Annotated in this window: 97 protein-coding genes, 2 tRNA genes and 2 pseudogenes (2 of these 101 running past the window's edge); 64 read left to right on the forward strand and 37 right to left on the reverse strand. The window is 64.4% G+C overall.

All coding sequences use genetic code 11. The features are described from left to right. The 15 genes from hisG to AC1DOQ_RS11900 form a co-directional block, all read left to right on the forward strand. A protein-coding gene (gene hisG, locus AC1DOQ_RS11830) for an ATP phosphoribosyltransferase (RefSeq protein WP_477363741.1) crosses the window boundary here: on the forward strand, positions 1–505 show its 3' portion. Its footprint begins 170 nt before the window's first position; only the last 505 of its 675 coding nucleotides appear in the window; its start codon lies off the left edge, out of view; its stop codon occupies positions 503–505. Position 506: 1 nt separating this feature from the next. Continuing rightward, the gene (gene hisD / locus AC1DOQ_RS11835) at positions 507–1835 is read left to right on the forward strand and encodes a histidinol dehydrogenase (RefSeq protein WP_477363744.1); all 1329 of its coding nucleotides are present in this window, start codon (positions 507–509) and stop codon (positions 1833–1835) included. Then, a complete protein-coding gene (locus tag AC1DOQ_RS11840; protein ID WP_477363747.1) occupies positions 1832–2686 on the forward strand; it encodes a DNA-methyltransferase in 855 nt (284 codons plus the stop codon). Before hisD ends, AC1DOQ_RS11840 begins: the two co-directional genes overlap by 4 nt. Beyond that, the gene (gene hisC, locus AC1DOQ_RS11845; RefSeq protein ID WP_477363750.1) at positions 2683–3786 is read left to right on the forward strand and encodes a histidinol-phosphate transaminase; all 1104 of its coding nucleotides are present in this window, start codon (positions 2683–2685) and stop codon (positions 3784–3786) included. The genes AC1DOQ_RS11840 and hisC overlap by 4 nt, the downstream gene beginning before the upstream one ends. Next, the gene (hisB, locus tag AC1DOQ_RS11850; RefSeq protein WP_258846939.1) at positions 3786–4376 is read left to right on the forward strand and encodes an imidazoleglycerol-phosphate dehydratase HisB; all 591 of its coding nucleotides are present in this window, start codon (positions 3786–3788) and stop codon (positions 4374–4376) included. Before hisC ends, hisB begins: the two co-directional genes overlap by 1 nt. A gap of 10 nt (positions 4377–4386) precedes the next feature. After that, on the forward strand, positions 4387–5028 hold the full coding sequence (hisH, locus tag AC1DOQ_RS11855; RefSeq protein WP_477363753.1) for an imidazole glycerol phosphate synthase subunit HisH: 642 nt from the start codon (positions 4387–4389) through the stop codon (positions 5026–5028). 40 nt (positions 5029–5068) lie between these two features. Further along, positions 5069–5845: a 1-(5-phosphoribosyl)-5-[(5-phosphoribosylamino)methylideneamino]imidazole-4-carboxamide isomerase gene (gene hisA / locus AC1DOQ_RS11860; RefSeq protein WP_477363756.1), complete on the forward strand. Its 777-nt coding sequence runs from the start codon at positions 5069–5071 to the stop codon at positions 5843–5845. 64 nt (positions 5846–5909) lie between these two features. After that, entirely contained in the window at positions 5910–6671 is a 762-nt protein-coding gene (gene hisF / locus AC1DOQ_RS11865) for an imidazole glycerol phosphate synthase subunit HisF (protein WP_441935263.1), read from the forward strand. A gap of 15 nt (positions 6672–6686) precedes the next feature. Next, positions 6687–7121, forward strand: a complete 435-nt coding sequence (gene hisI / locus AC1DOQ_RS11870; RefSeq protein WP_477363759.1) for a phosphoribosyl-AMP cyclohydrolase — start codon at positions 6687–6689, stop codon at positions 7119–7121. Continuing rightward, a complete protein-coding gene (locus tag AC1DOQ_RS11875) occupies positions 7118–7456 on the forward strand; it encodes a phosphoribosyl-ATP diphosphatase (RefSeq protein ID WP_477363762.1) in 339 nt (112 codons plus the stop codon). The genes hisI and AC1DOQ_RS11875 overlap by 4 nt, the downstream gene beginning before the upstream one ends. 65 nt (positions 7457–7521) lie before the next feature. Then, positions 7522–7896: a histidine triad nucleotide-binding protein gene (locus AC1DOQ_RS11880; RefSeq protein WP_477363765.1), complete on the forward strand. Its 375-nt coding sequence runs from the start codon at positions 7522–7524 to the stop codon at positions 7894–7896. A 114-nt stretch (positions 7897–8010) separates the two neighbouring features. Next, positions 8011–8253: a Sec-independent protein translocase subunit TatA gene (gene tatA, locus AC1DOQ_RS11885; protein WP_477363768.1), complete on the forward strand. Its 243-nt coding sequence runs from the start codon at positions 8011–8013 to the stop codon at positions 8251–8253. 9 nt (positions 8254–8262) lie between these two features. Beyond that, positions 8263–8772, forward strand: a complete 510-nt coding sequence (gene tatB, locus AC1DOQ_RS11890) for a Sec-independent protein translocase protein TatB (protein WP_441935268.1) — start codon at positions 8263–8265, stop codon at positions 8770–8772. Then, positions 8773–9525: a twin-arginine translocase subunit TatC gene (tatC, locus tag AC1DOQ_RS11895; RefSeq protein ID WP_477363770.1), complete on the forward strand. Its 753-nt coding sequence runs from the start codon at positions 8773–8775 to the stop codon at positions 9523–9525. A 154-nt stretch (positions 9526–9679) separates the two neighbouring features. Further along, complete coding sequence (locus AC1DOQ_RS11900) at positions 9680–10750, forward strand: fumarylacetoacetate hydrolase family protein (protein WP_477363773.1); 1071 nt, start codon at positions 9680–9682, stop codon at positions 10748–10750. A gap of 10 nt (positions 10751–10760) precedes the next feature. Here AC1DOQ_RS11900 and AC1DOQ_RS11905 read toward each other — a convergent pair whose 3' ends face one another. The 4 genes from AC1DOQ_RS11905 to AC1DOQ_RS11920 form a co-directional block, all read right to left on the reverse strand. Beyond that, a complete protein-coding gene (locus tag AC1DOQ_RS11905) occupies positions 10761–10952 on the reverse strand; it encodes a hypothetical protein (RefSeq protein WP_477363776.1) in 192 nt (63 codons plus the stop codon). Positions 10953–11212: 260 nt separating this feature from the next. Then, a complete protein-coding gene (locus AC1DOQ_RS11910; RefSeq protein ID WP_477363779.1) occupies positions 11213–13156 on the reverse strand; it encodes a DUF885 domain-containing protein in 1944 nt (647 codons plus the stop codon). 53 nt (positions 13157–13209) lie between these two features. Then, complete coding sequence (locus AC1DOQ_RS11915) at positions 13210–17361, reverse strand: DEAD/DEAH box helicase (RefSeq protein ID WP_477363782.1); 4152 nt, start codon at positions 17359–17361, stop codon at positions 13210–13212. Next, a complete protein-coding gene (locus AC1DOQ_RS11920) occupies positions 17358–19298 on the reverse strand; it encodes a dipeptidyl-peptidase 5 (protein ID WP_477363785.1) in 1941 nt (646 codons plus the stop codon). The genes AC1DOQ_RS11915 and AC1DOQ_RS11920 overlap by 4 nt, the downstream gene beginning before the upstream one ends. Before the next feature lie 135 nt (positions 19299–19433). Between AC1DOQ_RS11920 and hemE the strand changes: the two genes are divergently transcribed. The 4 genes from hemE (at position 19434) to AC1DOQ_RS11940 (ending at position 25484) form a co-directional block, all read left to right on the forward strand. Continuing rightward, positions 19434–20516 (forward strand): uroporphyrinogen decarboxylase, encoded by a 1083-nt coding sequence (hemE, locus tag AC1DOQ_RS11925; protein ID WP_477363788.1) that lies wholly within the window; start codon positions 19434–19436, stop codon positions 20514–20516. Between the two features lie 606 nt (positions 20517–21122). Then, positions 21123–23129, forward strand: coding sequence for a primosomal protein N' (locus AC1DOQ_RS11930; RefSeq protein ID WP_477363791.1), 2007 nt, complete (start codon positions 21123–21125; stop codon positions 23127–23129). 21 nt (positions 23130–23150) lie between these two features. Next, positions 23151–23987: a hypothetical protein gene (locus AC1DOQ_RS11935; protein ID WP_477363794.1), complete on the forward strand. Its 837-nt coding sequence runs from the start codon at positions 23151–23153 to the stop codon at positions 23985–23987. Positions 23988–24047: 60 nt separating this feature from the next. Continuing rightward, positions 24048–25484, forward strand: a complete 1437-nt coding sequence (locus AC1DOQ_RS11940) for a dihydrolipoyl dehydrogenase (protein ID WP_477363797.1) — start codon at positions 24048–24050, stop codon at positions 25482–25484. Positions 25485–25503: 19 nt separating this feature from the next. Here the strand turns inward: AC1DOQ_RS11940 and AC1DOQ_RS11945 are convergent, their stop codons facing one another. Then, positions 25504–25989, reverse strand: a complete 486-nt coding sequence (locus AC1DOQ_RS11945; RefSeq protein WP_477363800.1) for an SRPBCC family protein — start codon at positions 25987–25989, stop codon at positions 25504–25506. Positions 25990–26154: 165 nt separating this feature from the next. On the opposite strand from AC1DOQ_RS11945, the gene AC1DOQ_RS11950 reads away from it, so the two are divergent. From AC1DOQ_RS11950 to AC1DOQ_RS11980, 7 genes are all read left to right on the forward strand, one after another. After that, entirely contained in the window at positions 26155–28218 is a 2064-nt protein-coding gene (locus AC1DOQ_RS11950; RefSeq protein WP_477363803.1) for a UvrD-helicase domain-containing protein, read from the forward strand. A gap of 404 nt (positions 28219–28622) precedes the next feature. After that, complete coding sequence (locus AC1DOQ_RS11955) at positions 28623–30641, forward strand: DUF4214 domain-containing protein (protein ID WP_477363806.1); 2019 nt, start codon at positions 28623–28625, stop codon at positions 30639–30641. Between the two features lie 93 nt (positions 30642–30734). After that, positions 30735–30938: a SlyX family protein gene (locus AC1DOQ_RS11960; protein WP_477363809.1), complete on the forward strand. Its 204-nt coding sequence runs from the start codon at positions 30735–30737 to the stop codon at positions 30936–30938. Positions 30939–31175: 237 nt separating this feature from the next. Then, positions 31176–32363: a GNAT family N-acetyltransferase gene (locus tag AC1DOQ_RS11965; protein WP_477363812.1), complete on the forward strand. Its 1188-nt coding sequence runs from the start codon at positions 31176–31178 to the stop codon at positions 32361–32363. Positions 32364–32426: 63 nt separating this feature from the next. Beyond that, on the forward strand, positions 32427–33095 hold the full coding sequence (locus AC1DOQ_RS11970) for a hypothetical protein (RefSeq protein WP_477363815.1): 669 nt from the start codon (positions 32427–32429) through the stop codon (positions 33093–33095). 69 nt (positions 33096–33164) lie between these two features. Then, positions 33165–33707, forward strand: coding sequence for a hypothetical protein (locus AC1DOQ_RS11975; RefSeq protein WP_477363818.1), 543 nt, complete (start codon positions 33165–33167; stop codon positions 33705–33707). 82 nt (positions 33708–33789) lie between these two features. Beyond that, positions 33790–34089 (forward strand): DUF3144 domain-containing protein, encoded by a 300-nt coding sequence (locus tag AC1DOQ_RS11980; RefSeq protein WP_441935288.1) that lies wholly within the window; start codon positions 33790–33792, stop codon positions 34087–34089. A gap of 25 nt (positions 34090–34114) precedes the next feature. Here AC1DOQ_RS11980 and AC1DOQ_RS11985 read toward each other — a convergent pair whose 3' ends face one another. Continuing rightward, positions 34115–34303: a hypothetical protein gene (locus AC1DOQ_RS11985; protein WP_477363821.1), complete on the reverse strand. Its 189-nt coding sequence runs from the start codon at positions 34301–34303 to the stop codon at positions 34115–34117. A gap of 181 nt (positions 34304–34484) precedes the next feature. Continuing rightward, the gene (locus tag AC1DOQ_RS11990; protein WP_477363824.1) at positions 34485–35231 is read right to left on the reverse strand and encodes a hypothetical protein; all 747 of its coding nucleotides are present in this window, start codon (positions 35229–35231) and stop codon (positions 34485–34487) included. 99 nt (positions 35232–35330) lie between these two features. Between AC1DOQ_RS11990 and AC1DOQ_RS11995 the strand changes: the two genes are divergently transcribed. From AC1DOQ_RS11995 to AC1DOQ_RS12020, 6 genes are all read left to right on the forward strand, one after another. Next, positions 35331–35951: a TMEM175 family protein gene (locus AC1DOQ_RS11995; protein ID WP_477363827.1), complete on the forward strand. Its 621-nt coding sequence runs from the start codon at positions 35331–35333 to the stop codon at positions 35949–35951. Between the two features lie 129 nt (positions 35952–36080). Continuing rightward, on the forward strand, positions 36081–38240 hold the full coding sequence (locus tag AC1DOQ_RS12000; protein ID WP_477363830.1) for a M3 family metallopeptidase: 2160 nt from the start codon (positions 36081–36083) through the stop codon (positions 38238–38240). Positions 38241–38360: 120 nt separating this feature from the next. Further along, positions 38361–40484: a M3 family metallopeptidase gene (locus AC1DOQ_RS12005; protein ID WP_477363833.1), complete on the forward strand. Its 2124-nt coding sequence runs from the start codon at positions 38361–38363 to the stop codon at positions 40482–40484. Positions 40485–40632: 148 nt separating this feature from the next. Then, positions 40633–40845: a VF530 family protein gene (locus AC1DOQ_RS12010; RefSeq protein ID WP_258847285.1), complete on the forward strand. Its 213-nt coding sequence runs from the start codon at positions 40633–40635 to the stop codon at positions 40843–40845. 8 nt (positions 40846–40853) lie between these two features. Beyond that, on the forward strand, positions 40854–41135 hold the full coding sequence (locus AC1DOQ_RS12015; RefSeq protein WP_477363836.1) for a DUF4404 family protein: 282 nt from the start codon (positions 40854–40856) through the stop codon (positions 41133–41135). A 151-nt stretch (positions 41136–41286) separates the two neighbouring features. Next, positions 41287–43491: a YgiQ family radical SAM protein gene (locus AC1DOQ_RS12020; protein ID WP_477364076.1), complete on the forward strand. Its 2205-nt coding sequence runs from the start codon at positions 41287–41289 to the stop codon at positions 43489–43491. A 23-nt stretch (positions 43492–43514) separates the two neighbouring features. Here AC1DOQ_RS12020 and AC1DOQ_RS12025 read toward each other — a convergent pair whose 3' ends face one another. From AC1DOQ_RS12025 to AC1DOQ_RS12035, 3 genes are all read right to left on the reverse strand, one after another. Further along, positions 43515–44300 carry a PEP-CTERM sorting domain-containing protein gene (locus tag AC1DOQ_RS12025; RefSeq protein WP_477363839.1) on the reverse strand — a complete coding sequence of 262 codons (786 nt, stop codon included), beginning with the start codon at positions 44298–44300 and terminating at the stop codon, positions 43515–43517. A 193-nt stretch (positions 44301–44493) separates the two neighbouring features. After that, a complete protein-coding gene (locus AC1DOQ_RS12030) occupies positions 44494–45636 on the reverse strand; it encodes an AI-2E family transporter (protein WP_477363842.1) in 1143 nt (380 codons plus the stop codon). After that, positions 45633–46115, reverse strand: a complete 483-nt coding sequence (locus AC1DOQ_RS12035) for a cyclic nucleotide-binding domain-containing protein (protein WP_477363845.1) — start codon at positions 46113–46115, stop codon at positions 45633–45635. The genes AC1DOQ_RS12030 and AC1DOQ_RS12035 overlap by 4 nt, the downstream gene beginning before the upstream one ends. Before the next feature lie 227 nt (positions 46116–46342). On the opposite strand from AC1DOQ_RS12035, the gene AC1DOQ_RS12040 reads away from it, so the two are divergent. Then, entirely contained in the window at positions 46343–47491 is a 1149-nt protein-coding gene (locus tag AC1DOQ_RS12040; RefSeq protein WP_477363848.1) for a GGDEF domain-containing protein, read from the forward strand. A 73-nt stretch (positions 47492–47564) separates the two neighbouring features. Here AC1DOQ_RS12040 and AC1DOQ_RS12045 read toward each other — a convergent pair. Next, positions 47565–47641 (reverse strand) — tRNA-Asp (locus AC1DOQ_RS12045). Between the two features lie 44 nt (positions 47642–47685). Further along, positions 47686–47761 (reverse strand) — tRNA-Val (locus AC1DOQ_RS12050). Positions 47762–48042: 281 nt separating this feature from the next. Here AC1DOQ_RS12050 and AC1DOQ_RS12055 point away from each other — a divergent pair. From AC1DOQ_RS12055 to AC1DOQ_RS12075, 5 genes are all read left to right on the forward strand, one after another. Then, the gene (locus AC1DOQ_RS12055) at positions 48043–50259 is read left to right on the forward strand and encodes a TonB-dependent receptor (protein WP_477363851.1); all 2217 of its coding nucleotides are present in this window, start codon (positions 48043–48045) and stop codon (positions 50257–50259) included. A 444-nt stretch (positions 50260–50703) separates the two neighbouring features. Beyond that, positions 50704–52539 carry a S8 family peptidase gene (locus AC1DOQ_RS12060; protein ID WP_477363854.1) on the forward strand — a complete coding sequence of 612 codons (1836 nt, stop codon included), beginning with the start codon at positions 50704–50706 and terminating at the stop codon, positions 52537–52539. Positions 52540–52728: 189 nt separating this feature from the next. Next, positions 52729–54525, forward strand: coding sequence for a S8 family peptidase (locus AC1DOQ_RS12065; protein WP_477363857.1), 1797 nt, complete (start codon positions 52729–52731; stop codon positions 54523–54525). A 109-nt stretch (positions 54526–54634) separates the two neighbouring features. Further along, positions 54635–55711 carry a DNA polymerase IV gene (dinB, locus tag AC1DOQ_RS12070; protein WP_477363860.1) on the forward strand — a complete coding sequence of 359 codons (1077 nt, stop codon included), beginning with the start codon at positions 54635–54637 and terminating at the stop codon, positions 55709–55711. A gap of 88 nt (positions 55712–55799) precedes the next feature. Further along, positions 55800–56696: a recombination-associated protein RdgC gene (locus AC1DOQ_RS12075; protein ID WP_442121213.1), complete on the forward strand. Its 897-nt coding sequence runs from the start codon at positions 55800–55802 to the stop codon at positions 56694–56696. Positions 56697–56839: 143 nt separating this feature from the next. Here the strand turns inward: AC1DOQ_RS12075 and AC1DOQ_RS12080 are convergent, their stop codons facing one another. Beyond that, positions 56840–58462 carry a catalase gene (locus AC1DOQ_RS12080; protein ID WP_477363863.1) on the reverse strand — a complete coding sequence of 541 codons (1623 nt, stop codon included), beginning with the start codon at positions 58460–58462 and terminating at the stop codon, positions 56840–56842. An 86-nt stretch (positions 58463–58548) separates the two neighbouring features. Next, positions 58549–59040, reverse strand: a complete 492-nt coding sequence (locus AC1DOQ_RS12085) for an asparaginase domain-containing protein (RefSeq protein ID WP_477363865.1) — start codon at positions 59038–59040, stop codon at positions 58549–58551. 112 nt (positions 59041–59152) lie between these two features. On the opposite strand from AC1DOQ_RS12085, the gene AC1DOQ_RS12090 reads away from it, so the two are divergent. After that, the gene (locus AC1DOQ_RS12090; RefSeq protein ID WP_477363868.1) at positions 59153–59911 is read left to right on the forward strand and encodes an L-asparaginase; all 759 of its coding nucleotides are present in this window, start codon (positions 59153–59155) and stop codon (positions 59909–59911) included. Here the strand turns inward: AC1DOQ_RS12090 and AC1DOQ_RS12095 are convergent, their stop codons facing one another. Then, entirely contained in the window at positions 59912–60901 is a 990-nt protein-coding gene (locus tag AC1DOQ_RS12095; protein WP_477363871.1) for a D-2-hydroxyacid dehydrogenase family protein, read from the reverse strand. It abuts the gene before it with no gap. 393 nt (positions 60902–61294) lie between these two features. Here AC1DOQ_RS12095 and AC1DOQ_RS12100 point away from each other — a divergent pair, with 393 nt between their 5' ends. Continuing rightward, positions 61295–63145, forward strand: coding sequence for a phosphoenolpyruvate carboxykinase (GTP) (locus AC1DOQ_RS12100; protein WP_477363874.1), 1851 nt, complete (start codon positions 61295–61297; stop codon positions 63143–63145). 111 nt (positions 63146–63256) lie between these two features. Here AC1DOQ_RS12100 and AC1DOQ_RS12105 read toward each other — a convergent pair whose 3' ends face one another. Further along, the gene (locus tag AC1DOQ_RS12105; RefSeq protein WP_477363877.1) at positions 63257–64642 is read right to left on the reverse strand and encodes a YfcC family protein; all 1386 of its coding nucleotides are present in this window, start codon (positions 64640–64642) and stop codon (positions 63257–63259) included. A gap of 13 nt (positions 64643–64655) precedes the next feature. Then, positions 64656–65774 carry a succinylglutamate desuccinylase/aspartoacylase family protein gene (locus AC1DOQ_RS12110; RefSeq protein WP_477363880.1) on the reverse strand — a complete coding sequence of 373 codons (1119 nt, stop codon included), beginning with the start codon at positions 65772–65774 and terminating at the stop codon, positions 64656–64658. 154 nt (positions 65775–65928) lie between these two features. On the opposite strand from AC1DOQ_RS12110, the gene AC1DOQ_RS12115 reads away from it, so the two are divergent. From AC1DOQ_RS12115 to AC1DOQ_RS12125, 3 genes are read left to right on the forward strand one after another with little or no spacing between them, the layout of a single operon-like run. Next, positions 65929–66912, forward strand: a complete 984-nt coding sequence (locus AC1DOQ_RS12115) for a MurR/RpiR family transcriptional regulator (RefSeq protein WP_477363883.1) — start codon at positions 65929–65931, stop codon at positions 66910–66912. Continuing rightward, positions 66905–69655: a TonB-dependent receptor gene (locus AC1DOQ_RS12120; RefSeq protein WP_477363886.1), complete on the forward strand. Its 2751-nt coding sequence runs from the start codon at positions 66905–66907 to the stop codon at positions 69653–69655. The genes AC1DOQ_RS12115 and AC1DOQ_RS12120 overlap by 8 nt, the downstream gene beginning before the upstream one ends. A gap of 10 nt (positions 69656–69665) precedes the next feature. Beyond that, positions 69666–70886 carry a cyanophycinase gene (locus AC1DOQ_RS12125; RefSeq protein ID WP_477363889.1) on the forward strand — a complete coding sequence of 407 codons (1221 nt, stop codon included), beginning with the start codon at positions 69666–69668 and terminating at the stop codon, positions 70884–70886. 7 nt (positions 70887–70893) lie between these two features. Here AC1DOQ_RS12125 and AC1DOQ_RS12130 read toward each other — a convergent pair whose 3' ends face one another. Together AC1DOQ_RS12130 and ftrA are read right to left on the reverse strand one after the other, a co-directional pair. After that, positions 70894–71346, reverse strand: coding sequence for a DUF2214 family protein (locus AC1DOQ_RS12130; RefSeq protein WP_477363892.1), 453 nt, complete (start codon positions 71344–71346; stop codon positions 70894–70896). Continuing rightward, the gene (gene ftrA, locus AC1DOQ_RS12135) at positions 71343–72302 is read right to left on the reverse strand and encodes a transcriptional regulator FtrA (RefSeq protein ID WP_477363895.1); all 960 of its coding nucleotides are present in this window, start codon (positions 72300–72302) and stop codon (positions 71343–71345) included. The genes AC1DOQ_RS12130 and ftrA overlap by 4 nt, the downstream gene beginning before the upstream one ends. A 92-nt stretch (positions 72303–72394) precedes the next feature. Between ftrA and AC1DOQ_RS12140 the strand changes: the two genes are divergently transcribed. Then, a complete protein-coding gene (locus AC1DOQ_RS12140) occupies positions 72395–72787 on the forward strand; it encodes a rhodanese-like domain-containing protein (protein ID WP_477363898.1) in 393 nt (130 codons plus the stop codon). Between the two features lie 92 nt (positions 72788–72879). Here AC1DOQ_RS12140 and uvrA read toward each other — a convergent pair whose 3' ends face one another. Further along, positions 72880–75729 carry an excinuclease ABC subunit UvrA gene (gene uvrA, locus AC1DOQ_RS12145; RefSeq protein ID WP_477363900.1) on the reverse strand — a complete coding sequence of 950 codons (2850 nt, stop codon included), beginning with the start codon at positions 75727–75729 and terminating at the stop codon, positions 72880–72882. A gap of 359 nt (positions 75730–76088) precedes the next feature. Here uvrA and AC1DOQ_RS12150 point away from each other — a divergent pair, with 359 nt between their 5' ends. The 5 genes from AC1DOQ_RS12150 to AC1DOQ_RS12170 all read left to right on the forward strand — a co-directional run bounded on the left by AC1DOQ_RS12150 (position 76089) and on the right by AC1DOQ_RS12170 (position 82331). Further along, complete coding sequence (locus AC1DOQ_RS12150) at positions 76089–77375, forward strand: PQQ-binding-like beta-propeller repeat protein (protein WP_477363903.1); 1287 nt, start codon at positions 76089–76091, stop codon at positions 77373–77375. A 250-nt stretch (positions 77376–77625) separates the two neighbouring features. After that, complete coding sequence (ssb, locus tag AC1DOQ_RS12155) at positions 77626–78135, forward strand: single-stranded DNA-binding protein (RefSeq protein WP_477363906.1); 510 nt, start codon at positions 77626–77628, stop codon at positions 78133–78135. A gap of 113 nt (positions 78136–78248) precedes the next feature. Beyond that, the gene (locus AC1DOQ_RS12160) at positions 78249–79697 is read left to right on the forward strand and encodes an amidohydrolase family protein (protein ID WP_477363909.1); all 1449 of its coding nucleotides are present in this window, start codon (positions 78249–78251) and stop codon (positions 79695–79697) included. A gap of 150 nt (positions 79698–79847) precedes the next feature. Continuing rightward, on the forward strand, positions 79848–80666 hold the full coding sequence (locus tag AC1DOQ_RS12165) for an alpha/beta fold hydrolase (protein WP_477363912.1): 819 nt from the start codon (positions 79848–79850) through the stop codon (positions 80664–80666). A 489-nt stretch (positions 80667–81155) separates the two neighbouring features. After that, on the forward strand, positions 81156–82331 hold the full coding sequence (locus AC1DOQ_RS12170; RefSeq protein ID WP_477363915.1) for an MFS transporter: 1176 nt from the start codon (positions 81156–81158) through the stop codon (positions 82329–82331). On the opposite strand, the gene AC1DOQ_RS12175 is transcribed toward AC1DOQ_RS12170, so the two are convergent. After that, entirely contained in the window at positions 82268–82540 is a 273-nt protein-coding gene (locus AC1DOQ_RS12175; RefSeq protein ID WP_477363918.1) for a helix-turn-helix domain-containing protein, read from the reverse strand. The two genes, AC1DOQ_RS12170 and AC1DOQ_RS12175, sit on opposite strands and share 64 nt — an antisense overlap. 55 nt (positions 82541–82595) lie before the next feature. Here AC1DOQ_RS12175 and AC1DOQ_RS12180 point away from each other — a divergent pair, with 55 nt between their 5' ends. After that, complete coding sequence (locus AC1DOQ_RS12180; protein WP_477363921.1) at positions 82596–82754, forward strand: hypothetical protein; 159 nt, start codon at positions 82596–82598, stop codon at positions 82752–82754. Positions 82755–82811: 57 nt separating this feature from the next. Next, positions 82812–83399 (forward strand): DUF4254 domain-containing protein, encoded by a 588-nt coding sequence (locus AC1DOQ_RS12185; RefSeq protein WP_477363924.1) that lies wholly within the window; start codon positions 82812–82814, stop codon positions 83397–83399. On the opposite strand, the gene AC1DOQ_RS12190 is transcribed toward AC1DOQ_RS12185, so the two are convergent. After that, positions 83390–84442: a glycosyltransferase family 9 protein gene (locus tag AC1DOQ_RS12190; RefSeq protein WP_477363927.1), complete on the reverse strand. Its 1053-nt coding sequence runs from the start codon at positions 84440–84442 to the stop codon at positions 83390–83392. The two genes, AC1DOQ_RS12185 and AC1DOQ_RS12190, sit on opposite strands and share 10 nt — an antisense overlap. A 133-nt stretch (positions 84443–84575) precedes the next feature. Here AC1DOQ_RS12190 and nudC point away from each other — a divergent pair, with 133 nt between their 5' ends. After that, entirely contained in the window at positions 84576–85409 is an 834-nt protein-coding gene (gene nudC, locus AC1DOQ_RS12195; RefSeq protein ID WP_477363930.1) for an NAD(+) diphosphatase, read from the forward strand. A gap of 41 nt (positions 85410–85450) precedes the next feature. Here the strand turns inward: nudC and AC1DOQ_RS12200 are convergent, their stop codons facing one another. Beyond that, a complete protein-coding gene (locus AC1DOQ_RS12200) occupies positions 85451–86329 on the reverse strand; it encodes a hypothetical protein (RefSeq protein WP_477363933.1) in 879 nt (292 codons plus the stop codon). 150 nt (positions 86330–86479) lie between these two features. On the opposite strand from AC1DOQ_RS12200, the gene folE reads away from it, so the two are divergent. The 3 genes and pseudogenes from folE to AC1DOQ_RS12215 all read left to right on the forward strand — a co-directional run bounded on the left by folE (position 86480) and on the right by AC1DOQ_RS12215 (position 88343). Continuing rightward, positions 86480–87046, forward strand: coding sequence for a GTP cyclohydrolase I FolE (folE, locus tag AC1DOQ_RS12205; protein ID WP_442121237.1), 567 nt, complete (start codon positions 86480–86482; stop codon positions 87044–87046). 244 nt (positions 87047–87290) lie between these two features. Beyond that, positions 87291–87566: pseudogene (locus AC1DOQ_RS12210) on the forward strand (transposase); the annotation flags it as partial. Positions 87567–87734: 168 nt separating this feature from the next. Beyond that, on the forward strand, positions 87735–88343 hold the full coding sequence (locus AC1DOQ_RS12215; protein ID WP_477363936.1) for a phosphatase PAP2 family protein: 609 nt from the start codon (positions 87735–87737) through the stop codon (positions 88341–88343). Between the two features lie 17 nt (positions 88344–88360). Here AC1DOQ_RS12215 and AC1DOQ_RS12220 read toward each other — a convergent pair whose 3' ends face one another. Next, entirely contained in the window at positions 88361–88786 is a 426-nt protein-coding gene (locus AC1DOQ_RS12220; RefSeq protein ID WP_477363939.1) for a hypothetical protein, read from the reverse strand. A gap of 130 nt (positions 88787–88916) precedes the next feature. Here AC1DOQ_RS12220 and AC1DOQ_RS12225 point away from each other — a divergent pair, with 130 nt between their 5' ends. The 3 genes from AC1DOQ_RS12225 to AC1DOQ_RS12235 are packed head-to-tail and all read left to right on the forward strand — an operon-like array spanning position 88917 to position 92726. Then, positions 88917–89498: a (2Fe-2S)-binding protein gene (locus AC1DOQ_RS12225; protein WP_477363942.1), complete on the forward strand. Its 582-nt coding sequence runs from the start codon at positions 88917–88919 to the stop codon at positions 89496–89498. A gap of 13 nt (positions 89499–89511) precedes the next feature. Next, complete coding sequence (locus AC1DOQ_RS12230) at positions 89512–90522, forward strand: FAD binding domain-containing protein (RefSeq protein WP_477363945.1); 1011 nt, start codon at positions 89512–89514, stop codon at positions 90520–90522. Beyond that, positions 90519–92726, forward strand: a complete 2208-nt coding sequence (locus AC1DOQ_RS12235) for a xanthine dehydrogenase family protein molybdopterin-binding subunit (protein ID WP_477363948.1) — start codon at positions 90519–90521, stop codon at positions 92724–92726. Before AC1DOQ_RS12230 ends, AC1DOQ_RS12235 begins: the two co-directional genes overlap by 4 nt. Positions 92727–92732: 6 nt before the next feature. On the opposite strand, the gene AC1DOQ_RS12240 is transcribed toward AC1DOQ_RS12235, so the two are convergent. The 6 genes from AC1DOQ_RS12240 to AC1DOQ_RS12265 form a co-directional block, all read right to left on the reverse strand. Continuing rightward, positions 92733–94244 carry an efflux transporter outer membrane subunit gene (locus AC1DOQ_RS12240; RefSeq protein WP_477363951.1) on the reverse strand — a complete coding sequence of 504 codons (1512 nt, stop codon included), beginning with the start codon at positions 94242–94244 and terminating at the stop codon, positions 92733–92735. A 9-nt stretch (positions 94245–94253) separates the two neighbouring features. Next, the gene (locus tag AC1DOQ_RS12245; protein ID WP_477363954.1) at positions 94254–95192 is read right to left on the reverse strand and encodes an efflux RND transporter periplasmic adaptor subunit; all 939 of its coding nucleotides are present in this window, start codon (positions 95190–95192) and stop codon (positions 94254–94256) included. Between the two features lies 1 nt (position 95193). Next, positions 95194–95400, reverse strand: a complete 207-nt coding sequence (locus tag AC1DOQ_RS12250; protein ID WP_442121245.1) for a DUF1656 domain-containing protein — start codon at positions 95398–95400, stop codon at positions 95194–95196. A gap of 13 nt (positions 95401–95413) precedes the next feature. After that, a complete protein-coding gene (locus AC1DOQ_RS12255) occupies positions 95414–97453 on the reverse strand; it encodes an FUSC family protein (protein ID WP_477363957.1) in 2040 nt (679 codons plus the stop codon). Continuing rightward, the gene (locus AC1DOQ_RS12260) at positions 97450–97926 is read right to left on the reverse strand and encodes a MarR family winged helix-turn-helix transcriptional regulator (protein ID WP_477363959.1); all 477 of its coding nucleotides are present in this window, start codon (positions 97924–97926) and stop codon (positions 97450–97452) included. The genes AC1DOQ_RS12255 and AC1DOQ_RS12260 overlap by 4 nt, the downstream gene beginning before the upstream one ends. 101 nt (positions 97927–98027) lie before the next feature. Beyond that, positions 98028–98657, reverse strand: a complete 630-nt coding sequence (locus AC1DOQ_RS12265; protein ID WP_477363962.1) for an HAD hydrolase-like protein — start codon at positions 98655–98657, stop codon at positions 98028–98030. A gap of 56 nt (positions 98658–98713) precedes the next feature. On the opposite strand from AC1DOQ_RS12265, the gene AC1DOQ_RS12270 reads away from it, so the two are divergent. Next, on the forward strand, positions 98714–99490 hold the full coding sequence (locus tag AC1DOQ_RS12270) for a hypothetical protein (RefSeq protein WP_477363964.1): 777 nt from the start codon (positions 98714–98716) through the stop codon (positions 99488–99490). 15 nt (positions 99491–99505) lie between these two features. On the opposite strand, the gene AC1DOQ_RS12275 is transcribed toward AC1DOQ_RS12270, so the two are convergent. Further along, the gene (locus AC1DOQ_RS12275; RefSeq protein WP_477363967.1) at positions 99506–100018 is read right to left on the reverse strand and encodes a DUF4124 domain-containing protein; all 513 of its coding nucleotides are present in this window, start codon (positions 100016–100018) and stop codon (positions 99506–99508) included. A 253-nt stretch (positions 100019–100271) separates the two neighbouring features. Here AC1DOQ_RS12275 and AC1DOQ_RS12280 point away from each other — a divergent pair, with 253 nt between their 5' ends. Then, positions 100272–101450, forward strand: coding sequence for an acyltransferase family protein (locus AC1DOQ_RS12280; RefSeq protein WP_477363970.1), 1179 nt, complete (start codon positions 100272–100274; stop codon positions 101448–101450). Between the two features lie 9 nt (positions 101451–101459). Here the strand turns inward: AC1DOQ_RS12280 and AC1DOQ_RS12285 are convergent, their stop codons facing one another. Next, positions 101460–103046, reverse strand: coding sequence for a TonB C-terminal domain-containing protein (locus AC1DOQ_RS12285; protein WP_477363973.1), 1587 nt, complete (start codon positions 103044–103046; stop codon positions 101460–101462). A gap of 218 nt (positions 103047–103264) precedes the next feature. Between AC1DOQ_RS12285 and AC1DOQ_RS12290 the strand changes: the two genes are divergently transcribed. The 3 genes from AC1DOQ_RS12290 (at position 103265) to AC1DOQ_RS12300 (ending at position 104603) form a co-directional block, all read left to right on the forward strand. Beyond that, positions 103265–103552, forward strand: a complete 288-nt coding sequence (locus tag AC1DOQ_RS12290; protein ID WP_477363976.1) for an SHOCT domain-containing protein — start codon at positions 103265–103267, stop codon at positions 103550–103552. Between the two features lie 70 nt (positions 103553–103622). Beyond that, positions 103623–103922, forward strand: coding sequence for a hypothetical protein (locus tag AC1DOQ_RS12295; protein ID WP_477363978.1), 300 nt, complete (start codon positions 103623–103625; stop codon positions 103920–103922). A 453-nt stretch (positions 103923–104375) separates the two neighbouring features. Next, positions 104376–104603, forward strand: coding sequence for a PEP-CTERM sorting domain-containing protein (locus AC1DOQ_RS12300; protein WP_477363981.1), 228 nt, complete (start codon positions 104376–104378; stop codon positions 104601–104603). A gap of 100 nt (positions 104604–104703) precedes the next feature. On the opposite strand, the gene AC1DOQ_RS12305 is transcribed toward AC1DOQ_RS12300, so the two are convergent. Beyond that, complete coding sequence (locus AC1DOQ_RS12305) at positions 104704–105057, reverse strand: hypothetical protein (RefSeq protein ID WP_477363984.1); 354 nt, start codon at positions 105055–105057, stop codon at positions 104704–104706. Positions 105058–105591: 534 nt separating this feature from the next. Here AC1DOQ_RS12305 and AC1DOQ_RS12310 point away from each other — a divergent pair. Beyond that, complete coding sequence (locus AC1DOQ_RS12310) at positions 105592–106623, forward strand: PEP-CTERM sorting domain-containing protein (RefSeq protein ID WP_477363987.1); 1032 nt, start codon at positions 105592–105594, stop codon at positions 106621–106623. Here the strand turns inward: AC1DOQ_RS12310 and AC1DOQ_RS12315 are convergent. From AC1DOQ_RS12315 to dnaA, 4 genes and pseudogenes are all read right to left on the reverse strand, one after another. Next, positions 106620–107279: pseudogene (locus tag AC1DOQ_RS12315) on the reverse strand (DDE-type integrase/transposase/recombinase); the annotation flags it as partial. The gene AC1DOQ_RS12310 and the pseudogene AC1DOQ_RS12315 overlap by 4 nt on opposite strands. Before the next feature lie 476 nt (positions 107280–107755). Beyond that, on the reverse strand, positions 107756–110260 hold the full coding sequence (gene gyrB, locus AC1DOQ_RS12320) for a DNA topoisomerase (ATP-hydrolyzing) subunit B (RefSeq protein ID WP_477363990.1): 2505 nt from the start codon (positions 110258–110260) through the stop codon (positions 107756–107758). A gap of 209 nt (positions 110261–110469) precedes the next feature. Then, positions 110470–111576 (reverse strand): DNA polymerase III subunit beta, encoded by a 1107-nt coding sequence (gene dnaN / locus AC1DOQ_RS12325; protein WP_477363993.1) that lies wholly within the window; start codon positions 111574–111576, stop codon positions 110470–110472. Positions 111577–111649: 73 nt separating this feature from the next. Next, a protein-coding gene (dnaA, locus tag AC1DOQ_RS12330) for a chromosomal replication initiator protein DnaA (RefSeq protein WP_477363996.1) crosses the window boundary here: on the reverse strand, positions 111650–112203 show its final stretch. 871 nt of this gene lie beyond the right edge of the window; only the last 554 of its 1425 coding nucleotides appear in the window; its start codon lies beyond the right edge, outside the window; the stop codon is at positions 111650–111652.

Here is a 112203-nt window from a genome sequence, read left to right on the forward strand (position 1 = left end):
GATCGTGCGTGCCACCGACGTGCCGACCTATGTCCAGTACGGCGCCGCCGACTTCGGCGTGGCCGGCAAGGACGTGCTGCTCGAGCATGGCGGCGAAGGCCTGTACCAGCCGGTCGACCTGCGCATCGCCTGCTGCCGCATGTCGGTGGCGGTGAACGCCGGCTTCGACTACGAGACCGCGGTGCGCCAGGGCGCGCGCCTGCGCGTGGCCACCAAGTTCGTGGAAACCGCGCGCGAGCACTTCGCCAAGAAGGGCGTGCACGTCGACCTGATCAAGCTGTACGGCTCGATGGAACTGGCGCCGCTGGTCGGTCTGTCGGATGCCATCGTCGACGTGGTCTCGACCGGCGGCACCCTGCGCGCCAACAACCTGGTCGAAGTCGAGAAGATCATGGAGATCTCTTCGCGCCTGGTGGTCAACCAGGCCGCGCTCAAGCTCAAGCGCGAGCGCCTGCAACCCATCATCGAGGCCTTCGAACGCGCCTCCAAGCAGCAAGGTCAATAACATGGATGTCCGCAAGCTCGATTCCACCGCCCCCGATTTCAAGCAGCAGCTGACCAAGCTGCTGGCCTTCGAAGCCGAGACCGACGACGCGATCGAATCCGCCGTCGCCAAGATCCTCGCCGACGTCAAGGCGCGCGGCGATGCGGCCGTGCTGGAGTACACCAACAAATTCGACCGCATCCCCGGCGGCGGTGCTACCGGCATGGCCGCCTTCGACCTGACGCAGCAGGAACTGCAGGAAGCGCTGGCCTCGCTGCCGGAGGCCCAGCGCGCCGCGCTGCAGACCGCCGCCGACCGCATCCGCGTCTTCCACGAGCGCCAGAAGCAGGAACTGAACGGTTTTACCTACACCGAACCTGACGGCACCGTGCTGGGCCAGCGCGTGACGCCGCTGGACCGCGTCGGCATCTACGTCCCGGGCGGCAAGGCCGCGTATCCCTCGTCGGTGCTGATGAATGCGATCCCGGCCCAGGTCGCGGGCGTGAAAGAGATCGTGATGGTGGTGCCGACGCCGGACGGCATCAAGAACCGCATGGTGCTGGCCGCCGCCGCGATCGCCGGGGTGACCCGCGTGATCACCATCGGCGGCGCCCAAGCCGTCGGCGCCCTGGCCTACGGCACCGAAACGATTCCCGCGGTCGACAAGATCGTCGGTCCGGGCAATGCCTACGTGGCCGCCGCCAAGCGCCGCGTGTTCGGCACGGTCGGCATCGACATGATCGCCGGCCCGTCCGAAATCCTGGTGCTGTGCGACGGCACCACCGATCCGGACTGGGTCGCCATGGACCTGTTTTCCCAGGCCGAGCACGACGAGCTGGCCCAGGCCATCCTGCTGTGCCCGGACGCCGACTACATCGCCCGGGTCGAAGCCAGCATCCACAAGCTGCTGCCGACCATGCCGCGCAAGGAGACGATCACGACGTCGCTGACGGACCGCGGCGCCCTGATCAAGGTACGCGACATGATCGAGGCCTGCGCGATCGCCAACGACATCGCCGCCGAGCACCTGGAAATCTCGGCCGCCGAGCCGCAGCAATGGGCGGACCGGATCCGCCATGCGGGCGCGATGTTCCTGGGCCGCTTCTCGTCGGAGTCGCTGGGCGACTACTGCTGCGGCCCGAACCACGTGCTGCCGACCTCGCGCACGGCGCGCTTCTCGTCGCCGCTGGGCGTGTACGACTTCCAGAAGCGCTCGTCGGTGCTGTTCGTGTCCGAAGCCGGCGCCCAGACCCTGGGCAAGGTCGCGGCCGAGCTGGCCTACGGCGAAGGCCTGCAGGCGCATGCCCGCAGCGCAGAGCTAAGGATCAAGCGGGACGGCGAGCCGACATGACGGATTGGGTCGACCGGGTCTTCTGCGAGGATGCGCTGGCCGGCATGGCGCGCATCCCCGACGGGTCCATCGACCTGATCCTGACCGATCCGCCGTACAACCTCGGCAAGGACTACGGCAACGCCTCCGACCAGCAGAGCGTCGACGACTACCTGGCCTGGACCGAGCGCTGGATCGACATCGCGCTGCCCAAGCTGAAACCCAACGGCAGCCTGTACATCTTCCTTACCTGGCGCTTTGCGCCGGAAATCTTCGTCATGCTGAAGAAGCGCCTGACGATGATGAACGAGATCATCTGGGACCGCCGCGTCCCCTCGATGGGCGGCAGCACCCGCAGCTTCAGCTCGGTGCACGACACCATCGGCTTCTTCGTGAAGCGCAAGGACTATTATTTCGACCTGGACGCCGTCCGCATCCCCTACGACGCCGAGACCAAGAAGGCGCGCTCGCGCTCGATCTTCGTGGGCGCCAAGTGGCTCGAGGTCGGCTACAACCCGAAGGACCTGTGGAGCGTGTCGCGCCTGCACCGCGAACATGCGGAGCGGGTCGACCATCCTACCCAGAAGCCGCTCGAGATCATCGAACGCATGCTCAAGGCTTCCTGTCCGCCGGGCGGCGTGGTGCTCGACCCCTTCATGGGCAGCGGGACCACGGCACTGGCGGCGCGCCGGCTGGGACGGCATTTCGTCGGGTTCGAGCTGAACCAGGCTTATTGCGAGATCATCCAGCAGAGGCTGGCGATGCCGGAGGTGCCGGCCAAGAAAAAGACGGCAGGCGGCCGGAAGAAAGACAAAGCCGTTGTAGCCGCTAACGATATTTCCGAAATTATCATTGAAGGAAGCACACCATGACCGACATCGACACCCTCATCGCCAACACGATCCGCGAAGACGTCCGTGCCGGCCATAGCTACAACGTGCCGGACGCCAGCGGCTACATCAAGCTCGACGCCATGGAAAACCCCTACGAGCTGCCGGAAAACCTGCGCCGGGAACTGGCCGCGCGCCTGGCCGACGCCGTGCTGAACCGCTATCCGGTGGCCTCGTACAGCACCCTCAAGCAGAAGATCCGCGACAAGCTGGGCGTCCCGGCCGGCTACGACGTCATCCTCGGCAACGGTTCCGACGAGATCATCAGCATCATCGCCATGGCCACCGCGCGCCAGAATCTGGACGGTGAAACGCGGCGGGCGGTGCTGATGGCCCCGGTCCCGGCCTTCGTGATGTTCCAGCGCTCGGCCCAGTTTGCCGGCATGGATTACGTCGGCGTGCCCCTGAAAGCCGACTTCTCGCTCGACCGCGAGGCGATGCTGGCGGCCATCGAAGAGCACAAGCCGTCGGTCGTGTTCCTGGCCTACCCGAACAACCCGACCGGCAACCTCTACGATGAAGACGACATGGTCGCCATCATCGAGGCGCTGGGCGATACCGGCATCGCCGTGGTCGACGAAGCCTACCAGCCCTTCGCCCGCACCAGCTTCATGGGCCGCCTGCCGCAATACCCGAACCTGATGGTGATGCGCACGCTGTCCAAGCTGGGCCTGGCCGGCATCCGTCTCGGCTACCTGGCTGCCGCGCCCGCGCTGCTGGCGCAGTTCGACAAGGTACGCCCGCCGTACAACATCAACGTGCTGACCCAGGTCGCGGCCGAGTTCGCGCTCGACCATATCGACGTGCTGAACGGGCAGGCCGCGCGCCTGAACGAGGCGCGCGGCGAGCTGGCGGCGGCCCTGGCTGCGCTGCCGGGCGTGACGGTATTCCCGTCGAGCGCGAATTTCATTACCTTGCGTGTACCGGACGCCGACCGTACCTGCGCTAAACTGTTCGATGAACGGGTATTGATCAAGAATTTGAGTAAAATGCACGAATTGCTGGCCAACTGCATCCGCGTGACGGTCAGCACCCCGGAAGAGAATTCCGTATTCCTGAATGCCCTGAAGGCTTCCCTGTAATGACCCGCACCGCAGAAATCACCCGCAACACCAGCGAGACGCAGATCCGCGTCGCGCTCAATCTCGACGGCACCGGCCGCCAGAAACTCAACACCGGCGTGCCTTTCCTCGACCATATGCTGGACCAGATCGCCCGCCATGGCCTGATCGACCTCGAGGTCGAGGCCGTCGGCGACCTGCACATCGACGACCACCATACCGTCGAGGACACCGGGATCACCCTGGGCATGGCGGTTGCCAAGGCGATCGGCGACAAGAAAGGCATCCGCCGCTACGGCCACGCCTACGTCCCGCTGGACGAGGCGCTGTCGCGCGTGGTGATCGACTTTTCCGGCCGCCCGGGCCTGGAATGGCATGTGCCCTTCACCCGCGCCACCATCGGCAAGTTCGACGTCGACCTGACGATCGAGTTCTTCCGCGGCTTCGTGAACCACGCCGGCGTGACCCTGCACGTGGATAACCTGCGCGGCGTGAACGCCCACCACCAGTGCGAGACCGTGTTCAAGGCCTTCGGCCGCGCGCTGCGCATGGCGTCCGAGCTGGACGAGCGCGCGCTGGGCACGATTCCGTCGACCAAGGGCAGCCTGTAAGCGATCGATCATGGCAAACAAGATTGTTGTGATTGATGGCCTGGGCAACCTGCGTTCGGTGGCGCAGGCGCTGCGCGCCGCCGCGCCCGAGGCGGACGTGATCGTGTCCAGCGACGCCGCCGTGATCGACGCCGCCGACCGCGTCGTGATGCCGGGGCAGGGCGCCATGCGCGACTGCATGCGCAGCCTGCGCGAATCGGGCGCCGAGGAAGCGGTGCTGCGCGCCATGAAGACGCGGCCGGTAATGGGCGTGTGCGTGGGCGAGCAGATGCTGTTCGACTCGAGCGAAGAAAACGAAGGTACGCCCGGCCTGGGCTTGTTCCCTGGCAAGGTCGTGCGTTTCCAGCTCGACGGCAAGCTGCAGGCCGACGGCTCGCGCTTCAAGGTGCCGCAGATGGGCTGGAACCGCCTGCGCCAGGTGCGCGCGCACCCGCTGTGGGAAGGTATCGACGACGGCGCCTATTTCTACTTCGTGCACAGCTATTACGCCCAGCCGGCCAATCCGGACGACACCATCGGCGAAGCCGATTACGGCGGTCCCTACTGCTGCGCGGTCGCGCGCGACAACATCGTCGCCACCCAGTTCCACCCCGAGAAGAGCGCGGCCGCCGGCCTGCGCCTGTATCGCAATTTCATCCACTGGAAACCTTGAACGTTCACGTTCTTCACCCGTCAACCAACCGATTACGACCATGCTGCTGATTCCCGCCATCGACCTGAAAGACGGTCACTGCGTTCGCCTGAAACAGGGCGATATGGACCTCGCCACCGTGTTCTCCGAAGATCCCGCCGAGATGGCGTTGCACTGGCTCAAGAAGGGGGCGCGCCGTCTGCACCTGGTCGACCTGAACGGCGCCTTCGCCGGCAAGCCGAAGAACGAGGACGCCATCAAATCGATCCTGCAGGTGGTGCAGGAATACGCTACCGAGAATGACCTGGACGAGATCCCGGTCCAGCTCGGCGGCGGCATCCGCGACCTCGACACCATCGAGCGCTACCTGGACGACGGCATCACCTACATCATCGTCGGCACCGCCGCGGTGAAGAACCCGGGCTTCCTGCACGACGCCTGCGGCGCCTTCCCGGGCTCGATCATCGTCGGCCTGGACGCCAAGGACGGCAAGGTCGCGACCGACGGCTGGAGCAAGATGTCGGGCCACGAAGTCATCGACCTGGCCAAGAAATTCGAAGGCTACGGTGTCGAATCGATCGTCTACACCGACATCGGCCGCGACGGCATGATGGGCGGCGTGAACATCGAAGCCACCGTGCGCCTGGCCCAGGCCGTCAAGATCCCGATCATCGCCTCCGGCGGCCTGCACAACCTGGCCGACGTCGAAGCGCTGTGCGCGGTACAGGCCGAAGGCATCGAAGGCGTGATCTGCGGCCGTTCGATTTACGAAGGCACGCTCGACCTGGCCAGCGCGCAGGAGCGTGCCGACGAATTGACGGAAGGGGCGCAGGCGTAACAGCCGCATCCTAAAACAACGTCGTTCCCGCGCAGGCGGGAACGACGAGTTAACTAGAAATCTTATGCTCGCAAAACGCATCATCCCCTGCCTGGACGTCACCGGTGGCCGCGTGGTCAAGGGCGTCAATTTCACCGAGCTGCGCGATGCCGGCGACCCGGTCGAGATCGCACGCCGCTACGATGGCCAGGGCGCCGACGAGATCACCTTCCTCGACATCACCGCCTCGAGCGACGGCCGCGACCTGATCCTGCCGATCATCGAAGCCGTGGCCTCGACCGTCTTCATCCCGCTGACGGTGGGTGGCGGCGTGCGCAAGGTCGAGGACGTGCGCCGCCTGCTGAACGCCGGCGCCGACAAGGTGTCGATGAACACCTCCGCGGTGACCAACCCGCAGCTGGTGTTCGAGGCCTCGCAGAAGCACGGCTCGCAGTGCATCGTGGTGGCGATCGACGCCAAGCAGGTCGCGCCCGGCAAGTGGGAAGTCTTCACCCACGGCGGCCGCAATCCGACCGGCCTCGACGCGGTGGAGTGGGCGCGCAAGATGGAAAGCCTGGGCGCCGGCGAACTGCTGCTGACCAGCATGGACCGCGACGGCACCAAGTCCGGCTTCGACCTCGGCCTGACGCGCGCCGTCTCGGATGCGGTCGGCATTTCCGTGATCGCCTCCGGCGGCGTGGGCGGCCTGCAGGACCTGGCGGACGGCATCCTGGAAGGCCACGCCGACGCGGTGCTGGCTGCGAGCATTTTCCACTACGGGCAGCACACGGTCGGCGAAGCCAAGCGCTTCATGCACGACCGCGGCATCCCGATGCGACTCGACTGAACTGGACAAGCACAGATGGTAACCCCGACGACGACCCCTTCGATTCCGGCCCAGCCCTGGCTGAAGAAGGTGCAATGGGACGAGCACGGCCTGGTGCCGGTGATCGCCCAGGAAGCCGCCACCGGCGACATCCTGATGTTCGCCTGGATGAACCGCGAAGCCCTGGCCAAGACCGTGGAGCTGGGCGAAGCGGTGTACTGGAGCCGCTCGCGCAAGAAGCTGTGGCACAAGGGCGAAGAGTCCGGCCACGTGCAGAAAGTGCTGGAGATCCGCCTCGACTGCGACGAGGACGTGGTGCTGCTGAAGGTCGAGCAGGCCGGCGGCATCGCCTGCCATACCGGCCGCCATTCCTGCTTCTTCCAGAAGTTCGAGGGCGGCGACTGGCATGACGCCGATCCGGTGCTGAAAGACCCGAACACCATCTACACCAACCCGAAGAAGAGCAAATGAGTACGATCCTCGACCGCCTTGCGGAAACGATCGAGACGCGCAAGCCGGAAAACGGCGGCGATCCCGACAAATCCTATGTGGCCCGCCTGTTCGCCAAGGGCGACGATGCGATCCTCAAGAAGATCGGCGAAGAAGCGACCGAGACCGTCATGGCGGCCAAGGACGTGCGCGCCGGCGCCGATGCCTCCAAGCTGCTGTACGAAGTGGCCGACCTGTGGTTCCATTCGGCTGTGCTGCTGGCGCGCTTCGGCCTGAGCCCGCAGCAGGTGCTGGACGAGCTGGCGCGCCGCGAAGGCCTGTCCGGCATCGAGGAAAAGGCCGCGCGCAAGGAATGAGCAGCACAGCGCGTCACGGCGCTGTCATCCTATCTGAATAGAATATCGTGCTGACTGGAGAGAACATGGATAACTGCATCTTCTGCAAGATCGCCGCAAAGCAGATCCCGGCTGGCGTGGTGTACGAGGACGACGAACTGCTCGCGTTCAAGGACATCAATCCGGCGGCACCGGTCCACCTGCTGGTGATTCCGAAGCAGCACGTGGACACCCTGTCCGACTGCACGGATGCGCATGCGGCGATCCTCGGCAAGATGCTGGCCCTGGCGCCGAAACTGGCCGCCGAGCATGGCATTTCCGTCAAGCAGGGCTTGGACGGCCAGCGCAGCGGCGGCTTCAAGACCCTGATCAACAGCGGTCCGGACGGTGGCCAGGAGGTGTACCACCTGCACCTGCACGTGTATGGCGGTCCTCGTCCGTGGCGCGGGCTCGGGACGTGATGCGGCGAACTTGACTAAAACTTCCGGCTGGAAAGAAACCATGCCGGGTAATCATCGCTTATACTGCGCGTACGCTACATGCGAATTCGGGCGTGCGCCCGCAAGGAGAAAACAATGGGTTCGTTTAGTATTTGGCACTGGCTGATCGTGCTGGTGGTGGTGGTCCTGGTGTTTGGTACCGGCAAGCTGAAGAACGCAGGTTCCGACCTCGGCAAGGCCGTGAAGGGCTTCAAGGACGGCGTGAAGGGCAGCGAAGACGAGCGCCAGGCAAATGTGCCGCCGGCGCCGGCCCAGCAGGTGGCCGACAAGTCGACCAACACGATCGACGTCGAAACGCGCGAAAAGAACCGCTCGTAATTCCTTTCCATGATCGATCTCGGGCTTTCCAAACTCGCCGTCATCGGCGTGGTCGCGCTGATCGTGATCGGCCCCGAGCGCCTGCCCAAGGTGGCGCGCATGGCCGGCACGCTGTACGGCCGCGCCCAGCGCTACCTGCACGAGGTGAAGTCGGAAGTCTCGCGCGAGATCGAAATGGAAGAGCTGCGCAACCTGCACAAGGAAGTGCAGGAAACCGCGCACAGCTTCAAGACCGAGGTCGAGAGTTTCGGTGCCGAGGTCGAGAACACGGTCTCGTCCCATCTCGGCGAGGTCGAATCCGCCTGGCGCGGCGATACCGCATCGTCCTCGAGCTCCCATGTCACGCCGGACGACATCGAGCGCAAGGCGCGCGAATTCCGCCGCAAGAAGCTGGTCAAGACTTCCAGCGTTCCCGCCTGGTACAAGAACCGCCACGGCGGCCGCCAGCACGTGCTGTCGGGTGCGGCGCGCGTGCGCAAGTTCCGCCCCGGAACCAAGTCCAACACTTCCTTTTTCTAGATGACTGACGAAGCTGCAGGCGAAACCTTTATTTCGCACCTGGTCGAACTGCGCGACCGCCTGGTCCGGGCCGTCATCGGGGTCGCCATCATCTGCATCGCCCTGCTGCTGTGGCCGGGGCCGGACCGCATCTACGATTTCCTGGCCGCGCCGATGCTGGCCTCGCTGCCGCCTGGCGCCAAGATGATCGCCACCGGCGTCAGCGCACCCTTCCTGGTGCCGATGAAGGTGACCCTGGTGCTGGCGCTGATCATTTCTCTGCCCTGGGTGTTCTACCAGGCCTGGGCCTTCATCGCGCCCGGCCTCTACGCCCACGAAAAGCGGCTGGTGCTGCCGCTGGTGATCTCGTCCTCGCTGCTGTTCATCGCCGGCGTCGCCTTCTGCTATTTCCTGGTGTTCGGACGGGTATTCCACTTCATCGCCAACTTCGCCCCGAGCTCGATCGCCGTCATGCCCGACATCGAGAACTACCTCGATTTCGTGATCTCGATGTGCCTGGCCTTCGGCGCCACCTTCGAGGTGCCGGTGGTGGTCGTGATCCTGGTGCGGATGGGCATCATCAGCGTCGAGAAGCTGAAGTCGATACGTCCCTACGTGATCGTCGGCGCCTTCGTGATCGCCGCCGTGGTCACGCCGCCGGACGCGGTCAGCCAGCTGGCCCTCGCCGTGCCGATGTGCCTGCTGTTCGAACTCGGCCTGCTGCTGGCGCCGGTGTTCGTGCGCGTGACGCGGGCGCCGGAAGAGCACGCCTGAGTCCCTGCCACCTTGCTGGTAAAAGCGGCGCCCGAGGGCGCCGTTTTGCGTTTCAGGACAAAAGTTTTGTAACAGCCGCTCGGTGGCGGAAAAATGCCCGCTAGAATGCTTTCAGATGAGTTTTGCCATAACGACAACCACAAGGAGACGTTGCATGGATTCAAACCGTCGCAAGCTGCTGACAGCCAGCGCATCCGCCGCCATGGGGGGCCTGCTGGCAGGCACCCAGCATCCCGCCCTCGCACAGACCCCTCCCGCAGTCGCCGTCCCGCCGCTGGCCGGCAAGATCGGCATGCGCCTCGCCACCTGCACCCTGACGCCGAACGGACCACCGACCGTGGTCGCGGTCCTCGACAACGACAGGCTGGTCGACCTGCAGGCCGAAGCCCGGCGGCAAAAGCGGGCGCTCGCTTTCGACGCCGGCTCGATGCTGGCGCTGATCAAGAGCGGCAATGCCGGCCTCGACCAGGTGCGCGCGGTGGTCGACAATGCGCTCGGCCGGCCGGCTTCGCTGCTGCCGGTCGAGAAGGCGCGCTTCATGTCGCCGATTCCGCGGCCCGAACGCAACATCTATTGCGTCGGCTGGAATTACCTCGACCACTTCGAGGAAGGCAAGCAGGCCCGCTTCGACAAATCGACCGAAAAACTGCCCGAGCATCCGGTGTTCTTCACCAAGGGCACGCACACGATGAATGGCCCCTTCGATCCGATCCCGCACGACCCGGCGTATTCGAATACCACCGACTGGGAAGCGGAGCTGGCCGTCATCATCGGCCAGACCGGCCGCAACATCCCCGAAGAGCGGGCCATGGATTACGTGTTCGGCTATGCGCCCTACAACGACACCACGGTGCGCGAGGCGCAGCAGAAGCTGCACGGCGGCCAGTGGTTCAAGGGCAAGAGCCTGGACGGCCATGGGCCGATGGGACCCTGGATCGTCACCGCGGCCGGCGTCCGGCTCGACGACCTGCGCGTGATCTGCCGGGTGAACGGCGTCGAGAAGCAGAACGCCAGCTACAAGCAGATGTACTTCAAGATCCCGCGCATCATCGCCGAGCTGTCGCGCGGCCTGACGCTGGAGGCGGGCGACATCATCGCCACCGGCACGCCCTCGGGCGTCGGCTTTGCGCGCAAACCGCCCGAGTTCCTGAAGCATGGCGATGTGATCGAGACCGAGATCACCGGCCTCGGCGTGATGCGGAACATGATCCGCGCCGAGACCTGAACCTCGGGCATCAGGCCCGGCGCCCGGGCCTCGCTGCGCACATGACGGCGAGCGCCTCGGCGGACGGCGCCGCCGCCTCGCGCACCATCGGCGCCCGCGTGCCGGCCTCGGCGTCCGCCATGCTGTCGATCGTAAAGGTACCGAAGCCGACGGCGGCGAGAGCGACGACGAAGATGGCTTCCATGTGCTTGTGGATGTTCATGATGTTCCCCTTGAGTGCTTGGTTTCGGAAAAGTGGGGAGCGATTGTTCGTCCCACGATCTCCATTCAGCACAAGGCGTGCCACCCCCTCAAACGGGCATGAAGGCCTGCGCCGGCCCGTTTCAGGCCCTGTAGAGTCGGGCCGGGAACAACAGCTTGGCCAAACGGTGTCGGCTTCCGGCCAACACCGTCCGGCAGGGCCAAGCCCAGGCAAAAAAAAGCCCCGCCGGGGAGGGCGGGGCCTGAACCATGGGTCGTGGCTTACTGCATCAGCTGGCCGATGATCTTGACCGGCGCATTGCCGTAGCCGAGGAACTGGTCGTGGAAGGCCTTCAGGTTGAAGCGCTCGCCCAGCTGCTGCTTGCGGCGCTCGCGCAGTTCCATGATGTCGCTGTAGCCGCTGAAGTAGCTGGTCAGCTGTACCGAGGACAGCTGGACGCGGCGCCACTTCTCGGCCGCTTCCTGCGGGGTCTGGAAGGCCTGGCGCACCAGCAGGTCCATGGCCTGGTCGCGCGTCATGCCCAGCACGTGCACGCTGTAGTCGAGGATGGTGTTCGACACGCTGCGCAGGTTCCACTTGCACCACATCAGCCACAGTTCCGGCGCATTGTTGCCATAGCCGGATTCGAGCATCATGCGCTCGCCGTACACGGCCCAGCCTTCGACCATCGCGCCGTTGCCGAACAGGGCCTTCACCAGCGAGGGCGAGCGGTTGGCGTTCATCAGCTGGGTGTAGTGGCCGGGGATCGCCTCATGGATGTTCAGGATCTGCAGCATCCAGTTGTTGTACTCGCGCAGGCTGCTCTCGGCCTGTTCCGGCGTGAGGCCGTCCAGCGGCGTGACGTTGTAATAGGTCTTGTCCTTCGGCCGGTACGGTCCCGGCGCGTCGATGCTGGCGCCGGCCACGCCGCGCTGGTACAGCGGAGTCTCGCGCACCACCAGCGGTTTGCTCGGGTCGATCGAGACCAGGTTGTTCTTGATGACGTAGTCCTGCAGCTGCGGGATCTGGCGCCGGATCTCGGGCAGGAAGTCGGCGGCGGCGACGTGCTGCAGCGAGAGCTTGTCGATCACCATGCCGATCTTCCTGAAGCGGTCGTCCGGTTTGGCGGCGCCGCCCATGGTCTTGTCCCACAGCTGGTCGGCCAGGCCGTCCATGCGGGTCAGCAGTTCCTCGCGCGCGGCCAGGGCCTTGCGGTAGGTCTGCTCGGCCGTGCTGGCGGACTCGATCTCGAAGCCGAACTTCTGCTCGTACAGCTCCTTGCCGAGCCGGAACGAGCGGGCGTGCCGCATCTGTTCCTGCGATTTATCGAGGTCGCTCAGGAAGTCGACCCAGGCCAGCACCGCGCTGCCGGCGTTCGCCACGCGCTGCGCGAAGATCACCTTTTCCTGCGGCGTCAGCTGGACCGAATCCTGGGCCGCCTTGCCGAGGTCGGCCAGCACCACCAGCGTGCCCGGTGCCTGCGAAATCGCCAGCTGGGTGTGTTCGCGGGTCGGGTTCACGATCGATGCTTGCGCCGCCTGGTAGTAGGCCGGCACGTCGGCCAGGCGCTTGAGGATGGTGCGCAGGCGCTGCGGCTTGGCGGCGTACTCGGTGTTCATGATCAGGTCGAGCGGCTGGGCCACGTTGTACTGGGCCGGGTTCCACTCGAAGTCGCGCAGCACGGTCAGTTTCCAGCGGTCGTACTGCAGCTTGTTGATCAGGACTGCAAGATCGGTGCGCTGGTTGGGCGAGAGCTTGTCGGCATTCAGCTTGCGGAACTTCTCGAGCCACTCGTCGATGAAGGCCAGCTGCTTGGCGCGGGTCGGCGCGTCCGGGATGGTCAGCTTGGCGGCGGCGTCGAACTTGCCGACGTAGATGCCGCCTTCCGGATCGATGCGCCACAGCGCGGTCAGGAACTGCATCGACTGCGAGTCCATGTAGCGGTCGTTGCGGTTCTGCGAAGTTGGCGCGGCAACCGGTGCGGCCGCCACCGCGGCGACCGGAGCGGCAGCGGCCACGGCCTTGCCTTTACCCTTGGCGGATTTGCTATCCGCTTTGGCCGAAGACTTGCCGGCGGCTTTGGCTTTCGACGACGGCTTGGCCTTGGCGCTGCTGGTGTGCTTCGGCTTTGCCGCCTTGCCGGTGCGCGCGCCGGCCGGCGCCAGCACGAAGCTGGTGAGCAGGACAGCAAGAGCAAGTTTCGGCGCGAGTTTCGTTTTGATCATGGGCGCCAAGATTAGCACCATTCCCGGCCTTTGCGGAAACTTGAAACAAAACGTCACGTAAGCGGCGGCGCCGCCCGCCCGCCCGCCAGGCCGGCCTGCAGCATGGCCAGCATGTCGCCAGGTGACATGCGCGCCGAGACGTCGCTGCCTTCCAGCAGGCTGTCGGCCAGGTCGCGCTTGTGGCGGTGCAGGTCGACGATGCCTTCCTCGATCGTGTGCCGCGCCACCAGGCGGTAAATCGTCACCGGCCGCTGCTGGCCCATGCGGTGGGCGCGGTCCGAGGCCTGGTCTTCGACCGCCGGGTTCCACCACGGGTCCATATGGATCACGTAATCGGCGGCGGTGAGATTGATGCCGACCCCGCCGGCCTTCAGCGAGATCAGGAACAGGTCGCCGTCGCCGGCCTGGAAGGCGTCCACGCGGCGTTTGCGCTCCTGCATGGACGTGGCGCCGTCCAGGTACTGGTAGCGGATGCCGCGCTCGTCCAGGTGCTTGCGCAACAGGGTCAGGTGATCCACGAACTGGCTGAACACCAGGGCCTTGTGGCGGTTCTCCAGCAGCTCGTCCACCAGGCGCGCGAACGCGTCCAGCTTGCTGCTGCGGATGCCGCTGTCGGGCGCCACCAGCACTGGATTGCAGACGGCGCGGCGCAGCTTCATCATCTCGGCCAGGATCTGGATCTGCTTCTGGGCCTGCGGCGCTTCCAGGGTGGCGATCCGTTCCAGCGCGTCGCGGCGCAGCGATTCGTAGAGCGCCATCTCTTCCTGGCTCAGCTCCACTGGCAGTACGATCTCGGTGCGCGGCGGCAGCTCGGACAGCACCTGGGCCTTGGTCCTGCGCAGGATGAAGGGTTGCGTGAGGCGGCGCAGGCGGGTGCGCGCGGCCAGCTCGGCGCGTTTATCGGTCGCCTTTTCGATCGGGCCCGCGAAGCGCAGGTTGAACTGGTCGCTGGTGCCGAGCAGGCCGGGGTTGATGAACCTGAACAGGTTCCACAACTCGCCCAGGTGGTTTTCCAGCGGCGTGCCGGTGGCGGCCATGCGGAAATCGCCGCGCAGCGACATCACCGCCTGCGAGCGGCGCGTGTGGGCGTTCTTGATCGCCTGCGCCTCGTCCAGCACGATGGTGTGCCAGCGCACGTCCTTGAACAGCTCCGCTTCCAGCTGCAGCAGGCCGTAGCTGGCGACGATCACGTCGAAGGGCCCGGCTTCCTTTAGCATCGCCTCGCGCTTGCCGGCGCCGAACAGCTTCATGTTCAAGGTCGGTGCGAAGCGTTCCGCCTCCGCCATCCAGTTGGTGGCCACCGAGGTCGGCGCCACCACCAGGGTCGGGCCGCCGGGGGCGCGCGACAGGATCAGGGCCAGCGCCTGCAGGGTTTTACCAAGGCCCATGTCGTCGGCCAGGCAGGCGCCCACGCCCCAGTGGGCCAGGCGGGACAGCCATTCGAAGCCCTCGACCTGATAGTCGCGCAGCTCGGCCTGCAGGGTGGTCGGCAGCTGCGGCCGGTAGTCGGCATTCGCCGCCATGTGCTGCAGGTGCTTGCGCCAGGCGGCATCGGCGTCGACTTCGCCGGCCTCCAGTGCCATCTCTTCCAGCGCGAAGCTGGCCAGCGGATGGAAGCGCAGTGCCTCGTCGTCCGCATCGGTGTAGGCCGACAGATCGGTGAGCCTGCGGTGCAGCTCGTCGGTGAGGGCCAGGAACTGGTTGTCGCCCAGGGCCACGAAGCGGTCTTCGCGCAGGCGGCCGAGCAGCTCGCGCAAGTCCATCACCTTGTTCTCGTCGATCTTGACGTCGCCGTTGGCGGCGAACCAGTCCTTGTCGCGCCGGATGTTCAGGCGCACCGACTTCGACGATACCTTCTTGGTGATGCGGAAGGATTCTCCCTCCGGCCAGGCGACCACCACCCGCGACGGGTCGAGCTCCTGCAGTTCGGTGATCAGTTCCAGGCAGTGGAAGGGTTGACCGAGCAGCCATTCGCCGTGTTCGTGCTCGGCGTTTTCCAGCGCCTTGCAATCGGCCAGCAGCTGGCGTTCGGCCTCGCGCTCGGCGTTCAGGTCGCGCCGCGCCTCGACGCGCACGCCGGCCACGTCCGCGATGATGCTCTCGGCCCCGCCGCCGGGTTCCAGGAAGGGGCCGGCGTCCGGCAGCGGGCGCACCAGCACGCGCACGCGCAAGCCCTGCTGGTAGGGCAGCAGGTGAATATGCAGGCGCATGTCGGCGTCCACCTGTTCGATGTCGGCCGGGCTGCCGCCGATGTCCGACTGCACCGTCACGATCGAGGAGATCGCGCTGATCGCCTGCAGCACGCGCTTTTCCGCTTCCAATGGTACTTCCAGGCCTTCGCCGACGATGGCGCCGATGCGCTTGTGCTCTTCCTTGATGCGGACGATGCGCAGGCGGGTCGGCGTCTCCCTGGTCACCACGACCTCGCCCTGCTGCTCGCGCATCGGCGGGTTCAGCGAGATCGTGACCTTGCCGCCGCCGGCGCGCACCATCAGCTGGGGCTCGCCGGGCAGCAGTTCGATGCGGGTGCCGGGCGAATCCATCCAGAACAGCAGCGGATGGCCGGCCAGCAGCGCCACCGCCTTGTCGAGGTCGAATTCGTAGCGCATGCCGGTGCCGCTGTAGTAGCGGTAGGCGCCGATGGTGCCGGCCACCTGTACGTCCTGGGCCGTCAGGAAGTCGAGCTCCGCCGCATCCTCGGCCAGGCGTTTCAAGGCCAGCGGCCGCCCGCGGGTCCAGCCGCCCTGCACGTCGCGCTTCTGCTCGCGCGGCTCCAGCGCGCGCACGCCCAGGTGCTCGTCCCAGCCCACCAGCCAGGCCAGGCGCGATTCCTTCACCACCTCGACGTTGACGGCCGGCTGCAGGTTGATCAGGGCGTTGAGCTGGCGCTCCCAGGCCTGCTCGCGTTCGAACCACAGCGCCATGTCGGTGAAGCGGTGGCGCTGGCGCAGTTCGATCGCGCGCCGGTCGACGCCTACCATGCCGAGCTGGCCCAGCACGGAACCGATCTGCGCGGCGATGAAGTCGAAGCCGGCCGCTTCCGCCGTCTCCATCTGCTGTTCCAGGAAAGCCTTGCGCTCGGCCAGCTGCGGCATGCCGAGCCACCAGTGCAGCAGGGCGCGGAACATCACCGGCTGCAGCGAGGTCTCCCAGTTGCGCGAGGGCAGGACTTCGGCGTCGACGGTGCCGCCGCGGATCTGGCGCAGCATCGACAGTTGCTGGTAGACGGCGGTGTCGTGGCTCTGCACGGCGCGGGTGGCCGATTCCAGGTAGGTATCGAGCGCCTTGGCGTGCTTCGGGTCGCTGCTCTTCAAGAGGGCGGTGATGTAGAGGTGGCCGCCGATGCCTTCGAAGATGGCTTTTCTCTTGCCGGTTTCCTTGCGCAGGGCCTTTAAAGCCTTGTCGAAGCCGGCCAGGGCTTCTTCGGGATCGCCGCGCAGCAGCTGGATGACGCTGCGGTAGTACAGGGTCGCGGATTCGTCCAGGTCGTGCAGCAGGTCGCCGGCGGCGTCCAGGCGGCCGCACAGGATCAGGTGCTCGGCCAGGGCGGTGCGCAGGGCGATCGAGGCACCGCCCTGGGCCACGTGTTCCTCGGCGTAGGCGCGTATCGGCGGCGCGCTGGCCGGCTCGCGCTGGACGTGGTTGACCAGCACCGCCAGCACCTCGTCGCGCACCGCGCCGTTGATGCGCTCGATGAGTTCCGGCTCGAAGGGACGGGCGCAGATGTCGACCAGCGGATGCAGGTAGGCCGCCTCGTGGCAGCGCAGGCAGGCCGCCAGCAGCGGTGCGATGGTCTTCGGGCCTTCTCCGGCCAGCAGGGCCATGCGCAGCAGGGCCACACCCTGGCGGTAGCTGCGCAGCATGGGCGTGCCCTGCCAATCGAGCCGCAGCGGCGTCACTAGGTGGTAGACCTCGCGCAGCTCGTTCAGGCGGCGTCCACGCAGGGCCCAGGCCATCGCCGGCCAGGCCAGGTCCGGTGCGACCACGTAGCCGCGCGAGGGCAGCTCGCCGATCAGGCCGTCCGCGCGCAGCGCTTCCAGATCATCGGCGAGGTCGTCCTCGACCGCGCTTTCGCCCAGCGGCAGCAAATGCTCGTGGATGCGCCGCCGGCCCATCGGCTCGCCGGCCAGGGCCAGCAGGGCCAGGATCAGCTTGCGCTTTTCAATGCACGCTTCGAAGATCGCGCCGAGAACCTCCACACTCATGCAGTCAGGTTCTCGATATCGACGCCAGGCAGGTCGGCAGGGACGGGAATGCCGAACACGCGCAGGTAAAAATACAGCTCCGCTTCCAGCGTGCGCACGATGCTGTCCGCCTTGCGGAAACCGTGGCCTTCGCCTTCCAGGGTCAGATAGGCGACCGGCACGCCGCGTGCGCGCAGGGCCTCGACCATCACCTCGGATTGCGGCGGCGGCACCACCTTGTCGTCCAGGCCCTGGAAGAAGATCATCGGGCGGCGCAGTTTATCGGTGTGGTTGATCGGCGAGCGTTCCGCATACACGGCGTCGGCTTCAGCCTTCGGCGCGATCAGGTATTCGTTGTAGTGCGACTCGAACTTGTGCGAGTCGGCGTCCAGGCCCTTCAGGTCGGACACGCCGTAATAGCTGGCGCCGGCCTTGAACACGTCGTGGAAGGCGAGGGCGCACAGGGTGGTCAGGCCGCCGGCGCTGCCGCCGCGGATCAGCAGGCGCTCGCGGTCGACCAGGCCTTGGTCCGCGAGATAGCGCGCGCCGGCCACGCAATCCTCGACGTCGACCACGCCCCACTGTTCCTTCAGCAGGTCGCGGTAGGCGCGGCCGAAGCCGGTGCTGCCGCCGTAGTTCACGTCCAGCACGGCGATGCCGCGGCTGGTCCAGAACTGGGTCGCCAGTTTCAGGGTGCTGCTGGCCATGCCGGTCGGGCCGCCATGGCCGATCACCATCAGCGGCGGCAGCTCGCCCGGCAGCGCTTCGAAGCCGGCATTCGTCGGCGGATAGTAGAAGGCATGCGAAGTGCGGCCTTTGGCGCTGGGATAGCTGATCGTCTGCGGCACGGACAGATAGCCGACTTCGGGCAGCTGCTCGATCGAGCGCGCCAGTACCTCACGATGGCCAGCAGCCAGGTCGATGCGCACCACCTCCGCCGCCACGGTCGGCGCGCCGCCCAGCAGGGCGACAGTATCGCCGCTCACGCGCAGTTCGCGGATCTCCTGGTAGGGCGTGTCGATGGGCGTCAGTTGTCCGCTGCGGGCGTCCAGGCGCGCCAGCTTGCTGACGCCGCCCTCGATATAGGCGCAGACGATCTCGTCGTCCGAACGGAAGCCGTACATCGACTGGCCGAAGACCCAGTGCGGCAGGCCGAACTCGGCCTCGCGCGGGCAGATCGGGTACACCACGCCGTGGTCGTAGCGGTGCAGGTTCCACCAGCCGCTGCGGTCGGAGACGAAATGCAGGATGCCGCCCGGCGACCATTCCGGCTGCACGATGGCTTCCTCGTCGCCGCCGGCGATCAGGCGGCCGTTGGCCAGGGTGCCGTCCGCGGCGATGTCGGCCAGCCAGAGTTCCGTACCCTCCCAGGGCATGCGCGGGTGGTTCCAGCACAGCCAGGCGATCTGCTTGCCGTCCGGCGAGATGCGCGGGGACGAGTAAAAATCGTAGCCGTCGTCGAGCACCAGCTGGGTGCCGTCGGCGCCGAGGGCGCACAGGGTATTGACCGGATACGTCTCGCCGGCCGAGTGGTCTTCGCGCACGCCGACCAGGCGCTTGTGAATGCGGTCCAGCACGAAGTCGGCCCAGCGCAGGGCGCCGCCCTCGCTGACCGGTACCGGTTCGCTCCCGCCGAGATCAATCCGGTAAAGACGGTTGTCGGCGAAATTCGAGAACCACACGCGCTCGTCCGCGACCAGCACCGCACCGCCGCCGTATTCGTGCACGCGGGTACGCACATTGAAGGGCGCGGGCGTGAGTTCGTCGACGCGGCCGTCGCGCTGGCGCAGCAGGGTGGTGCGGCCGCCTTCGCTGGCGCGGCCGGCCAGCCAGTAGAGGTCGGCGCCGTCGAGCAGCACGCCGGACAGCGGGGTCGAGCCGGCGGCCACGACGGCGGCGGTAATGGGGGAGGCCCAGGCGCCGCAGGGGGCAGCCTGTTTGCGGGAGGATTCGGGCATGGTCGGTCCTGGCAAAGGTAGGCGTCCATTATAAGTGCGCACCGGCCTGTCACGAAGGATGCGTACGGATGGGTCGGGGGATGCGATAATAGAAGTTTGCCCGCGCGCCGGGCGCCTTCATTCAGGTTGCCAGCCATGCCACAATTCGCCCCGCTTCAGAACGACACCTTCCTGCGTGCGCTGCTGCGCCAGCCGACCGACTACACCCCGGTATGGCTGATGCGCCAGGCGGGGCGCTACCTGCCGGAATACCGCGCCACCCGCGCGCGCGCCGGCTCCTTCCTGGGCCTGGCCAAGAATCCGGATTTCGCCACCGAAGTGACCCTGCAGCCGATCGACCGCTATCCGCTGGATGCCTCGATCCTGTTCTCGGACATCCTGACGGTGCCGGACGCGATGGGCCTGGGCCTGTACTTCGAAGACGGCGAAGGCCCGAAGTTCGAACGCACCGTGCGCACCGAGGAAGACGTCGCCAGATTGCAGGTGCCGGACATGGCATCGCTGCAATACGTATTCGACGCCGTGACCCAGATCCGCACCGCCCTGAACGGCCGCGTGCCGCTGATCGGCTTTTCCGGCAGCCCGTGGACCCTGGCCTGCTACATGGTCGAAGGCGGCGGTTCGCGCGAATTCCACACGATCAAGAAGATGCTGTATGCGCGTCCGGACCTGATGCATCGCATCCTGGACGTGACCGCCCAGGCCGTCACGCAGTACCTGAACGCCCAGATCGACGCCGGCGCCCAGGCCGTGATGATCTTCGATTCCTGGGGCGGCGCGCTGGCCGACGGCGCCTACCAGGCCTTCTCGCTGGACTATATGCGCCGCATCGTCGCCGGCCTGCAGCGCGAGAAGGATGGCGTCCGGATTCCGGCAATCGTCTTCACCAAGGGCGGCGGCCTGTGGCTGGACGAGATGGCGGACATCGGCGCCGACGCGCTCGGCCTGGACTGGACCGTGAACCTGGGCCGCGCCCGCGCCCTGGTCGGCGACCGCGTGGCCCTGCAGGGCAACCTGGACCCCGCCGTGCTGATGGCTGGCCCGGAGCAGGTCCGTGCCGAAGTCGAGAAGGCGCTGGGCAGCTACGGCACGCCGTCGACCGGCCATGGCCACGTATTCAACCTCGGCCACGGTATCTCGCAGTTCACGCCGCCGGAGTCGGTGACGGCGATGGTCGAGGCGGTACATGAATTCAGCCGCCGCCAGCGCCAGGCCTGAGCGCTGACAAAGCCCTATGGCTGCGTTGCATCGTCTCGCCGTACTAGCGCTGACAAAGCCCGATGGCTGCGCCGCTGCCTGCGGCGCATCATAATCACACTTATTCACAAATTCTTGAACTCTCCCATTCCGGGCTGTGGAAATGTACAGTACTGGATGTATATTGGTAAGTCGTTGATTTCATTGTGATTTATGCCGGGGCTGGCGAGAGCGCCAGAGTGGCGTATCGACCCCTCGGAAGGCAACTGCCCAAGTTGACAGCGCATTGTTCACAAAGTTATACACAGCTTCTGTGAATAATGTTGAAAAGTCCTTGGTTTACCGGGGTTTACGCGATTTCTTCAAGTGTTGTATCAAGTTTTTGCTGCACTGCGCTTGAGTTCTTCACCGGAAATGGCCAGTTATGCACAGAAGCGGCCGAGCGATGCCGGATTTCGGTGGCAGGAAGGTTGCACAGGCAAGTAACTGAATTTAAAAGAGAAATTTTTTTGTGAACTTGAGGAATTGCTAAGTGCTTTGAGCTAACGTAAACCTTTGTCCCGGTCAAGTTTTCCATTTTCCACAAAGTTTTCCACAGTCCCCACAGTGTTAAGAATAGGGTCCGGTTTGGCCTACTGCATCTTACAAATCGCGCTCGACACCCCGCTCGACAGCGTGTTCGACTATCGCTGGGAATGCGATCCCGGCAGCGAGCCGCAGGTCGGGCAGCTGGCGCTGGTGAACTTCGGCCGGCGCGAAGCGGTGGGCGTGATCGTCGCCGTCAAGCACGAGACCGATGTCCCGCTGGACAAGCTCAAGGATGCGCTGGCGGTGCGCAGCCAGTTGCCGCCGCTGTCGCCGCAATGGCTGGCGCTGGCGCGTTTCGCCGCCGATTACTACCACCGCCCGCTCGGCGAGGTGGCGATGCCCGGCCTGCCGAAAAACCTGCGCCTGGGCAGCACGGTGGCGCTGGACCGCGCGCTCAAGAAGCTCGGCAAGATCGAAGATACCCACGACCCGGCGCCGGCCGCGATGCCGGTGTTGAATCCGGCCCAGCAGCAGGCCGCCGACGCCATCGGCCAGGCCCGCGGCTTCAATCCGCTGCTGCTGTACGGCGTGACCGGCAGCGGCAAGACCGAGGTCTACCTGCAGGCCTGCGCCCAGGTGCTCGCCAGGGAAAGCGAGGCCCAGATCCTGATCCTGGTCCCCGAGATCAACCTGACCCCGCAGCTGGAGGCGAACATCCGCGCGCGCTTCCCGGGCGTGATGCTGGCGACCCTGCACAGCAGCCTGTCCGAGGGCGAACGCATGCTGCACTGGCTGGCCGCCCACCAGGGCCGCGCGCGCATCGTGCTGGGCACGCGGCTGGCGATCCTGGCTTCGCTGCCGCACCTGAAGCTGATCGTCATCGACGAAGAGCACGACCCCTCGTACAAGCAGCAGGAAGGCCTGCGCTATTCGGCGCGCGACCTGGCCGTGTGGCGCGCCCACCAGCTCCAGATCCCCATCGTGCTCGGGTCGGCCACGCCCTCGCTGGAGAGCTGGCACCACGCGCAGACGGGCCGCTATCGCAAGCTGGAGCTGCGCGAGCGCGCCGTGAAGGACGCCGTGCTGCCGCGTGTGAAACTGGTCGACATGGAGAAGGACAAGCCAAAGGAAGGCCTGACCTCGCACCTGATCGCGGCCCTGCGCGACCGCATGGCGCGCGGCGAACAGTCGCTGCTGTTCCTGAACCGGCGCGGCTATGCGCCGGTGTTGAGCTGCGATGCCTGCGGCTGGATCAGCAACTGCACCCGCTGCACCGCCTTCATGGTCCTGCACCGGCCCGAGCACCGGCTGCGCTGCCATCACTGTTCGCTGGAGCTGCGCATCCCGCATTCCTGCCCGACCTGCGGCAACATCGACCTGCAGCCGCTGGGACGCGGCACCCAGCGCATCGAGGAAGGCCTGCAGTCGCTGTTCCCGGAGGCGCGCGTGCTGCGCATCGACGCCGACTCCACGCGCCGCAAGGGCAGCGCCCAGGCCGCGTTCGATACCGTGCACCGCGGCGAGGTCGATATCCTGATCGGCACCCAGATGGTCGCCAAGGGCCACGACTTCAAGAACCTGACCCTGGTGGGCGTGCTCAATCCCGATACGGCCCTGTTCTCGCAGGACTACCGCGCCAGCGAGCGCCTGTTCGCCCAGCTGATGCAGGTGGCGGGACGAGCCGGCCGCGCCGGTCTCGAATCCGAGGTGCTGATCCAGTCGCGCTACTGCCAGCATCCGCTGTACGGCGCGGTGATGCGGCACGACTACGACCGCTTCGCCGGCTCCCTGCTGGAAGAGCGCCACCAGGCCGCGCTGCCGCCCTTCATGTACCAGGCCCTGCTGCGCGCGGAGGCGCCGGAACTGGCCACCGCGATCGCTTTCCTGGAGCAGGCGCGCGACGCGCTGTCCAGCGACGCCGTGGTGCTCAACGATCCGATTCCGATGACCATGACCCGGGTGCATAATGTGGACCGTGCCCAGCTGCTGGTCGAATCGAATTCGCGTCCGGCGCTGCAGGCCTTCCTCAAAGTCTGGGTCGATGCCCTGCGCGCGATGAAGTCGCGGGTGCGCTGGTCGCTCGAGGTCGATCCACTCGATATCTGACGCTTGCCGGAGAACCTGGACATGCCGTGCCGCCTCGCCTTGCTCCTTCGCCTGTTCGCAGGCGTCCTCGCACTGCCGCTCTGCACCTGCGCCGGCGCCGCCACGCCGGGCCAGGAATCGGCGGCCGCCGTTACCAGCCGGATCGAAGCCAGGGATTGTGCCGGCGCCGTCGATGAGCTGAAGGCCGGGCTGAAGCGGGGCCATGCCGAAGTCTCCCTGCTGGCGGGTACCATGTACGAACACGCCGTGTGCGTGACACGCGACTGGAACCGCGCGGTGCTGTTCTACTCCCAGGCTTACCAGAGCGGCATGAAGGAAGCGGCCGACCGCATGGCGGCCGGCTATGCCGCGCCGGAAAACGGCGCCGACGTCGCGGCCGCGATCTGGTGGTCCGGCAAAGGGCGCATCCAGGCATCGCCGGGCCGGCAGGTCCTGGCGCCATGCGCGGTCAGCCCGGCGGCCAGCGACAACATGGACCGCTTCGTCGCCGAGCTGCGGACCTGGCCGCAATGGCAGCTCGCGATGTGCAATTACGTGGTCGGGGTGATGTCGACGCTGTCGGCCGAGATCAGGTACCCGGCGCTGGCGCAGGCCTACGGCGTAGGCGGACAGGTGACGCTGCGCTTCCTGCCGGCGGTGCCGAAGATCGAGCTGAAGAAAGGCGCAATCCAGGAATACCAGCTGCTCGGGATCTTGAATGGCGACGTGCTGCGCGACCGCGAGACGCCGATGGTGACCGGCGGCTTCGAGAAAGCGCTCGGCGCCGTGGCCGACCGGGCCCTGCGCCGCTACCCCAAGCCCGGCGGCATTCCGGCGGAGGCGGTGTTCTACGTCCGCTACATCTTCCAACTCGAGTGATGCCCTGAGCGTTTCCCGAAAATAGCGTATCGTCTTGTCCGCGAACTACCGGAGATGACTATGCAGAAAATGAAGGTCGATGTCGCCGTCATCGGCGCCGGCACCGCGGGACTGGTGGCCTACCGTTCCGCGAAAGCCCAGGGCGCGCGCGCCGTCATGATCGAGGGCGGGCCCTACGGCACCACCTGCGCGCGCGTGGGCTGCATGCCCAGCAAGCTCCTGATTGCCGCCGCCGAGGCCGCACACTTCATCGATGCCGCGCCAAGCTTCGGCGTGCACGCAGGCGAAAAGCGCGTCGACGGCGTGGCCGTGATGGAGCGCGTACGGCGCGAGCGCGACCGCTTCGTCGGCTTCGTGCTGGAAGGCGTGGACAATATCCCCGACCAGGACAAGCTGCGCGGCTATGCACGCTTCACCGGGCCGCATACCCTGGTGGTGGACGACCATACGGAAGTCGAGGCCGCGCGCATCGTGATCGCCACCGGCTCGACCCCGACCCGCCTGCCCAAGCTGGAAAACGTCGGCCCCGGCGTGATCACCAGCGACGACGTGTTCTACTGGCAGGACCTGCCGCGTTCGGTGGCCGTGATCGGCACCGGCGTGATCGGGCTGGAGCTGGGCCAGGCGCTCGCCCGCCTGGGCGTGCGCGTGAGCGTGTTCGCGCGCGGCGGCAGCGTGGCCCAGCTGACCGACCCGGTGGTGCTGCGCAATGCCGGGCGCGCGCTGGCCGAAGAGATCGACCTGCACTTCCAGTCCGAGATCGTCAGCGCCGTGCAGGACGGGGACGAGGTTGCCTTGACCATCCGCCAGAATGGCGAGGAACGCTTGACGCGCTTCCAGTGTGTGCTGCAGGCGGCCGGGCGTACCCCCAACGTGGCCGGGATCGGCATCGAGCATCTGGGCCTGGAACTGGGCGCCAACGGCGTGCCGCTGTTCGACAGCCGCACCATGCAGTGCGGGAATAGCCACGTCTTCATTGCCGGCGACGCCAACAACGAGCGTCCGGTGCTGCCGGAAGCGGCCGACCACGGCAAGATCGCCGGCGACAATGCCGGCCGCTACCCGGACATCCGCCCCGGCCTGCGCCGCGCGCCGCTGACGATCGCCTTCACGGAGCCGAACATCGTCAGCCTAGGCGCCAGCTACAAGCAGCTGTGCGGGCCGGGCAGGCCGAAGTTCGCGATCGGCCAGGTTTCCTTCGAGAACCAGGGCCGCAGCCGCGTCATGCTGCAGAATAAGGGGGTGCTGCGGGTGTACGGGGAATACGGCACCGGGCGCTTCCTGGGCGCCGAGATGATCGCCCCGCGCGGCGAGCACATCGGCCACCTGCTGGCCTGGGCGGTGCAGTCGCGCCTGACGGTCGAGCAGATGCTGGAGATGCCCTTCTATCACCCGGTGGTGGAAGAGGGCGTGCGCACCGCGCTGCGCGACCTGGCGGCGAATATCGTGAAGGGTTGCAGCGACATCGATCCGGACGAGGTCGAGCCGGGTACGTGATACCTGCCCACGCGCGACTTCAATTCAGATACGTCGAGTCCAGCTTCCCTTCCGAAGCCAGCTGCCGCACGATCTTGATGGTATCGATATCGGCTTCCTGGTAGGCCGATTTCTTGAAGTCCTCGTACATCTTGCCCATCTCGTCGGTCGCCGACACATTGCCGTCGTCGTACAGGAAGCGCACCCACATCACGCCTTCGCTCGGCGCCTCGATCGTCATGGTCATGCGCGAAGCGGGGATTTCTCCCTGGGCCGGGACTTCGTAGCGCACTTCCTGCAGCGGGCTCAGGTGCACGACGTCGTCGATCACCAGCTCGCCGTAGCGCAGGCGGCGCGCGAAGCTGCCGCTCTGGCGCTCGCCGATCGTGCATTCGTCCAGGTGGGGCATGAACATCTTCGGGTCTTCGGCGCGCAGCACCAGGCCGCGCCACAGTTGTTCGCGGGTCATGGTGTCCGCGAGCGGGTTGAGCGGGTCGTTAATCTCGATCAGGTGTTCAAATTTCATGTTCTTGTCTCTCGCATGGGCAGCCGTAAAAGCGCTATATGGTGGCGGATAGCGTGCTGACAAGCCACAACATAACGCACTTTTCCTGAAATGTTTTCGGCGTGCATGGCCGAGCTTCGTTAAAATGATGAGCTCACCCACTGGCAGTCCTGCAAGAATTATCCCATGTCGACCCCGAATTTCGGCCTCAACGGTCCGCAGAGCGAAGCCGTGCTCTATCTCGACGGCCCTTGCCTGGTGCTGGCTGGCGCCGGCTCCGGCAAGACGCGCGTGATCACCCAGAAGATCGCCTACATGATCGAGCACCGCGGCTACGATCCGCGCACGATCGCCGCGCTCACCTTCACCAACAAGGCGGCGCTCGAGATGCAGGAGCGGATCGGCAAGCTGCTCAAGCAGCCCAAGCAGGCCAAGCAGCTGACCGTGTCGACCTTCCACTCGCTGGGCGTCAAGATCCTGCGCCAGGAGGCGGCCGGCGTCGGCCTGAAGGACAAGTTCTCGATCATGGACAGCGACGACTGCTATACCGTCGTCTCCGACCTGGCCGTCACCACCGACAAGCAGGAGATCCGCCGCATCCAGAACGCGATCTCGCTGTGGAAGAACGGCCTGGTCGACCCCGAGGATGCGATCCGCGACGCGCACGACGAAGACGAAGCCCAGGCCGGGCGCATCTACCGCAGCTATGTGGCGACCCTGCAGGCCTACCAGGCGGTCGACTTCGACGACCTGATCCGCCTGCCGGTGGAACTGTTCCGGAATAACGAACCGATCCGCGACCGCTGGCAGCGCCGCCTGCGCTACCTGCTGATGGACGAGTACCAGGACACCAACACCTGCCAGTACGAGCTGGTGAAACTGCTGGTGACGGGCCTCGGCAAGAAGCCGATGTTCACCGCGGTGGGCGACGACGACCAGGCGATCTATGCCTGGCGCGGCGCCTCGGTCGAAAACCTGAAGACCCTGCAGACCGACTTCCCGGACCTGCGGGTCATCAAGCTCGAGCAGAACTACCGCTCGACCACCCGCATCCTGCAGGCCGCCAACGCGGTCATCGGCAACAACCCCAAGCTGTTCGAGAAGGCGCTGTGGTCCGAGCACGGCCTAGGCGAGCCGATCAAGGTGCTGGGCATGCCGAACGAGGAGACCGAGGCCGACCAGGTGGCGATCATGATCTCGTCCGAGCGCTTCCAGCGCAAGAACAAGTGGACCGACTACGCGATCCTGTACCGCGGCAACCACCAGGCCCGCATCATCGAGCAGGCGCTGCGCAAGGAACGCATTCCGTACACGATTTCGGGCGGCCAGAGCTTCTTCGACAAGGCCGAGATCAAGGACGTGATCGCCTATCTGCGCCTGATCGCCAACCAGAACGACGACCCGGCCTTCATCCGCGCCGTCACCACGCCCAAGCGCGGGGTCGGCATGACCACCATCGAGGTGCTGGGCGAAGTCTCGAAGCAGTGGAACTGCTCGCTGTTCGAGGCCGCCTTCAAGGGCGGCCTTGAAGCCCGGCTGCAGGACCGCCAGCTGATCCCGCTGCGCGAGTTCTGCCACTGGATCAACGAGCTGGAAGACCGCGCCACGCGACCGGGGCCGTCCGGCAGCGGCGATCACGCCGCCGAGCTGCTCGATGACATGATGAAAGAGATCAACTACGAGCACTACCTGTACGAGAACTTCGACGACAAGGCGGCCCAGGCCAGGTGGCAGAACGTGCTCGAGTTCACCAACTGGCTGAAGGAGCGCGGGCGCGGCGGGCGCGATCGCGACGGTGAAGAGAAGAACCTGCTCGAGCTGACCCAGATGGTGGCCCTGATGTCCATGCTAGAGGGCCAGGACGAGGAGCAGGACGCGGTGCGCATGTCGACCCTGCACGCGTCCAAGGGTCTGGAGTATCCGCACGTCTACCTGGTCGGCGTCGAGGAGGGGATCCTGCCGCACAAGGGCGATCCGGACGACCCCGTCGAGCGCATCGCCGCGCGCATCCAGGAAGAGCGGCGCCTGATGTACGTCGGCATCACGCGCGCCCAGCGCACCCTGCACGTTACCTGGTGCAAGAAGCGCAAGCGCGCGGGCGAGCTGATGCATTGTGACCCCTCCCGCTTCATCAAGGAGATGGCGCTCGAGGTCGGCGACGCGCCGCCGAAAGAAGATGAAGTACTGAGCCCCAAGGCGCGCCTGGCCAATCTCAAGGCCTTGCTGGCGACGCCAAAGACTGCCAGCTAGAAACATTTGCCGGACGTTGACATCAGTTTAACGACGGCAAATGTTCAGAATTATTCGTTGCAGATAAGCCTTGTTGGGATGCCAAGGGGTGCGCACGATTGAAATTCTCATTTGACTTCAACTGTTGAGCAGGAAATACTTTCCTGAAGTGACTTTGTCACAATCAACACTGAAGTTAACTAATGGCAACCGTATCCGACATCACCGTTATTCCTACTTCTGGACTGAACCATATCGATGCCCTGCTCGATACGGGGCCTGACTGGAATTATTTCACATCTGCATCCGGACAGAGCAATGTTCTCTATTTCACGTTCTCCGTGACTTCAGGGAATGAGAGCGCTTCCAGCACGCAGAGTATTTTTTACGGAAACCAGCAGGCGTTTTCGACCGCCCAGCAAGCCGTGGTACGGGAGCTGTTGAAGGATGGCGGCTATCTGAATCAGCTGACCGGCATTCATTTCGTCGAAACCAGCAATGGCGACGCTGCGCAGATCCACCTCTGCAATGCGGACATCATCACCAGCAATGTCACCGGTCTGTGCAGCTGGCAAAGCTCGTACCAGTACGAACCCGGCACCAACAGGCTGGTCAGCTACGACGCGGATGCCTATGTCTATCTCGACAATGTCCAGTTCGGCGCGGCCAACAGCAATCTGGCGCCTGGCGGAAGAGGGTATCAGACCCTGCTGCATGAAATGGGACATGCGCTCGGCCTGAAGCATACGTTCTGGGATCCGAACAGCGACAACCCGAACCCGATCGTCCTGCCGGCGGCGCAAGACAACACCAGCAATACCCTGATGTCGTACACCAACGTCGGTGGACCCTATACGACATACCAGCAATTCGACGTCGCGGCCCTGAACTGGCTTTACGGCAAGGATGGTCTCGGCGGCGCACTAGGCATCAATTCGACAACCGGAGCCCGGTATATCACGGGTACCAATGGCCCGGATACCCTGACGGGTACCGACGCCAATGACACGCTTGAAGGCGATGGAGGCAATGACATGATTGATGGAGGAAATGGAATCGATACCGCCGTGTTCCGCGGCGTTCGCAGCAATTACACCTTTGCTGAACTGTCGAACGGCGACATGACGGTGATGAGCAAGGACGGCATCGACGGCATGGACACCCTGCGCTCGATCGAGATCCTGAAGTTTGCGGACATGAGCGCGACCCGTGCGGACGTCCTGGCGGCCGACACCGTGGCCCCTGCCAAGCCGACCTTGGTAGTCACCAAGAACGTGAACGGTTACGCGACCGGCAACACGCCGCTGGTGACCGGCAAGGCGGAAGCCGGCTCGATCGTGAAGATCTATGCCAGCGACAACAATATGCTGGTCGGCACGGCGACCGCCGATACCAACGGCCTGTACACGCTGAAGCTCAGCACGTATGCGGATGGCAGCAACTACTCGGTCTTCGCGACCGCGACCGATGCTGCAGGCAATGTTTCAGTCGCCAGTGATGCGGCGAGCTTCAAGGTCGACGCCACGCCGCCGGTGAAGCCGACCTATGATCCCTTGCCCACCGATCTGGGCGGCAGCAACCAGGTCACGTTCAACGGTACGGGCGAGGCCGGCACCACGATCGAACTGGTGCGCGCCGGCGACCTGCAGACGATCGGGCGCACCACCGTCGGCAGCGACGGCACCTGGCACCTGCCGACGTCGCCTCTGCCGAACGGCAATTACACGGTCAGCGTGGTCTCGCTCGACCAGGCCGACAACGGCACCAACGCCGCTTCCCGCGCAAGCTGGACCATCAACAGCTCGGCGAACATCACCGGCACCAGCGGCAACGATACGCTCAAGCCGGGCGCGGGCAATAACGCAGTGGATGGCGGCGCCGGCACCGACACCGTCGTCTACGCCGGTTCGCACACCAACTACACGGTGGCCCAGGAGGCCTGGGGCTACGGCATCACCGACAAGACCGGCAATAACGGTCACGATTCGCTGATCAATGTCGAGCGCGTCCAGTTCGACGACGGCTGGCTGGCGCTGGATGTCGACGGCATCGCCGGCCAGATCTTCCGCCTTTATACGGCCGTCCTCGGACGTCCGGCCGAGGCCGCAGGCATGGGTTACTGGATGTGGCGCATGGAAGGCGGTAGCCCGATCACCGATGTGGCCCGCGAATTCATGAACCAGCCCGAGTTCAACACCCTGTACGGCGCCAACCCGACCGATGCGACTTTCGTGACGAAGCTGTACAACAACGTGCTGGGCCGCGATCCGGAACCCGAAGGCTTCAAGTACTGGATGGATACCCTGAGCAATAACAGCAATCCGGACAAGGCTGCGGTGCGTACCCAGATGCTGATCGATTTCAGCGAGAGCCTGGAAAACCAGGTGAACGTGGTCGGCACCTTCAAGACGGGCATCGAGTTCACGCCCTGGCACCAGGGCTGACCGGGACCATCCGGCAGCATGCCGGCGCGGCAAGCGCCGGCGCCATTCAAGAGCCGCTGGCATAATGCGGCTCTTTTCATTTCAGGAAGCGCCGTGAACGACGAAGACCGTTTCATCGATATCGAGATCAAGCTGGCTCACCAGGAAAACCTGGTCGAGTCGCTGAACCAGACCATCTACGAGCAGGGCCGCCGTATCGACCAGCTGGAGGCCATGGTGGCCAAGCTGGCCGAGCATGTCCGCATCCTGCGCGACGCCGGGCAAGGGCCGGTGAACGAAAGGCCACCGCATTACTAAGCGGCAATTTCATCATATTGTGATTAAAAGCTCCTAGCTCATCCAGATTGGATAAGTATTTTAAGCGTCACAAGTTAACGAAATTTAATGTTCAGCTAATCGAAAATTCCTGTACTGTTGAGTACTGTCAAGGTATGATCATCGCACGATGTAAATACAATCAAATCCATCATTTCTGTTGGTTGAGTTGTTTCGTGCGAGGCCCATGTGAAAGTATCCGTTCCGCATACCAAAGAAATGCCAGAAACCATCGCATGGACCACCCCGGAATTGCCGGTCTCCTTGCGTCGAACCGAGACCACTCAACGGTTCGAGTTCTCCCCTGCCACCGCCGACCTTGAGCGTTCCGACGTGCAGGCCGCATGGCAGCGCCTGCTGCAGTCCCGCCGCAGTCCGGAAAAGCTGTACCAGCTTCCGGCGTTCTTCAAATATCTGCAGGAGACCAAGGAAGACGGCGCAGGCGCCTGCGAACTTCATATCGTACGCCGCCGCAGCGATGCGCGAATCGTCGGGGTCATTCCCGGCCGCAGGATGACGCAGAGAGTGAGCGTCCGCTTGGGTCCACTGACCCTGTTCAAGCGTACCGTGCCCGTCTACCAGCTGCTCGGCAGCGTGCCCTTGCTCGATGCGGGCGAAGAAGGCCTGTCCAGCTTCGTCCTGGACAATCTGCTGCAGAGTCATCCCGACTGCCAGGCCTTGCTGATGCAGGCAATGCCCGAGGAACTGGCCCATACGGTGGGCGGCAAGGGCTTGTCCCGTCACATCCTGAACGGCTGGCAAAACTGTCATACCGTGCCGCTGCCGGAAGACGCCGAAACCTATCTGCAAAAATTCAGCTCCAAGAAGCGCTACAACCTCTCGCGCCAGGTGCGGCTGCTGGCCAAGGAGGCGGGCGAGGTCAGCCTGGTACGGGTCGAACATGCGGATCAGGTCGCCGCCCTGGTGGACGGCATGCGGACCTTCATGAACGCCGAGGACTTCTCCGTCCAGAGTTCGCAGGTCAAGCTCGAGAACCTGGCGCGCCACGGCCTGCTGCACTCCTACCTGCTCCAGTGCGGCGGCAAGACGGTTGCGCTGGTGCTGGGCACGCACTCGGATGAGGTGTGGCACGTACACAATATCTGCTGCGCCCAGGAATACATGAACCTGTCGGTCGGCACCAGCATCGTCCACCTGGCCCTGCAGGATGCGATTGCGCATTTCGATTTCACCCACGCCGATTTCGGCTACGGCACGCCGAACCAGGAATTCCGCTCCACGCACGTGCTGCAGCGGCGCGGCAAACTGCTGCTGTGCCGCCGCCATGGCGTGGCCGACCTGCTGTTCAAGCTGTATAGCGTCCAGAACCGGATCAACGAAGCGCTGATCGCGCGTGTCAAGACAGTCCGCAAGCGGCTGACGGAGCGCAGGCAGGCGAGCAAATAGTTGCATTCTGCTAATAAATCCAATAAGGTAGGTTCATGTTTATTGGATAACAGGATGTACTGCATGAGCATCGCCGACCTCGAACGACGAATCCTCGCCTGCGAGCAGGAAAACGCGCGCCTGCACAAACGGCTCGCGAGGCAAAACCGGGCCTGGGCACTCGGCCTGCTCCTGATCGCCGGCGGCGGCGCGATCGCAGGCGGCAGCCTCAAGGACGCCATCTTCGACAGCGTGCGGGCCAAGGAAGTCGTGGTGGTCGACGCCAAGGGTGTGGTGCGCGCCCGCCTCGGCGGCGATCTGCCGGATGCGGTCATGGCCGGCGGCCGCGTGTCGAAGCGCGGCTCGAAAGCGGCCGGCGTGATGCTGTACGACGAGGAAGGCATCGAACGCGGCGGCTATGTCACCCAGGATGATGGCAGCAACGTCATGCTGACGCTGGATTCCAAATACCGCCAGGCTGCGCTGTTCGTGGCCGGCCCCGACGAGGATCAGGCCAGCGCACTGGGCCTGTGGAACAAGGGCGGCGGCATCGAGATGCGCTCGGACGGCAACGGCCAGCGCCTGAGCGTCACCAACAAATCCGGCGTCGTGATGCAGCAGCCGGTCATCACCGCACTGTCTGCGGCCACCTGCGTGTCGTACAAGGACATCGAAAAGAAATACCCGGGCGCACGCAGCTGCCAGGCCAGGTTCACGGAGGCCGCTTGCCAGGCCTGCTTCGACAGCCAATGAAGCGGCGCATGCTGGTGATCTGCATCGAGCTGGACGGCGTCCTCGGCAAGCACGCACGTTAAATTCGGGATGTCCATGCAGGCTGAGCACGAATTCTACGTGGTGTCGAGGCGCAAGCTGGCGATCCTGTTCCTGGCGACGTCCTCGCTCTACGTCCTGTACTGGTATTACAAGAACTGGGACCGCTACAAGAGCAGGCATCCGGAAGCCTCGCAGTTCGGCAGCATGGTCTCGCCGGTGCCGCGCGCCGTGTTCTGGATGTTTTTCACGCACGCGCTGTTCCGCAAGGTCAAAGCCTATGGCCATGCGCTGCCGCAGGTCGCCGGCTGGCGCAGCGGCTGGCATGCGACCATCGTGGTCGCGCTGATGCTGCTGGCGAACGCCATCGACGTCCTCATCGGTGGCACGGCCGGCGATCTCGTCTCGATCGCCAGCGTGTTCGTGCTGCTGCCGCCCTTCCTGACGGCGCAGGACAAGATCAACCTCAGCTGCGGCGATCCGGAAGGGAAGAGCAACGACCGGCTGTCGAAGGCGAACTGGGCCTGGGTGGTCGCGGGCGGAGTGCTGTGGCTGATCTTGATCGCCGCTGCGCTCCTGCCTGAAGGGTCTTGATCGGCCTCGGATACCGTATTGCTTATGCTACAGTCTATTTCTTGCTCTGAGGTTCAGGGCTTTCATCCACGGTATATACATCATGAGTAATCAAGCCCCTGGTCCGGAGTTCTGGACCCGCGTCAACGCCCTGATCGACCAGGCCAACACCCAGTGCGATTCCGCCGACCCCAGCGAAGTCTGCGCCTCCACCATGTACGCCTCGGCACGCTTCAATGCCTTCATCGTCGCGCGCACCACGAGTGGTCCGGAGCACATGCAGCAGGAAAAGGAGCGGGCACTCGAGTATTTCACCGACCAGTTCCGCAAGATGATGGCGGAGAATCTGGACGATTTCATTGCGAATCTCGGCAAATACGATATCGGAACGCCGTCGCAGTAACTGACTCCCCGCCGCATGGGGGCTCTCAGATCGTCGGCACATGCAGCCGGTTATCGTCCTCCAAAACCAGGCCTTGCCAGGTTGCGGGCTTGCCCGTCATTTCCCACGCAAGGATCTGCTGCGGTGTGCGTCCCATGCCACCCGAAAAGGCGGTCATCTGATGCTTGTCGAGTTCCCTTGCGATGTCCAGGTCCTTGATCGTCAGCTTGTTCATGTCTATCTCCTAGAGTAATGAGCGTTGCCAGGCACGATGCCGGCCACAATTACCGTTGATTGCAGGAAGCGTGCCAATCGCGGAATCGCGCTGCTTATTCGCAGAAATGCATAAACCTTGGGATGCTATCTGTTGGTTTCCCTGTCGTTCTTTGATGGTTGAGTTGGCTGTCGCACAACACTCAGTGAGTAGTGAACGACTCCAGCTCTTCCGTGGTGCGGTGCTGGACTGTACCGCTTGGGTCGTAATCTTCGACGATCATCTTCACGTCGCGTTTGATTTCAGGGGCGTACCAGTAGAGTTTATACATTCGGCCACCGATGGGATCGGGGGTGTGTGCGGCCTGCGAATTGACGATGATCGCCTGAGCGTTTCCTTCGGCGCGTACCGAGCCACTGGCACTCGCGGCCTGCGGCTCGAACTCTTTGAACCAATTTCCCTCCATCTCAATTTTCAGCGCTTTGAAGGTTCCAGCGGGAACTTTGATTTCATCCCAGCCGATCACGGTGTAATGCAATTTGTTCCTCAGTGTCTTGACGGCAGGCGTCGGGTGCGGCTGTGTTTGGTCCGTGTCCCACGTCTTGCCTGGTTCAAGAGGAAAGGCGTAGGGGCGCGAAGTCACCCGTTCCTCGCCATTGACGACATGCGGGATGCTCCAGTCCAGATTCAGGTTCGCTTCGTGCGGTGGCAGATTGCTGTCGACCGGTTTGTTCGCCATCACGAATGAATGAGATCCGACGCGTGACACCCAAGCCTCGTATCGGCGCGTGGATGAGACTAGCGTTCCACTTTTGTTCTCCTCCGTCTGCACGCTGTAAAGCCATTTGTCGCCTTCCTTGAGCGCAGGACGATCAATTGTTTGCGCGTGCAGGATTGCACTTGCTGCGCATGCCAGCGCGGCGCACACGGTTTTATGGAATGCCTTCATAATTGCCTCATCAGTATTCTGTAGACGATTATAGGTATAAGAACCGATGCAGCATGTAGCGTTTTGTTTCTGATCGCGATACCGAAATTCGAGAAACTCATGGGCAAAAACCGGCTGGAAGCCTTCAGCGACGGCGTCATCGCCATCCTCATCACCATCATGGTGCTGGAACTCAAGGTCCCGCACAGCCCGGATTTCCGGGCGCTGCTGCCCCTGTGGCCGGTGTTCATGAGCTACGTGCTCAGCTTCATCTACATCGGGATCTACTGGAACAACCACCATCACATGCTGCACGCGGTGAAGGAAGTCAGCGGCGGCATCCTGTGGGCCAATCTGCACCTGCTGTTCTGGCTGTCCCTGATTCCCTTCGTGACGGCGTGGACGGGCGAGAACCATTTCGAGACCGGGCCGACCGCCACCTACGGCTTCGTGCTGTTCATGTGCGCGGTGTCGTATTCGCTGCTGGTGCGCGGCCTGGTGCGCAACCACGACAAGAACACGACCCTGGCCGAAGCCATCGGCGACGACCGCAAGGGCAAGATCTCGATCGTCCTCTATCTGGTCGGGGTGGCGCTGTCCTGGTTCCAGGCCTGGATGGGCTTCCTGGTGTATGCGGCCGTGGCCGTGATGTGGCTGATTCCGGACCGGCGCATCGAGAAGAAAGTGGTCGAGGAAATCCAGGAAGAGGAGGCGGAAGAGGCCAGGAAAGACGCGTCCTGACGGATGCCGTCAATACGGGAGATTGCAACACTCCAATATGACGACGCGGCAATAAGCCTGCTATGATCTTCGGCGCACCTGCTGCCGGGCACGCTTCGGCAGCGTCCGATTAGTGTCCTGAAAGATCGCATGAAACGTCAACACAGCTTCATCGTCGCGGCAAGCATCGCGCTTGCCTACGCAACCACCGCCATCCCCGCCGCCGCCGCTCCCACTGCTTCCGCCGCCCCCGCTGCCGTCTTCGACGCTTCGAACCCGTTCGCCAAGGCCAGCACGCTGCCCTTCCATTATCCGGCCTTCGACAAGATCAAGGACGAGCACTTCAAGCCGGCCTTCGAAGCGGGCATGCGCGTGCACCTGCTGGAGATCGAGGCGATCGCGAGCAACCATGCGGCGCCGACGTTCGACAACACCATCGTCGCGATGGAGCGCGCGGGCCAGCTGCTGGCGCGCGTGTCGACCACCTTCTCGAACCTGCAGAGCGCGAACACCAACGACAAGCTGGACGCGATCGACCGCGAGATGTCGCCGAAGCTGGCTGCCCATGCGGACGCGATCTACATGAACGCCAAGCTGTGGAAGCGCGTGAAGAGCCTGTACGACAAGCGCGATGCCCTCAAGCTGGACGCCGAATCGAAGCACCTGCTGGAGCGCTACCACCGCGACTTCGTGCGCGCCGGCGCCAATCTCTCCAACGCCGACAAGGAGAAGCTGAAGGCGTATAACGGCGAGATCGCCAGCCTGCAGTCGACCTTCGCCCAGAACGTGCTGAAGGAAGCGAACGCCTCGGCGCTGGTGGCCGATACCCGCGCCGAACTGGCCGGCTTGTCGGACGCCGAGATCGATGCCGCCGCGCTTGAGGCGAAGAAGCGCGGCCTGGACGGCAAGTTCGTGATCGCGCTGGCCAACACCACCGGCCAGCCGCTGCTGTCGTCGCTGACCAACCGCGGCACGCGCGAGCGCCTGATGGCGGCATCGATGGCGCGCGGCAGCCGCGGCGGCGAATTCGACGGCCGCGAACTGGTGCAGCGCCTGGCGAAGCTGCGCGCCGAGAAGGCGGCCCTGCTGGGCTACCCGACCTATGCCGCCTATTCGCTGGAAGTGGAAACCGCGAAGACGCCGGAAGCCGTCAACAAGCTGCTGGGCGAGCTGGCGCCGCCGGCCGTGAACAATGCGCGCAAGGAAGCCGCCGAGATCCAGGGCGTGATCGATGCGGAGAAAGGCGGTTTCCAGGTCGCCGCGCATGACTGGGCCTTCTACACCGACAAGGTGCGCCAGGCGAAGTACGCCTTCGACGAGAACCAGTTGAAGCCCTACTTCGAACTGAACAACGTGGTGCAGAACGGCGTGTTCTTCGCCGCGAACAAGGAGTTCGGCATCAGCTTCAAGGAGCGCAAGGACTTGCCGGTGTACGACCCGGACGTGCGCGTGTTCGACGTCTTCGACGCCAGCGGCAAGCAGCTGGCGATCTTCATCATGGATTACTACGCGCGTCCGAACAAGCAGGGCGGCGCCTGGATGAACGAGTACGTCACGCAGTCCACGCTGCTGGGCAACCACCCGGTGGTGGCGAACCACCTGAACATTCCGAAGCCGCCCGCCGGCCAGCCGACCCTGCTGACCTATGACGAGGTGCGTACCGCCTTCCACGAGTTCGGCCATGCGCTGCACGGCATGTTCTCGAATGTGAAGTACCCGACCTTCGGCGGCGCCAACACGCCGCGCGACTTCGTCGAGTACCCGTCGCAGGTCAACGAGATGTGGGCCACCTGGCCGGAAGTGCTGGCCAACTACGCGAAGCACTACCAGACCGGCGAGCCGATGCCGCAAGAGCTGCTGCAGAAGGTGCAGGCATCAAGCAAGTTCAACATGGGCTACATCACCACCGAGTACCTGGCCGCTTCGCTGCTCGACCAGCGCTGGCACCAACTGGCCCCGAGCCAGATCCCGACCGACGTGCTGGGCTTCGAAGCCGCCGCGCTGAAGGATGCGGGCGTCGACTTCGCGCCGGTGCCGCCGCGCTACCGCACGACCTATTTCTCGCACAGCTTCTCGCTCGGCTATTCGGCCGGCTACTACGCCTACCTGTGGAGCGAAAAGCTGGACGCCGATACGGTCGAGTGGTTCAAGGAGAACGGCGGCCTGCTGCGCAAGAACGGCGACCACTTCCGCGAGACCCTGCTGTCGCGCGGCGGTTCGGCCGACGCCATGGACCTGTTCCGCAATTTCCGCGGCCGTGATGCGCGGATCGAGCCGCTGCTGGAGCGCCGTGGCCTGACCGGCAACTGAGCGGCTGACCCATCGTCACGCGTGGGCACGCTGTGCCCACCCTACGGCGATCGGTAGGGTGGGCTCCCCGAGCCCACGCAAACCACAACAAACAACAAGACGATTTTTACTGGAGAGAGAATGAACCGTTCCCACATCCTGGCCTTCGCCGTCACCGCGGCCGTCGCCACCTTCGCCCAGGCCGCACCATCCCAGCTGCCGGCCTCGAACCCCTTCGCCAAGCCGAGCACCCTGCCGTTCCAGTACCCGGCCTTCGACAAGATCAGGAACGAAGACTTCGCGCCGGCCTTCGAGGAAGGCATGCGCCAGCAGTCGGCCGAGATCGACGCCATCGCCAACAGCAAGGCGGCACCCACCTTCCAGAACACCATCGTCGCGATGGAGCGTTCGGGCCAGCTGCTGAACCGCGTCTCGAGCGTCTTCTACAACCTGGTCGGCGCCAACACCAACGACACCCTGAACGCGCTGGACAAGGAGCTGGCGCCCAAGCTGGCCGCGCACAGCGACAAGATCCGCCTGAACGAGAAGCTCTACAAGCGCATCAAGACCCTGTACGACAAGCGCGAACAGCTGCACCTGGATGCCGAATCGGCCTATCTGCTCGAGCGCTACCACACCGACTTCGTGCGCGCCGGCGCCCAGCTCTCAAGCAGCGACAAGATCAAGCTGAAGGCCTATAACGCCAGGATCGCCGCCCTGCAGACCCAGTTCAGCCAGAACGTGCTGAAGGAAGCGAACGCCTCGGCGCTGGTGGTCGACAGCCGCGCAGAGCTGGCCGGCATGTCGGACAAGGCGATCGATGTCGCCGCGCTCGAGGCGAAGAAGCGCGGCCTGGACGGCAAGTTCGTGATCCCGGTCGTGAACACCACCCAGCAGGCGCCGCTGTCCGTGCTGACCAACCGCGCGACCCGCGAAAAGCTGCTGGCGACCTCGCTGGCGCGCGGCAGCCATGGCGGCGAATTCGACAACCGCGCCCTGGTGCTGGAGCTGACCAAGGCGCGTGCCGAGCGCGCCGCGCTGCTGGGCTATCCGAGCCACGCGGCCTATATGCTGGAAGACCAGACCGCGAAGACCACCGGCGCGGTCAACAAGCTGCTGGCCGAGTTCGCCAAGCCGGCCGTGAACAACGCGAAGAAGGAAGCGGCCGACCTGCAGAAGGTGATCGATGCCGAAGGCGGACAATTCCAGGCCGCCGCCTACGACTGGAACTACTACAGCGACAAGGTGCGCGCCCAGCGCTACGCCTTCGACCAGAACCAGCTGCGTCCCTACTTCGAGTACAACCGCGTCCTGATCGACGGCGTGTTCTTCGCCGCCACCAAGGAATACGGCATCACCTTCAAGGAGCGCAAGGACCTGCCGGTGTACGACCCGGACGTGCGCGTGTTCGACGTCTTCGACACCGACGGCAAGCAGCTGGCGATCTTCCTGCACGACCCCTACGCGCGCGGCAACAAGCGCGGCGGCGCCTGGATGAACGCCTACGTCGGCCAGAACACCCTGCTGGGCACCCACCCGGTGATCGCGAATCACCTGAACATCCCGAAGCCGGCCGCCGGCGAGCCGACCCTGCTGACCTACGATGAAGTGCGCACCATGTTCCACGAGTTCGGCCACGCGCTGCACGGCATGTTCTCGAACGTGACGTACCCTCGCTTCTCGGGCACCCGCGTGCCGCGCGACTACGTCGAGTTCCCGTCGCAGGTTAACGAGATGTGGATGGCCTGGCCGGAAGTGCTGGCCAACTACGCGAAGCACTACCAGACCGGCGAGGCGATGCCCCAGGCGCTGCTGGATAAGGTCCAGGCATCAAGCAAGTTCAACGAGGGTTACCGCACCACCGAGTACCTGGCGGCCTCGATCCTGGACCAGAGCTGGCACCAGCTGGCCCCGAACCAGATCCCGGCCGACGTGCTGGGCTTCGAAGCCAAGGCCCTGCATGACGCCGGCGTCGACTTCCCGCTGGTCCCGCCGCGCTACCGCACGACCTATTTCTCGCACGTGTTCTCGGGCGGTTACTCGGCCGGCTACTACGGCTACCTGTGGGCCGAGAAGCTGGACGCCGACACCGTCGAGTGGTTCAAGGAGAACGGCGGCCTGCTGCGCAAGAACGGCGACCACTTCCGCCAGACCCTGCTGTCGCGCGGCGGCACCATGGATGCGATGGAGATGTACCGCAAGTTCCGCGGCCGCGATGCGAAGATCGAGCCGCTGCTGGAGCGCCGTGGGTTGACCGGCGAGTAATCCTGTCCCGCTGCTTTTGAACGTCGTCCCCGCGAAAGGCGGGAACGACGGTTAATATGTCGCGGGAACGACGAGCGGCGCGCGCCAACCATTCCCCGTTCAGATATAAAATTTCCCACAACGCCCTCTCTAGGACATCGTCTCTGCAATGAGTGTTCAGGCATTACACGGTATTACCTTAGAATCCTTATTAACCCGCCTGGTCGAGCACTACGGCTGGGACGGACTCGGCCGCCGTATCGCGATCAATTGCTTCATCAAGGACCCCAGCATCAAGTCGAGCCTGAAGTTCCTGCGCAAGACGCCCTGGGCCCGCGAACAGGTCGAGAAGCTGTACCTGGAGACCAGGTTCACCACATGAGGGACGACATGCTGCCTGATAACGAAGACACCCTGAAAGCGCACCTGAAGACCTTGCACCGCCACCTCGAGGAGACGGGCGAGGTCGACGACGAACTGGAGATGCTGCTGCGCCAGCTCGACGGCGACATCAAGCATGTGCTCGAGCGCCGTGCCGACGACCCGGACGCCAACACCTACGGCCTGGCTTCGCGCAGCCAGGAAATCACGGCCCGCTTCGCGGCCCGCCATCCGAACCTCGAGCCGGCCCTGCGCCAGCTCGGCAATATCCTCAACAACATGGGCATCTGATTAAGTTGTTGAAAACTAAGCCAATTTTCGAGGGAAGGGGAGATCGCCGACGGCTTTTCCTGTAAAATGCCGGCCAATGAACTCCCCCGCCAATCTTTTCGCGAGCGTCCCCAAGCGCTCCAGCCGCGCTCCCGCCGCGCCCTTCCTGCCCATGTCCCGCGCCGAGATGGACAAGCTGGGCTGGGATTCGTGCGACATCATCCTGATCACGGGCGATGCCTACATCGACCACCCGAGCTTCGGGATGGCGCTGGTCGGCCGCCTGCTGGAAGCCCAGGGTTATCGGGTCGGCATCATCAGCCAGCCGGACTGGACCTCCGTGGAACCCTTCCGCGCGCTCGGCAAGCCCAATCTGTACTGGGGCATCACCGCCGGCAACATGGACTCGATGGTCAACCGCTACACGGCCGACCGCAAGATCCGCTCGGACGACGCCTATACCCCGAACGCCGAACCGAATAAACGTCCGGACCGCGCCGTGACCGTCTACTGCCAGCGCGCCCGCGAAGCCTTCCCGGGCGTGCCGGTGATCGCCGGTTCGATCGAAGCCTCGCTGCGCCGCATCGCACACTACGATTACTGGTCGGACAAGGTGCGCCGCTCGGTGCTGTTCGAATCGAAGGCGGACCTGGTCATCTTCGGTAACGCCGAACGCGCCCTGGTCGACGTCACCCGCCGCATCGCGGCAGGGGAGAACATCAAGAACATCCGCGACCTGCGCGGCACCGCCTTCCTGGTGCCGCACGGCTGGCTGCCGGACCAGGAGTGGTCGGTGCACAACTCCACCCGCGTGGACGTGCCGGGCCGCGTCGATCCGCATCCGAACCCGTATGCGATGGCGCAGGAAGACACCAAGGCCTGCGCCACCGAGAATGCGCAGCCGGAGCCGGAAGTCAAGCCGATCGTCATCATGACGCGCGAAGAGCGACAAGCCGCCGCGCGCGAAAAAGCACGCAAGACCGTGGTCCGCCTGCCGTCCTTCGAAACCGTCAGCGAGGACTCGGTGATGTACGCGCACGCCTCGCGCGTGTTCCACCTCGAGTCGAACCCGGGCAATGCGCGCGCGCTGGTGCAGCAGCACGGCGACCGCGACGTCTGGCTGAACCCGCCGCCGCTGCCGCTGGCCATGGACGAGATGGACGGCGTGTACGACCTGACGTACGCGCGCGCGCCGCACCCGAGCTACGGCAAGGCGCACATCCCGGCCTGGGAGATGATCCGCTATTCGGTGAACATCATGCGCGGCTGCTTCGGCGGCTGCACCTTCTGCTCGATCACCGAGCACGAAGGCCGCATCATCCAGAGCCGTTCGGAACCGTCGATCCTGCGCGAGATCGAGCTGATCCGCGATACGACGAAGAACTTTGCCGGCACCATCACCGACCTCGGCGGCCCGACCGCGAACATGTACCGCCTGTCCTGCAAGGACAAGAAGATCGAGGAAACCTGCCGCCGCCTGTCCTGCGTCTACCCGACCATCTGTTCCAACCTGGGTACCGACCACAGCAAGCTGATCTCGCTGTACCGCAAGGCGCGCGCGATCCCGGGCATCAAGAAGATCCTGATCGGCTCCGGCCTGCGCTACGACCTGGCCGTGCGCTCGCCCGAGTACGTGAAGGAACTCGTCACCCACCACGTGGGCGGCTTGCTGAAGATCGCGCCGGAGCACACGGAAGAGGGCACGCTGTCGAAGATGATGAAGCCGGGCATCGGCACCTACGACGAGTTCAAGGCGCTGTTCGACAAGTACTCGAAGGAGGCGGGCAAGAAGCAGTACCTGATCCCCTACTTCATCGCGGCCCACCCGGGTTCGACCGACGAGGACATGCTGAATCTCGCGCTGTGGCTGAAGAAGAACAATTTCCACCTCGACCAAGTCCAGACCTTCACGCCGACGCCGATGGCGATGGCGACCACCATGTACCACACGGGCAAGAATCCGCTGGCCAAGGTGACCGAGGAGTCGGAAGCAGTCGTCACCGCCAAGAGCGGCAAGACGCGCAAGCTGCACAAAGCCTTCCTGCGCTACTACGATCCGGAAAACTGGCCGGTGCTGCGCGAAGGCTTGAAACGCATGGGCCGCGGCGACCTGATCGGCAACGGCGAGCGCCACCTGGTGCCGCCGCCCGGCAGCGAGCAGGAAGCCACGCCGCGTAGCGAGCGCAAGGCCCTGCCGCTGGTGGCCGAGTCCCGCAGCGCCGCGCCGAAGGGCCGGGTGATCGAGGTGGCCACCCGTCGCAATGGCCGCGGCAACAGCCGCAGCGAACCGGCACCATTCTCCCCGCCGCCGGGCAAGGCCAAGCCGGGCATCCTGTCCACCATCAAGACCAGGCCGAAGGCGGCAGGACGGAAGTAGAGCCCGGCTCTACATGCCAGGTTCTACACGCCCGGCTTGCGGCGACGGACCGCAGCCAGGCCTGCGCTGCCGATGGCCATCAGCAGCCAGGTCGCCGGCACCGGCACGTCATTCGGCGGCGGACCCTCGTCCGCGGTGCCCTCCACGCCGACGGTGAAGCCATTCCAGTACTCGGAAGTCAGGCTGCGCCAGGTCAGCGAGTCGAAGGTGCCGGTGAAACGGATGGTGCCATGCGGTTCGCCGGTGCCGATCAGCCGGTATTCGGTATTGCCGCCGCCGAGATCCACCACCTGCTTGGTCAGGGTGCCGCAGCCATAGAAGCCGCAGCTATGGTTGCCTGGAGCGGCCGCTCCCAGGCCGGCGCCATAGCTGAGGATATCGAAGTCCTGGTTCAGGAAGGCGTAGCCGTTGCCGTTCAGGCTGACGACGGCGAATACCGGATTGGCGACCGACTGCGAGAAAGTCAGCGTCTGGCTGCCCGCGTACTGCAAGGCGATGATGTCGGTGCCGGTGGGCGCGTTGTCGACCGTGCTGCTGGTGAAGGGCGAAGTCGCGTTGCGCGGCCCCCAGTAGTCGGTGCCGCCGCTGGGCTGGTAGAAACCGACGCCCGCAGCATTGGTATATGTGACGGTGACTGTCGAGGTGGCGGTGGTGATGGTCCCCTGGGCCTTGAAGCCGGTACCGGGGTCGAGGTCGCCGCCCTGCCAGTCTGTCCAGTAGATCGGGGCGGCGCCGGCTGTGCCGGCGGCCAGGAAGGCCAGAGCGGAAATGGCCCTGCGCAGGAATGCGGAATGGCGATTGGTTCTCATTTTGCTCCCTCTATGTTTTTGACTGTCGAAGGAATTTCGACGCAAAACGCATCGCAATTTTTATGCCATTAAGTCAAGCCCTTGATTTTCCTTACAAAGGGAGTGTCACGGATGAGCAAACGTCAAATTTCTCGACAGATGGTTAATAATTGAATATAACCAACAATATGCATCTTGGGTCGAGCGCCGCCCGTCAGGCAAGCAGATCCTCGCTCGCCTGTTTTTCCCGCAAGCGCCTTGCGTAGCGGTGTCGTGCCCGCAGCCGCGGGTTGGTCATCAGGCGGCCCAGGGTTTCGCCGATGACCATCACCACACCCAGCAGCGGCAGCACCAGCATCAGGCCGGCCACGCCGGACAGGGCGCCGCCGATGAAGATCATCAGTACCGCGATCAGGGGATGGATCTTCAGGCTGCGGCCGAGGGTGATCGGCATGAAGACGAAATCGTCCAGCAGGCGCGCCAGGATGAAGACGACGATGGCGCCGTAGGCGACCAGCGGATTGCTGGGGGCGTCGGTGGCGGCGACGATCACCACCATCACGCAGCCGACCACCGAGCCGATGAAAGGCACCCAGGCCAGCAGCGCGGAGATGAAGCCCAGCAGCAGCGGAGATGACACGCCGATCACCCACAGGCCGAAGCCCAGCACGATGGTATCGAGCACGGTCAGCTTGAGCAGGCCTTCGAAATAGCGGCGCGCGGTCTGGTCGACCTCGTGCAGCAGGAACAGGGTGCGTTCGAAATAGGCGTTCGGCACCGCGCGCGCCAGGAATTTCTTGAAGCGCAGGCCGTCGCGCAAAAAGAAGAAGGCAAGGAAGGGCGCCAGCAGCAGCGAGGGCAGCCAGCCGGCCGCGGTGACCAGGATGGTGGCCAGGTAGCGCTGGGCGAAGTTGTCGGTGAAGGCCTTGAAGCGCTTGTTGACCAGCGAGGTCAGGTGCATCTCGGCGAGCAGCGGGAATTTCGCTTCCAGCAGCGCCATCGTGTTGCGCACGAAAGCCACGCCGCCGTTCGCGTACAGCGACAGGGTCTCGCTCCAGGAAGCGCTGTCCTCCGCCGGACCGCTGCTCCACGACAGCGCGGCCGCCACCGCCAGCGTGGCGAGCCCGAAGAACACGGCGCACACCAGCATCGACGAGACGCTGCGCGAAAATCCCAGGCGCAGCAGGCGCCGCATCGGCCCCAGCAGGGTGTAGTACATCACGGTGCCGAAGATGAAGGGCAGCACCAGCCACAGCATGTGCTCGAGCAGCATCAGCAGCAGGCAGGTGACGGCGATGATCGCGGTCCAGACCACCGGCCCGGCGCGCTCCTCGCGGACCACCGGGCCGCCGATCACAACGCTTCCAGCTGCGGACGGCCGTCGAGCCGCTCGCGCAGGCGCTGGCCGATGTGGCGCGCCAGCGCCAGCGAGATCTTGTAGCCGATCACGGCATCGGTATCCATCAGCGCCAGGAAGTCGTCGCGAAAGAACACCGCCAGCTCGCAGTGCTCGACGGCGCGCGCCTGGGCGCTGCGCGGCGAGTTGTCGAGCAGGGCGAGGTCGCCGAAGAAGCCGCCCGGTCCCAGCTCGCTCACCGGCCGGCGGCTGCCTTCCTGGACGCGGCTGATCTCGACCCGGCCCGCCATCACCAGGTAGAGCGCCTGGCCTTCCTCGTTCTCGTCGAAGACGATTTCTTCCGGCAGGTAGCGCCGCTCGTGCATCAGGCCATCCACGAACTTGACCTCGAGCGGCTTGAGCGTGCGGAACAGCGGCGTGTTCTGCAGCCTGCGCTGGCGCGGGGACAGGGTCTGGGATTTGAGAAAACCAAAGATCACGGCGGCTCCATGAAGCAGCGTCAAGGGTAGTCATCGGCTGCTTGTCAATTATGCACGATTCAGTTGTGCCACGCAGCAATATCCCAACAGTGTGGCATATCTGGCATCAAACCGAGGATGCACTCGAATTGTGCGTGACCAAATGTTGAAACCGTGTAAGATAATTCTTTCGGGAAACAATTGTTGTAATAATTACAGCAAAGTCACGGCAGTCCCAGAGGTACATAGTGATCGATATTCAAACCTTCATGCTGGCGCTCGGTGTCGGCAATATCGCATTTGCCCTGCTGATGGCGGGTTATATGCGGGGGGCGGACAACAGCCCGGCGCTGGGCTGGTGGATGTGGGGGCGCCTGTCGATCGGCCTCGCCCAGCTCTGCTGGTGGATCGCGCCGCAGTTCGAGCCGGGCCTGATCGAGGCGCTGTCCGCCTGCGTCTGGCTGGCCGGGGTGGCGCTGGAAGTGGGCGCCAACTGCCTGTTCTTCGGCTTCAGGCGCTGGCACCAGTCCTTCTACCTGTTCGCGCTGCCCGGCTGGGTGGCGGTCGGCTATGCGGTGGCGACCGGGGCCTCGCGCCTGCAGCTCACCGAACTGATCTCCTTCATCATCGCCCTGTTCGTCTTCGGCGCGGCGGTGGTCCTGCTGCGTCCGCGCCAGGCGCCGTTGCTGCAGCGTCTCATCGGCGTCAACAACATCCTGTACGCGCTGGCGATCTGGACCTGGCTGGGCTTCGAGGGCGGCAATCCGGGAACGACGATGTCGCCGGTGATGGACGTGGCCTACCTGGCCAGCTACCTCTTGATGATCGTGAACGGCTTCGGTTTCCTGTTGCTGTGCAAGCAGAAGGACGATGCCCTGATGCGCAGCCTGGCCACCGTCGACGGCCTGACCGGCATGCTGAACCGCCGCGCCTTCTTCGAGCGCGCCGACAGTGCGCGCCTGCTGGCGCTGCGCCTGCGCAAGCCGATCACTCTCCTGATGCTCGACATCGATCACTTCAAGCAGCTCAACGACGGCTACGGCCATGCCTGCGGCGATCGCGCCCTGCAGGCATTCGCCGACACCGCGCGCGGCGTGCTGCGCGAGCACGACGTGATCGGCCGCCTGGGGGGCGAGGAATTCGCGCTGGTCCTGCCGGGCACCGCGCTCGAGGGCGCGCTCGAAGCGGCCGAACGCCTGCGTAGCGCGGTGGCCGAGGCGCCGGTGCTCGATTGCGCGCCCGGCTACCGCATGACGGTCAGCATCGGCGTGGTGACGATCGGCGCCGGCGAGGAGCTGACGGCGGCGCTGGCGCGTGCCGACCACGCGCTGTACGCGGCCAAGACCGGCGGACGCAACCGCGTCGAACTCGGCGCCCCGATGCTCAGGAGGGCATGAGGCGCAAGGCAGGGCAGGACGGGTCACAGAAACGAAAAAAGGCCCGATAAATCGGACCTTTTTTCTTTGATGCTGGCGGAGCGGACGGGGCTCGAACCCGCGACCCCCGGCGTGACAGGCCGGTATTCTAACCAACTGAACTACCGCTCCGTTTTTACTGATCTTTTCTCCGCTGTCGGCATCATCGGAAGATCTGGTGGGCGCTGAGAGGCTCGAACTCCCGACCTAATCCTTGTAAGGGATCCGCTCTACCAACTGAGCTAAGCGCCCGCAAACCGCTTCGATGTTGCCTTCGATGCTTGTCACCGCATCCGAAGAGGCCCGAATCATAGCGTATCCCTTCCGGGGCACGCAAGGGTTTACGGAAAAATAATTTGTTGTATGGCCGCCTATCCCCACGCTTATTTCTTGCATTTGCTTATACACATGCTCGACAATTGCGCGCTTACCAACTGGCAATATGAAGACGCCGATCACGGCGCGCCTTGCCGGGGGAAGAGGGGGCTGGGGGAGACATGCACACGTTTTTTTACCCTTCCTAGGAAATCGCAATGACCAAGATGTCCAAGATGCACAAGCGCGTCATCGCCGCCCACGGCGCGATGCTGGCGCTGTCCGCCATGGCGGCCGCCCCGGCCCTGGCCCAAGCTACATCGAGCAACGAGCTGCAGACCGTTACCGTGACGGCGCAGCGCCGCACCGAAAACATCAAGGAGGTGCCGGTTTCCGTCAGCGCCATCAAGGGTGAGAAACTGGACGTCATCGTCTCCGGTGGCGAAGACATCCGCGTGCTGGCCGGCAAGGTGCCGAGCCTGAACATCGAATCGTCGAACGGCCGCACCTTCCCGCGCTTCTACATCCGCGGCTATGGCAATACCGACTTCTCGCTGTTCGCGTCGCAGCCGGTGTCGCTGATCGTCGACGACATCGTGCAGGAAAACCCGATCCTGAAAGGCTTCCCGATCTTCGACGTGGCCGGCGTGGAAGTGCTGCGCGGTCCGCAGGGCACTTTGTTCGGCCGCAATACCCCGGCCGGCGTGGTCAAGTTCGAATCCGAAAAGCCGAACCTGAAGAAGGTCGAGGGCTACTACAACGCCTCGTGGGGCACGCATAACACCGTCAACCTGGAAGGCGCCGTCAACGTGCCGCTGTCGGACAAGTGGGCGATGCGCGTCTCGACCCTGCGCCAGCACCGCGACAACTACGTCGACAACTACAGCGACCTGGCCAAGACCAACAAGACCGGCGAACTCGACGGCTACAACGAACACGCCGAGCGCGTGCAGTTCCTGTACACCCCGGACAGCAGCTTCAGCGCCCTGTTCAACGTGCACCAGCGCACCACTGCCGGCAGCGCCCGCCTGTTCCGCGCCAACCTGATCAAGAAGGGCAGCAACGACATCGTCGACGGTTACGACCTGAACAGCATCGTCACCAACGCCCTGAACTTCCAGAACCTCAAGACCAACGGCGCCAACCTGCGCCTGTCGTGGGACCTGGGCCCGGTCAAGCTGTACTCGATCACCGGCTACGAAGGCGTGGGCCACTACAACAGCCGCGGCGACATCGACGGCGGCACCCCGGCCGGTCCCGGTTTCATTCCCTTCCAGGTACAGACCGCCAGCCGCCTGACCGACCTGACCCAGTACTCGCAGGAATTCCGTGTCGAGTCGAAGAACGCCGGCCCGATGAACTGGCAGGCCGGCCTGTACTACTTCGATGAAGACGCGACCGGCGGCAGCGACAACTTCGACAGCGTGACCCAGCAGCAGACGTCGCGCGTGGTCTCGAACCAGAAGAACAAGGCCTGGGCCGCCTTCGGTTCCGTGACCTATGCCGTCAACGACGCCTTCACCCTGCGCGGCGGCCTGCGCTACACCGACGACAAGAAGGACTTCGCCACGCTGGAGCACACCAACGTGACCCTGATCGGCCCGGCCGGCATCAGCGAGAGCAAGAGCAAGGTCAACTGGGACCTGTCGGGTACCTACAAGCTGAACCGCGAAGTGAACCTGTACGCCCGCATGGCGACCGGCTTCCGTGCGCCGAGTATCGCCGCCGCGTCGGCATCGGTGCCGGTGACCGTTGCCGATGCCGAGACCGTCACCTCGGTCGAAGGCGGCATCAAGGCCGACCTGTTCGAACGCCGCGCCCGCGTCAACTTCTCGCTGTACGATTTCGAGGTCAAGAACCAGCAGCTGACCGTGGTCGGCGGTAACTCCAACGTCACCAAGCTGATCAACGCCAAGAAGACCAAGGCCCAGGGCGCCGAGTTCGACTTCGAAGGCATCGTCAGCCCGTCGCTGCGCGTGACCGGCGGCGCCAGCTACAACTTCACCGAGATCCGCGACCCAAGCCTGTCGGTCAACAAGTGCGCCCAGTGCACCATCACCGACCCGGTCAACGCGGCCGGCCGCGTCGAGATCAACGGCAACCCGCTGCCGCAGGCGCCGAAATGGACCCTCAACGCCACCGCGCGCTACGGCATCCCGATGGGCGACGGCGAGTTCTTCGTCTACACCGACTGGTCCTATCGTACGAAGATTAACTTCTTCCTGTACGAAGCGAAGGAATTCAGCGGCAAGCCGCTGACCGAAGGCGGCCTGCGCGTGGGCTACAACTGGGCGGGCGGCAAGTATGAAGTGGCCGCCTTCGGCCGCAACATCCTCGACCAGCGCCGCATCACCGGTGCCATCGACTTCAACAACCTGACCGGCTTCACCAACGAGCCGCGCACCTACGGCGTCCAGTTCAAGGGCAACTTCTAAGTCCTGAACGGCTGTCCGGTCGAGCAAAAGGCCGCGAGCGATCGCGGCCTTTTTTACGTCTGGCGCATATGCATGTTCGTTAAGATTTATGCGTTATATCTGATATATATCAAGCCTATGTGTTAAATATTGTGATTGTCCAAGAATGATAATCTTCTTGTAATTTTGCGTTTTTTAGCAGGATCTTATTTTGTTGAGCCGATTTCCTGCCAAATAAAGTAGGTTTTTGCTACGGCATGTGGTTTTTCGTTGTAAAGATGCCGAAATCAATTGTGAAATTTCCACAAGGTTTCTTCCTTCGCGCTACTCTTCCGTGTCCGCTTTCAGACGGGCAATCGGTGTGCAGACATAGCGCCGACACAACTAGATCTCAGGCACTCAGTAGTTCATGACGTGCTTGCGGAAAATCAAAACTTTTGTGTTTTTCTATAAAAAGGAAGAAACATGAAGTCTCAGAAATCGATGTACCCGGCAGTCTTGAAACTGTGCGCAGTGGCCGTCCTCGGCCTCGGCGCAGGCTTTGTCCAGGCCGGCGTGCCGGCCACGGCAGTGACCGCATCCGCCGCGCAGGGTGTGGACGTCACCGCCGAGACCGACCGCCTGATCGTCAAGTACAAGGACGAGTCGGCGCCGGATGCCAAGAGCATCGCCAAGGGCCTGTCGCGGGCCGCCGCGGCGTCGCCGATGGCCGCTTCGCGCCTGGCTGTCCTCAACACGGTCGGCCGCAAGCTCGGCCTGACGATGAAGGAACTGCACAGCATCGGTACCGGCGCCCGCGTGATCCAGATGAACCGCAAGGTTTCGGTGGCCGAGGCCGTCAAGCTCGCGGCCGACCTGGCCGCCAGCGACGCCTCGATCGAGTACGCGGAACCGGACCGCATCATGAAGCCGATGTTCACGCCGAACGATCCCTACTTCAGCCAGCAGTGGGACTACACCGATACCATCGGCGGCATGCGCCTGCCGGCGGCCTGGGACAAGTCGACCGGCACCGGCATCCGCGTGGCCGTGATCGACACCGGCTACCGTCCGCACGTCGACCTGCAGGGCCAGATCCTGGCCGGCTACGACTTCATCGGCGACACCACGATCTCCAACGACGGCAACGGCCGCGACAGCGACGCCAGCGATCCGGGCGACTGGACCGCCGCCGGCCAGTGCGGCACCGGCCAGGCCGCCACCAACTCGAGCTGGCACGGCACCCACGTGGCGGGCACCATCGCCGCGCTCACCAACAACGGCATCGGCGTGGCCGGCGTCGCCTACGGCGCCAAGGTCGTGCCGGTGCGCGTGCTGGGCCAGTGCGGCGGCTACACCTCGGACATCGCCGACGGCATCATCTGGGCTTCCGGCGGCACCGTCTCGGGCGTGCCGGCGATCGCGGCGCGCGCGCAGGTGATCAATATGTCGCTGGGCGGCGGCGGCGCCTGCGACACCACCACCCAGAACGCGATCAACGGCGCCCGTTCGCGCGGCACCGTGGTCGTGGTCGCGGCCGGCAACGAGTCGCAGAACGTCAGCAACAGCAGCCCGGCCAACTGCTCGGGTGTGATCGCGGTGGCGGCCACCAACAAGTCGGGCGGCCGCGCGTCGTACTCGAACTACGGCACCCTGGTCGACGTGGCGGCGCCGGGCGGCGACAGCGGCGCGGCGATCCTGTCGACCCTGAACGCCGGCACCAAGAGCCCGGGCGCCGACAGCTACGCCGGCTACATGGGCACCTCGATGGCCACCCCGCACGTGGCCGGCGTGGTCGCGCTGATGCTGGCGGTGAACCCGAACCTGACCCCGGACGACGTCGAAGCCCGCCTGAAGTCGAGCGCGCGCGCCTTCCCGGCATCGTGCTCGGGCTGCGGCGCCGGCATCGTCGACGCCTCGGCGGCGGTCGATGCTGCCCTGGGCACCGGCGGCGGCACCACGATCTCGGAAACCGAGTCGAACAACACGATATCCACCGCGAACGCCGTGGCGACCTCGGGCACCACGGTCAACGGCACCATGGGCAGCACCAGCGACACCGACTACTTCGTGGTCCAGGTGCCGGCCGGCAAGACCCTGAGCGCGACCATGACGCCGAACTCGACCTCGGACTACGACCTGTACATCTACAACAGCGCCGGCACCCAGGTGACGTCCAGCACCAATGGCGCCGGTTCGATCGATTCGGCAAGTGTGATCAATAACGGCACCTCCACCGTGCCGGCTTATGTGCGCGTGGTGTACTACAGCGGCGGCACCGGTTCGACCAGCGGCAAATACACGCTGAAGCTGAGCTGGTAACCGAGCTGGTAATTGTCTGGAAAAGGAAAAGCTGATTGCCTGTAAAGGAAATGCCGTAGATCAATAAATTCCTTTAACAATCAATTACTTATCAAAAATTTTCCTGTGGTGAAAACCCCTAAAGCGGCCCCAAGCGGGCCGCTTTTCGTTAAGCTCGTCTGTTCGGTTTAACGAAAAGAGGAAGCAAGCATGTCGCATCACAAGATGTCTCCCGTGTTGAAACTCTGCGCCGCGGCCCTCGTCGCCTTCGGGTCGCTGGCTGCCAACGCCGCGCCGCAGGATGCGGCACAAACCAGGGTCATCACCCAGACCGACCGCCTGATCGTCCGCTACAAGGATGCGGTCGACAATTCCAAGGGCGCCATGCCCGCCCGCGCCCTGACGGCCGCGCGCCAGGCCCTGCTGGCCCGCTCCGGCCAGCAGCTCGGCGCCACCATGCGCGTGCTGCGCTCGACCGCCACCGGCGCCGACGTGATGCAGCTCAGCCGCACCATGTCGATGGACGAAGCCAGGGCCCTGGCCGCCGACCTGATGGCGCGCGACCCGGACGTCGAATACGCCGAACCCGACCGCATCATGCTGCCGCTGTTCGTGCCCAACGATCCGATGTACACCCAGCAGTGGGACCTGTACGAAGCCAAGGGTGGCATGAACGTGCCGGCCGCCTGGGACAAGTCGACCGGCGCCGGCATCAACGTGGCCGTGATCGATACCGGCTACCGTCCGCACGTCGACCTGCAGGGCCAGATCCTGCCAGGCTATGACTTCATCACCAGCGCCACCATCGCCGCCGACGGCAACGGCCGCGACAGCGACGCCAGCGACCCGGGCGACAACACCTATGCGGGCCAGTGCGGCACCGGCATCCCGGCGCAGGACGAAGCCTCGAGCTGGCACGGCACCCACGTGGCCGGCACCATCGCCGCCAAGGCCAACAACGGCGTCGGCGTGGCCGGCATCGCCTACGGCGCGAAGATCGTCCCGGCCCGCGTGCTGGGCAAGTGCGGCGGCTATACCTCGGACATCGCCGACGCCATCGTCTGGGCGTCCGGCGGCACCGTCACCGGCGTGCCCGCCAATGCCAACAAGGCGCGCGTGCTGAACCTGTCGCTGGGCGGCAGCGGCACCTGCGATACCACCACCCAGAACGCGATCAACAGCGCCCGTTCGCGCGGCGCCGTGGTCGTGGTCGCGGCCGGTAACTCGAACGCCAATGCCGCCAATTCGAACCCGGCCAACTGCGCGGGCGTGATCGCGGTGGCGGCGGTCGGCCGTACCGGCGGCAAGGCCTCCTACTCGAACTACGGCAGCGTGGTCGACGTGGCGGCACCGGGCGGCGACAGCGGCGCGGGCATCCTGTCGACCTGGAACGCCGGCACCAGCACCCCGGCCGGCGACAACTACGGCTACATGATGGGCACCTCGATGGCGACCCCGCACGTGGCCGCCGTGGCCGCCCTGATGCTGTCGAAGAACCCGAACCTGACGCCGGACGAAGTCGAGGCCAAGCTGAAGTCCAGCGCGCGCGCCTTCCCGGCGGCCTGCTCGGGCTGCGGCGCCGGCATCGTCGACGCCGCAGCGGCCGTGAACGCCGCGGCGGCCACCGCGACGGTCACGCCGCCGACGCAGAACGAGGTCGAGCCGAACAACACGATCACGGCCGCCAACGCGGTGAACGTCTCGGGTACCGTGGTCAAGGGCACGCTGTACGGCACGACCGACAACGACTACTTCGTGGTCCAGGTCCCGGCCGGCAAGACCCTGACCGCGACCCTGACCATGAACGCCGGCAGCGGCAGCACGGACTATGACCTGTACGCCTACAACAGCGCCGGCACCCAGCTGGCGATGAGCACCAACGGCGCGGGCGTGGCGGACGCGGTGTCGGTCGCCAACGCCACCACGGCGACCTCGCCGCGTTACATCCGCGTGCGCTACCACGCCGGTACGTATGGCGCGTCGTACTCGCTGAAGTTCACCTGGTAAGCGGCTGGACAAGTAGTGAGCGAAGGGCGCGCGACGCAGGTTGCGCGCCCTTTTTGCTTGCACTCTTGCATCATTCCCGCTTTCCCCTGATACTGTATGCAATTACAGTATGAACATCCCCCTCCGCAAAATCATCCACTGCGATTGCGACTGTTTCTACGCGTCCGTCGAGATGCGGGACGACCCGTCGCTGCGCGGCCGGCCGCTGGCGGTCGGGGGCCGGCCGGACCAGCGTGGCGTGGTCGCCACCTGCAACTACGAGGCGCGCCGCTACGGCATCCATTCGGCGATGGCGACCGCCCAGGCAATGAAGCTGTGCCCGGAGCTGCTCCTGATCCCGCCGAACATGGAAAAGTACCGGATCGCATCAACCCAGATCATGGACATCTACCGCGACTACACCGAGCTGGTGGAGCCGCTGTCGCTGGACGAGGCCTACCTGGACGTGACTGCGTCACCGCACTGCAAGGGCAGCGCGACCCTGATCGCGCAGGAGATCCGCCGGCGCATCTTCGAGACCGTGGGCATCACCGCCTCGGCCGGGGTGGCGCCGAACAAGTTCGTGGCCAAGATCGCCAGCGACTGGAACAAGCCGGACGGCCTGTTCCTGGTCCGGCCGGAGGAGATCGATGAGTTCGTGGCGGCGCTGCCGGTGAAGAAGCTGCATGGCGTCGGCAAGGTCACGGCGGCCAAGATGAACAGCCTGGGCGTGCAGACCTGCGCCGACCTGCGCGGCTGGAGCATGGCGAAGCTGCAGGAACATTTCGGCTCCTTCGGCGCCCGCCTGCACGACCTGTGCCGCGGCATCGATTACCGCGAGGTGAATCCGGTACGCGAGCGCAAGTCGATCAGTACCGAGGAAACCTATACGCCGGACGTGCCGGACCTGGACGCCTGCCTGGCCCTGCTGCCGGAATTGATGGAGCACCTGCAGGGCCGCATCAAGCGCAACAATGCCGAAAAATTCATCAACAAGCTGTTTGTGAAAATCAAGTTCAACGACTTCCAGCAGACCACGGTCGAGTGCGTCGGCTATGCGCCGCACCTGGCGATCTATGCCCACCTGATGGAAACCGGCTGGCTGCGCGCCAGCCGTCCGGTGCGCCTGCTGGGCGTGGGCGTGCGGCTGGCGGACAGCGAACAGGTCGAGCAGCTGAGCTTGTTTGACGAACGCGCAACACATTAAAAAAGGCCGCGCTGCCGGCTGAAATTTGCCACCCGGCAGCGTGTAGAATGTCGTTCCCCTGGAAATAAAGAGATAACTGAAAGCAACTATGTGGTTCAAGAATCTTCAGATTTACCGCCTGCCCGCACCGTGGGCATACACCGCCGAACAAATGGAAGAGGCGCTGCAGTCGCAGGCGTTCACGCCGGCCAGCAGCAATGAACTGCTGCGCCAGGGCTGGGATTCGCCGCGCGGCAACGGCAAGCTGGTCCACGAAGTGAACAAGCAGATGCTGATGATGCTGGGCACGGAAAAGAAACTGCTGCCGGGCTCGGTCATCAACCAGGTCGCCAAGGCTAGGGCCGCCGAGCTGGAAGAGCAGCAGGGCTTCCCGCCGGGCAAGAAGGCAATGAAGGAACTGAAGGAGCGCGTGGCCGATGAACTGCTGCCGCGCGCATTCTCGATCCGCAGCAATGTCTGGACCTGGATCGACCCGGTCAACGGCTGGCTGGTGGTCGATGCCGCCAGCCCGTCGAAGGCCGACGACGTCATCAAGCTGCTGCTGAAGGCGGTCGACAAGATGCCGCTGGAATCGCTGCGCGTGCAGCGCTCGCCGGTGGCCGTGATGACCGGCTGGCTGGAATCGGACGAAGCCCCGTACAACTTCACCATCGACCAGGACACCGAATTGCGCGCCACCGGCGAAAGCAAGGCCGCGGTGCGCTACGTGAAGCACTCGCTGGACCCGGAAGACATCCGCCGCCACATCGCCGCCGGCAAGCAGTGCACCCGCCTGGCCATGACCTGGAACAGCCGCGTCTCCTTCGTGCTGACCGAACAGCTGGCAATCAAGGGCGTCAAGCCGCTCGACGTGATCAAGGAAAACGAAACCATCACCTATAGCGATGACGAGCGTTTCGACAACGATATCATGCTGATGACCGGTGAGCTGTCGAAGCTGATGGCGGATCTGGTGGAAGCCCTCGGCGGCGAAGCCAAGGCCTGACCCACTAACTCGTCGTTCCCGCACCACCACGTCGTTCCCGCGAAGGCGGGAACCCAAGTTCGTCGCGAACACGTAGCGTGTATAGCTGAGGCTACGTCTATGCCAAGTAAACTTGGGTCCCCGCCTTCGCGGGGACGACGAGATTATTTCGTCGCCACTTCCTCCGAAGTCGCCGGCTCCATCCTCCCCGCCGATCCCATCTCCGCCTGCCCGCTGGTATACGTCGCCGCGCCGCGGTTCTGATGCGGCGCCGGCTTGCCCGGCAGCGGCGGCAGGGCCTTCGCCTTTTCCAGGTCGATGCCGGCCACCTGCGCCACGCGGCGGCCGTAGTCCTCGTCGCAGTGCCACAGGTGCCAGACCATGCGCAGCTGTATGACTTCAGGACATTTTTTCAGATCGCCGCCGACGTTGTTGACCAGGTCGTCGCGTTCCCAGTCCTGGAAGGACCGGTAGCGCTCGCCCGCCTGCTTGTAGTCGGAGGCGGTGTTCATGGTCTGGTAGCGGCCCAGGTGGCCCTGCACGTACTGGTGATAGTCCTTCTGCGGCTGCGGTGCTTCCTGCAGGCCGCCCAGCAGGCTGGGCTCGTAGTTGATGTGCTTTTCTTCTCCGCCGCCGTCGACGTGGAAGGCCATCTGGCCGTCGCGCTGGTTGGTGCGGGCGCCTGCCTTTTCCTGGGGCGCATTGATCGGCAGCTGCAGGTAGTTGGGGCCGACGCGGTAGCGCTGGGTGTCGGAGTAGGACAGGGTGCGGCCCTGCAGCATCTTGTCGTCCGAGAAGTCGACGCCGTCGACCAGCACGCCGGTGCCGAAGGCCGATTGCTCGGTTTCGGCAAACACATTGTCCGGATTTTTATTCAATACCATGCGCCCCAGCGGCAGCAGCGGGAACTGGTCTTCCGGCCAGCGCTTGGTGTCGTCCAGCGGATCGAAGTCGAGTTCGGGATGCTCGCCGTCGGACATGATCTGCACGCAGAATTCCCACTCCGGAAACTCGCCGCGCTCGATCGCCTCGTACAGGTCGCGGGTGGCGTGGCTGGTATCGTGGCCCTGGATCTCGGCGGCTTGCTGGCTCGTGAGGTTGCGCACGCCCTGTTTCGGTTGCCAGTGGAATTTCACGAGGTGGGCGATGCCCTGGTCGTTCACCAGCTTATAGGTGTTCACGCCCGAGCCTTCCATCTCGCGGTAGTTGGCCGGTATGCCCCATGGGCTCTTGACCCAGGTAACCATGTGCAGGGCTTCCGGATGGCTGCAGATGAAGTCGTAGAAGCGCCACGGCTCCTGCTGGTTGGTGACGGGGTCGGGCTTGAAAGCGTGGATCATGTCCGGGAACTTGATCGCATCGCGGATGAAGAAGACCTTCAGGTTATTGCCGACCAGGTCCCAGTTGCCGTCGACGGTCTTGAGCTTGACGGCGAAGCCGCGCGGGTCGCGCGCCGTCTCCGGCGATTCCTTGCCGCCGATGACGGTCGAGAAACGCACGAACACCGGGGTCTGCACGCCGGTTTCGTTGAGGACGCGGGCGCGGGTGTACTTGCTGGCCGGCTCGTCGCCGATCTTGCCGTAGGCTTCGAAATAACCGTGGGCGCCGGTGCCGCGCGCATGCACCACGCGTTCGGGAATACGTTCGCGGTCGAAGTGGGTGATCTTCTCGATGAACTGGTAGTTTTCCAGCGTGGCCGGGCCGCGCTCGCCGACCGAGCGCAGGGACTGGTTGTCGCGGACGGGATGACCCTGGCGGGTCGTCAAAGTCGGGCGCTGCTCGTTCATTGCTTCCTCCTGCGTTCGTGGAAGAAGCATTGTAAAAATGGAGCAAAACGCGCAGCGCCCGATAGCCGTCCAGCAATGCTGTCGTGTCAGCGCGCCTCGAACACGCCGGCGGCGCGGTTCTTGGTGACCTTGTCCCAGGTGAAAATGGTGCCGTTCATCGCCACGTACACGCCCGGCGGCAGCGTTTGCGCCACGCCGCAGGCGAAGCCGAAGTTGAACAGCGCGTCTGAGTTCGCGATCTCGTAGGGGATCATGGCGCCGGTGAAGACGATGGTCTTGTCGCTGGTGCCCGCGGCGGCGCCCAGCACCTCGGCGGTTTCGCGCATGGTATCGGTGCCGTGCACGATCACGATCGCTTTCTCGCTGGCGGCCTGGCAGGCGGCCAGGACTTTCTGGCGGTCGGCGTCCTGCATGTCGAGCGAGTCGAGCAGGGAAACCACTTCGAGCGCGGCCGGAATGGTGATGCGCGCGCGCTTGATAACCTCAGGCAAGTGGCTGTCGGAAAAGCCCAGAACGCCGTTGAGTTCGTTGTAGTGTTTATCGAAAGTGCCGCCGGTGGCGATGATCCGCAAAGTCATGATGATGGTTTGGAAACGCAGAAAAATAAGGTGCTTATGATAGCCGCAAACGGGTATGTATCCGCATGTGACTGCGCTAGAATCGTCCGGATCGGATGAGTACACTGATCACATGAAACCCGTCGCTCCAGGCACTGTCATCTTCCATCGCCATCGCGGTTACGGCGTGATTACCCACGTCAACCTGCTGACCGGCTGGATCTCCGCGCGCTTCGGCAACGAAGCGCGCACGCTCGACCTCAACCTCTCCACCGACGAAGTGCAGCACGCCGATGGCGAGGCCATCCTGTTCCGTCGCTCGCCGCCGGACCGCATGCCGCACGCACGCCTGATGGCGATGGTGCGCGAGCTGCACAAGGCCGGCTACGAAAAGCTCTACCTGCATTCCTGGCCGAAGCCGTCGGGCCTGCACTGGCGCTGGCATTTGTTCGCCGGCCAGCGCGACTGGATGCAGCGGCCCTGGCGTGAAGGCTGGTACGGTTCGGGCGACGTGTATAACGGCAATCCGGTGATGGGCTGGGGCGATGCGCCCGGCGCCAGCACGGACGAGCTGATCCACGCGCTGGCGAAGTTCGACCCCGAAGGACTGGCGCGCGCGCTGGGGCGCGACGAAGACCACACCGCCTGGTTCGCCGGCGTCTGCGAGGCCTTGCTGCCGGGCTATATGTACAGCTTCGACATGGCGCCCCAGCCCAAGGGCGGTGGCCTGGTCGAGATGCCGCCGGTGCCCGTGGTGCCGGTACGCGCCGGCCTGCCGGCCTACGATGGTCCCGTCATCGAGTGGCCGCCGGGCTGGGCCGGTTTGTGGACGCGCCGGCATGAGATGCCGATGCGTAAGCCCAATTTCACCGGCGAGCCGGAGTTGCGTTGATCATTTTCCGACGGCGTCCGGGTTCAAAATATTCGTCGGCCCGCCGTTCGCGAAATTGACCACGTTCTCGAACGCCACCCGGAAATACAGCTCGTAGCTGTCCTTCTCCACATAGCCCAGGTGCGGCGTCGCCAGCACGGTCGGGATCTTCAGCAGCGGCGACTCGGCCGGCAGCGGCTCGTCGGTGAACACGTCCAGCGCCGCATAGCCCGGGCGGCCGCGCTGCAGCGCGTCTTCCAGCGCATTCTCTTCCACCAGCTCGGCGCGGCTGGTATTCACGAACAGGGCATCGCGCTTCATGCGCGCCAGGTCGTCCCGGGTGACGATGCCGCGCGTGGCGGCGTTCAGGCGCAGGTGCAGGCTCAGCACGTCGGCCTGCTCGAAGAAGGCTTCGCGCGAGGGCGCCGCCTGGAAGCCGTCGCCGACTGCCGCCGCGCGGCTGGTCTCGCTACCCCACACCAGGACCTGCATGCCGAAGGCCTTGGCGTAGCCGGCCACCATGCGTCCGATCTTGCCGTAGCCCCAGATCGCCAGGGTGCGTCCCTTCAGCGTCCGCCCCAGGCCGTTCAGCTCCGGATTGCTTGATGCCGTCTGCCACAGGCCTTGCTTCAGGTTGTTGGCGTAGGGGACGATCTTGCGGCTCGCCGCCATGATCAGCGCCCAGGTCAGCTCGGCCGGCGCGACCGGCGAGCCGATGCCTTCCGCGATCGCAATGCCGTGCTCGGTCGCGGCCGCCACGTCGACGTGGCCCGCCAGCTTGCCGGTCTGCGACAGCAGCTTCAGGTTCGGCAGCTTGGCCAGCAGGGCGCGCGGAAAGGCGGTGCGTTCGCGGATCAGGACCAGGGCGTCGAAGGGCGCCAGGCGGATCGCCAGCTGGCCCAGGCCGCGGCTCGAATTGGTGAACACCTTGACCTCGTGTCCGTCCAACAGCTTGAAGCAATCGAGATGCCGGACGGCGTCCTGGTAATCGTCAAGGATGGCTATTTTCATAATGTTTTCTGTAAATTTCGTACGGGTAAGTAATGAAATAACGCGGATTCAAAAGATGGGGAATAACCTACTACATTAGTCAACCAAATTTCCTACATTTTTGTTATTGAAGCATTTGAAACGCATTTGTGCGGGTGTAGAATCGACCAGAAATAAAGGCCGACGATGTCTGATTGACATGTTTTGAGACATCGATCGAGGCCAGCAGCCGACACGACCGCCGCATCACGTTACCCCGGCGCCGATCCATTGCCAAATGGATTCTTGAGCGCGGGCCTGGTACCGGATCCCTGACGGACGGACCCTCGATGACACCGTTGCCAGCCGCGGCCCTGCGACGCGAAGCCGGTTTTTCGAGGCCCCAAGAATTCTTTATTGGCATTGGAGGTACCTATGAATCAGCCCGTAATGGGCGGCGTCGCCGCTTTGAACGTCCCAGCTTACATCAAGCACAACAAACTCATCAATTGGGTGGCCGAGATCGCGGCCCTGACCAAGCCGGACGCCATCTACTGGTGCGACGGTTCCCGCGAAGAGTACGACCGCCTGTGCGCCCTGATGGTCGAAGCCGGCACGATGAAGCGCCTGAATCCGGAAAAGCGTCCGAATTCCTACCTCGCATGCTCGGACCCGAGCGACGTCGCGCGCGTCGAGGACCGCACCTTCATCTGCTCCGCAACCAAGGAGCAGGCCGGCCCGACCAATAACTGGACCGACCCGAACGAGATGCGCCAGACCCTGAACGGCCTGTTCGACGGCTGCATGGCCGGCCGCACCATGTACGTGGTGCCGTTCTCGATGGGCCCGCTGGGCTCGCCGATCGCCCACATCGGCGTCGAACTGTCCGACTCGCCGTACGTGGCCGTCAACATGCGCATCATGACCCGCATGGGCAAGGCCGTGTACGACGTGCTGGGCGAGAACGGCGACTTCGTGCCCTGCGTGCACAGCGTCGGCATGCCGCTTGCCGCTGGCCAGCAGGACGTGCGCTGGCCGTGCAACGCCACCAAGTACATCGTCCACTATCCGGAAACCCGCGAGATCTGGTCCTTCGGCTCCGGCTACGGCGGCAACGCGCTGCTGGGCAAGAAGTGCTTCGCGCTGCGCATCGCGTCCAACATGGGTTACCAGGAAGCCCAGCAGGGCGGCACCGGCTGGCTGGCCGAGCACATGCTGATCCTGGGCGTCGAATCGCCCCAGGGCGACAAGAAATACGTGGCCGCCGCCTTCCCCTCGGCCTGCGGCAAGACCAACTTCGCGATGCTGATCCCACCGGCCGGCTTCGAAGGCTGGAAGGTCACCACCATCGGCGACGACATCGCCTGGATCAAGCCGGGCGCCGACGGCAAGCTGGTCGCGATCAACCCGGAAGCCGGCTACTTCGGCGTCGCCCCGGGCACCAACGAGAAGACCAACCCCAACTGCATGGCCTCGCTGCGCGAGAACGTCATCTTCACCAACGTCGCCCTGACCGATGACGGCGACGTCTGGTGGGAAGGCATGACCAAGGAAGCTCCGGCGCACCTGATCGACTGGCAGGGCAAGGACTGGACCCCGGCGTCCGGCACCAAGGCCGCCCACCCGAACGCGCGCTTCACCGTGGCCGCGACCCAGAACCCGGTGATCGATCCGGCCTGGGACGATCCGGCCGGCGTGCCGATCTCGGCCTTCATCTTCGGCGGCCGCCGCTCGACCACGGTGCCGCTGGTGACCGAGGCCCGCAACTGGACCGAAGGCGTGTACATGGCCGCGACCATGGGCTCGGAAACCACCGCCGCCGCCGCCGGCCAGATGGGCGTGGTGCGCCGCGATCCGTATGCGATGCTGCCCTTCATCGGCTACAACATGAGCGACTACTTCCAGCACTGGCTGGACCTGGGCAAGAAAATTTCGGCGCAGCCGAAGATCTTCTGCGTCAACTGGTTCCGCACCGACGAGAAGGGCAACTTCGTGTGGCCGGGCTACGGCGACAATATGCGCGTGCTGAAGTGGATCCTCGAGCGCACCGAAGGCAAGCAGGGCGGCGTCGAGCACATGTTCGGCACCTCGCCGTCGTACGGCGACCTGAACTGGACCGGCATCGACTTCACCGAAGCGCAGTTCCAGCAGATCACCTCGATCGACAAGGACGCCTGGCGCGAGGAACTGAAGCTGCACAGCGAGTTGTTCGACAAGCTGGCTTACCGCCTGCCGCAGGAACTGGTGGCGACCAAGCAGCAACTGGAGCAGCGCCTGGGCGCATAAGCAAGGCTTGGCGGGGAGACGACGGCCGGTTCACCGAAACCGGCCGCACAAAACGAAAAAAGGGACAGGCGAGCGCCTGTCCCTTTTTTCATGCGCGATTGCGCAAGCCGCTCAGCTCCACCCCATCAGGCAGGGCGGCACCAGCAGCAGCAGCGCCAGCACCAGGTAGATCAGCTGCAGYGGGATCATCCACTTGGCCCAGGTCAGCCAGGGCACGCGCGCCAGCGCCAGCACGCCGACCGTGATGCCGGAGGTCGGGATCATCGGCGTCGACAGCTCCCCCAGCTGGAAGGCCAGGATCGCGGTCTGGCGCGACACGCCGACCAGGTCCGCCAGCGGCGCCATGATCGGCATCGTCAGCGCGGCCTGGCCGGTGCCCGAGTGGATGAAGAAGTTGATCACCGACTGGATCAGGTACATCTTCTGCGCCGCGAACACCGGGTGGCTCGACTGCACCAGCGGCATCAGGCCGTGCAGCATGGTGTCGATGATGTGGGCGTCGCGGGCGATGATCATGGTGGCGCGCGCGATCGCGATCACCAGCGCCGTCGGCGCCAGGTCTTTGGCGCCCTGCATGAAGGCCGCGACCCAGCTGTCGGCTTTGATGCGGCCGACCAGGCCGACGACGATCGCCATCGCCAGGAACAGGGCCGCGATCTCATCGATGAACCAGTCGTATTTCACCACCCCGATCACCATGGTACCGAGCGAGAGCGCGAAGATCGCCAGCACCGCCGCATGGCGGCCCATCATCCGGTCGTCGGACGATACGGCCACCGGATGCTCGAGGCGCTTCGTCTGGTCCAGCACGAAGGTCGGGCTCAGCGACGGATTGCGTTTCACGCGCGCGGCGTACCACATCAGGAAGGCGATCGTGACGAACGTGGCGGCCGCCCACACGATCAGGCGGTAGCCCATCCCCGAGAACACCGGCACGCCGGCGATACCTTGCGCGATGCCGACGTTGAAGGGATTCAGGAAGGCGGCGCCGAAGCCGACCTGGGAGCCGAGGAAGGGGATCGAGACGCCGGTCACGGTGTCGTAGCCCAGCGCCAGCGCCAGCGGCACGAAAATGAGCACGAAGGGGATCACTTCCTCGTTCATGCCGAAGGTGGCGCCGCCCAGCGAGAACAGGGTGACGAACACCGGGATGATGGTCGCGCGCACCAGTGCCGAGTGTTCGTGGGCCCGTGCGATCGAACGGATCGCGGTGTCGATCGCTTCCGTCTTCTGCACCACCGCGAAGGCGCCGCCGACGATCAGCACGAAACCGATGATCTGCGCCGCTTCGACGAAGCCCTTGATCGGCGCCTTCATCAGCGCCACCAGGCCCTGCGGGGCGCTGGCCACGTAATGGAAGGTGTCCGGGTCGACCAGCTGCTTGCCGTTGACCAGGTGGGTCTCGTACTTCCCGCCGGGGACGAACCAGGTCGCCAGCGCGATCAGGGCAAGGATCGCGAACAGCAGCACGAAGGTATTGGGCATTCGAAGGCGCATGCTTATTGAATCCTCATTGACTCAGCAGGGAACCGGAACGGAAGGGGGTACTGCCCGCGATCTTACAGATGTGCATGCCGCGCAGCAGGTGGCGATGGGCGGTCGAGGCGAACAGCAGGCCGCCTTGGTGCGCGTGCACGGTCGCGGTGACGCCGGTGACCGGATTGACGATGTCGGCGACGGCTTCGCCGGCGCCGACCTGTTCTCCCAGCGCTTTCAGGAGCACCAGCACGCCCGACTGCGGCGCATCCAGGCGCTCGACGGCCGTCAAGGGCGTCGGCGCGCACAGCGGCGCGGGCAGGGGCCCCTGCGGAATGTCGAGCAGGCCTTCGCGCGCCAGGTACTGCAGCAGCGCCTGCGCGTCCTGCTGCGCGTAGTCGTAGCGTACTTCCATCTCGCCGCGCAGTTCGACCGTGATCGCGGCGCAGGCCGGCGGAATGGGCGTATCCGGACCGAAGTGCGCGGCCAGGTCCCACCATAGCCGGCTGCAGGCTTCGTCGAAAGGATCGCCGCCGGACGCATCGGACAGCAACAGGACGCGCGCGCCGAGCAGCGCCGCCAGCGGCTCGACCCGCCCGGCCAGCGCGCTGCCGGTGTAGACGTGCAGGACGGCTTCGTTATCGCAGTGCAGATCGAGCACGATGTCGGCGTCGATCGCCATCCCCAGCAGGGTTTTCTTGAGGACCTCGGTATGGTCGGCCGGTTCCCAGCGGGCGACGGCGGCGCGCGCCTCACTGCGGACCAGGGCGACGTTGGCCTGCGCATCGGCGCCGAGCCGTCCCGCCAGCCTTGCCTTCAGTTCGTCGGCCACGTGGCGAAAGGCGCGATTGAAGTTGACGCCGGTGCCGAGGTCGAAGCGGCCGAAGGGCATGCCGTGCACCATTTGCGACAGGCCGACCGGATTCGCGGCCGGCACCAGCACGATCTCGCCGCGCACCCGGCCTTCGGCATCCAGCCGGTCCAGCTCGCGCTTCAGGAAGTGCGCCACCAGCATCGCCGGTACTTCGTCCGCATGCAGCGCGGCCTGGATATAGGCCTTCTTGCCGCTGCCCGGGCTGCCGTAGTGGCAGGAAGCGAGCTGGTAGCTGGCGACGCCTGGTTCGGTCGCGATCGGGTGGGTCTGTGCATGCATATGCGGTCTCCTCGGCCTGGTCGGCTGCCCGGCCGATTATGTATGAATTTTTACACAAGGTAAATCCGTGATGGATTATTTTCAAAAATGTGTTGAATTCGTTAATACACCTGGTTTAAATTTGGAAATGTTTATTCGTTGACATTGGGTCACAATGACTGCAGCCGCTCCGCCCAGCGCTTCGCCCGATATTGGTTTCGCCGAGTCTTCGCTCGGGCAGAGTCTGCTGCGCATGCTGGCCGAGGGCTCGGCCTCGAACCGCGCGATCGCCGACTACCTGCTGCGCAACCAGGTGCGCGTGACGGCGCTCGGTGTCGAGGAACTGGCCGAGGCCTGCGCCGTCTCCACCGCCACCATCAGCCGCTTCGCGCGCGATCTCGGTTTCAAGAACTACGCGGCGATGCGCGGCGCGGTGGCGGAGACCCTGCAGTCGATGCTGCAGCCGGTCGAGAAGCTGCGCAGCACGATCGCCCGCAAGGCCACCGCCACCTCTCCCGCGCTCGAGAGCCTGGGCTACGCGGAGGCGGCCATTACCGCCACCAGCCGCGCGCTGGCAGGCGCCCAGCTCGACAGCATCGGCGCGGTACTGACCAAGGCCAGCACCGTGTACGTGATGGGCTTCGGCCTGTCGTCCTTCCTGGCGGGGACCCTCGCCATGCACCTGCAGCCCTTTTGCCGCCACGTGGTCGAAGTAGCTGCAAGCGGCGGTACCGAAGTCGCGGCCAGCCACCTGGCGAATATCACCGGCAAGGACGTGCTGGTCGCCATATCCCTGCCGCGCTATACGCTGGCCGTCGTCCCACTCACCCGTTTCGCGCGCGACAGCGGCGCGACCGTCGTCTCCATCACCGATTCGCCCGCGTCCCCGCTCGCCGAGCTGGGGCATCACGTGCTGTATGCGCACAGCGCGCACCCGGTGCTGCCCAGCAGCGGCAGCAGCACGCTGGCCGTGATCGAAGCGCTGGCCGTCTCGCTGATGACCTCCAACAAAGCCAATGTGGCCAAGGCGGCCCGCCATACCGAAGCCATTGCCGCCTACCTCTACGGTGAACACCAGATTCGTACCGGCAGCACGCAGAAAAAGGAAGGCGCCCGCAGGCGCCGCACAGTGAAACCAAGAGGGAGCACCAATGACTAAGCACACTTCGAGTACCTTGCGGCCCGCCATCCTGGCGTCCAGCGTCGCTGCCGCACTGAGCCTGATGGCGCAACAGGCCTGGGCGCAGGAGCAGGCGCAGGGCCAGACGATGCACCGGGTGGAGATCACCGGTTCGTCGATCAAGCGCATCGATACCGAGACCGCGCTGCCGGTGCAGACGATCACGCGCGAAGAGATCGAGAAGATGGGCGCCACCACCGCCGCGGAACTGGTCAAGAACATCAGCGCCAACACGGCGCCGATCACGGACGGTCCCAGCATCACGGACGGCACCTCGGGCCAGCGCGGCCTGAACGCCGCCAATATGCGCGGCATCGGCGCGTCGTCGACGCTGGTGCTGCTGAACGGCCGCCGCCTGGCCAACTTCGCTTCTCCCGGCGACAACGCCGGCGTCGACCTGAACAACATCCCGGCCGGCGCCATCCAGCGCGTCGAGGTGCTGAAGGACGGCGCCTCGGCGATCTACGGCACCGACGCCATCGGCGGCGTGATCAACTTCATCACCCGCAAGGACTATACCGGCGTCGACCTGGCCGGTTCGCTGGCCGGCACCCAGCACGGCGGCGCCGGCAAGAAGACCGCCAGCATCAGCGCCGGCTTCGGCGACCTGAACACCGACCGCTTCAATGTGTTCGGCGTGCTCGACGTGCAGCAGCTCGACCGCCTGCGTTCGGGCCAGCGCAGCTTCATCAAGGAGCGCGAGCTGGCCACCACCCTGCCGGCCCAGATGTCGAGCAACACCTTCCCGGCGAATATCGACATCTCGGGCGCGCAGCGCGCCGCCCTGATCGCCGCCGGCCTGCTCCCGGCCGGCAGCACCTCCAGCCGGGTCAATCCGAGCTCGCCGGGCTGTAACCCGCCCGCCACCGTGTACGCGCCCAAGGGCCCGGGCGGCGTGGCAGGCTGCAGCTACGACTACATGGAAGACACCGAGATCTATCCGGATTCGCGCAAGGTCGGTTTCATCGGCCGCGCGACCTTCCAGCTGGATGCGGAAAACCAGCTGTTCGCGGAACTGGTGCAGAGTGAGGCAAAGACGAAGTACGTGCTGTCGCCGAACCCGGTCCGGATCCGCAACCTGCCGGTCAGCATCCTGCCGCAGGCCTATCGCACGGCACTCTCGGCGGCCGGCCTGCCCACCACCTTCAGCGGCATCCGCTACCGCATGGCGGAAGCCGGCAACCGCAGCAACGAGGTGACCAGTACCGGCCAGCGCCTGGTGCTGGGCGCCACCGGCACCCTGGGCGGCTGGGACTACGACGCGGCCCTGGCGCGCGCCGAGAACCGCGCGGACGACAAGTACGTCGACGGCTACGTCCTCTACGACAAGTTCGACGCCGCGGTGCGCAACGGCACCGTCAATCCCTTCGCGCCGTCGTCCAAGGCCGGCATCGACCTGATCAACAGCATCAAGATCAACGACGAGGCGCGCAAGGCCAAGGGCGTTGCCACTTCGCTGGACGGCAAGATGTCGCGCGCGCTGACCCCGCTCGCCGGCGGCGACCTCGCGATTGCGGTCGGCGGCGAACTGCGTCACGAGCACCAGCTGTTCACGCCTTCGGAGCTGCTGAAGTCGAACAACATCGCCGGCGACCGCGACAGCACGGTGCCCGCCGGCGAGCTGCTCGAGGTCGAGACCGCGGACAATACCCGCAAGGTGGCCTCGGTGTTCACCGAAGTGGTGGCGCCGTTCACCAAGGAACTGGAGATGCAGTTCGCGCTGCGCTGGGACCACTACAGCGAAGTCGGCAACACCACCAATCCGAAGATCGGCCTGCGCTGGCAGCCGTCCCAGGCCCTGCTGCTGCGGGCCTCGGCCGGCACCGGCTTCCGCGCGCCCTCGCTGTCGGACCTGAAGCGCCCGACCATCTTCGGCACCACCGCCGGCATCCTGACCGACCCGCAGTGCGTGAAGCAGGAAGGCAGCATCGACACCTGTACCGACCAGTGGAACGTCGAACGCCGTTCGAACCCGAACCTGAAGCCGGAGAAGTCGCGCCAGTTCACGCTGGGCGTGGTGATCGAGCCGGTCAAGCGCGCCAGCCTCTCGATCGACTACTGGAACATCGAGAAGAAGGACGTGATCAGCACCCTGGGCGAACAGGTCATCATCGAAAACCCGGCCGCCTACAACGGCAAGTACATCGAGCGCGACGAGGACGGCTTCATCTCCAACATCCTCTTGATGAAGGAGAACCAGGGCCGCCTGAAGACCTCGGGCTTCGACATCGCCGGCGACTGGCGCACCGAGCGCGGTCCCTGGGGACGCTTCGGCATCAACCTGTCCGGCACCTGGGTGCTGAAGTACGACCGCCAGTTCGGCCCGCAGGAACCCTACCGCAGCAACCTGAACGTGTTCCTGAACGACCAGGTGATCCAGAAGTGGCGCCACCGCATCAACTTCGAATGGGACAACGGCCCGGTCACGTTGACCCTGGCGAACCAGTACTCGACCAGCTACACCGACCAGAACACGACCTACGACCCGTACACCGACACGCTGCTGCCGCCGAACCACGTGAAGGCGTATTCGCTGTGGGACCTGACCGGCAGCTGGGCGATCGGCAAGAACCTCAAGCTGCGCGCCGGCATCCTGAACCTGCTGGACAAGGATCCGCCGTTCTCGAACCAGGCCTGGTTCTTCCTGGCCGGCTACGACCCGAGCTACACCGACCCGCGCGGCCGCAGCGGCTTCGTGAGCGTGAACTACTCGTTCAAGTGATGGGTTCCGTATGCTGAAGAGATGGTGTGTTGCGCTGGCGATGCTGGCTACCGGCGCCGGCGGGCAGGCGGCCGAAGCCGGCGCGCCGGCTGCCGTAAAAGGTTCGCTGGTCATCATCGGCGGCGGCCTGCGCGCCAACAACGCCGAGGTGTACCAGAAGATCGTCGAGCTGGCCGGCGGCAAGGGCGCGCGCATCGCCGTGTTCCCGACCGCCGCCGGCACGCCCGAGCGGGAAGGCAAGCTGACGGCGGAGGCCTTGACGCGCTACGGCGCGCAAGCCTTCGTGGTGCCGGTCGCGCCGCGCCTTGCGGGCACGGACGCCCGTAAGGCCGCCGACGATCCTGCCCTGGCGGAGGCGGTGCGCAAGGCCGGCGGCGCCTTCTTCACCGGCGGCGACCAGGCCCGCATCACCGGCGCGCTGCGCCGTGCCGACGGCAGCAACACCGCCGTGCTGGATGCGCTGTGGGCGATGTACCGGAAAGGCGGCGTGATCGCCGGCACCAGCGCCGGCGCCGCCATCATGAGCAGCACCATGTTCTACGATCCGCCGCTGGATGTGCTGCCGCTGCTGAAGCACGGCGTGGTCGACGGCAAGGACGTCGCGCCCGGACTCGGCTTCGTCGGCGACGACGTCTTCATCGACCAGCACTTCCTGATCCGCGGACGCTTCGCCCGCATGCTGCCGGTGATGCTGGCCAAGGGCTACACGCTGGGCCTGGGCATCGACGAGAACACCGCCGCCGTGGTCGGGCCTTCGCGCGACGTCACCATCGTCGGCTACCGCGGCGCGCTGGTGCTCGACCTGGCCGGGGCCACCGTCGACAAGGCGAAGCCCAGCTTCAACCTGTCGAATGCGCGCATCAGTTACCTGGACAGCGGCGACCGCTTCAACCTCGTCAACCGCGCCTATTCGCCGGGACCGGACAAGGAGCCCTTGAAGAACATCGACAGGGAGCACCGCGAATCGATCTTCACCACCGACATCCTCGGCAACACCTCGGTGGTGAACCTGCTCGAGAAGCTGGTGGACAGCGACCAGCAGCGCGCCGTCGGCATCGCTTTCGACGGCCCGGCCAGCAAGTCGCCGGAGCGCGGCTTCGAGTTCACTTTTACGCGCGTGCCGGATACCAGGGAATACGCCACCAACCGCGAGGATGCATATTCGATCTACCGGATCAGGATGGATATCCGGCCGGTCAGGATGCACCAGCCGCTGTACTCGGCCGACTAGGCGCCGTCTAGAAGCCGATACCGCGCGCCATGGCGGCTGCGAAGATCGGGATCAGCGCAAACACGTGGATCTCGATCAGCAGCTGGCGGCGCACCGCGCCGATCTCCTGCACGGCCGGCACGAAGGCGGTGTTAAGCTTCAACACCTTTTGCCACGCCAGGATGCGCAGGGTGGGGCGGATCGACACCAGCCCGACCACGAGGAAGGCGCCGATCTTCGCCCAGAACATGGGATTGTGCAGGTAGAAATCCGGTCCCTTGGCGCCGAACCACACGCGGGCGAAGCCGACCACCAGGATCGCCATCGCCAGCCAGCCGTAGACCGCATCGAAGCGACCCAGCAGCCTGACCGTGTGCGGCGACATGGCCGCGGGGCGCATCAGCGCCAGCTCGGCCGCCAGCACCGAGGCGATGCCGAACACGATCAGGTGGTGGAACGAGGCCAGCAGGAAGTCGATCATGGTCTGGATTCCCCGTGTTGTCTGCGGTAGCGCGCCGGCGAGGGCAGGCCGTGGCTGCGGAAGTGGCGCCGCAGGGATTCGGGCGAGCCGAGCCCCGCCAGGTCGGCCACGGCCTCGATGCCGAGCGCCGGCCGGGTCTCCAGCAGCTGCGCGGCGAGCATCACGCGTTCGCGTACAAGCCAGTCCAGCGGGCTGGCGCCGGTGCGTTCCTTGAAGTGGCGCTGGAAGGTGCGCACGCCCATCCGGGCCTGTTCGGCCATCGAGGCCAGCGTGTGCGCGGCGCGCAGGTTTTCCCTTGCCCAGTCCATGGTGCGGGCGATCGGGTCGGTATTCGACTGCGGCAGCGGACGCGCCACCAGCTGCGCCTGGTCGCCGTCGCGGTGGGCCGGAATGACCAGGCGCTGGGCGACCCTGTTGGCGATGCCGGCGCCGAAATCGCTGCGCACCAGGTGCAGCAGCATGTCCAAGCCGGCCGCCGAGCCGGCCGAGGTGACGATATTCCCATCCTCGACGTACAGCATGCCGTGCCCGATCGCGATGGCCGGAAAATGCGAAGCCAGGCTGTCGAAATAGCGCCAATGGGTGGTCGCCCTGCGGCCGTCGAGCAGGCCGGCATGCGCCAGCACGAAGGCGCCCGAGCAGATCGAGCACAGGCGCGCGCCGCGTGCATGGGCGCGGTGCAGGGCTTCGAGCAGCGCCGGAGGTGGCGTTTCGTCGGCGTCGCGCCAGCCGGGGATGACGATGGTATCGGCGCCGTCGAGGGCATCCAGGCCGTGCGGCGCCTGCACGGTCAGGCCGCCGGCGGCGCGCAGCGGACCCGCTTCGATGGCGCACACCGCGTAGCTGTACCAGTCCACGCCCAGCTCCGGGCGCTCCAGTGCGAACAGCTCGACCGCGCAGCCGAATTCGAAGGTGCACAGACGGTCGTAGGCGAGGATGGCAACGTGGTGGGACATGGCCGGATGTTACCAGCTTCTGTCGCCGCGGCCACTGCCGGGTTGTCGAGACCTCGGGCACACTGCAGGCTCATTTTGCAAAGGAGATCGAGATGGCTTCAGCAGTGTCAAGCATACCCGCGGCGCCCAGCGAACAGGCGGCCCGGCACTTCGGTGCGGCCTTCGAATACGAGACCGATTGCGCCGACGTGCACGAGGCGATGAGCGGCGGCCGGCAGGACTTCGTGCTGCTGGATGTGCGCGGCCCCGCGCTGTACGGGCAGGGCCACGTACCGGGCGCGCTCAATCTGCCGCATGGGAAGATCGTCGAGGCGAAGCTGAAGGAATACCCGCCGGCGACCCTGTTCGTGGTGTACTGCGCAGGGCCGCACTGCAATGGCGCCCACCGCGGGGCGCTGCGCCTGGCCAGGCTGGGACGGCCGGTCAAGTTGATGATCGGCGGGGTGACGGGCTGGGTGGATGAGGGGTACCAGTTAGCGAGATAAGAAGCCTCGTCATTCCCGCGCAGGCGGGAATCCAGGCTCCGGGTGCCTCATAACTTGGGTCCCCGCCTGCGCGGGGACGACGCCCTCTTGGCTTACTGCTTCAGCAGCGGCTTCAGGTACTTGCCGGTCACGCTGGCCTTGTTCTTGGCCACATCCTCCGGCGTGCCGGTGGCGACGATGGTGCCGCCGCCCGCGCCGCCTTCCGGGCCGAGGTCGACGATCCAGTCCGCCGTCTTGACCACGTCCAGGTTGTGCTCGATGATCACGAGCGTATTGCCCTGGTCGCGCAGGCGGTGGATCACCTTCAGCAGCAGGTCGATGTCGGCGAAGTGCAGGCCGGTGGTCGGTTCGTCGAGGATGTACAAGGTGCGGCCGGTGTCGCGCTTGGACAGTTCCAGCGACAGTTTCACGCGCTGCGCCTCGCCGCCCGACAAGGTGGTCGCGCTCTGGCCCAGCTTGATGTAGCCGAGGCCCACGTCCAGCAGAGTGTGCAGCTTGCGGGCGATGACCGGCACAGGCTTGAAGAACTCGTGCGCGTCCTCGACCGTCATGTCCAGCACTTCGGTGATGTTCTTGCCCTTGTACTGGACCTCCAGCGTCTCGCGGTTGTAGCGCTTGCCGTGGCAGACGTCGCAAGGCACGTAGACGTCCGGCAGGAAGTGCATCTCGACCTTGATCACGCCGTCGCCCTGGCAGGCTTCGCAGCGGCCGCCCTTGACGTTGAACGAGAACCTGCCCGCGCTGTAGCCGCGTTCCTTCGCGGTCGGCACCGTCGCGAACAGGTCGCGGATCGGGGTGAACACGCCGGTGTAGGTGGCCGGGTTCGAACGCGGGGTGCGGCCGATCGGCGCCTGGTCGACCGAGATCACCTTGTCGAAGTGCTCGAGGCCGTGGATCGTCGCATGCGGCGCCGGCTCGGTCTGCGAGCCGTACAGGTGGCGCGACAGGGAGGGATACAGCGTGTCGTTCACCAGGGTCGACTTGCCCGAGCCGGACACGCCGGTCACGCAGGTCAGCAGGCCGACCGGCAGTTCCAGGCTCACGTTCTTCAGGTTGTTGCCGGTCGCGCCGGTGATGGTCAGCATGCGTTCCGGATCGGCCGCGGTGCGCTTCTTCGGCACCTCGATCTTCTTCCGGCCGCTCAGGTAGGCCGCGGTCAGGGACTCCTTGTTCTTCATGATGTCCTTGATCGTCCCCTCGGCGATCACGGCGCCGCCATGCACGCCGGCGCCCGGACCCATGTCGACGATGTAGTCGGCGGTACGGATCGCATCCTCGTCGTGCTCGACCACCAGCACGCTGTTGCCGATGTCGCGCAGGTGCTTGAGGGTCGCGATCAGGCGGTCGTTGTCGCGCTGGTGCAGGCCGATCGACGGCTCGTCCAGCACGTACATCACGCCGGTCAGGCCGGAGCCGATCTGCGAGGCCAGGCGGATACGCTGGGCTTCGCCGCCGGACAGGGTATCGGCGCTGCGGTCCAGCGACAGGTAGTCGAGGCCGACGTCGTTCAGGAATTTCAGGCGCGCGACGATTTCCTTGATCACGCGCTCGGCGATGTCCTTCTTGGCGCCGGTCAGCTGCAGGCTGTCGAAGTAGGCCAGGCAGTCGCGCAGCGGGGTCCTGGCGACTTCGTAGATGGCGCGTTCCTGTTCTCCATGGCCGATGCGGACGTAGCGCGCTTCGGTGCGCAGGCGCGCGCCGCCGCAGGTCGGGCATTCCTTCTCGTTGATGAACTTGGCCAGCTCCTCCTTCACCGCCATCGAATCGGTCTCGCGGTAGCGGCGCTGCAGGTTGTTGACCACGCCCTCGAAGGTGTGTTCGCGGATTACGGTGCGGCCACGCTCGTTCACGTAGGCGAACGGCACGGTGTTCTTGCCGGAGCCGAACAGGACCACGTCCTGGGCCGTCTTCGGCAGCTGCTCGAAGGGTTTATCGAGGTCGAAGGCGTAGTGCTGCGCGAGGCTGCTCAGCATCTGGAAGTAGAACTGGTTGCGGCGGTCCCAGCCCTTCACTGCGCCGGAGGCCAGCGACAAGTTGGGGAAGGCGACGATGCGCTTCGGATCGAAGAACTCGATGTGGCCCAGGCCATCGCATTCCTGGCAGGCGCCCATCGGGTTATTGAAGGAGAACAGGCGCGGCTCCAGCTCCTGCAGCGAATAGCCGCAGACATTGCAGGCGAACTTGTTCGAGAAGATGTGTTCCTTGGCGGTGTCCATCTCGTAGGCCACGGCGCGGCCGTCGGCCAGGCGCAGCGCGGTTTCGAAGGACTCGGCCAGGCGCTGCTTGATGTCGGGCGTGACCTTGATTCGGTCGATCACCACATCGATCGTGTGCTTTTCCGTCTTCTTCAGCTTCGGCAGGTCGTCGACGTCATAAATCTTCGCATCGCCGGTGCCGCTCTGCACGCGGAAGCGCACGAAGCCCTGGGCCTGCATCGAGGCGAACAGGTCGCCGTGCTCGCCCTTGCGGTTGGCGACCACCGGAGCCAGGATCATCAGCTTGGTCCCTTCCGGCATGGCCAGCACGGCATCGACCATCTGCGAGACGGTTTGCGCGGTGAGCGGCTCGTGCGAGTGGTCCGGGCAATAGGGCGTGCCGACGCGCGCGTACAGCAGGCGCAGGTAGTCGTGGATCTCGGTGACGGTGCCGACGGTCGAACGCGGATTGTGCGAGGTCGCTTTCTGTTCGATCGAGATCGCCGGCGACAGGCCTTCGATCAGGTCGACGTCCGGCTTTTCCATCAGCTGCAGGAACTGGCGCGCATAGGCCGACAGCGATTCGACGTAGCGGCGCTGGCCCTCGGCATACAGGGTATCGAAGGCGAGCGAGGATTTGCCGGAGCCCGACAGGCCGGTGATCACGATCAGCTTGTTGCGCGGCAGGTCGAGATTGATGTTCTTGAGGTTGTGCGTGCGGGCGCCGCGGATTCGGATTTCTTCCATCAGGTTTTTGCTGGCTTTCGAATGGTTGAGGGCCGGCGCACGAAGTTCGACGGTGAGCGGGCCGAGCGAGAAGAACTCACTAGTTTACCTGTTTTTATTCACAGTGGTATACGTGGCGTGAATTAACTGTGGCCGCGTTATCGACATGGAATCTCTGGTCTTTGGTATGTGGGCCGCTTCAAGCCCTCTTCAATGACAAAGCGATCAAAATCTCGAAATAAATTCCTGAGACAGGTGGTGTTTTATCAAAAGTATTAAGTTCGCAATTACTTTTGGTTTCTATTGGGGTGGAATTGAGAGGTAGGCCGGAGAGTGAAATACTTTTCGGTTTTCAACGCTCACCATCCCCGGTTCATTTCATGAAGATCATCCTGCGCACGCTGTTCCTGGCAACGCTGGCCATCGCACAGGCGGGCTGCAGCGGCAGCGGCAAGGGTGCGGTCGGTACCGGCCCGGTTGCCGGGCCGGGCCGCGTTCCTGCCGGCGCCTTGCCGCAGGCGGCGCCCGCAAGCCACCTGACGCCCTTGTCTGCCGTTTCGGGCTTGTCGGCCTGGTCGACGACGGGCGGCAATGCCGGCCACTCGAACTACGTGCCCGCAACCTTCGACCCGGCAAGATTCACGCACCGCTTCGCCTGGTCCCTGCCTGCCGGCGCATCGGTTTCCCAGGCCCAGCTGGCGCTCGACAAGGGGCAGGCCTTCGCCGTCGTGCAGGACGCCGCCGGGCAATGGACCTTGCGCGCCCTCGACGAAGCGACCGGCAAGGAAAGCTGGGCTGCGGCGCTCGGCAAATTCGACCTCGTCGACCCGCCGGCGACCCATGAGGGCAAGGTGGTGCTGAGCGCCCAGGCCGGCGTCGATGGCGACGCCCTCCTGTTCTTCGACCAGCGCACCGGTGCGCTGCTCGACAAGCGGGTCATCCCGAGCCGGCGCGCACCCGGCCACTCGACCGCCGACGTGCGCATGGCGCCCGTCATTGCGGACGGCGGCATTTACGTGAGCGACCGCGCCGCCGGCAAGCTGCTGGCGAAATTCGACGCCGCGACCCACGAACTGCTGTGGGAAAGCGAGTGGACCGGCGCGCCGAACCATGCCTTCACGCCGGCCGTCGGCCAGGGCCGGGTCTACGTCGCCTTTTCCGATGGCGGCCTGCTCGGCATGGATGCGAAGACCGGCGCCAGGGTAGTGGACCATCACCGCCAATTCACCGACAGCCCCATGGACGGGATGGTGGCGGATGGCCTGGCGTATGCGCTGTCGCCGAACGGACTCGTGGCGACAGGCATCGCCCAGGGCGGCTTCAAGTGGCAGGGACCCGTGCTGCTGGAAATGGCCGCGCCGCCGGGGCCGGTGCTGTACGGCGTCAGCGGCAATGCCGTGCTGGCGCTCGACCGCGCTACCGGCAAGACCTTGTGGAGCATGCCGATACCGGGCCCGGCTTCGGTGTCGCATCCGATCCTGGCCACCAGGAATTTGCTGTTCGTCAGTGGCAATCCGCAAGCCGGCGCCGGCACTTATGCGATCGATATCGCGACCCGGAAGCTCGTGTGGTCCTGCCCGGAGGGCGGCTGGCTGTCGCTGTCGCCGAACGGGGTGCTGTACATCACGCCGCTCAGGGGCGGGATTACCGCGGTGAACCTCCAATAAAAGCGACTCACTAGCGCATCGTTACCTCGAGAATCTTGACGGGCGTCTCTTCCAAACGAGGCACTTCGCCCCCATTTTGGCTGTCTGAGCGGATGTCGGATACACCGGCATTCGCCTGCCTCCGCAGCGTTAAAAAGTTGCCTGTTAAGCCCAGCAAACAGGCATAATAACGGAGGCAATACCCTTAATTTCCCTGGCACTTAGTCAACACGCAGAGCCAGGGCTCACATCATCCTGAAGGAGTTTTACCATGGCATCAGTCAACAAGGTCATCATCGTCGGCAACCTCGGCCGCGATCCGGAAATCCGCTACATGCCGAGCGGCGACGCCATCGCCAATATCGCAGTGGCCACCTCGTACAAATCCAAGGACCGCAACAGCGGCGAACAGAAAGAGCTGACCGAGTGGCACCGCATCTCCTTCTTCGGCCGTCTCGCTGAAATCGTCGGCCAGTACCTGAAGAAAGGTTCCTCGGTCTACGTCGAAGGCCGCCTGCAGACCCGCAAGTACACCGACAAGGACGGCATCGAACGCTACGCCACCGACATCATCGCTGAAAACATGCAGATGCTGGGCGGCCGCCAGGGCATGGGCGGCGGCGACAGCTACGGTGGTGGCGACAGCTACGGCGGCGGCGACAGCTACGACGCACCGCCGAGCCGTCCGGCGCCGCGCCAGGCCCCGCCGGCACCGGCCGCCCGTCCGCAGCCGAAACCGGCGCCGAACTTCTCGGATATGGACGACGACATTCCTTTCTAAACCAGGAAGGTCCTCAAGCGGATCCGCTGTCGAAACGGCGAGCGCCACCCGGTGCTCGCTGTTTTCTTTTGGTCTTCCGCATTTCGTTCACCCTCTATCCGATTCGGCTTGCCATGTCCCTGTTTCGCCCCCTTGCTTTCTCATTCGCCTTCCTGCTGTCCTCCGCCCACGCGGCCGAACCGGCCCGGGCTGACCTGCTGATCCGCCATGCGCGCGTGGTCGACGTGGCGCAGGCGCGTGTTCTCGACGACCAGGCCGTGGCCGTGCGCGGCCAGGACATCGTCGCCAGCGGCCCCGACGCCGTCATCGCCGCCGGCTGGCGCGCCACGCGCAACACCGATGCCGCCGGCCGTTACCTGCTGCCCGGCTTGTGGGATATGCACGTGCATTTCGGCGGTGGTCCCGAACTGATCGAAGAAAACCAGGCCTTGCTGCCGCTGTATGTCGCGCATGGCATCACGACCGTGCGCGACGCCTCGGGCGACCTGCCGGAGCAAGTGCTGGCCTGGCGCGCCGATATCGCGGCAGGCCGCCTGTTCGGGCCGCAGCTGTTCACCTCGGGCGCCAAGATCGAAGGCATCAAGCCGGTCTGGAAGGGCACCCTGGAAGTGGGCAGCCGGGCCGATGCCGACGCCGCGCTGGAGCGCCTGCAGAAGCGTGACAAAGTCGACTTCGTCAAGATCACCGACAGCACGCTCGATCCCCAGCTGTTCCTGTACACGCTGGCCCAGGCCAAGGCGCGCCACATGCGCACCTCGGGCCACATCCCGATGGCGCTGACGGTGCGCCAGGCTGTCGATGCCGGCATCAGTTCGATCGAGCACCTCGACTACGCCTACAACGCAGGCGTGCGTGACGGCGACGGTATCGCCGCCGATTTTGCGGCCGGCCGCATCACGCGCGCCCAGGCCAGCGCCCGCCTTGCCAAAGGTTTCGACCCGCAAGTGGCGATGGCGTCATACCGCCAGCTGGCGCAAGCCGGCGTGTTCGTGACACCGACCCTGAACGGCAGCCGTGTCCTGGCCTTCCTCGACAGCGACACGCATGACAAGGACGCCTACCTTTCCTATATCGGTCCGCGCCTGCGCCAGACTTACCAGTGGCGCGTCGACCGCGCGGCCAAGGCCACGCCGGAGCAGGTGGCGGCGCGCCACGTCCACTATGAGCAGGTGGCGGCCGTGCTGCCCATGCTGCAACAAGCCGGGGTGACGATCATGGCGGGCACCGATGCGGGCTTCCTCAATTCGTTCAACTATCCCGGCATCGGCCTGCACGACGAGCTGGCCCTGTTCGTCAAACTCGGCCTGACGCCGCCCCAGGCGCTGGCCGCGGCCACGCGCGCGGGACCGGCCTGGTTCGGCAAACTCGATCGCTACGGCGCGGTGGAAGCGGGCAAGGCTGCCGACCTGTTGCTGGTCGAGCGCAATCCGCTGGAGGATATCGGTGCGCTGCGCGAGATCCGCGCCGTGGTGCTGCGCGGTCAATTGCAGGATCGGGCGGCGCTGGACGCCATGCTGGCGCAGACGCGTGCCAAGGTCGCGGCCTGGAACGCGGCGAAGTAAGCCAGGACTCTGTGCCGCACATGAAAAAGCCGGAAAGCGCCGCTCGAGGCGTGTTGCGTTGAAGGTGCCGCTGCCGGTGCCGTAGAGCAAGCGTGCGATTCGCCGCCGGACAAAGCCTTACACTGCCGGCTTCTCATGAAAGGAGTGTCCATGCCTACCATCCGCACGTCCGGCGCCAATCCGACCGAGCTGTACTACTACGAACAGGGGCAAGGAAAACCCGTCGTGCTGATCCACGGCTGGCCGCTCAGCCACCGCATGTGGGAATCGCAGATCACGGCGCTGGCCGAGGCCGGCTACCGCGTGATCGCCTACGACCGCCGCGGCTTCGGCCAGTCCGGCCGCCCGACCGCGGGCTATGACTACGACAGCTTTGCCGCCGACCTGAACGAGCTGATCACCCAGCTCGACCTGCGCGACGTGGCGCTGGTCGGCTTTTCGATGGGCGGCGGCGAGGTGGCGCGCTACATCGGCCGCTACGGCACGGAGCGCGTGTCCAAGGCCATGCTGCTGGGCGCCGTGCCGCCCTTCCTGCTGAAGACGGACGACAACCCGGAGGGCGTGGACAAATCCGTGTTCGACGGCATGCTGGAGGGCGTGAGGAAAGACCGCATCGCCTTCCTCGAGGGTTTCTTCCCGAGTTTCTACAACCTGCAGCCGGGGCAAGGCCAGGACTTGCTGGCCTTCAGCAAATGGCAGGCCTGGGCGGCATCGCCGCTGGCGACCGAACAATGCATCGTCGCCTTCGGCACCACGGACTTTCGCGCCGACCTGAAAAAAATCGACGTCCCGACCCTGGTCGCCCACGGCGACGCCGACCAGATCGTGCCGCTGGCAGTATCCGGCCAGCGCTCGCACGAGATGATTCCCGGCAGCCGCCTCGAGGTGGTGAAGGGCGCGCCGCACGGCTTTGCCGCGACCCACGCCCAGCAGCTCAACGGGCTGATGCTGGATTTCCTGAAGCGCTGACCGGCACAGGCCGGTGCGCTGTCCCGGTCGACCTGATCGACCGGGCGGTATCGGCACATTCGTGACGCCGGAACCAGCTGCGCGTTGCATTCAGTTACAAAACCCCATTCTTCCAAAAACCCTGGCCATGACACACGGCGGGACGGTTTTCACGCGTCCGGCAGCGGCCGATTTCACAGTGATTTTTTACTTCCCAGTCACAAATCGAGGGCGTTATCGGTTTTGCGTATGGCTGATATCACCCGTCTTTTTCAAGTAACCCGCCGCTAAATTCGTCTTACTTTCTGTTTTAGAAGAAATTTTTGTTGTCGCTTGCATCATTCTGTCTATATCGCGCAACGCTTCGATAAATGCTTACAAATGGAAAGAAATTTTTTTCCGCGTGGCAAAGCAAAAGTCTCGGGGAGGGCGTAGAATTCCCTTCCATCAGTTTCCGACCGCCAACTACTTATGGTTGGCGTTTTGCTTTCCGAATCCCGAAAACGAATAATGCCGACTCCTTCCCGCACCAGCACCACCCGAGCCATCGCCCGCACCCTGTCGATCGCGCAGGCTCAGCAGTATGCATTGCCCGTCCTGTTCACCCTGTTCGGCGTCATCATGGGTTCCTGGGCCGGCCGCATCCCGGCGATGGCCGAGCGCGTGCACGTTTCGCACTCGGCGCTGTCGATGGTGCTGCTGATGGGCGGCCTGGGCGCCGTCCTGTCCTATCCGATCTCGTCGCGCATGATGGCCTCGTTCGGCGCGCGCAAGACCCTGCTGTTCTCCGGCTTGGCCCTGCTGTGCGTGCTGATCGCCATCGGCGCCGCCCCGACCGTGCCGCTGCTGATGATGGCCGTGCTGAGCCTGGGCATCACCGCCAGCACTTTCGACGTCGCCATCAACTCGGCCGCCACCGCCCGTGAAAAGGCGACCGGCAAGTCGGAACTGTCCAAGTTGCACGGCCTCGGCTGCGCCGGCGGCCTGGCGGGCGCGACCCTGGGCAGCCTGATGGCCAGCCTGCACATCATGCCGGTCACCCACTTCCTGATGCTGGCCGGTCCGCTGGCCATCGGCCTGTACTACGCCTACACCATGCTGGATGCCGACGACACTACCGGCGCCGCCGTCGAGAAGAAGAAGTTCACGCTGCCGCGCGGCGAGCTGCTGGTGCTGGGCGCGCTGGGCTTCCTGGGTTCGATGGCGGAAGGCAGCATCGCCGACTGGAGCGGCGTGTTCCTGAAAGAGCACTTCGGCGCATCGGACGGCCTGGCGCCGCTGGCCCTGTCCTGCTTCTCGGTGATGATGCTGCTGTCGCGCCTGGTCGGCGACAAGCTGAAGGCCCGTTACGGCGCGCGTCCGCTGGTGACCAGCGGCTCGATGCTGGGCGCTGCCGGCCTGTTCTTCGCCGTGCTGTCGCCGAATGCCTACCTCGCCCTGGTCGGCTTTGCCGTCGCCGGTCTCGGCATGTCGCTGGTGTTTCCGTTCGTGTTCAGCGCCGCCGGCGGCCAGGGCCCGGCGGCACTGGCCGGCGTGGCCAGCATGGCCTACAGCGGCAGCCTGATGGGCCCGCCGGTGATCGGCGCCATCGCCCAGAGCTTCGGCATGCAGATCGCCATCGCCTACGTCGGCGGCCTGGCAGCGCTGATCGCCTGGGTGGCCACCCGCGCCCGTATGCTGAAGTAATCCCTTCGCTTTACTCTTTTTCCTTTGTCAGGGGCGGTTGCCGCAAGGCGCCGCCTTTTTTCATGCATCAGCCACTGGCTCGGCGACCTGCCCATGTGCTCCTTGAAGGCACGGGTGAAAGCGGACGGGCTGGTATAGCCGGTCCGGGCGCTGGCGGCCTTGACGGACTGTCCCTTGCGCAGCAGCTTGCAGGCCAGGGCGATGCGCAAACGGGTCAGGTACTCGATCAGCCAGATGGACCGGGTGACCTAGCAGAACGCCGCCATGGTCGAGGAAGCCGCCGGCGCCTCCCAGTCGCTGCAGGAGCGCGCCACCGGACTGGCCGACCTGGTTGCCGTGTTCCGCCTGGGCGGCGGCGGGCAAGCCCGGCCCCAGCAACCCCTGCAGCTTTGCGCAGTCCCAAGGACCCGCACGGCTGCGTGAACCCCGGCAGTCCCGAAGACTCCAAATGCTGTCGCCACAGTACAGCACGGAGTCTTCATGCACAGCACCATCGACGCGGCATCGGTCGCGGCTTTCCACGACAGGCAGTTACGCAATCCTGACTGGCCCATCTTCGACGACGCCCAATCCGGCGCCTGGACCTGGATCGCCGCCAACCACCGCTACAACGGCCTGCTGTGGCGCGAGGAAGACCGCGCCCGCCGGTTCGACGTGCCGCCCACCGGGATCGCCGCCAGCAAGCGCCTGATCGACCGCTACAACCAGAAGCGCAACGACGCGGTCGAGGCCCTCGACGAACGCCTGCTGCGCGAGTTCGAACGCATCAGCCGCCGTCCCGGCGCACGCCTGTCGAGCGAAACCGCGGGCGCGATGATCGACCGCCTGTCGATTTTGGCACTGAAGATCCACCACATGCGCGTCCAGGCCCAGCGCCACGAAGCCGGGCCCGATCACATGCACGCCTGCGCCTGCAAGCTGGAGCGCCTGGTGGCCCAGCGCGAAGACCTGATGTCCTGCCTCGACAGCCTGCTGGCCGAGGCGCGGGCGGGACTGGCTTTCTTCAAGGTCTACCGCCAGTTCAAGATGTACAACGATCCCAGCCCGGCGGAGCAAGGTCACCAGTAAGGCCACATTCCCAGGCTGCGCTGGCGGCTGGGCCCGGTGCCGGAGAGCAGGGCGCGCGCATGCTGCAGCACGACGGCGGCACGCTGGGCGTCCGGGTCCCAGATGCAGCGGTGGCTGTGGCGGTCGAGCGGGGCCCAGCGCGCGATGTCGGCCTTGCTGAACACCACGACGCTCTTGAGCCTGAGGCCGGCGGCAATGTGGGACACGCCGGTGTCGTTGCACAGCAGAAGCCGTGCCTTGCGCATCAGCACGGCCATGGCGCCGATCGAGATCGGGGCGGCGGCATTCAGCGGCTTGTGATGCATGTGGGATGCCACTTCGGCCGTCAGGTCGGCTTCGGCGGCCGATCCGGTCAGCACCGGCTGCAGGCCGAATTCCGCCGCCAGGCGGTCGCCGACTTCAGCGAACTGCCGCGGCGGCCAGCATTTGTCGCGCCGGCGCGCGCCGGGGTGGATGCAGAAATAGGCGCCGTCCTTCAGCTTCTTCGCCAGGCCGCTGGCATCGAGTTCTTCCTCGTCCTGCTGCGACAGCGGGAATTCCAGGTGCAGCCCGGCCGCCTCGGCGCCGAGTTGCTCCATGAGGCGCAGCAGGCGCTCCGGCTCGGCTCCCGTCTGCGGATAGGGCAGCAGGACGGTACGGTCGCGAACCACCGCCTCGCCGCGGGAATAGCCGGCCAGCGCCTTGGCGCCGAAGCCGCTGACGATCTCGTTGCTGACGTCGCCGCTGCCGTGCAGCTGGATCGCCAGCCCGAACTCGCGCGCGGACAGGCTGTTGTAGAAGCGCGCCAGGCCGTCTCGCTGCACCGGCTGTTCGGGCAGCAGCGGATGGCCGGGAAAGGGGATGAACTCGTCGACGTAGCCGGTGAAGCGGTCGGCGAACTGCTGCGCCCAGGGCAGGCCAACCAGGGCGATGTGGGCGCGCGGCACGGCCGATCGCAGCGCCCGCAGGGCCGGCACGGCGCACAGCATGTCGCCCAGCTGGAGCGCGCGGAACACGACGACGGAAGGCGGGGCGAGGCGGTGCAGGAATGGACGGCGGATCATCGTTTCCTCCTTCGGCTTGGAGCATGATGAGCCGGGAATAGTTCTGCACCGCCGATCGAGGGACATCAGGGCACGGTCATCGAAGCCGTGCGTGTCGCGGTATGATCGGGTTATCTCGTTACCGGATACCACCATGCTCCAGACGCCCGCCTCGTTCACGCCCCTGATGGCGCCCCCGCAGGACCCGCAGCAAGCGGATGACGCGCTGTCCTTCATCTTTCATGCCGGCCGCCTGCTGGTGCGCGAAGCCGACCTGGCCCTGCCCGACCGCGCCGCCGTCGCCGGCCTCGCTCTCGACCCGCAAGCCCTGCAGCCGGTCGGCCTGCTGGACGGCCGCTATTGCCAGGCCGGCTGGGTCGAGGACGAAGCGCGCGCGCCCCAGGGCTATGGCTGGCGCGGCCTGCGTTCGCTGTTCGCGGAGTTCGACGAGACCCTGCTGGGGGTGGCCGCAAGGGCGGCCCAGGTGGCCGAATGGGCGCGCACCCACCGCTTCTGCGGCGCCTGCGGCAGCGGCACCTTCCGCATGGCGGGGGAACGTTGTTTCAAGTGCACGAACTGCGGCCACATGGCCTATCCGCGCATCTCGCCGGCGATGATGGTGCTGATCCGCAAAGGGGATTCCTTCCTGCTGGCCCTGCACACGCAGTCGCCCTCGAAGCGCTTCGTGCCGCTCGCCGGCTTTTTGGAGGCCGGCGAATCGATCGAGGAAGCGGTGCACCGCGAAGTGTTCGAGGAAGTCGGCCTGCGCGTGCACAACCTGCGCTATTTCGGCAGCCAGTCCTGGCCCTTCCCGCATTCGCTGATGATCGCGTTTACCGCGGATTACCTGGACGGCGAGATCCGTACCGATCCCAACGAGATCATGGAGGCACGCTGGTTCGGTCCCGACGACGAGTGGCCGGAGCGCGTGCCGCATGTGTCGGTGTCGAGCGTGCTGGTAGACGCGCACCGACCTTCCGGGCGCTGATAGCCAGGCGCTCTTAGTGCCTGGAAGGGCGCTGAGTTAATTCAAGGCAGCGGCACTGGCGCCGCCGCCACTTTCCCCTCGATCCGCACCGCCAGCGGCACCTCTTCCGGCTTGGCGCCGGTCGCGCGCATGCGCACCACCCGCTGCATCAGGTCGAACCAGAACGGGGCGCCGAACAGGGCGGTGGTGGCGGTGATCATCCAGCCTGCCGCCTGCAGTGCGAAGTCGGCGTTCGGCACCGGCGGGAATGCCGTCCAGCCGATGGGAAGGGCCATCAGGGCGTCGATCACGGCCGGGTCGAGCGCGCCGGGGGCGTCCTTCAGGTGGGCGGCCAGGGCCGGCTGCTGCCACAGGGTGCGGAACAGGTGGATGCTGTCGATGTTGAACAGGATCGCCAGCAGCAGCGACAGCAGCAGCGAGATCAGCAGCTGCTTGCGCTTGTAGGCGCCGGACATGCGCGCCATCGCATTGTCGAACCAGCCGGCCAGCATGTCCTGGAACTGCTGCAGGTCGCGCGCGCGGCTGACCATGCCCAGCATGGCGGCCCGCAGCTGCGGGTCGGCGATCGTGTCGATGGCGCTGCGCAACTGGAGGAAGTCGCCCGGCACCTTCCACAGGCTGTCGACCAGGGCAATCGCAAAATGCGCGGGTTCGATGTAGGATGGGCGGGAAGCAAGCGTGCGCTCGTCCGTGGCGTTGCCGTCGGTATGCGGATTGACCAGCGGATGGGCATACACGGCGCGCGCCAGGCCGTCGAAGCCCGGGTCGTTGAGCATGCTCTTGATACCCGCCAGCAGGGTGTTGGCGCGCAGGCGGAACAGGGAGGCCAGCGCCTCCTGCAAGGTGGTGACGATCAGGGCCACCGTGCCGTAACAGAAGGTCAGGCCGATGGCGACTTCCAGGACAGTGCTGCCGAGCATGGCTGTTCTCCTAGCAGTGAAAAGGACGTCGACCACGCTAGCGCATCGATGCCGCGGCCGCGTCCATTTCGCTCAAAGAAATAGCCCGCAGTCTGTAGATTGACTGCATTTTCTATATACTCTCGGCAGTCTTCAATTTTAGGGTTAACCATGTCTGACAAAGAAGTCTTCACCGAAAACGACTGGCGCCGCCTGCTGGCCAGCCTCGGCGAAGATCCCAACCGTCCCGGCCTGCACGAGACCCCGGCGCGCGTCGCCAAGGCCTGGAAGCACTGGACTTCCGGCTACGAGCAGGACCCGGTCGAGATCCTCAAGGCCTTCGAAGATGGCGCCGAGGAATACAACGAGCTGATCGTGGTGCGCGGCATCCCGGTCTACAGCCATTGCGAACACCACCTGGCTCCGTTCTTCGGCAAGGCCACCGTCGGCTATCTGCCAAATGGAAAAATCGTCGGCCTGTCGAAGCTGACCCGCCTGGTCGACGTGTTCGCCAAGCGCCTGCAGGTGCAGGAGCGCCTGACGGTCCAGATCGCCAATACGCTGATGGAAGTGCTGGAACCGAAGGCCGTCGGCGTGGTCATCAAGTGCCGCCACATGTGCATGGAAAGCCGCGGCATCCGCACGCCGGGCGAGGAAACCATCACCTCGGCCATGCTGGGCGAACTGCAGCCGAACCTGGGTCTGCGTACCGAATTCCTGGCGCTGGCCCGCGACTGATCTTCCCGGGCGGCCACGCGCCGCCCATCCCTTCCACCGGTCCGATGCGCCATGCCGCGCAGGGCCGCGTTCGCCGTGAATCGCCGTGTAAAAACCGCAGCACTGTGCGGAATCCCCTGCTACACTGTATTGACGGAAGCCCGCCATTCGACCGCAAGGCCGGATGCACCGGGTTTTCATGTGCTAGTCGGGAACCGTTCCGTATCACGCGTCTCCAATTGACTCCTTGTCTGAGGCGAACGACATGAACAGGCCTACATTTCCTAGCGACCTAACGCGCGAGCAGTTCGAGACCGTCCGTGAAATGCTGGAAGCGGCGCGCCGAAAGACCAGACCGCGCAAGCACGACCTGTACGATGTCTTCTGCGCCGTCCTGTATTTCCTGCATACCGGCAGCGCCTGGCGCAGCATGCCGCCCGAGTTCCCGCCCTGGCGTACCGTGCACGAATACTTCACGCAATGGACCATGCTACGCGACGGCGACCGCACCCTCCTCGAAAGCGCTCTCGAACGCCTCGGCCGCAGCACCGAGATTGCACGCTTGCGCCAGCTGACCGGGCAACGCTGAAGAACGCGGCGCAGGAAGCGCAAGCGCGTCAGCGAACTTGGTTAAATTTGCGTAATGGTGTGCAGCTTCCCACTGCCGAGCTGATACAGTCGCGTTTTGTCATCTGCGCGTCATGTAGTCATGCTCGAGAACATCAATCTGCTGTGGTTTTCCATGATCAACTCCAACGCCGGCCTGCATGGCTGGCGCCTGGAACTGGCCCTGTTCTGCGCCGAATGGCTGATCCTGCTGGTGCCGATCGGCCTGGTCGGCCTGTGGATGCGCGGGGCGGACGTGCAGCGCGAGGCAGCGGTGAAGGCGCTGGCCGCGACCGGCTGCGCTTTGGGCATCAATGCCGTGATCGGCCTGCTGTGGTATCACGCGCGGCCCTTCGTTGCCGGCGTCGGCCACAACTTCCTGCACCATGCGCCGGACAGCTCCTTCCCGAGCGACCACGGGACCATCATGTTCACCGTCTCCCTGGTGCTGGCCGCGAGCAGCGTGCCGGCGGCGAAGCGCTTCGGCCGCTCGCTGCTGCCGCTGGCCTTCGTGGTGGCGTGGGCGCGCATCTTCCTTGGCGTGCACTGGCCGCTGGACATGCTGGGTGCGCTGGCGGTGGCGCTGGGCATGACCCTGCTGTTCCAGACGCGCCTGGCGGACAGCGTCTGCGCGGTGCTCACCGCTTCGCTGGGCTCGCTGTACCGCCGCCTGCTGGCGGGGCCGATCGCGCGCGGCTGGCTGCGGCCGTGAAGGATGTCCAGAACAGGTTATTGAGCGCTGGCGGCCGCGCCTTCCGCGCGTTCGAACACCAGCTTTTTCCTGCCGTCGAAGTGGAATACGCCGATCGGCTGGGCCTGCACATTGTCGGAGGGCGGCGGCAGCTGGCTGCAGTTCCGGGTGTCGACCTGCCACATCTCGTCGCCCGAGCGCAGCAGGTAGCTGTCTTCACCGGTCGAGAACAGTTCGACGTTGAGGTCGGCCATCGGGGTCTTGCCGAGGTCGAACTGGCGCTGGCAGTCCGGCAGCCGCGACGCGATCAGGCGCAGTGCTGCCTGCTTGCTCCAGAAATAATCCTGCGTAACGACCACGATCAGGGCGTGGTCGCTGCTGTCGATGGCATAGCTGGCCGTTTCGTTGACGCAGCCGGCCAGCAGCAAGGGTGTCGCCAGGATCAGGAGGGAGCGTTTGGTCATGTCTGGAGTATAAAACAAAAATTTCCTAAGTGATTGATTCCTTGGCGGAATAACATCATGCGCGCTCCTCGCTTTCCGGATTTCGGCCATCATGGACCGATGTCAATCAGCTAAAGAAGCGGGTGGAACCATGCCTCAAGACGAACACCGGGAAATCGGACAGGGTGCGCATGCGCTGTCCCCCGCGCCCTATGCGCCGCCGCAGCCGCTGAGCTTGCGCATCAACGGCGCCGAACACCAGCTCAGCATCGAACCGCGCGTCACCCTGCTCGACGCCCTGCGCGAAGTCCTGCACCTGACCGGCACCAAGAAGGGCTGCGACCGCGGCCAGTGCGGCGCCTGCACCGTGCTGGTGGACGGCCAGCGCATCAACTCCTGCCTGACCCTGGCCGTGATGCACGACGGCCGCGAGATCGTCACGGTCGAAGGGCTGGGCACGGCCGGACAGCCGCACCCGATGCAGCAGGCCTTCATGGACTGCGACGGCTTCCAGTGCGGCTACTGCACGCCGGGCCAGGTGTGTTCGGCGGTGGCCCTGCTCGACGAGGTCAAGCAGCGCCAGGCCAGCGCGGTCACGGAGGGCGAGCAGCTCGAACCGTCCCTCTTCACCGAGGATGAGATCCGCGAGCGCATGAGCGGCAACCTGTGCCGCTGCGGCGCCTATCCGAACATCGTCAAGGCGATCCACAGCGTCGTGCTGCGCCAGGCCTGAAGGGAAACTCTGCATGCAATCGATCTTCTACGAACGCGCGCGTGACGTGAACCACGCGATCGAGCTGGCGCGCGAGCCCGGCGCGAAATTCATCGGCGGCGGCACCAACCTGCTGGACCTGTACAAGAGCGGCATCGAGAAGCCGGTGCGCCTGGTGGACGTCAGCCGCCTTGCGCTGTCCGCCATCGAGGAGCTGCCGAACGGCGGACTGCGCATCGGCGCGATGGCGAGCAACACGGCGGTCGGCACCGACCCGCTGGTGCGCCGGCGCTACCGGGTGCTGTCCGAAGCCCTGCTGAACGGCGCCACGACCCAGCTGCGCAATATGGCGACGGTGGGCGGCAACCTGCTGCAGCGCACCCGCTGCTATTACTTCACCGACCCCGCCTTCGCCCACTGCAACAAGCGCGATCCGGGCTCGGGCTGCGACGCCATCGACGGCCATAACCGCATCCACGCCATCCTCGGCACCAGCCCGCAATGCATCGCGACCCACCCGTCGGACATGGCGGTGGCGCTGGCCGCACTGGATGCCGTGGTCCACCTGCACGGACCGGACGGCGAGCGCCAGGTGCCGCTGGTCGACTTCCACCGCCTGCCGGAAGACCGGCCGGAGGTCGATACCGTCGTCAAGCCGGGAGAGCTGGTCACGGCGGTGGAGCTGCCGCCAATGCCGTTCGCGCGCAACTCGCATTACCTGAAGGTGCGCGACCGCGCCAGCTATGCCTTCGCGCTGGTGTCGGTGGCGGTGGCCGTCGACCTCGACGGCGGCAAACTCCGCGACCTGCGCATCGCGCTGGGCGGCGTGGCCCACAAGCCGTGGCAGGTACCGGATGCGGAAGCCATCCTGCGCGGCCAGGCGCCGACCGCCGAACTGCTGGCGCGCGCCGGCGAGGCGGCGGTCGCCGGCGCCCAGGCCTATGCGCACAACGGCTTCAAGATCGAACTGGCGCGGCGCGCGGTCGTGCGGGCGCTGCAGACGGTGATTCGCAAAGCAGGAGCGGAGAAAGGAACTGCGGTATGAACGGAATCGGCGCACCCATCAACCGTACCGACGCCTGGGCCAAGGTCAGCGGCGCAGCCCGTTACACGGCCGAACACCAGGTCGAGGGACTCACCTACGCCGTGCTGGTGACCAGCACCATCGCCAGCGGCCGGGTAGTCCGCATCGACGACAGCGCGGCCCGCGACGTGCCCGGCCTGCTGCTGGTGATGACCCCGCAGAACGCCATGCGCCTGCCGAAGGAAACGAAGGACGGCAAGCTGCAGCCGCCGATCGGCCGCCGCCTGACCCTGCTGCAGGAAGACGAGGTCTATTACAACAACCAGCCGATCGCGGTGGTCGTGGCCGACACCTACGAGCATGCGCGCGAAGCCGCGGCCCGTCTGCACATCGAATACGAGAAGAAGGAGGCGGTGCTCGACTTCGAACAGGCGAAAAAGAAGCTGCATCCGCCGGAGAAGGTGCTGACCGAGGAAACGGACACCAGGCGCGGCGACCTGGCCGACGGGTGGCTCGCCTCCAGCGTGCGCCTGGACCAAACCTATACGACGCCGATCGAGCACCACAATCCGCTCGAGACCCACGCCACCATTGCGGAATGGGACGGCGACAAACTGACCATCCACGAATCGACCCAGTACATGAAGGGCGTGCAGCGCATCCTTGCCGCCATCTTCTGCATCCCGCCCGACAACGTGACGGCGATCTGCCCCTACACGGGCGGCGGATTCGGCTCGAAAGGATCGGTGTGGTCGCACGCGCCCCTGACGGCGATGGCGGCGAAGATGCTGGGCCGTCCGGTCAAGCTGTCGCTGGACCGGAACAATATGTTCGGCCCGGTCGGCCAGCGCCCCAATACCGAGCAGCGCTTCCGGCTGGGCGCGAACGAGGACGGCAGCCTGCTGGCCTCCGGCCACGACACCATCGCCTATACCTCGATGATCGAGGACTGGATCGAACCCTGCGGCATCGTCACGCGCATGATGTACGAGAGCCCGCACCAGCAGACCACGCACCGGCTGGCCTGCATGAACCTGGGCACGCCGACCTTCATGCGCGCGCCGGGCGAAGCCACCGGCACCTTTGCGCTCGAATGCGCGATGGACGAGCTGGCGTATGAGTTGAAGATGGACCCGCTGGCGCTGCGCCTGAAGAATTACACGGAAAAGGACCCGGGCAAGAACCTGCCGTGGTCCAGTAAATCGCTGCGCCAGTGCTACGAGATCGGCGCCGAGCGCTTCGGCTGGAAGGACCGCAAGCCGCAGCCGCGCTCCATGAAGCGCGGGGACAAGCTGGTCGGCTGGGGCATGGCCACCGCGACCTATCCGACCAACCGCTCGGCGGGCGAGTGCTCGGCCAGCCTGCAGCCGGACGGCACGGCGCTGTTCCGCTCCGCCACCCAGGACCTCGGCACCGGCACCTATACCGTGATGACCCAGGTGGCGGCCGACGCCATCGGCCTGAAGGTGGAGCAGGTGCGCTTCGAACTCGGCAACTCGCGGATGCCGGAAGCGCCGGTCTCGGGCGGCTCGACCACGGTGGCCAGCGTGGCGCCCGCGGTGCAGGCCGCGGGACACGCGCTGCGCCTGAAGCTGGCGGGCATCGCGCTGGCCGACCAGGCCTCGCCGCTGTTCGGCGCCACCTCCGACCGCATCGGCGTCGAGGACGGCGAACTGTATCTGCTGGACGAGCCGTCGCGCCGCGAAGCCATGGCAAGCATCGTCGCGCGCCACGGCCAGCCGGTCGAGGTCACGGCGAAGGCGGAACCCGGCGACGAAAAGAAGAAGTATTCGATGCACGCCTTCGGCGCGGTATTCGTCGAGGTGACGGTGGACGAGGCGCTGGGCGAGATCCGCGTGCCGCGCGTGGTCGGCGTCTACGGGGTCGGCAAGCTGATGAACGAGAAGACCGGCTACAGCCAGCTGATGGGCGGCATCGTCTGGGGCATCGGCCTGGCGATGTTCGAGGAAACCCTCATCGACGGCCGTGCCGGACGCGCGGTGAACGGCAACCTGGCCGAGTACCACGTGCCGACCAATGCCGACATCCAGGGCATCGACGTGCAGATCGTCGACGAGGACGACCCGCATGTGAACCCGCTGGGGGCGAAGGGGATTGGCGAGATCGGCATCACCGGCGTGGGGGCCGCGATTGCGAATGCGGTGTACCACGCTACGGGGAAGCGGGTGCGGGATTTGCCGGTTACGCTGGATAAGCTCCTCTAACAGTTGTCAGTGGTGCCCGCCACCTGCCTGGTGCGCAGCGGTCTTCTGCTCGCCTTCGCCATGCTCCCCATGCTTGCCATGGGTATTCTCCCAACCACCCCCTAAAGCCAGGAACAGCTGCACCTGATCCGCCGCCAGCTGCGCATCCGACGCCGCCAGCAGGTATTCGGCGCTGGCCAGGGTGCGGTCGGCGTCCAGGGCGGCCAGGAAGTCGGTGCGGCCGTACTGGTAGAGCTTGGCCGTCTGCTGCGAGGCCAGCGCGCTCTGGTCGCGCGCGGAGCGCAGCATGGCGTTGCGGTCGAGTTCACGGGCATACACCGTCAGCGCCGATTCCGTCTCGCGCAGGGCGTTCAGCACCACCGAGTCGAAGCGGCCCAGCGCGGCCGCGGTGCCGGCATTGGCCTGGGCGATGTGCGAGTGCGCCGAACTGGTCGACGGCAGGCTCCACGAGATCAGCGGGCCGAGCGCGAACTTCCAGGTGTTCGCGTTGCCGAAGTCCTTCATGAAGCCGACGCCGCCGATCGAGGCGCCCAGGGTGATGTTCGGGTACAGCTCCGCGGTGGCGACGCCGATGCGGGCGGTGGCGCCTGCCAGCTGGCGTTCGGCCTGGCGCACGTCCGGACGGCGGCGCAGCAGGGCGGCGCCGTCGCCGACGGGAATCGCGGCGGTGACGCGCGGCGGTGTGGTGCACTGCGCCACCTCGGCCGGGAAGGCGCTCGGCACTTCGCCGGTCAGCACGGCCAGGCGGTACAGCGCGGTGCGCTGGCGCGCCATCAGCGGCGGCAGGTTGGCGCGCAGCTGGTCGAACTGGGCGGTGGCGCGGCTGGTGTCGATCGCGATGCCGCGGCCGCGCTGCACGCGCTCGGTGGTCAGCTTGACGAACTTCTCCTGCAGGTCGACCGACTGCTGTGCCACCTTCAGCTGGTAGCCGGCCGAGCAGGCTTCCACATAGGCGCGCGTGGTGTCGGCGGCGACCATCACGTGGGCCAGGTCGTCGGCGGCCTGGGCGGCGTCCTGGTCGGCTTCCACGGCTTCGATGGCGCGGCGGATACGACCGAACATGTCGAGCTGGTAGGAGACCTTGATGTCGCCATTGTAGATGCCGGTGCGCGGCAGCGTTTCGGGGATGCCGATCGATTCGCCGGAGAGGCGGCCATACATCGGCTCCACGCTGGCCTCGACTTCCGGCCGCTTCTTCTCTTCGACCTCTTCCAGCACCGCGTGCGCGCGCTGCAGGTTGGCGGCGGCCACGCGCAGGTCGGCGTTGGCGCTGAAGGCCTTGGCGATCAGTTTGTCGAGTACCGGGTCCTGGTACAGGTGCCACCAGTCGCTAGGGAGCGGCTCGGACTTGAAGGATTTTTCGGCGGCGCCCATGAAGGGCGCGTTGGCGGCGTCGCGCTTGACCACGGCGTTCTTGGGCACGTGGTAGTCGGGGCCGACCGTGGTACAGGCGGCGACCGCCGCCGCCAGCACCGACAGGGTCAGTACTCTTTTAGCAGTGGAGCGGTATCGGTTCATGATCATTCCTTAATGCGTTGCCTTCGCGGCAGGCGTTGCGGCGGGAGCGGCCGCCGGAGCCGGCGCGGGCTGGGCCACAGCCGGCAGCACTTTCACGGTCGCGGTCTGGCCCGCCACCAGGCGCACATTGGCCGGCACCGGATCGAGGGCGACGCGCACCGGGATGCGCTGGGCCAGGCGCACCCAGTTGAAGGTCGGGTTCACGTTCGGCAGCATGTTGGCGCCGGTGGAGCGGTCGCGGTCGGCGATGCCTTCGGCGAAGCTCTCGACGTGGCCGGGGATCGGCTGGCGCGTGCCCATCAGGGTCACCTCGACCTTGTCGCCGATCTGGATGCCGGGCAGCTTGGTTTCTTCGAAATAGCCTTCGACATAGAAGGTGTTGCGGTCGACCAGGGCCATCACCGGGTGGGACGCGGTGGCGTAGGCGCCTTCGCGCAGGTCGAGGTTGGTGACGATGCCGTCCACCGCCGACACCACGTGCGAGCGCTGCAGGTTCAGCTTGGCGGTATCGCGGTTGACCTCGGCCTGGGCCAGGGCGGCGCGCGCCTGGTCGGTGCGGGTCTGGCCCTGCTCGCGGGTCTCCTCCGAGACCAGGTCGTCGAGCTGGGTATTACGCTTGTTCTCGCGCTGGGCCTGGGACAGCGTTGCCTGGGCCGCGATCACCTGGGCCTCGGCCTGGCGCAGCGCCAGCTCGAAGCGTGCGCGGTCGATCTCGAACAGCGGTTCGCCGGCGGCCACGCGCTGGTTGTCGTGCACGTAGACCTTGGTCACCTGGCCGGTCACGTCCGGCGCCACCTGCACCACATAGGCCTTCACGCGGCCGTCGCGGGTCCAGGGCTCGACCTCGTAATGGCGCCACAGCTGCCAGCCCGCGTAGGCAGCGCCCGCGGCCACCAGCAAAGTGATACCCACCCGGCCCACCGCCGGAAGAAAATTTTTCGAAGCCATGTCAGGACCAGTTACGTGTGAAATACGTCAGTGCGCCAAGCACGATGACGAACAGGGAAAAATCGAACAGTGCCGGGTGCCATACCAGGCGATAGAAGCCGGTACGGGCCAGGACCAGGTTGAGAAGGCGCGACACCACCAACGCCGCCAGCGTGAGCAGCAGGAGCGGAGGAAGGAAGAGGCCATAGATGCTGACTTCGCCGATCATCGGATCTCCATTGTCAGATTGCAGTCATAAGGGCAGGCTGGTACGGCGCCGCCTGCGGGAACAGGTCGCGCCGGATGCCGGTGAGCGCCGCCAGCGCCTCGCGCTGGGCGGCATCCTGGGCGCCTTCGCAGATGGCGCGCAGCGAGTTGTCGAGGGCGTCGAGCAGCCGCGCTTCGCCATCCCTGTCGACGGCCGGCAGGCGCGCGAAATGCTGCGACAGCTGCGTCATCAGGGGGCGCAGGGCGGCGTCGCCGCGGCCGAGCTGGGGACGGGCTTGCTGCAGCAGGGTCATGTTCAGGCCGATGCGCAGGTCGCGTAGCGCGTCGCGCGCCTGCAGGTCCTGGTGGCCGCCGGCCGAGGCCAGGCGCGGGGTCAGCAGGCCGATGCGGTCGACCATGCGCGCCGAGAATTCCGGCAGCGTGGTCTTTTCGCCGGCGCCCAGGCGCGCCAGCTCGCTCCAGCCGGCCTTCAGCAGGCGGCGCGCGGTCCAGGCGGCGCCCACGGTGCGCACCACCCGGGTCGTCACCGCGGCCACGGTCAGGCCCAGCACCTGTGACAGCATCATGTTCATGAAGGACATCATGTCGGCGTTATGGGTATCGACCATGGCCAGGGTGCCGCAAATGCCGAACAGGAAGGGCATGGCGCGTCCGAAGGTGGCGGGACGGGCCAGCAGCACGCCCAGCACCAGGAACATCGGCGCGCACACCAGCATCAGCGCTTCGAAGCCGTGGACCGCCGGCAGCAGCACCAGCAGGTACAGGGCCGATACCGGGATCGAATAGATGGTCCAGTGCAGGAAGCTCTTGATGAAGGGGACCGGATCGTCCTGGGTCGAGAAGAAGCAGCACAGCACGGCGCACATCATCGGCGCGGTGGCGCCGCCCGGCCAGCCGGTCAGGATCCAGAATGCGCAGCAGATCAGCACCGCGAAAGTGGCGGCGAAGGCCGACAGCGCGGCCATGCCGTAGTCCAGGTGCAGGGCGCTGGGCGGCACGTTCGGCAGGTCGCGCACCTCGGCCGGCAGGCGGCCGGCGACGCCGGCGTCGATGTGCTGGCGCAGGGCGCGCGTCTCGAGGCAGATGTCGACCAGGCGGCGCAGGCGGGCGGCGAGATTCAGCTCGATCATGCCGACCCAGCCGAGGTCGCGGTGGACCGGCGGCGTGAGTTCGTCGATGCGGTCGTGCAGCAGCTTGCCCTGCCTGGCGATCACGGTCTCTTTCGGATTGTCGGTGAGCGCGACCACGTCCTTCAGCAGCGCGCTCCAGTGCTCCGACACCCTGGTGGCGCCCATGTTGCGCAGCGCGGTCAGGCGGTCTTCGATGCCGGAGACGACCGGCACGAACTGCGCCAGGCGTTCCTGCAGCGCGTTCACCGCCCGTCCGGTCCAGCGCAGGTGCGAGGTGTCGAAGGGCAGGTGGGTGCTCATCAGGCGCAGCTCGGTGATGTCGCCGGCCAGCTTGCGGCGGTCGCCGGCGGAACGGACATCGCCGGCCGGATTCAGGGCGTCGCGGATCCAGTGCTGGGCATCGCGCACCGCATGGTCCAGGCGCGCCAGCAGCACCGGGCCGAAGGGCGCCGGCAGCACCAGGCTGTGGATCAGGGTCGCGCAGGTCACGCCCAGCGTGATTTCTTCCACGCGCGCCAGCGCGATGTCGAAGATGGCGCCCGGGTCGTTCACGGCCGGGAAGGCGATCAGGCCGGCGGTGTAACCGGCCAGCATCAGCAGGTAGGAGCGCGGGGTGCGGTCCAGCAGCGAGACGAACAGGCAGCCGCCGATCCACAACGCCAGCACCAGCGACAGCAGTTCGGGCGAGTTGACCAGGCGCGGCACCACGAAGGTGACCATGGTGCCGCCCAGGATGGTGCCGCCCGCGCGGTACAGGCCCTTGGAACGGGTCGGTCCGGTAAACGGGGCGGCACAGATGTAGGCGGTCATCATCGCCCAGAAAGGTCGTGGCAGTCCGATGCGCATCGAGATGTACACCGCAAGCATCGCTGCCACGAATGATTTGACGGAGAACAGCGCCTCCGACCAGGTGAACAGCTTCATGCGCTCTTGCGTTCGGCAGCTTGGGGCAGGGTCAGATTGGTGATGGCGTCGGGCAGCCCGGCCAGCACGCGCAGGCAGGCTTCGACGTCGGCCGGTGCGAAGGCATCGAACAGCTTGCGGCGGAACGGGATCAGGGCCTGGTCCATCAGCTCGGCGGTTTTGTAGCCTTCGGTGGTCAGGCGCAGGATCTTGGCGCGGCGGTCGTTCGGATCGTCGTGGCGCTCCAGCAGGCCGGATTCGATCAGGTGGTCGACCACGCGCACCAGCGACGAGGCTTCCAGGCTCAGGGTCTCGGCCAGCACGCCGGGGCGCACGCCGTTCTCGCCGAAGCGGCTGATGACCAGCACCGGCAGGCCGGTCGCTTGCGACAGGCCGTAGTCGGCCGCGACCTTGTCGGCGGCGGCCCGGTAGACGCGCGAGGAAAGGGTGAGGGCGGCGGTGAGACTGCTCAGGGTCTGGTCCGATAGGCGCATTTATTTATTCATGTAAATACTATTTGAATGCGAAAGTTTAGCATGCGAAGTAGTTGCTTTCAATGAGGGGAAACCACATTTTTGTGCGTTGCAATAAATTCTTACAAATCGGCTATCCGGCGCAGGTCGGATGGGGTGAAGAATTCGACATCGCAGCCGGCCGTCCGCAGCGCCTCGATGGCGGCATAGCCCCAGTGCACGGCGCCGAAGGCCACCCCGGCCTTGCGCGAAGCCTCGGCGTCGGTGCCCTGGTCGCCGATGCAGATCGCCTCGCCGCCGGCGACGCCGCAGCGCTTCAGCACCGCGCGGATGCGGCTGGCCTTGCCGAAGATCGGCATCCCGCATTCGAACTGCCTGACCAGGGCGGACAATTCCGGCCCCAGCACGGTGCGCACGTTGTGCTCGGAGTTCGACGACACCACGGTGATCAGCACGCCGCGCTCGGCCAGGTGCCGCAGCGCCTCGGCGACGCCGTCGAACAGCGCGATCGAGCCGGCGCTCTCCTTCATCATCGCCATGAAGGTCCGGGAGGCCGCCGGCAGCTTCCAGGCCGGCATGCCGACGTGCTCCATCATCTGCCGCGTGTCGTAGTGGCGCAGGTGGGCGGACTTCGCGATATCGATGCGGCGGAAACCATGACGGTCAGCAATCGTGTTGAAAACACTGAGGAAGAAGGGGAAGGAATCGGCCAGGGTGCCGTCGAAATCGAAGATGGCGAGTCGGTAAGTCATGGGTACCGCAGCATGGGATAATTGCCGACTAGACTATACATGATCCCGAGCCTGCCTTGACCACCGTCCTCGTCCTGAAGCTGTGCCTTGTTCCCTCCCTGATCTACCTGGTCACGCTGGCTGGACGGCGCTGGGGACCGAACGCGGCCGGATGGTTGTCGGCACTGCCCATCGTGGCCGGCCCCATCCTGTTGACCATGGCGATCGAGCAGGGTTCCGGCTTCGTGGCAACGGCCGCCGCGCATACCCTGATTGCGGTGATCGCGGTGCTGGTGTTCTGCCTGGCCTACGCCTGGGCTTCCGGCCGCTTCGGCGTTCCCGGCTCGCTGCTGGCGGCGCTGACGGCCTATGCGGCCGCGGTGGCGGGCCTGCAGCTGATCGAACTGCCGCTGCTGCCGGGCTTCGCCCTGGTCGTCTGCGTGCTGGCGCTGGCGCCGCGGCTGTTCCCGCGCATGCCTGGCGCCGGCGCGCGCAGCCCGGTGCAGCCGAACGACCTGCCGCTGCGGATGCTGGCCGGCGCCCTCCTGACCCTGACGGTCACCTATGCCGCCGCCGGCATCGGGCCGCGCCTGAGCGGCTTCTTTGCAATGTTCCCCGTGATGGGCACGATCCTGGTCGGCTTCTCGCATGCCGCATCGGGGCGCGAGTATGCGGTGAATATCCTGCTCGGCATGGTGCGCGGGTATTACGCGTTCGCGACTTTCTGCGTGGTGCTGTCGCTGCTGTTGCGCGGGCAGTCGATCGGGCTGGCGTTTTGCGTGGCGGCCGGGGCGGCGCTGATGGTGCAGGTGGTCAGCAGGCGCGGCTTGGCGGTGTCGATGACGCGGGGGTGATGCCTGGACTGGACGTCAGCAGCGGAGTTCCCGGAAACGCTGCCGCATCAAGAACAGGCGTACCTGTACCTCGCGTATCACGTTCTGTGCGGCGCGCTTTTCTTCGTTTTCCGTGGTGGCGAGATCCTGATCCAGGCGGCGGCATTCCTGTTGTGCTGCTCCAGACAATTTGAGCCGCCGTCCCTGGACTGCAAGCTGTTTGGCGTCCAGGCCGGTAAGCGGACGTATGGCCTCCGCAAAAATTTCATGATTGAGTTCGCGCTGGACGTCCGAGCCGACTCGCTTTTCCCCAGACAGTTTGTTGACTCCCCGAGTCGGCTCGACCTCCAGTTTTTCGGCGCCCAGGCAGGGGGAATCCGAGTAGCTGAGCTTGCCTTGTTCATTGCATTTGTACAGCGTCCGCGAGGGCGCATGGAGAGTCTGCGCCAACGTACTAGATGTCGTGCTCAGCGCATATGTCCCGACAAGGATTGCAGCGACAAATCGCGGTATCCATCGAATGGAGAACCTGTGCTCATTCGTCTTCATTAAAGGCTTTCTGGTATGTGTCCGCTCAGAACTATATTCCAAGAGAAGCCTCCGAAAATCCTCACATTCCCACTCCATTGAAAGCGATTTGATCGCGAATAATCGCAGCTAAATAATGCGTATTGACGGAAGTTACTGAATGTAACGAGTGGCCGTATTTAGCCTTGGTGGGCTATCATTCGCGCCCGCTCGGCAATATCGGCAGCACCTCGCCCGATCAAGGTCGGGCAAGGAATTGCTGAGGATATTGCCGATGAAGTTAGGAATGGGAGCAAGTGGGCCGCAGCGGACGGTCCAGAAACAGTTTGGCCTGATTAATCTGCTGAAGGCCGGCGCCGCGCAGCTGATCGTCCTGCACCACCTGGCGTTTTATGGCCCCATGGCCGATCAGGCGCGGCCGCTGATGCCGGCGCTGATCGACTGGCTCGACGAATACGGCCGCATCGCCGTACAGGTATTCCTCGTCGTCGGCGGCTTCCTGGCCGCGAAATCGCTCTCTCCGCAAGCCCATCCCGGCATCGAACATCCTTTCGCCACGATCTGGCGCCGCTATATCAGGCTGGCACTGCCCTTCATGGCGGCGATGCTGCTGGCGATCGGCGCCTCCGCATTGGCCAGCCAATGGATGACCCACGATTCGATCTCGGCGCCGCCGACATTGTCGCAGCTGAGCGCGCATTTCCTGCTGCTGCATGACGTGCTGGGTTATGAGGCTTTGTCGGCCGGCGCCTGGTATGTGGCGATCGATTTTCAGTTGTATGCGCTGGCGACCCTGCTGCTGTGGAGTGCCGGCCGCGTTTCAGGTCGGAAGCGCCAGTCCTGGCTGATGCCGGCCATGGTCGCGATTGGCGTCTGCATCTCCCTGCTGTATTTCAACCGCGATGCCGATTGGGATGTGTGGGCGCCGTATTTCTTCGGCAGCTATGGGCTCGGCATGCTGGCATGGTGGGCGAGCGATCCGGCACGCCGCCCCGGCGAAACCGCCTTGCTGTTGATGGTCATGGTGGTGCCGACACTGCTGGCATTGAATCTCGAATTCCGCAGCCGGATTGCGGTGGCGCTGGTGGTGGCGTGCGTGCTGTTCCTGTTCGGCCGCATCAGGCTCGCGGATTATCGCGGCCATGGATGGGCCTTCGTGAATCGCATGGCGGCGATCTCGTTTTCGGTCTTCCTCGTCCACTTTCCGGTATGCCTGGTGGTGAATGCGGCGTTTACCCGTTTCGTGTCGGATCAGCCGCAGGAGCAGGCACTCGGGATGCTAGTGGCGTGGATGGCCAGCCTGGCAGCCGGGGCGGCCTTTTACCGCTGGGTGGAAAAGCCCTTGGGCCGGGTGCTGACGAGTTTCCTGCAGCCTGCGACGCCTCGGCCATCCCTGTCGATCCAGGCAGGAATGCAGAGCCGGGCCGTTGCCAAGCTGCGGCTTTATCGCTAATCCTGGGATTTATTCCAGGCGGACAGCAATATCGAAGATCCAGGTGCGGCGGATTTCGATCACGTCGTACTGGCGCGCCAGGGACGGCGGAAACGCGCCATACGGAGCCTGGCTGGCGATGATCTTTCGCACCGCGTCGTCGATGGCGGGAACGCCGCTCGACGTCACGAAGGTCACCTTTTCCACGGTCCCGTCGGACCGCACGGCGATCGTCACCGTAGGCCGGTTGTGAGGCTGCTTGACGACCTCGCGGATCATTTCGAAGCTCATGTTCTTTTCGATCTTCTGGCCGATCGCCTCGGCGTAAAGGACGAGATCGCGATTCGCATCAGCGCGGCCGAACAGCCAGCCGCGGCGCAGGTTGCTCGCCGAGGGAAGCGTAGAGCGGGCGGTCGCATCGCGTTGGGCCGCTTCCTGCACCAACTGCCTTCCGATCGCCTTGAGGCGCTCCTCGCGTTCGGCTTCCTGCGCGGCCTTGTCGCGTAGCGCCTGTTCCCGCCGTGCGGCGTCGGCGCGTTCCTGTTCCAGTTTTTCTGCCGCCAGGCGCGCCTTTTCGGCCTGACCGGCCTGTTCTTGGCGCAATGTCTCCTGGCGTTGTGCTTCCAGCTGTGCCTGTTTCAGCTGTTCCTGCCGAGCGGCTTCCTGCCGAGCGGCTTCCTGCCGGGCGGCCTCCTGGCGAGCAGCTTCCTGGCGGGCGCGTTCCTGGCGCTGCAGCTCCAGTTGCGCCTGCTTTGCCTGCTCTTGCCGGATGGCTTCCTTGCGCGCCGCTTCCTGCCGAATGAGCTCGGCTTTTTCCTGTTCTTGGCGGGCAGCCGCCTCCCGCGCTTTTTCTTCCTGCTTTGCCTGTTCCTGACGCAAAGTTTCGCGCCGCAAAGTCTCCTGCCGCGCAAGTTCCTGGCGTTCGGCATCCAGTCGGGCGGCCTCGTCCTTTGCGGCCCGCTCGGCGCGGGCGGCCTCTGCGCGGAGCAGCTCCTGGCGGCTTGCCTCGCGTTGTGCGGCGGCCATCAATTCGGTTTGCCTCAGGTTTTCAGCAAGCTGCTTCTCCTGTTCGAGTCCGGCCTGATCGAGTGCCGCGCGTTCCTGGATCGCCTGTTCAACCGGCGGCTGCGCGACATCGCGGGCGATGCTTTCGGTTGGCGCTTCGTCGATGTGTGCCGGGGACTGTTTCGGCACAGTGGCCGTCGACAGCTTTGCGAGGGCTTGCTTGTTCACCGTCATGACGGGTTCGACCGCGGATGCAGGCGCCGACGCTGCAGCCGGCTTGGGATTCGGCACGGGCGCCGCAATCGGCGACGTCGCCACGGACGACACCGTGCTGCCCACCGTGGAGACGTTCTCCGGGGCGAGCACGGGGTTGGCTTCCTGGGCCGGCGACTCCGGCCGCGGTGGAAAGACGCTGTTGCGGGCATGTGCGGGCGCCGGCAATGGCGCGAGCATGACCTGCAAATCGTCGGCACCCAGCCGTCTTTCTTTCCATGGCAGCTTGAAACCGGGCAGGCCGAAGGTCTGGCCACCGAAGGTAATGCTGAGCAATAGCGCGTGAAGCAGCACGGCGATCAGTATCGCAGTGCTCATGCGTCGTTGATCGCTCTGCATTAGGAGGCCACGGAAGTGCATGGTGCTGGCTGTCGAAAACATGAGCACAGACTATCACAGCGGTATTCTCTATTAATAGAAAAACAAAGAAAGCGTGGTTTCTTTGCCAGTCCGGCGGCACATGGCGAAGCTGCGGCTTGATCGATACGTTCCCGCGACGCCTTTTGTCGCTGCCTTGATGAGAATACTTGTTAGCTTGGACTTTTATTCAATAAATCATGCGCATTGTTCTGATGATCGGCGTCATCCTTTTCTTTTTCTTCCTGCTTTGCGGCGTCTATGCCAGCCTGTCCTCGGTCGCGCGTGGCGCCGGCCGTATCCGTTCCCGCCTGGTAGCGAAACCGGAGCCGGTTGTCGCCGATGCAGCCGGGGGCGATCCGGATGACATCGACAAGCTGAAAAGCCTGTTCGCGCTGTACCAGCAGGGCGCCTTGACGAAAGAAGAATTCGACCAGCTCAAGCGTCATTTACTCGCGACGCTTCCGCAGCGAGCATGCGGAAGCTGACTAAATTCAACACTACGCCTGGCGTCCCGTACTTCAATGAGGGTTTCGGTCCGCTTACGGAGTGTCCACAGTGAAACGATGCCTTCTTGGTTTGGCCCTGCTGTTTGCGGGCATGCCGGCCCTCTGCCAGGATTATCTGCCGCGCGACGTGCAGCGCTACGTCGATCGCCGCGAAAGCTGCGACCGGTTGCGCGGGGAGCGGGAGCGCGTGAATGAGGTGAGCCGCGAGTTGCGCAGCTTGTGCGGAGGGATGGACAGGGAGCTGGTCCAGCTGAAGAAGAATTATGCGGGTAATTCGACGATCATGCAGATCCTGAATCAGTTCGAAGGACCTGTCGAAGTGGCTGAAGTGCCGGTCCGGCGCAAATAAAAAAGCCAGCCTCGAAAGGCTGGCTGTTTGCCGATCAGCGATCAGTCGGGATGTAGGGGGACCCAATTAATGGCACGCAGCCACCATCTTCCCATAGTAGCACTTAGTATTTCGATCAGGATAAATTGGCAAACATGTGCTCATAATCTGGCCCATGCTGAATCTAAACGAATTATCTTGTTTTTGGCGAAAAACATAACTTTTTCCAATTATAGGTCGGTATTGGCGAAAGGGCCAGTAACATGATATCTAGAATTCAATTACTTTTGGCGTAGTTAAATTAATTATTTGTTACAACAGGTTTCCATGCTCGAAAGCAAAGTTTACGGATGTGTTGATGGGCTGGCAAGCTTAGGTAGTTGGATGATCGAGAGGGCCAAGTAAACCCTATTGTCGTCCCTAAAACAGATGTGGGAGCGAGCAACTGACTTGTTTCTGTATGACAATGGAAAAATGTTCGACATCAACGCCCTGGTCACGGGATTTAGTCAGGTCTCTGGCGATGTTTTCCTTAATGCCTTTGGCCAGATTGTCGGGGCCGGGACGATCAACGGTCAGGTGCACGCCTTCCTGCTGACGTATGAAGCCGACGCAAACAACGTTCCCGAACCGGCGTCAATCGCGTTGCTGTGCATTGGCCTGCTCGGTGTTGCCGCCGTCCGGCGCAAGCGTAGCCAATAGCCGTGGCTGATGGCCGCCTGACAAGTGCGCGCGGCGGTGACGAGACATAGTCGGCTCTCGCCGCTGCGCAGCACCAAATGTTTTTTAATTGCTCGTTCGGCTATTCGCTGTAATCGACGTTTAGGGTGTGAATAGGTAGGCGCACATGCAACGACTCCCCCTTTACCCGTTCCCTTGTTTCTTCGTCGGTAATCCATTCGGGAAGTGGCATGAGTTCGAGATGAGTCGGGATTTGCCGGACTTCGAGCTGACCTTCTTCCAGCCCTTTGATGAATCGCTCCCTCATCGCTTTTGGGACGTAGAAATTTAGCAAGGTTTTGCCGCCGCAATTCCGAACGTAGATTTCGATCTGTTCACCCATTTTCTCTTTAAATTCCGCGTCATTTAGAAGCATCTGGTCAGCCAAAGGAAAGTACAAGAGTTCGTCATCTTGTCCGTCAAGTTCGTCAATCAAACGGAATTTAACCTTGCATTTCCTAAACTCAATGGGCAATATTTATAAAATATAAGATTTACTTTCAGCAGAAAAGTCCTCGAGCTTTACACCTGCGTAATGTTGCAACATGCCACTTCCCCCCTTCCTTTTATTTAATGTCCCGCACGGCAACCAGCCAACGCTTTTCATCTTTTCTCTACCTGTACAGCGTACGAGCGACACGTTTATGATACGGAATAATGCCGGTCGGTGTCAGACATAGATTCTACCCAACAAATATTCGCTTCCGGTCAATGTCGACGCATTTGACAATCGCGATGCATGCCAAAATTAAATATCTTTAAAATGAAGGATTTGGCGAATTGGTATATCTCTTGCTTCTTCGGTACTATACCAATATCAGGCCAAAGGGGATTTATTTACAAAAATTGTGTGCGGTTGTTCGCTATCGACTGCGCAATCAAAGCAAGAAAAGCACTTAGAAACACTGTCATATTTCTTGTATCTAGCGATTAGAGGGTGCCCGCATTCCCTAATCTAATGGAGGAAATAATGATTAATCGCAAGAAAGCAAAAAATCCGGCGTTCCCTATTGTCGCGTTCTCGCTGCTTACAGCACTTGGTTCCGCTTCTAACGAAGTGGCAGCAGAACCCATCTATAACGGTGGACCCGTTCTAGGGGGAATGACAACCGTTAACCTTATCTATTATGGCTGGGGAAGTCAGGTCGCAACTGCACAGCCAATTTTTAATAATTTCATTAGCGGGATAAGTGGTACTCACTGGTGGGGGATCACTCGCTTTTATAGTGATAGGACGAACAGTCCACTTGGAGTTCAGCTAGGCCAATCAATTGCCCTAGATGCATCTACTTATGGTACTTCACTCAACCAATCTACGATCGGTGCCATAGCCAGAAATAGTCCGCAGGCACAGGGGAATAATCTTAACTTGGTTCTAACGGGGCCATCGATCTCTGTTGAAAACTTTGGAGTAACGAATTGTGGATGGCATACTTATTCTGGGTCGTTTGTTTATGGATTCGTTGGCAATGCGAAAAATACTCCTACCTGCATTGATAATCTAGTGCAATTCCGAGGCGATCCGTTCGTCGGTGGGATGCTATCTGTCATTGCACATGAACTCACGGAAGCGATTAGTGATCCATACCTTTCAGCATGGAAGGAGCCTGGCCCGCAAACTGCGACAAGCGGCAGAGAAAATGCCGACATGTGTGCCTGGAAGTATTCAGGAATACAACACGATTCATTTGGGGCATTTAATCAGACCTTTGGGGGGCAAAATTACCTTATTCAAGATAACTGGCTTTTAGGTCAGGGGGTAATGCCGTCGTTTTGTTCTTTCACTGAATTGCCAAAAACCACCTTTTGCCGCCCTGGCTTCCAGTGTAAGCCGGACTTTGGCGAAACTTACGATAGTCCATTAGCCCAGAGATTTCAATCGGACATTGAGGAGCCAGAACCAAAACAAGGAACGGTGCCAGAGCCATCTATGCTTGCCTTGTTGGGAGTGGGTTTAATGTGTCTTCGTTTTGCACATCGGCGTGATCGTCGACGTGACTAAGTGTCCAGTCTTGTTTGATCATAAACGCGTTTGACGAATAATTCAGGTCGCTTCTGCTGCCACTCCTTAAGTGTCGAGTCCCGTTTGATCGTAAACGCGTTTAACGAATAATTCTGGCCGTTTCTATTGCCACTCCTTGAGCGCGAGAATGGGCTTTTTACAGCCGATGGCACGTTGCGGAATGTGGTGGTTGTACAGCTTCAAATAGTTCTGCGAGGTGGCGTGCAGGTCGCCAGGCGATGTTCGGCAGGCAGGGCTGCGCAAGCGACGTCGAAAGCATGCTTGCCGCTGGGCTTCTTGTCTTTGGTAGCGAAACGGTCGGTAAATTGCGAGCCGTTGTCGGTGAGGATCTTATTGATCTTGATGGGCGAAGCCAGCTTGAGTCGACGCAGGAAATCGACGCTGCTTGCCTCGGTCATGTCGCCGTAGATGTGCATGAAAACCCAGCGCGTTGCACGGTCGATAGCGACGAACAGATAGCGGCGCGAGGTCTCATCAGGCATCTGTGGAAGGTACTTGATGTCGATGTGAATGAAGCCCGGTTCGTAGTCCTTGAAAGTCTTTTTCGGCGTGATCTTCTCTCCCTCGGCCGTCGCAATCAAGTCCGTCAGGCGCGACATGCCTTCACGCTTGAGCAGGCGCGCAGCCTTTGCACGAAACAAAGGCCAGCTACGGCGACGAACATGATCGCACGATACTAAACAAGTAACATTCAGTTGCCTGCGTTGGCTGCTCACTATCCTTGGGACCATTAGCTTGAACTTCGGCAGGCTCTGCTTAACATTAGAACGCTACCAAGTATTGCGTTTCATCTAGACCTAGAAGCACATGCGTGGCACGTGGTCATGAAACCTGTTTGGCCGTATTTGAGACGTCTGAATTGGATATGGTATTGCCTCAATGTCGAAGCCGACCTGGTACGGCCGATTCGCCACGGTCGAGCACGGCTTTTCCCATGGCCAGCACCATGCGTCCGCCACGCGGCAGGAACGCGCAGGCCTGCCTTAACGGAACATGACAAGTGCCTTTGGAAAATAGAAAGGCCCACGCAGATGCATGGGCCTCTTGGTGTTCAGGCTTTTGACAGCTTATGCTTCTCAAACTGCCAAGTTTTGGGTCGGCCTACACGGGATCAAACGTCGATATTCCCCGCCTGCAGCGCATTCGACTCAATGAAGTTACGACGCGGCTCGACCTCATCGCCCATCAGGGTGGTAAAGATCTGGTCCGCAGCAATCGCATCCTCGATCTGCACCTTCAGCAGGCGGCGTACGGTCGGATCCATGGTGGTTTCCCACAGCTGCTCGGGATTCATCTCGCCCAGACCTTTATAGCGCTGCTTGGACACGCCACGCTCGGCTTCTTCGCGCAGCCATTCCATGGCCTGCTGGAAGTCGCGCACGGCGAATTCCTTCATCTTCTCGCCTTCGCCGCGGCGGATGATGGCGCCGTCGCCCATCAGGCCCTGGAAGGTGGCGGCCGAGCTGGCCAGGGTGGCGTAGTCGGCGCCGGCCACGAAGTCGGCGTCGATCGAGGTCACCTGCACGTTGCCGTGGTGGATGCGCTCGATGCGCAGTGCGTGCTTGTCCGACAGTTCGTCGGAGCGCACGCCCACCTTCACGCTCGGGTCCTTGACCGCGTCGGCGAGGGCCTGGGCCGACTTCTCGGCGGCTTCCTGGCTCGACAGGTCGAGGGTCACGCCGGTCATGATGGCGGACAGCGCGGCGCGGTCGATCACGCGCGTCAGGCGCATCATGATGGCGTTGGCCTTGTTGTACTTCTCGACCAGGTCGCCCAGGGCGCCGTCGGTGATCGGTTCGGCGCCGTCTTTCGGCAGCAGGGCGGCGCTGTTCAGGGCCACGCGCATCATGTAGCTCGCTTCCTCGACGTCGTCCTTCAGGTAGCGCTCGTCGCGGCCGGCCTTCACCTTGTACAGCGGCGGCTGGGCGATGTAGATGTGGCCGCGTTCGACCAGCTGCGGCATCTGGCGGTAGAACAGCGTCAGCAGCAGGGTGCGGATGTGGGCGCCGTCGACGTCCGCGTCGGTCATGATGATGATGCGGTGGTAGCGCAGCTTGTCGACGTTGAACTCGTCCGGGCCGATCGAGGTGCCGAGGGTCGCGATCAGGGTCGTGATCTGCTCCGACGACAGCATCTTCTCGAAGCGAGCCTTTTCCACGTTCAGCACCTTGCCGCGCAGCGGCAGGATGGCCTGGAATTTACGGTCGCGGCCCTGCTTGGCCGAACCGCCTGCGGAGTCACCCTCGACGATGTACAGCTCGGCCAGCGCCGGGTCGCGTTCCTGGCAGTCGGCCAGCTTCGAGGACAGGCCCAGCCCGTCCATCACGCCCTTGCGGCGGGTCAGGTCGCGGGCTTTACGCGCCGCTTCACGCGCGCGCGCTGCTTCGACGATCTTGCCGCAGATGATCTTGGCGTCGTTCGGCTTTTCGTTCAGGAAGTCGGTGAGCGTCTTCGCCACGATCTCTTCGACCGGGCCGCGCACTTCCGACGACACGAGTTTATCTTTCGTCTGCGACGAGAACTTCGGCTCCGGCACTTTCACGGACAGCACGCAGGTCAGGCCCTCGCGCATGTCGTCGCCCGAGATCTCGACCTTCGCCTTCTTGGCGAATTCGTTCTCGTCGATGTACTTGTTGATCACGCGGGTCATCGCCGCGCGCAGGCCGGTCAGGTGGGTACCACCGTCGCGCTGCGGGATGTTGTTGGTGAAGCACAGCACCTGCTCGTTGTAGGAGTCGTTCCACTGCATCGACACGTCCACCGAGATGTTGGTGCCCTGGTCCGACAGGCGGTCGCCGGTGGCCTGGAACACGGTCGGGTGCAGGACGGCCTTGGCCTTGTTGATGTACTCCACGAAGCCGCGGGTGCCGCCTTCGAAGGCGAACACTTCTTCCTTGCCGGTGCGCTGGTCGCTCAGCTTGATGTTGACGCCGTTGTTCAGGAAGGACAGTTCGCGGATACGCTTCGACAGGATCTCGTAGTGGTACTCGACGGTCGTGAAGATTTCCTCGTCGGCCCAGAAATGCACTTCGGTGCCGCGCTTGTCGGTGTCGCCGAGGATCTTCATCGGCGAGACTTCGACGCCGTCGACGACTTCGATGATGCGGTCCATCGGCACGCCGCGCGAGAATTCCAGCTGGTGCACCTTGCCGTTCTGGCGCACGGTCACGCGCAGCAGTTTCGACAGTGCGTTCACGCAGGAGACGCCGACGCCGTGCAGGCCGCCCGACACCTTGTACGCGTTCTGGTTGAACTTGCCGCCGGCGTGCAGTTCGGTCAGGGCGATCTCGGTGGCCGAGCGCTTCGGCTCGTGCTTGTCGTCCATCTTGATGCCGGTCGGGATGCCGCGGCCGTTGTCGGTGATCGAGATCGAGTTGTCGGAGTGGATCGTGACGTGGATCTCGGAGCAGAAGCCGGCCAGGGCTTCGTCGATCGAGTTGTCCAGCACCTCGAACACCAGGTGGTGCAGGCCGGTGCCGTCCGACGTGTCGCCGATGTACATGCCCGGACGCTTACGCACGGCCTCCAGGCCTTCGAGGATCTGAATCGACGAGGCGCCGTACTCTTCCGCCTTGGCAGGAGAGGTTTCCAAAACTTCTTGAGTGTTCTCGGACATGACTGCTTTCTCAAATAACGGTGAATCGGACGGCGCGTTCGTGGCGTGCCGTCTAACTCGTCTGTTGGTGTGGGGGAAAAGCGTGCGGCGCCGGTGTTGACCAGCTCAGCATGAATTCCCGCTTTCGCGGGAACGACGGCTGGGAGGCCGGCCGGCCCTTTTACCGTCGTCCCCTCCAATAGGACGAATATATGGGCGCTTTGCCCTAATTAAATACGCATCGGCATGACGACGTACTTGAAGTCGCCATTTTCAGGAATCGAAATCAAAGCCGACGAGTTCGAATCGCCCAGCGAGATGTTTACCTGGTCGCACTTCAGGTTGTTCAGCACGTCCAGCAGGTAGGTCACGTTGAAACCGATGTCGATCGAATCGCCGCCGTAATCGATTTCCAGTTCTTCCACCGCCTCTTCCTGGTCGGCGTTGGTCGAGCTGATCTTCATCGAGCCCGGGGCGATCAGGCAACGCACGCCCTTGAACTTGTCGCTGGTCATGATCGCGGCGCGCTGCAGCGAACGCAGCAATTCGTCGCGGCCGATCGTGAAGTCGTTCTTGTAACCTTTCGGGATCACGCGGGTGTAGTCAGGGAACTTGCCCTCGACCAGCTTCGACACCAGTTCGATGTCGGCGAAGGTCAGTTTCACCTGCGAGGCGGCGATGTCCAGGCGGACGGTCTCGTCGCTTTCTTCCAGCAGGCGCTGCAGTTCGATGATGGTCTTGCGCGGAATGATGACTTCCTGGCGCTCGAAGGACTGCTCGGCTTCCACCTGGGCGAAGGCGAGGCGGTGGCCGTCGGTCGCGACCGCGATCACGTTGTTACCGTCCAGCACCAGCAGCAGGCCGTTCAGGTAGTAGCGGATGTCCTGCTGGGCCATCGCGAAGTGCACCATGTTAAACAGGTGCTTCAGCGTCTTTTGCGGCAGGGTGACGGAGGCGTTGTAGCTGTCGGCCACCGAGACGGTCGGGAATTCCTCGGCCGCCAGGGTCTGCAGGGCGAAGCGCGACTTGCCGCTCTGCACGGTCAGGCGCTTGTTCAGCAGGGTCATCGTCACGTCGCCCGATTCCGGCAGGGCGCGCAGGATGTCGAGCAGCTTGCGGGCCGCGACGGTGGTGCCGGTTTCTTCAGGGCCCGAGCCGATATTGGCCAGGGTCGTGATCTGCACCTCGGTGTCGGTCGACAGGAAAGAAACGCTCTCGCCATTCTTGCGGATGAGGATATTGGCCAGAATCGGCATGGTGTGCCGACGCTCGACAATACCACTCACGATCTGCAGTGGCCGGAGAAGCGTGTCTCGGGTGGTTTTGACCAGTTGCATAAATATCCCTCAGTTTTTTATAAGGTGAAAATGTTGTCTGTGCAATATTTTGCCAGAAATCACTAAGCGAACCTCAGCCTTTCAGCGTCTGCTCCAAAACGTGCAGTTCGTGGTTGCATTCGGCGTTCTTCTGGCGGTCCTGGGCGATCTTGCGCACCGCGTGCAGCACCGTCGTATGGTCGCGGCCGCCGAACAGCTCGCCGATCTCCGGCAAGCTCTTCTGAGTCAGCTCTTTCGCCAGGTACATCGCGATCTGGCGCGGACGGGCGATGTTGGCCGGACGGCGCTTCGAATACATGTCCGCGACCTTAATGTTGAAGAAGTCGGCCACGGTCTTCTGGATGTTCTCCACCGAAATCTGGCGGTTCTGCACCGACAGCAGATCCTTCAGGGCTTCCTTCACCACGTCGATGGTGATTTCCTTGCCGTGGAAACGCGAGTAGGCCAGGATCTTGCGCAGCGCGCCTTCCAGCTCGCGCACGTTGGAGCGCAGGTGCTTGGCCACGAAGAAGGCGACGTCGTCGTTCAGTACCACGCCTTCCGATTCCGCCTTCTTCATCAGGATCGCCACCCGCATCTCGAGTTCCGGCGGTTCGATCGCGACCGTCAGGCCGGAGTCGAAGCGCG

Source organism: Massilia sp. 01N417 (genome assembly GCF_056399645.1).

What these genes read in the sequence shown, in the direction of transcription:
- AC1DOQ_RS12165 (WP_477363912.1), top strand. Translation starts at nt 79,848, where the DNA reads ATGCCTACCATCCGCACGTCCGGCGCCAATCCGACCGAGCTGTACTAC.
- AC1DOQ_RS11935 (WP_477363794.1), top strand. Translation starts at nt 23,151, where the DNA reads ATGCCGTGCCGCCTCGCCTTGCTCCTTCGCCTGTTCGCAGGCGTCCTC.
- AC1DOQ_RS11950 (WP_477363803.1), top strand. Translation starts at nt 26,155, where the DNA reads ATGTCGACCCCGAATTTCGGCCTCAACGGTCCGCAGAGCGAAGCCGTG.
- AC1DOQ_RS12200 (WP_477363933.1), bottom strand. Translation starts at nt 86,329, where the DNA reads ATGCTCGGCAGCACTGTCCTGGAAGTCGCCATCGGCCTGACCTTCTGT.
- AC1DOQ_RS12000 (WP_477363830.1), top strand. Translation starts at nt 36,081, where the DNA reads ATGAAACGTCAACACAGCTTCATCGTCGCGGCAAGCATCGCGCTTGCC.
- hisA (WP_477363756.1), top strand. Translation starts at nt 5,069, where the DNA reads ATGCTGCTGATTCCCGCCATCGACCTGAAAGACGGTCACTGCGTTCGC.
- AC1DOQ_RS12190 (WP_477363927.1), bottom strand. Translation starts at nt 84,442, where the DNA reads ATGATCCGCCGTCCATTCCTGCACCGCCTCGCCCCGCCTTCCGTCGTC.
- gyrB (WP_477363990.1), bottom strand. Translation starts at nt 110,260, where the DNA reads ATGTCCGAGAACACTCAAGAAGTTTTGGAAACCTCTCCTGCCAAGGCG.
- AC1DOQ_RS12025 (WP_477363839.1), bottom strand. Translation starts at nt 44,300, where the DNA reads ATGAGAACCAATCGCCATTCCGCATTCCTGCGCAGGGCCATTTCCGCT.
- tatC (WP_477363770.1), top strand. Translation starts at nt 8,773, where the DNA reads ATGACTGACGAAGCTGCAGGCGAAACCTTTATTTCGCACCTGGTCGAA.
- AC1DOQ_RS12280 (WP_477363970.1), top strand. Translation starts at nt 100,272, where the DNA reads ATGAAGTTAGGAATGGGAGCAAGTGGGCCGCAGCGGACGGTCCAGAAA.
- AC1DOQ_RS11915 (WP_477363782.1), bottom strand. Translation starts at nt 17,361, where the DNA reads ATGAGTGTGGAGGTTCTCGGCGCGATCTTCGAAGCGTGCATTGAAAAG.
- AC1DOQ_RS11995 (WP_477363827.1), top strand. Translation starts at nt 35,331, where the DNA reads ATGGGCAAAAACCGGCTGGAAGCCTTCAGCGACGGCGTCATCGCCATC.
- AC1DOQ_RS11940 (WP_477363797.1), top strand. Translation starts at nt 24,048, where the DNA reads ATGCAGAAAATGAAGGTCGATGTCGCCGTCATCGGCGCCGGCACCGCG.
- AC1DOQ_RS11875 (WP_477363762.1), top strand. Translation starts at nt 7,118, where the DNA reads ATGAGTACGATCCTCGACCGCCTTGCGGAAACGATCGAGACGCGCAAG.
- AC1DOQ_RS12245 (WP_477363954.1), bottom strand. Translation starts at nt 95,192, where the DNA reads ATGGCTTCGAAAAATTTTCTTCCGGCGGTGGGCCGGGTGGGTATCACT.
- hisC (WP_477363750.1), top strand. Translation starts at nt 2,683, where the DNA reads ATGACCGACATCGACACCCTCATCGCCAACACGATCCGCGAAGACGTC.
- AC1DOQ_RS12125 (WP_477363889.1), top strand. Translation starts at nt 69,666, where the DNA reads ATGCTGAAGAGATGGTGTGTTGCGCTGGCGATGCTGGCTACCGGCGCC.
- AC1DOQ_RS12015 (WP_477363836.1), top strand. Translation starts at nt 40,854, where the DNA reads ATGCTGCCTGATAACGAAGACACCCTGAAAGCGCACCTGAAGACCTTG.
- AC1DOQ_RS11970 (WP_477363815.1), top strand. Translation starts at nt 32,427, where the DNA reads ATGAGCATCGCCGACCTCGAACGACGAATCCTCGCCTGCGAGCAGGAA.
- AC1DOQ_RS11945 (WP_477363800.1), bottom strand. Translation starts at nt 25,989, where the DNA reads ATGAAATTTGAACACCTGATCGAGATTAACGACCCGCTCAACCCGCTC.
- AC1DOQ_RS12300 (WP_477363981.1), top strand. Translation starts at nt 104,376, where the DNA reads ATGTTCGACATCAACGCCCTGGTCACGGGATTTAGTCAGGTCTCTGGC.
- AC1DOQ_RS12265 (WP_477363962.1), bottom strand. Translation starts at nt 98,657, where the DNA reads ATGACTTACCGACTCGCCATCTTCGATTTCGACGGCACCCTGGCCGAT.
- AC1DOQ_RS11985 (WP_477363821.1), bottom strand. Translation starts at nt 34,303, where the DNA reads ATGAACAAGCTGACGATCAAGGACCTGGACATCGCAAGGGAACTCGAC.
- AC1DOQ_RS12185 (WP_477363924.1), top strand. Translation starts at nt 82,812, where the DNA reads ATGCACAGCACCATCGACGCGGCATCGGTCGCGGCTTTCCACGACAGG.
- AC1DOQ_RS12085 (WP_477363865.1), bottom strand. Translation starts at nt 59,040, where the DNA reads ATGACTTTGCGGATCATCGCCACCGGCGGCACTTTCGATAAACACTAC.
- AC1DOQ_RS12290 (WP_477363976.1), top strand. Translation starts at nt 103,265, where the DNA reads ATGCGCATTGTTCTGATGATCGGCGTCATCCTTTTCTTTTTCTTCCTG.
- AC1DOQ_RS12230 (WP_477363945.1), top strand. Translation starts at nt 89,512, where the DNA reads ATGCAATCGATCTTCTACGAACGCGCGCGTGACGTGAACCACGCGATC.
- AC1DOQ_RS12170 (WP_477363915.1), top strand. Translation starts at nt 81,156, where the DNA reads ATGCCGACTCCTTCCCGCACCAGCACCACCCGAGCCATCGCCCGCACC.
- AC1DOQ_RS12020 (WP_477364076.1), top strand. Translation starts at nt 41,287, where the DNA reads ATGTCCCGCGCCGAGATGGACAAGCTGGGCTGGGATTCGTGCGACATC.
- AC1DOQ_RS12225 (WP_477363942.1), top strand. Translation starts at nt 88,917, where the DNA reads ATGCCTCAAGACGAACACCGGGAAATCGGACAGGGTGCGCATGCGCTG.
- AC1DOQ_RS12215 (WP_477363936.1), top strand. Translation starts at nt 87,735, where the DNA reads ATGCTCGAGAACATCAATCTGCTGTGGTTTTCCATGATCAACTCCAAC.
- AC1DOQ_RS12160 (WP_477363909.1), top strand. Translation starts at nt 78,249, where the DNA reads ATGTCCCTGTTTCGCCCCCTTGCTTTCTCATTCGCCTTCCTGCTGTCC.
- AC1DOQ_RS12005 (WP_477363833.1), top strand. Translation starts at nt 38,361, where the DNA reads ATGAACCGTTCCCACATCCTGGCCTTCGCCGTCACCGCGGCCGTCGCC.
- AC1DOQ_RS12075 (WP_442121213.1), top strand. Translation starts at nt 55,800, where the DNA reads ATGTGGTTCAAGAATCTTCAGATTTACCGCCTGCCCGCACCGTGGGCA.
- AC1DOQ_RS11840 (WP_477363747.1), top strand. Translation starts at nt 1,832, where the DNA reads ATGACGGATTGGGTCGACCGGGTCTTCTGCGAGGATGCGCTGGCCGGC.
- AC1DOQ_RS12255 (WP_477363957.1), bottom strand. Translation starts at nt 97,453, where the DNA reads ATGAAGCTGTTCACCTGGTCGGAGGCGCTGTTCTCCGTCAAATCATTC.
- ssb (WP_477363906.1), top strand. Translation starts at nt 77,626, where the DNA reads ATGGCATCAGTCAACAAGGTCATCATCGTCGGCAACCTCGGCCGCGAT.
- AC1DOQ_RS12310 (WP_477363987.1), top strand. Translation starts at nt 105,592, where the DNA reads ATGATTAATCGCAAGAAAGCAAAAAATCCGGCGTTCCCTATTGTCGCG.
- AC1DOQ_RS12140 (WP_477363898.1), top strand. Translation starts at nt 72,395, where the DNA reads ATGGCTTCAGCAGTGTCAAGCATACCCGCGGCGCCCAGCGAACAGGCG.
- AC1DOQ_RS12120 (WP_477363886.1), top strand. Translation starts at nt 66,905, where the DNA reads ATGACTAAGCACACTTCGAGTACCTTGCGGCCCGCCATCCTGGCGTCC.
- AC1DOQ_RS12235 (WP_477363948.1), top strand. Translation starts at nt 90,519, where the DNA reads ATGAACGGAATCGGCGCACCCATCAACCGTACCGACGCCTGGGCCAAG.
- AC1DOQ_RS12150 (WP_477363903.1), top strand. Translation starts at nt 76,089, where the DNA reads ATGAAGATCATCCTGCGCACGCTGTTCCTGGCAACGCTGGCCATCGCA.
- AC1DOQ_RS12110 (WP_477363880.1), bottom strand. Translation starts at nt 65,774, where the DNA reads ATGCATGCACAGACCCACCCGATCGCGACCGAACCAGGCGTCGCCAGC.
- uvrA (WP_477363900.1), bottom strand. Translation starts at nt 75,729, where the DNA reads ATGGAAGAAATCCGAATCCGCGGCGCCCGCACGCACAACCTCAAGAAC.
- ftrA (WP_477363895.1), bottom strand. Translation starts at nt 72,302, where the DNA reads ATGTCCCACCACGTTGCCATCCTCGCCTACGACCGTCTGTGCACCTTC.
- tatB (WP_441935268.1), top strand. Translation starts at nt 8,263, where the DNA reads ATGATCGATCTCGGGCTTTCCAAACTCGCCGTCATCGGCGTGGTCGCG.
- AC1DOQ_RS12250 (WP_442121245.1), bottom strand. Translation starts at nt 95,400, where the DNA reads ATGATCGGCGAAGTCAGCATCTATGGCCTCTTCCTTCCTCCGCTCCTG.
- AC1DOQ_RS12065 (WP_477363857.1), top strand. Translation starts at nt 52,729, where the DNA reads ATGTCGCATCACAAGATGTCTCCCGTGTTGAAACTCTGCGCCGCGGCC.
- AC1DOQ_RS12285 (WP_477363973.1), bottom strand. Translation starts at nt 103,046, where the DNA reads ATGCAGAGCGATCAACGACGCATGAGCACTGCGATACTGATCGCCGTG.
- AC1DOQ_RS12115 (WP_477363883.1), top strand. Translation starts at nt 65,929, where the DNA reads ATGACTGCAGCCGCTCCGCCCAGCGCTTCGCCCGATATTGGTTTCGCC.
- AC1DOQ_RS12220 (WP_477363939.1), bottom strand. Translation starts at nt 88,786, where the DNA reads ATGACCAAACGCTCCCTCCTGATCCTGGCGACACCCTTGCTGCTGGCC.
- AC1DOQ_RS12100 (WP_477363874.1), top strand. Translation starts at nt 61,295, where the DNA reads ATGAATCAGCCCGTAATGGGCGGCGTCGCCGCTTTGAACGTCCCAGCT.
- hisD (WP_477363744.1), top strand. Translation starts at nt 507, where the DNA reads ATGGATGTCCGCAAGCTCGATTCCACCGCCCCCGATTTCAAGCAGCAG.
- AC1DOQ_RS12260 (WP_477363959.1), bottom strand. Translation starts at nt 97,926, where the DNA reads ATGCGCCTATCGGACCAGACCCTGAGCAGTCTCACCGCCGCCCTCACC.
- hisH (WP_477363753.1), top strand. Translation starts at nt 4,387, where the DNA reads ATGGCAAACAAGATTGTTGTGATTGATGGCCTGGGCAACCTGCGTTCG.
- folE (WP_442121237.1), top strand. Translation starts at nt 86,480, where the DNA reads ATGTCTGACAAAGAAGTCTTCACCGAAAACGACTGGCGCCGCCTGCTG.
- hisI (WP_477363759.1), top strand. Translation starts at nt 6,687, where the DNA reads ATGGTAACCCCGACGACGACCCCTTCGATTCCGGCCCAGCCCTGGCTG.
- AC1DOQ_RS11975 (WP_477363818.1), top strand. Translation starts at nt 33,165, where the DNA reads ATGTCCATGCAGGCTGAGCACGAATTCTACGTGGTGTCGAGGCGCAAG.
- AC1DOQ_RS11880 (WP_477363765.1), top strand. Translation starts at nt 7,522, where the DNA reads ATGGATAACTGCATCTTCTGCAAGATCGCCGCAAAGCAGATCCCGGCT.
- AC1DOQ_RS12080 (WP_477363863.1), bottom strand. Translation starts at nt 58,462, where the DNA reads ATGAACGAGCAGCGCCCGACTTTGACGACCCGCCAGGGTCATCCCGTC.
- AC1DOQ_RS12180 (WP_477363921.1), top strand. Translation starts at nt 82,596, where the DNA reads ATGGTCGAGGAAGCCGCCGGCGCCTCCCAGTCGCTGCAGGAGCGCGCC.
- hisF (WP_441935263.1), top strand. Translation starts at nt 5,910, where the DNA reads ATGCTCGCAAAACGCATCATCCCCTGCCTGGACGTCACCGGTGGCCGC.
- AC1DOQ_RS12055 (WP_477363851.1), top strand. Translation starts at nt 48,043, where the DNA reads ATGACCAAGATGTCCAAGATGCACAAGCGCGTCATCGCCGCCCACGGC.
- AC1DOQ_RS11905 (WP_477363776.1), bottom strand. Translation starts at nt 10,952, where the DNA reads ATGAACATCCACAAGCACATGGAAGCCATCTTCGTCGTCGCTCTCGCC.
- AC1DOQ_RS11920 (WP_477363785.1), bottom strand. Translation starts at nt 19,298, where the DNA reads ATGCCCGAATCCTCCCGCAAACAGGCTGCCCCCTGCGGCGCCTGGGCC.
- hemE (WP_477363788.1), top strand. Translation starts at nt 19,434, where the DNA reads ATGCCACAATTCGCCCCGCTTCAGAACGACACCTTCCTGCGTGCGCTG.
- AC1DOQ_RS11965 (WP_477363812.1), top strand. Translation starts at nt 31,176, where the DNA reads ATGCCAGAAACCATCGCATGGACCACCCCGGAATTGCCGGTCTCCTTG.
- AC1DOQ_RS11910 (WP_477363779.1), bottom strand. Translation starts at nt 13,156, where the DNA reads ATGATCAAAACGAAACTCGCGCCGAAACTTGCTCTTGCTGTCCTGCTC.
- AC1DOQ_RS11900 (WP_477363773.1), top strand. Translation starts at nt 9,680, where the DNA reads ATGGATTCAAACCGTCGCAAGCTGCTGACAGCCAGCGCATCCGCCGCC.
- AC1DOQ_RS12130 (WP_477363892.1), bottom strand. Translation starts at nt 71,346, where the DNA reads ATGATCGACTTCCTGCTGGCCTCGTTCCACCACCTGATCGTGTTCGGC.
- AC1DOQ_RS11980 (WP_441935288.1), top strand. Translation starts at nt 33,790, where the DNA reads ATGAGTAATCAAGCCCCTGGTCCGGAGTTCTGGACCCGCGTCAACGCC.
- AC1DOQ_RS12275 (WP_477363967.1), bottom strand. Translation starts at nt 100,018, where the DNA reads ATGAAGACGAATGAGCACAGGTTCTCCATTCGATGGATACCGCGATTT.
- tatA (WP_477363768.1), top strand. Translation starts at nt 8,011, where the DNA reads ATGGGTTCGTTTAGTATTTGGCACTGGCTGATCGTGCTGGTGGTGGTG.
- hisB (WP_258846939.1), top strand. Translation starts at nt 3,786, where the DNA reads ATGACCCGCACCGCAGAAATCACCCGCAACACCAGCGAGACGCAGATC.
- dinB (WP_477363860.1), top strand. Translation starts at nt 54,635, where the DNA reads ATGAACATCCCCCTCCGCAAAATCATCCACTGCGATTGCGACTGTTTC.
- AC1DOQ_RS12095 (WP_477363871.1), bottom strand. Translation starts at nt 60,901, where the DNA reads ATGAAAATAGCCATCCTTGACGATTACCAGGACGCCGTCCGGCATCTC.
- AC1DOQ_RS12090 (WP_477363868.1), top strand. Translation starts at nt 59,153, where the DNA reads ATGAAACCCGTCGCTCCAGGCACTGTCATCTTCCATCGCCATCGCGGT.
- AC1DOQ_RS12240 (WP_477363951.1), bottom strand. Translation starts at nt 94,244, where the DNA reads ATGAACCGATACCGCTCCACTGCTAAAAGAGTACTGACCCTGTCGGTG.
- AC1DOQ_RS12010 (WP_258847285.1), top strand. Translation starts at nt 40,633, where the DNA reads ATGAGTGTTCAGGCATTACACGGTATTACCTTAGAATCCTTATTAACC.
- nudC (WP_477363930.1), top strand. Translation starts at nt 84,576, where the DNA reads ATGCTCCAGACGCCCGCCTCGTTCACGCCCCTGATGGCGCCCCCGCAG.
- AC1DOQ_RS12060 (WP_477363854.1), top strand. Translation starts at nt 50,704, where the DNA reads ATGAAGTCTCAGAAATCGATGTACCCGGCAGTCTTGAAACTGTGCGCA.
- AC1DOQ_RS11990 (WP_477363824.1), bottom strand. Translation starts at nt 35,231, where the DNA reads ATGAAGGCATTCCATAAAACCGTGTGCGCCGCGCTGGCATGCGCAGCA.
- dnaN (WP_477363993.1), bottom strand. Translation starts at nt 111,576, where the DNA reads ATGCAACTGGTCAAAACCACCCGAGACACGCTTCTCCGGCCACTGCAG.